A 109,449-nucleotide genomic window follows, 5' to 3' on the forward strand; every position below is an offset into this window, starting at 1 on the left:
CTGCAATTCAGACTCGCTGACGTCCTCCGGGGTCAGGGCCGCGCGCACGTCGCGCTTCCAGGTTTCCCGCGTCATGGTGTTTCCGATTTTCTCGGCGGTCTCGAGCTGGGTTTCGCTGTCCGCCATGGCGCGCTCGGTCGCCGCGCGCGTTGAAATCAACATCCGCTCGGCGACGGCGATTCCCGCCGCTTCCTCGGCATTGCCGGATTCTTCAGCCCTCTCCCGCGCTTCCGACAGCTCCTGCGCCGCCTGATCGAATTCCGCCTGCGCTTGCTCGGTGTTCATCCGGTCGGCCGGATTCAGGCTGAAATCGCCGAACAGCGCCAGCATCACGAAGAAGATAAGACTGGCGATCAGATAGAGGCGGAACGGGGCGACGAAGCGCGCGCGTTCGCCGGCCAGGTAGCGGGTCGTCACATGCCCCGGCCGCCACATCAGCGGGGGGATCGTGTTCAGGACACGGCCGTCCAGCGCGAAAAGCCCTTCGATAACCTCTCCGGCCAGGGCCCAGATCGGGCGCCGCAGATCGTCATCATACTGGCCGCAGGCAAAACAATACGGCCCCTCCAGCGGCGCCCCGCAATTGGCGCAGTGTTCGCCCACGCGGCTGCGGCCGCCCTTGAGCTCCGACCCCACGGCGTCCGCCGTGACGGCGGTCTGGGCCGCATTGGCCGCTTCTTCCAGTGCGTCACCGGTCATTAGCCCCTCCCCCGATTACAAGGCGCGCCGCGCGCGAAATGCGGGCGCGTCAGCCCCCGGCCGCGTCCGCTTCGGCCTCCGACACGGCGCCGGCCGGGGCGGCGTCTTCGAAGCACAGATAGCGCGAGCGGTGAATATCCACCACATTATCTTCCCAGCCGGTCACTTCCGGGCTGACCAGGTTCTTGGTCACGAAATACCACATCGGGATGATGGGCATGTCGTCCAGCATGATCTGCTCGGCCTCATGCAGCAGCTGCGCGCGCTGCTCCATATCCAGCGTGCGGTTCGATTCCTCGATCAGCGCGTCATAGCGGGGATTGGAGTATTTTCCGTAATTCATCTGTCCGGTCTTGGTCTCCAGCAGATAGAGGAAATTGATCGGATCGTTGAAATCCGACGCCCAGGCCGCATCGCCCACATCGAAATTTCCCGCGCGCAGATTGTCGTAATGGATCTGCGTCTCGACGCCGGTAATCTCCACGTCCACCCATTCGGCGATGTCCTCCCAGTCGGCCTGCACCACCGGGGCGACGCGGGGATTATCGCTGGTATTGCGGTGAGTGTATTCGAAGCGCAGGGGGTTTTCCGGGCCATAACCGGCCTCTTCCAGCAGCTCCCGCGCGCGCGCCTTGCGCTCGTCCATCGACATATCCCACCAGTCCACCTTCGCGCCGTCGCCGTAATTGGCGATGCCCGGCGGCACCAGGCCCGGCGCCGGAAGCTGACCGGTCTTCAGGATCTCGTCGACCATGAACTCGCGTCCCAGCGCCATGGCCAGCGCCTGGCGCACCCGCGCATCGTCGAACGGCGGACGCTGCACGTTATAGACGTAATAGACCGTCGCCAGGAACGGCGAGACCCGCACATAGCCCGGCAGCTGCTCGCGCAGCTCCTCGATCTTCTGTCCGGGAAACTCGCTGTTGATGTGCAGCTCGCCCGCGCGAAGGCGGCGCACGGCGGCGTTATTGTCGTTGGTCGGGTAGTAGTAGATTTCGTTCAGGCAGACATTGTCCGCGTCATAGAACGTCTCGTTCTTGGCGACGTGAACATAGTCATTGGTACGCCACTCGGTCAGTTTGAACGGCCCGTTCACCACCACATTGCCGGGCTGGATCCAGGCCGCGCCATATTCGTCGATCACGTGCCGGGGCACGGGAAACGCCGTGTGATGGGTCAGCAGTCCGGGAAGATACGGGGCCGGATATTCCAGCTCGATCCGCAGGGTCTTCTCGTCCACCGCCGTCACGCCCAGCTGTTCGGGGTCCATCGCCCCTTCGTTCACCGGCTGCGCGTTCTTGATGACATAGAGAAGCGAGGCGTATTGCGACAGCGTGCTGGGGTCCATGATCCGGCGGAAGGCGAATTCGAAATCATTGGCCGTCACCGGCGTTCCGTCGGACCACTGCGCGTCGCGCAATGTGAAGGTCCAGGTCTTGCCGTCGCTGGAGACGGTATGATTCTCGGCCATGCCATAAATCGGCTCGGCCTGCGCATTGTCGGTATAAAGACCCACAAACATGTCGCCGATAATGGCGTCTTCCCATTTCCCCGCGGCCTTGTGCGGGTCCAGGGACAGCGGTTCGGCCGTATTGCCGCGATGCAGGATGCGTTTATCCGCCGCCTGTTGAGCCAGCGTTTCTCCGGTGTCCTCGCCGCCGCCGCAGGCCGCCAGAAACAGCGCGCCGGCCGCCATGGCCAGTCCGAATGCATTCCTGTTCATCGTTTCCCTTTCTCCGCACATCCCAAGGGCGCCGCCGGCTTTGCGCCGGGAGCGTCGCCTAATGCTCTTCCCCGATTTGGGTGAAGATAACCCTAAGCAACGATCATGGCATAGTTCGGACAGATCTAAAGAAACGGCCCGGACAAAACCTGTCCGGGCCGTTGTCTGTGCCGTAAAACAGACCTGAAAGCGGCTAGGCGTCTTTCAGCTTCTTGGGCGGCATGGGAATGAAGCCGCTGGTGCGCCGCACATATTCCTCATAGCCCGGGCGGGAGCGCTTGAGCTTGCGCTCCAGCAGCGGCACGCCGCTCCACTTGACCAGAAGATAGGTCAGCACCGCCGGACCGATCACGCTGAACAGGCCGGGCGTTGTTTCCGCCGCGATCAGGAACAGGCCCCACCACACGCAGGCGTCGCCGAAATAGTTCGGGTGCCGCGTATAGCGCCACAGCCCCTTGTCCATGACCTGGCCCTCGCTGGCCGGATCGCTCTTGAACTTCGCCAGCTGCCAGTCCCCGACCGACTCGAAGATGATTCCGATGGCCGCCAGCGCCGTACCGATCCAGGCCAGCCAGCCCAGCGCCGCGGGCTCCGCCGCCACCTGTCCCAGCTGCACCGGCAGCGACACCACCCACAGCAGGATGGCCTGCAGGCCGAACACCTTGGTCAGGCTGAACAGGTGCACATTGCCGGGCGCCTTGTTCAACAGGGCGACATAGCGCTTGTCCGCGCCTTCCTTGCGCCACCGCCAGAACAGGTATCCGCCCAGCCGAAGCCCCCACACGGCCGTCACCGCCAGCAGCAGCGCGGAGCGCGCGGCCGAGCCGTCGGCGATCAGATAGGTCGATCCCGCCATGACGATAAATCCGATCGCCCAGAAGGAATCGATGAAGCTGACGTCCTTCAACGGAATGCTCAGCAGCCACAGCACGAACATGCACGCGCAGATGACGCCGAAATTGATGGCAAGAATGCTGACCGCTTCCATGACGGCTCCCCCTTGTTCCCTCGGTTTCCTACCGGCCCGTGCTGACCTTGCCGGCCTTCAGGCCGCGCGCCATCTGGCGCTCAAGCCATTTCGGATCGCGCTGGATATTGGCGCGGACCTGAACGGCCATGGCGTCGGTATCCAGTTCGTCCAGCTTGTGCTTGATCGCGGTCAGACCGACCTTGGCGATATCTTCCGGCCGCTCCTTGGCGCCCTCGACATGCTCGGCCATGCGCGTATCCACCGACCCCACGATCAGCGCCGCGACATGCGTGCCCTGATCGGCCAGTTCGGCCCGGATAATGGTGGAGGCCGCGCGCGCGGCGAACTTGGACGGGCTGTAGCCGCCCATGTTCGGCACCGCGACGATCCCGCCCGCGGACAGCACGTTCACGATGGCGCCGCCGCCATTGGCTTTCAGCACCGGCGCAAAGGCGCGGGACATGTTCAGGACGCCGAAATAATTGACCTCCATCTCCATGCGCGCCTTGGAAATGTCGGGCGAGCCGATCAGCAGGCCGTGCAGGAACGCCCCGGCATTGTTGATGATGATATTGACGTCCGTGGCTTCCTTCGCCGCCGCCTCGATCTGGCTCTCGTCCGTCACGTCCAGCTTCAGCGCCACAACCGCGCCGCCAAATTCGTCCACCAGATGTTTCGCATCGTCCGGATTGCGCGCGCCGCAATAGACCTTTGATGCGCCGGCCGCGACCAGCGTGCGGACAAACCCTTCGCCAATGCCCCGGTTGCCCCCGGTGACCAGCGCGACAGACCCCTTGATGTCGGTCATCGGCCACCCCCCATCAGATAGAGAATATCCTCGGGCTTTTTCTGGCCGCGCACGACTTCCTCGGCTTTCGGGTCGGGCAGGATCATGCCGCCGGCCCAGCCTTCGTTGGAATCCATGTCGCGGTTCCATTCCCAGCTCATGCGCCGGGCCGCGATGCGCCAGTCGCCGTCGCGCTTCTCGAACCGGTCCACCGTGCGCGCGCAGGTCAGCGTGTCGGTCTTCTTTCCGTCCAGCTTCATGCGCGCAAAGGTCAGGATGTAGGATTCGACGATGGCGCTCTTGCCGTCGTCATTCAGCTCGACAATGCAATTGCACAACAGGTGAGTCATGCCCTTGGCCAGCGCCAGCCCGTCGGAAATCTTGTCCAGATAATCCGCCGCCGAACCGTCGAACGTGCCGCCGTGATGCTCGGTCGCGTCCGGATGGTACATCGTGCGCAGCAGCTCCACGTCGGCGCGGTCCACGGCGCGGCTGTACAGCGCCATCTTTTCCTGGATCGCCTGCTTGTCGATAACGGCCTGAATGGCCTTCGGATCAATCTCTGACATCGGGTCTGCCTATTCGTCGGGTGTGATGATGTTGGCCGCCATCGGGTCGGCATAAAGCCGGTCAATGTCGTCGGCGCGCAAATTCTTGGCGATGGCCTGGTTCACCGTGCCCTTGTCGGACAGCTCATGCGCTTCCGGGTCGGGCGGACGGGTCAGGAACATCAGGCGTTTGACCTGGGCGCTCTTGCCCGGATTTTCGTCATTATGGCTTTTCAGGCCCGCCGCGATGTGCGCGCTGACTGCCGGGTCATCCAGCAGGCTGGCCGCATCGGCGTCCGGCTTGCCGGCGATTTTCTGCAGGCCCTTGGCGTCCGGCCAGGCCAGGATCGCGACATAGTCGCGGTTCTCGCCGCAGATCACCGCGTCGCTCACCGCCGGGGCCAGCGCCTTGACCAGCTGGGCGCGCAGGTTTCCGCCCGCCACCCAGGTCCCGGTCGCGAGCTTGAATTCCTCGGCCAGACGCCCGGCAAAGGCCAGGCCCTGCCTGGGATCGTTCTCGTCGATGAAGGTAACCGTGTCGCCGATCTTGTAGAAACCTTCCTCGTCGAAGATTTCCTTGTTCTTCTCCGGCTGGGCGTAATAGCCGGACATCACCATCGGACCCTTGAAGCGGATCTCGTAGCGGTCGTCAGCCGGGACCAGCTTGATCGTCAGGCCCGGCATGGGCAGGCCCACGCCCACCTTGTCGGTCGGCCAGTAGATCGCCATGCAGCCCGAAGCCGTTTCCGTCGCGCCATAGCCGGTGGTCATGAAGATGCGGTGGCCCGTGGTTTTCACCGCCAGGGTCTGCAGCCGGTCCAGCACCGGTTGCGGCAGGCCCGCCCCGCCATAGAGCATCATCCCCAGCTTGGAGAAGAACGTCTCCCGCAGTTCGTCATCGGCCTCCAGCGCATCGACCAGCATGGCGTAGCCGGTCGGCACATTGGTGAAATATTTCAGCGGGATTTCCCGCAAATTCCGGATTGATTCATCGAACAGGCCCGGCAAGGGCTTGCCGTCATCAATATAAAGCGTGCCGCCGAAAATCGCCGCGGCCATGGAGGTGAACGCCCCCGACACATGGCTCCACGGCAGCCATTCCAGCAGCACGTCGTCCCAGCCCGAAGCTTTGCCCAGCGTCTGCCAGCCCTGGCTGAGATTGGTGATCAGCATGCGCTGGGTCTGCATCACCGCCTTGGGCCGCCCGGTCGAACCGGAGGTCAGCATATAGGCGGTCGTCGCGTCCGGATCGATCGAGGTGATGGATTTCTCCACCGCATCGGTCACCGGCGTCGACAAAACCTCGTCATAGGCGACCGCGTCGCAATCCAGCGCGTCCGGATTGCGGCTGACCACCGTGACCCCGGACAGGTCCATCGCGTTCAGCGCGCCGTTCTGCGCCGCCCCGTCCTCGGCGAACACCACGGCCGGCTTCACCAGGTCGAAGACATATTGCAGCCGGTCATAGGAGCCGGGAATACGGGAATAATTGATGCTGACCGGGCTGACCGGGACATGCGCGGCAAACGCGCCATAGCGCATGGTCGCGTGCGCGATGGAATTGCCCGACAGGATCATCATCGGGCGTTCCGCCGGGATGTTATTGTCCAGCAGCCATTGCGCGACGGCGTCGCTATCGCGTTTGACTTGAGAAAAAGACCGCATCCGCCATGCGCGCTCGCTTCCGGCGCGCTCGGCGAGATGCGGTTTATCAGGCTGGAGGGAGGCCTGACGAGCCAAACCGGCCGGCACGGAGTCGGCCGCGATTTCGATGGGCGTGTTGTGGCGGATCAGAATCTCGCCATTGTCCCGGCGCTCGACGTCCAGATCGACATCCGGCAGCGGGACCGGGCGCAGCGGCGCGCTTTCCGGCGCCTTTACCTCTTCACTCACCATATCTCCTGACGGCTTCTTATTGCCGAGCCATTTTCAATATTGTCTGCGTCGCCTGAAAGATGTGCGGGGCCGGTCACTACCGGACAATGACCAGCCCCGCCTGAAAGAACGTGCCCGCCTAGAAGCGCGCGCTCAGCTCCACGCCATAGGTTGCCGGCGCGCCGTACCGCGAGAACTCATCCCCGGCGAAGGGAATGATGCCCAGACGGTACAATTCGTCGGTCACGTTCTTGCCCCAGATTGCGACTTCCCAGTTGCCATCCTGCGGACCGAAGGAAACCCGGCCGTTCAGCAGGCCATAGGAGTCCTCGAAATTGATGTTCTCCGGCAGCCAGAAGAACTCGTCCTGCCAGGAATAGGTCGCCCGCGCGCCCACCATGTAGGTGTCGTTCACCGGCTGCTCGAAATCGAAGCCGACCGTGTAGGAGAATTCAGGCGTCCGGTTGATCTGGTTGCCCGAAAGGTCCCGTCCCGTGGAGTCGATGAAGTTCTCGTACTCGGTGTCCAGGAAGGACGCCGTGCCGAACAGCTGAAGCTGCTGGACCGGCTGGAACACGGTCTCGAGCTCGACGCCGTTGATCTTGGCGTCCGCGGCGTTGGAGACCACCAGGGTCAGACCCGTATCGTCCAGAACCTCGACCTGCAGGTCGCTGAAGTCCGTCTTGAAGACGGAGGCGTTGAAGCGGAAGCGGCCATCGGCCCAGTCCGTTTTCACGCCCGCCTCATAGGTCCAGGCGGTTTCCGGGTTGTAGGACAGCAGCGCCGCGGTCTCGTTCGCCGGCTTGCCCTGCCAGCCGCCGCCCTTGAAGCCGCGCGTGGCGCTGGCATAGGCGAAGACATTTTCCGTCGCGCGCCATTCGGCGGCGAATTTCGGCGTCAGCTCCGACCAGTCGTCCTCGGTCTGGATGTCGAACTGATCTTCGGCCGGGCCAAGCGGCGCCACGCAGAAGATCGCGCCGGGCGCGCCATAGTCCAGGCAGTTGACCTTGTTCTCGAGTTCCTTGTCGTCGACCGTGTAGCGCAGGCCGGCGGTCAGGGTGAACGCATCGGTCACGTCGTAATTGACCTCGCCGAACGCGGCCAGGTTCTGGGTCTTGGCGGACTGGGTATAGATATAGGTCCCGTCCAGGACATCCCCGGTCGTGCCCGGTCCGGCGAAGGCAAAGGATGTCGCGCTGTTCGTGTCCTCGCGGTTCGTGGTCTCGTTGTAATAATAGAGACCGCCGATCCAGTTGAGCGGACCGGACGAATTGGAGGTCAGGCGCAGCTCCTGGGTGTAGGCGCTGTAATCCTCGTACTGGCCCACAATCGAGTCCGTGAGCGATGGCGGAGAGGTCAGGCCCGACTGGGAGAATTTGTCGGACGCGTTGCCGTAGCGCCAGGCGCTCAAGTAAGTCAGCGTCGCCCAGTCCAGCTCGTAATCGAACCGCGCCGTCAGGCCGTAGGTCCGGGTTTTCTCGAACAGGTCGAACGGGTGGTTGGACGTGCGCACATCGTCGGTCGCCGGACCGCCGAACCCGCGCACCGTGCCCGGTCCGTCAATGCTGACCGCGTCCACCGGATAGCGCGACTGGCCGTCATTCTCGGTATAGGACCACTCGCCGGTCAGCTGCAGGCTGGCGCGTTCGTTGAAATCAACGTCCACCGCGCCCCGCGCGCCCCACTGGTCCAGGTTCTCCAGCTCGTCGCCGGTCATGATGTTATCGGCATAGCCGTCGCGGCTGGACTGGAAGAAGGCCAGGCGGCCGGCGATGCCGTTGGCCAGCGGCCCGGTCACGTAACCGTCCGACTGGATCGCGTTGTAATTGCCGTAGGAGGCGGAAAGCGCGCCGCCGAACGTGTCTTCCGGGCGCGCCGTGATGAGGTTGACCGCGCCGCCGACCACGTTCTTGCCGTAGAGCGTGCCTTGCGGGCCGCGCAGGACTTCCACGCGCTGCAGGTCAAAGACCGGCGGCGTCGCCGTGCCGCGGCGGCCGATATAGACTTCGTCGATGAACAGGCCCACCGACGGGTCGGCGGAGGCGCTGTCCAGGCGGATCGTGCCGATGCCGCGGATGATCAGTTCCTGCTCGGTCGAGTCCGCTTTCTGGAAGGAGAAGCTGGGCGTGCGGTCCGCGATCTCGGAAAGATCCTGGATCCGGCCCTTCTCCAGCTCTTCGGAGCCGAACGCGGTCACGGCCACCGGAATGGACTGGACGCTTTCGGAACGCTTGGTCGCGGTCACGACGATCTCGTCGATCTGGGCGCTGGCCGGCGCTGAAATCAGCGCGGCAGAGAATGCGATAGCGGCGGTGCTGACGCCGCGAAGTGCGATGGTTTTCGCCTGAGACTTCATATTTTCCTCCCCCGCCCGGATGGCTGCTTCGCCGGGCTCCCTATGGGTATTATTGTGCAACTCACGGAATTGATAAGCGGCATGCGCAAAGCCTGTCAATCGAGACATTTTCGCACCCTTGAGCTAAATATTTGATTTAACTGACATTAAATTTTCACAAGAAAGTTTTTTCTGAAATTTTCTGTGCAGCATCGCGGGTTTTTTCGGCAACCGCCTTATCCGGCGCGCGCGCCCTGAAGCCGGGAAGCGCCCCGCCGCGCGCGCTGCCGGCGCAGGTCTTTTGCGCCGGCCTCCGGGCGCTCCGCAATGGCCGGCCACGACAGGCGAAACGGAATTTTCTCCGGAACGCCGCCCGGGCCGGATACAGGTCCGGGCCTCTTGAAGGTTTTATTTTGCAAGCTACGATCCGCGTCCCATTACAGACGGAGCGCCCGTGTTCGACGTTCAATCCTTCAAGGCGAAACTTCGCTTGCCCGCCATTGCCGCCCCCATGTTTCTGGTGTCCGGCCCCGACCTCGTGATCGCCACCTGCAAGTCCGGCATGGTCGGGTCCTTCCCCGCGCCCAATGCGCGCGACGTCTCCATCCTCGACGACTGGATGAGCCAGATTTCCAGCGCGCTGGACGGCGATGAGGACGCCGCCCCGTGGGCGCTGAACATGGTCGTCCATTCGTCCTATGACCGGCTGGACGATGAACTGGCGCTGGTCAGCAAATACAAGCCGGGCGTGGTCATCACCGCGCTGGGCGGTCCGCAGCGCGTGATTCCCGCCGTGCATGATTATGGCGGCGCGGTCTTCGCCGACGTGAACAGCCTGGCCTTCGCGAAAAAGGCCGCCGCGGCGGGCGCGGACGGTCTGGTCCTGGTCTCTTCCGGCGCCGGCGGCCATACCGGCGAGATGTCGGGCTTCGCCTTTGTCGACGCGGTGCGCCAGTTCTTTGACGGCCCCATCGTGCTCGCCGGCTCCATCGCCACGGGCCGCGCGGTGCGCGCCGCCGAAATCCTGGGCGCGGATCTGGCCTATGTCGGCACGCAGTTCATCGCCGCCGCCGAGAGCATCGCCGATCCCGCCTATAAGGAGATGCTGGTCTCCGCGACCATTGAGGATATCCAGCGGTCGGACGCCATCACCGGGGTCCCCGCCAACTGGCTGAAACCCAGCCTGAAAGCGGCCGGCATCGATCTGGATCAGCTGAAGGCGGCCAGCAAGGGTCCGAACTTCAAGGACGCCGGGAATCCAGCCAAGGCCTGGAAACATGTATGGTCGGCCGGACACGGCGTCGGACAGATCGATGCGATCCGGCCCGCCGCCGACATCATCGACCAACTCGCGAGGGAATATGACCACGCAAAAACCCTCTAGCTCCGGCGGCTTCCTCTCCGCCCTGTTCGGCGGCGGCAAGGCGAAGGGCGGCATACCGCTCAGCCCGCCCGCCCGCGTGAAGGACTATTACAAGCGCGGCTGGTGGACCGGCCGCACCGTTGACGACGTGTTCCGCGAGGCCGTCGCCGAAAGCGGCGATGATCCCGCCATTGTCGATCCGCTGAACCGCGCCGACCTGCTGGGCAGCGAGCCGCAACGCTGGTCGTTCGGCGAGCTGAACGGCCGCGTGAACGCGCTCTGTGAGTGGTTCGCCGCGCAAGGGCTGAAGCGCGGCGACCGCGTGGTCATGCAACTTCCCAATATCGTGGAGGGCGTCGCCGTCTTCCTCGCCTGCGCCCGTTCCGGCCTGATCCTCAGCCCGGTCGCGGTGCAGTACCGCAAGCACGAGCTGGCCCAGATTCTGCCGCTGATCGAACCCAAAGCCTTCCTCACCGTCACCAGCTTCGCCGGCCATCCTTACGCGGAGGGCGCACTGGCCGCCTGCGCCGCCCACGCGCCGGACGCGGTCGTCGGCTGCTGGGGCGATAACGCGTCGGAGGGCGCGGTCAGCCTGGATTCGCTCGGGGCCAGTGACGCCGATTCCGGCCCGCTCGGCGGCAAGGACATCGACCCGAACGAGGTCCTGACCATTTGCTGGACGTCGGGCACGGAATCCGCGCCCAAGGGCGTGCCGCGCCATCACAATCACTGGGTCTTCAACGGCGAAATCATGCTGGAGGCCGCCACGGTGAAGAAAGGCGAGGCTTTCTTAAGCCCCTTCCCGATGATCAATATCGCCTCCATCGGCGGCATGGTCATGCCGTGGCTGATCGCCAAGGGCGTGCTGGTCCAGCACCACCCGTTCGATCTCGGCGTCTTCCTGCGCCAGATCGCGCAGGAAAAGGTCGTTTACACCCTGGTCCCGCCCGCGGTTCTGAACCAGCTCCTCAAGGCGCCGGAAATTCTGGAGAAGGCGGATATTTCCTCTGTCCGCCGCGTCGCCTCCGGCTCCGCCCCCCTCGCCCCCTGGATGGTGAAGGGCTGGCAGGAGGAGCACGGCGTCACCGTCATCAATGTGTTCGGCTCCAACGAGGGCGCCTCTCTGGTCACCACCGGCGAGATCGCCCCGGACCCGGAAACCCGCGCCGCCTATTTCCCGCGCTTTGGCGATTCCGATGTCTGGCCCAGCCGCGTCGGGACCAGCGTCCGCACAAGGCTGGTCGATCCGGAAACGGAAAAGGACATCAAGAAGCCCGGCGAGAAGGGCGAGCTGCGCATCGACGGCGCCATGACCTTCGACGGCTACTGGCGCAAGGACGGCATCGACACCTCCTGCTTCGACAAAAAAGGCTATTTCCGCACGGGCGACCTGTTCGAGCTGGTGGACGACAAATTCTACCGCTTCGTCGGCCGCTCGAAGGAGATCATCATCCGCGGCGGCGTGAATATCTCCCCGGCGGAGGTCGAAGCCCTTGTCGAGAGTCACCCCGCCGTGCGCGAGGCCGCCTGCGCCTCCTATCCCGACGAGCGGCTGGGCGAGCGCGTCTGCGCCGTCGTCGCCCTGCATGAGGGTCAGTCCCTGACGCTGGAGGAGCTTACCGCCTTCCTCAAGGAGAAGGAGCTCGCCGTCTACAAGCTGCCCGAGAAACTCAAGACCGTGGACGCCCTGCCCCGCAACTCGCTGGGCAAGGTGGTCCGCCGCGAACTGAACGAGGCCCCGTAATGGCTGATCCCGTCCATTTCTATTTCGACTTCTCGTCGAGCTATTCCTATTTCGCCTATGACCGCATCGGCGCGGTCGCGGGCAAGCATATGCGCGACCTGGTCCACCGCCCCATCGCGCTGGGCGCGATCTTCAAGGAGCGCGGCCACGCTCCGGACATGCCGGGCACGGACAAGGGTTCATACATCTTCCATGACGTGGAGCGTCAGGCCGCCCTGCTGGGCAAGCCCTACGCCTGGCCCAAGCCCTTCCCGTATAATTCCATTCCCGCCGCGCGCGGCTTCTACTGGCTGGACGCCAATGCGCCGGACCTCGCCCAGCCCTATGTCGCGGCGGTTTTCGAGACCGTCTTCGGCAAGGGTCAGGCGGTCGATGACCCGGGCACGCTGGCGGACGTCGCAAAATCGGTCGGCGCAGACGCCGCCGCCTTCAAGGACGGCATCGCCGAGCCCGCCATCAAGTCCCGCCTGATCGAGGAAACCGAGGCCGCAAAGGCCAAGGGCGTCTTCGGCGCCCCCAGCTTCACCGTCGGCGACGAGTTGTTCTGGGGCGCGGACCGTCTCGATTCCCTCGACGCATGGCTGGCGCAGAACTAGGCCAAAGGAGGCTTTAAATGACCCGTCCCGTTTACATTCTTGGCGGCTGGCAAAGCGATTTCAGCGAAAACTGGATGCGCCAGGACAAGGACATCATGGCCGCCTTCAAGGACGCCGTGGATCACGCGCTGGACGCCACCGGCATCGACCCGGCGGATGTCGAAACCGGCCATGTCGGCAATTTCGTGGGCGAGCTTTTCAACCATCAGGGCCTGATGGGCGGCTTCTTCGGCATGTGCCGGGAGGAATGGGCCGACCTGCCCACCGGACGCCACGAAGCGGCCTGCGCCTCGGGCAGCATCGCCCTTCTCGCCGCCTCGGCCGAGATCGAGGCCGGACGCTATGACCTCGCCTGCGTCGTCGGGCTGGAGCAGATGCGCAATGTCCCGGGCATCGAGGCCGCGGGCCATCTGGGCGCGGCCATCTGGTCGGGCCACGAGTTCGAGGGCGTGGCCATGCCCTGGCCGCACATCTTCGCCAAGCTGGGCGACGAATATGACCGCCGCTACGGCCTGAAGCATGAGCATCTGGCCGGCATCGCGAAGACCAATTTCGAAAACGCCCGCCGCAACCCGAACGCCCAGACCCGCAAATGGGAATTCACCGAGGCCAGCTTCACCACGGACGACGAAGCCAACCCGGTCATCGACGGGCGCATCCGCAAACAGGATTGCGGCCAGATCACCGATGGCGTCGCCGTCGCCTTCCTGGCCTCCGAGGACAAGGCCCGCGCCTACGCCAAGCAGCGCGGCCTGAAGCTGGAAGACCTCGCCAAGATCGAGGGCTGGGGCCATCACTCCGCCCCCATCGCCTATCAGGCGAAGATCGATGCCGGCGGCAACAGCCCTTACATTTTCCCCCATATCCGCCAGACCGTGGTGGACGCCCAGTCGCGCGCGGGCACGACGCTGGACGCGGTGGACGTCATCGAAACCCATGACTGCTTCACCACCACCGAATACATGGCCATCGACCATTTCGGCCTGACCGCGCCGGGCGAGAGCTGGAAAGCGGTGGAGGACGGCGTCATCGCCATAGACGGCGAAAAGCCGATCAACCCGTCAGGCGGCCTGATCGGAACCGGCCACCCGGTCGGCGCGACCGGCGTGCGCATGGCGCTGGACGGCTTCAAACAGGTCACCCGTCAGGCGGGCGGCTATCAGGTGGACGGCGTGGAGCGCGTTCAGACCCTCAATATCGGCGGCAGCGCGACCACGGCGGTCAGCTTCGTCATCGGCCGCGGAGAGGCAGCTTAAATGGCGCATATCGACACCATCCAGACCGTCATTGATTGCTGGAAAAAAGGCGACCTCGACGGCGTGCTGGACCAGCTGCATGACGATGTCGTCTATCACTATCACGTCGGCTCCCGCCCGCTGGAGGGCAAGGACTGGGTGCGCCGTTTCCTGGAAAAATTCGGGGCGGGCCAGACCGAGATCCGCTGGTTCATCCGCCACTGGACCCAGGACGGCGACCGCGTGATGGTCGAAGGCGTGGATGATTATGTCGACGCCGAAGGCACGCGCATCCAGACCCCCTATATGGGCGTCTTCGAATTCGAGGACGGCAAGATCAGGAACTGGCGCGACTATGTCGATCTTGGCCTGGTCAAGATGATCAAGGACGGCGACGGCCTGCCCGAATGGGTGAAACCGCTGGTCGCGGCCTAGAGCGTATTCAACAGTTCCAGGAAATCGTCCTGCGCCGTTCCGGCTGAATGGGTGGCGTTCTTGTGGGACGCTTCCTTCATGCCGGCGTCGGTTGCCTCGTCACTGGCGTCGGCCGGGATGATCACCGCCTCCGATGTCAGGAAGCGCGCCCGGCGGACGCGGTCCGCGCCGGCGATGAAGACTTCACCGTTTGCCGTGCAGGCGGGGCTGGCCAGCCATGTCGCGCACAGCGCCGCGCGCTCCGGCTCCACGCCGTGCTTGGCGCCCGGCGGCATGTAGTCGTCCGTCATCTGGGTATGGGCGTAGGGCGCGATGGAATTGACCTTGACGCCCCGGCCATCGCCTTCGAAAGCCAGCGCCCGGGTCAGGCCGTACAGCGCGGATTTGGAGCTGGAATAGGCCGCCATGCCCGGCGCGCCCAGTATCCCGGCGGTCGACATGGAAAACACGATGCGTCCCGCCCCGCTCTCTTCCAGATGCGGCAGCGCCGCCCGCGCCAGATCGGCGGCGGCAAAGAAGTTCAGCTCGAAAATATCGCGGAAAGTCTCTTCCGGCTGCTTGGTGAAGCGTTTCGCCTCGCCCACGCCGGCGTTGGAAATCACATAGTCCAGCCGCCCGAACGCCTCGCGCGCCTGCTCCACCATCTTCGCCGCCGCGCCTTTTTCCATCGCGTCGACATGGCTGATCTCCGCCTTGCCGCCGGCGCTGCGGATTTCCTCGACCACCGCGGCCGCGCTGTCGGGCGCGCCTTCCCGCACGCGGTTATTGACCAGCACGGCGGCGCCGCGTTTGGCCAGCGCCAGCGCATAGGCGCGGCCCAGACCCTTGCCCGCGCCCGTGATCAGGCCGGCTTTTCCATCGAGTTCGAGATTCATTTGTCGGTTCTTGCTTGACGGCGCACGGTATGTGCGGGAACTATGACTTGCATAAACAAACCTTATCGGGAGGAATTCCAATGCGCAATATTCTAGGCGGCGTCGCCGCCCTTGCCGTGCTCGCCATCGCCGCTCCGGCCTTTGCCGACACGGACGAAGAAAAGCTCGCCGTCGCCAATGAAATGATCCAGGCGTGGAACGATCAGGACTGGGACAAGGTCGTTGACCTGTTCGCCGAGGACGGCTCGCTTCACTCCATGATGGTCGAGCCGATCGTCGGCCGCGAAGCCATCGGCAACCGCATCGGCCACATGGCCGAGGGCATCGAGGAGATCGAGCTGAAGATCCAGAATCTCGGCGTGATCGACGGCGTGGTTTTCATGGAGCGCATCGACGACTTCACCTATAACGGCCACGCGGGCGAAGTGCCGGTCGTGGGCGTTGTCGAGATCGAGGACGGCAAGGTTCAGGAATGGCGCGAATATTATGACCGCGCCGAACTTCTGGAAGCCATGGGCGTCGAAACGGACTTTGATTCCGAAGCGCGCTAGGCTTCTTTTCTCTACCTGACTCACACTGACAAAAAGCGAACCGTCGCCCATGACCGAGACTGAGACCGCCGCGCGGGACGATTCCTATCCGCGCCCGATCATCGCATGGGCGACGGTCGCAATTCTTTTCTTCGCCTATATTTTTTCCTTCATCGACCGGATGATCATCAGCCTTCTGGTCGAACCCCTGAAGGCCGAGTTCAACGTCACCGACACCCAGATCGGCCTCCTGATGGGGCCGGCATTCGCCCTGTTCTACACTTTCGCCGGCCTGCCCATCGGCCGCCTGATCGACCGCACGCGCCGCTTGCGCGTGGCGGGCATCGGCGCCGCCATCTGGTGCGCCATGACCGCGGCCTCCGGCATGGCGGGCAGTTTCTGGCAGCTATTCGCCGCCCGGATCGGCGTCGGCGTGGGCGAGGCCACGCTCTCCCCGGCCGCCTATTCCGTGATCTCCGACAGTTTCCCGAAGAAGCGCCTGGGCCTGGCCATGGGCGTCTACAGCCTCGGCTCCGCCACCGGCGCCGGGCTGGCCTTCCTGCTGGGCGGCATGGTGGTGGCGCTGGTCACAAACGCCGGCTCGTTCAGCCTGCCGCTGGTCGGACAGCTGGAGCCCTGGCGCGTTGTCTTCATCGCGGTCGGCCTGCCCGGCCTGCTGATCGCCGCGCTGCTCTGGATGCTGCCGGAACCCGCGCGCAAGGGAGTCGTCACGGACGGCGACCACGCCACGCTGCGCGACCTGTTTGCCTTCCTGAAGTCGCGCGCCGGCTTCATCTCCATGCATTTCCTGGCCGTCGGCATGGTCAATCTGGCCGTGTTCGCCGCCGTCTCATGGACCGCCGTCCTGTTCGTTCGCGTACACGGCTTCAGCGTCGCCAATTCCGGTTACCTGACCGGCGCGGCGCTGATTATCGGCGGCATGATCGGTCTGATCGGCGGCGGCTGGCTGTCGGACAAGGCCGGCGGCTCGGTGAAGGCCCGCATGGCGGTCTGCGGCGGCGCGGCCGTGGTTGGCGCCGTCTGCGCGGCGTTCTATTCGCTGGTCCCCAATCCCTGGCTGGCCGCCTTCATTTTCGTCTTCTTCTTCGCCGCCGGCGCCACGCCCATCGGGGTCGCCGCCGCCGCGCTGCAACAGATCGCGCCCAACCGCATGCGCGCCACCGTCTCGGCGGCCTATCTGTTCGTGGTGAATTTCGTCGGGCTGGTGATCGGCCCGCCGGCCGTCGCCGCGCTCGCCGACATGATGTTCCCGGGCGAGGAAGGCATCCGCTATTCCATCGCCATCATCTCGCCCGTCGGCTACGCGGTCGCCATCGTCTGCTTCTTCCTGGCCATGCGCTTCGCGGGCGAAGACTAGCGCCGCGTCCAGACCAGGGCGTGATGGCGGGCCTTGGCGCCCGTCCCCTCGTCCGCCGAAAGGGTCAGCGTCTCGCCCTCCAGCAGCACGTCGCGCACCTGCGTCGTGCCGACAAAGTCCGGGTTAAGGGCCAGCGTCACCTCGTGCCGCACCTGATCGCCGTCCAGCGCCCAGCGCCCGGCATATGAGAAATAGGAATCGTAAGCCGCGGCCCGCTTGCCCTCCGGCGCATTGCGGATATCGGCGCGCCCGAACAACGGCCGACCGCTACGCGCAATCGCCGCCGACATCGCCCCGTCCGCGGTATAGAGGATCATCCCCTCCGGCGCCTCGCCGAACGGATGCGTCTTGCGCCCGTCCGGATAGGAAATCGTCCAGCTGACCAGACGCCAGCTCCCGATCAGATCGTCTTCGCTCGCCATCACGCCGCCGCCGGTTCGCGGAACTGTACGATGCGGAACCGGTTGGCCACGAACGCCAGATCCGCCAGGCACGCATTGCCCGCCGGGTTCAGCCCCGTGACGTGATAATCGCTGTACGCGGCGGCAAAATTGATCGGCATGTTCGCCGGCATGTTGCACCACAGCGAGGCCCCGGCGTCGGCGAACGCGTTCTGCGCCTTGGCGAGATAATCCGGCTGCGCCGAGTAGAGATAGGAGCTGATCGCCCCCTTCTCCCGCGCCAGCCGCGCGGCGTTGGAGAGCGCCGCATCCGCGTCCGCCTCCCGGATAAGGAAGGCGACCGGCGCGAAATGCTCTTAGGAGTATAGCTCGGAATGATCCGCATCGGTCTCGATCACCAGCGGCGTCGCCGTCCGCGCATCCGGGAAATCCGGGTGGTCATAGGGATGACTGTCCAGCCGCACGCGGCCCGCCCTGCCCGCCTCCCCGCGCAATTTCTCGATCAGCTCCAGCGAGGCCTCCGCCTGCACCGCCGCGCACAGCGCCGCCGCCCGCTTCGGGTTGCCCGTCCGCTCGGCAATCGCCTCTGTCAGCCGGTCCGCGAAATCGTCGAACGTGATCCGCTCGCCGTCCGCGACGATCCCCTCCGCCGGCACATGAATGTTCTGCGGCGTCGTGCACATCTGGGCGGAGAACCCGCACAGAACATTGGCGAGGCCATTGATCAGCCCGTCCAGATCGTCCGTCGACTCGATGACCACGCCGTTGCATCCAGCCGTTTCCGTATAGACCAGCTTGTCGCGGCAATTCTGTTCGATCCACGTCCCGAAGCGCTGGCTGCCGGTATAGTCGATGATCGCGCAGTCGGCGTGCTGGATCAGGTCTATCGTCGCCGGCGCCTCCCGCGTATCGGCGGCCAGCAGCACCAGGTTCGGGTCGAACCCGGCGCTCTCCAGCACTTCCCGGCACCGCTTCACCGCCATCGCCACCGGCAGGATGCCGTTCGGGTGCGGTTTCAGGATCACCGGATTGCCGGTCATCAGGTTCGCGAAGATCGCTGGATAGGCGTTCCACATCGGAAACGTCGCGCAGCAGATCACCACCGCCACGCCGCGCGGTCGTGTGCGATAGGTCTTTTTCAGGCGCACGTCCCCGCCCGCGCCGAAATTCTTTTCCCATTCGGCTTCCTGCGGGATGTCCTTCAGCGCCTTGTAGCCATAAGCCAGCGCCTCCACCCCGCGGTCCAGCGCGTTCGCCCCGCTGCCCGAAAACGCCATCAGATAGGATTGCCCGGCCGTGTGCATTGTCGCGTGCGCGTTGGCGAAGGCCTGGTCCTCCAGCCGGAACGCCATCTCCAGGCACACCCCGGCGCGCTCCTCGGGCGTCAGGGCGTTCCAGCCCGGCATCGCCGCCCTGGCCGCCGCGAACAGCGCATCCGGGTCCGCTTTCGGATAATCGATCCCCAGCGGTTTCTGCGTATAGGGCGAAACCTCGTACCCCGTCCGCCCGATCTCCCCCGGCTGGTCCAGCTCGAAAGGCTTGCCCAGCATCGCCTCGAACGCCGCCTTGCCTTCGGCCGGCTTCTCATTGCCGTGAATCTTGCTGGAGGGCGACTCCTTGAACGGGCTCCAATAGGCGCGCGTGCGGCAGGCCTCCAGCGCCTTTTCCAGGGTATTGGCGTGCGTTTGCGCCAGATCGGCGGCCTGTTGAGTCATGGGGTCTGTCTCCTCGACAAGAAGGAACGATTTGCCGTCCTTGGTATCCGTTATGCAAGTCGCGTTAAAGCCCGTTGGCGCGGTGCGGCGCGGCAGTCGCGCAGGCATAAGCCCAGCCCCGCCAATGCCGCAAAGCACAATAAAAAATGCTGCATCGCAACAATATACACCGGCTTTCACTCAATAAAGTTGCCGTTAGCGTAAGAGGAAACCGTTGAACCGCAGCGATTTCAACCCTCGGGAGACGCTTTGCTTCGTGCATCCTTGCCACACCCCGCCCCTATCCTTGGAGCTTTTGACTTTTTCACTTGCATTTCCAAACCCTCTCTGATGACAATTGATTGACTCCGAGTCAGTGAATCGGCGCATCAATAACGCCGGGCCGGGCAAAACCGGCCAAGCCGCGGCAGTTACGCGGCCCGGCAACGGGGAGGAAAAATTCATGCGTTCCAGCATCACGCCGTCTCTCATTGCGCTTGCCGCCGCCCTGGCCGCCGCGCCGTCCGCCGCCATGGCGCAGGACCAGGGCCCGCCCGCCCAGGACCAGGCGCAATCAGGCTTCGCGCTGGACGAAATCATGGTCACTGCGCAACGCCGCGAAACCGGCCTTCAGGACACCTCCGTCGCCGTCGCCGCCGTGACCGGCGAAAATCTGGAGAACGACAATATCCAGTCCTATGAGGATCTGGCGCGCAGCGTCGCCTCGCTGTCCTTCACCGCGCTGACCCCGCTGGATAACGAATACAATATCCGCGGCATCACCAATACGCGCCTCGACTCGCCCTCGGCCGACCAGTCGATCGGCATTTTCATCGACAATGTCTATGTCGGCCGTTCCGGCCTTCTGAACACCGATTTCTTCGATATCGAGCGCGTCGAGGTCATTCGCGGCCCGCAAGGCGTGCTGCTGGGCCGCAACGTCGTCGGCGGCGCCATTTCCGTCATCACGCGCGAGCCGGAGTTCGAACCCGGCGGCGCGATCCGCGTCGGCTACGGCAATTACAGCTCCAAGTTCATTTCCGGCCACTGGACCGGCCCGATCACCGACACGCTGGCGACGCGCCTCTCCGTCCAGTACCGCGACCGCGACGGCTATAACGAGGACATCCTCCACGGACGCGACCTCGACGACCTGAAATCGGCGCAGTTCCGCGGCCAGCTCCTCTGGGAGTCTGACCAGAGCGACGCCCGCGCCCGCCTCGTCTTCGACTATATGAATGACGAATCCAACGGCTTCCATTCTGTTGGCCTGGACGACCCGAACCTGCCCGGTCAGGGACCGTGGAGCGCCACCCGCGCCCTGATCGACAGCGTGCGGGAGGGCGGTCTGGACCTGCGCGAAGGCCTGCCCGAACACCCGACCTACAAGGGCGATCTGGACCCCACCTCGCAAGGGCTGGAGCGCGAGGCCTTCGGCGTGACGCTGGGCATCGACGTTCCGGTCGCCAATAACAACGCGACCCTGTCCAGCATCACCGGCTATCGCGACGGCGAAGCCCACAATATCTACAGTCAGACCGGCCTTGGCCCGGACAGCCCGTTCGGCGTCGCCAATCCGCTCACCTTCGAATTCCCGGTGAACGAGAAGGAGGCCATCGTTCAGTTCAGCCAAGAGCTCCGCCTGACATCGTCGCTGGGCGACAGCCCGTTCGACTGGATCGCGGGCGTGTATTTCCAGCACGACGACGTGAAGAAATACGACAAGTTCTGGGTGGAAAACCTTCTGGGCCTGCCGACGCTGAACGGCGAATCCCACTGGGATAACAAGGCGAACACCACCTCCTACGCCGCCTTCGGACAGGTGGGCTACACCTTCAACGACATGTTTCGCATCGTCGGCGGCCTGCGCTATTCGCACGACAAGAAGGAAGGCACGGTCACCGGCACCGCCGTCGAAACCGGCGACAAGTTCAACCCGGATGACCCGGTCGCGGCCACGCCGCTCGCCGCCACCTTCCTGGAGGGCGAGTCCTTCACCGCCGATTATGACGACAGCTGGTCGGAGCTGACCCCGCAGATCACCGCGGAAATCACCCCCACCGAGGACCTCTTCCTCTATCTCACCTATTCGCGCGGCTATAAGGGCGGCGGGTTCGAGGACGACCCGGCCAACGCCATCGCGGCCCAGACCTCCTACGACCCGGAAACGGTCAATAACTTCGAGGCCGGCGCCAAGTGGGACTTCTTTGACGGACGCGCGCGCCTGAATCTCGCGGGCTTCTTCATGGAGTACAAGGACCTGCAGGTCACCCAGACCGATGACGGGTGCCTGTGCAACATCACCGACAACGCCGCCGACGCCGAAATCCTCGGCTTCGAGGGCGAGTTCCAGCTGCAGGCGACCGAAAACCTCTTCCTGTTCGGCGCGGTGACCGTGCTCGACACCGAATATCTGGAGTTCATCGACTCCAACGGTCTCGACGCCTCCGGCAACAAGCTGCAGCGCACCCCGGAATACCAGTATAATATCGGGGCGGAGCTGACGCTGGACGCCGGCCAGTGGCGCGATGCGCTTACCGCCCGCGTGACCTACGCCCATCAGGGCGAGCTGTTCTGGTCGCCTGAAAACATTCAGAAAGAGGAAGCCTACGGCCTCCTGAACGCCAACCTCACCCTGTCTCCGCCGGATCAGCCCTGGGGCGTGTCCGTCTGGGGCCGCAACCTCACCGACGAGTTCCACCGCGTGAACGTCATTCCGTTCCTCGGCGACGAAATGTCCCGCCTCGGCGCCCCGCGCACCTATGGCGTGGAGCTGAGCTACCAGTTCTAGCGAACAGATCCGTAAAAGGATCTTTTGCGGGGGGGGACGACCGCAGGCCGCCAACGGCCTGCGGTCTTTTCTTTTGCGGGGAAGTTTCGCGGAGCTCGCCGGGGAAAGTTCGCGTCTTCTCGACCCCGCCTTCGAGACGCCCTCACGGGCTCCTCAGGCTAAGGGCGGGGAGGTGAGAAGCCCTCTTTCTCCGCCCTTCCCATCACCCTGAGGAGCCGCGCCATGGGCGCGGCGTCTCGAAGGGCCGTCACAGAAGGCAACACGCGCTCGCTATCACCCGGAGGATGACGGTGGAGGCTGGCGGTGGGTGAAAGAGAAAAACCCTCGCCCCTTAAAAAGGGGAGAGGGTAATGACGTCCCAAAGGCCGCAAGGGCTTTGGATGACGGAATGGGAGAGGGGTGGTCAGGCGGCTACACGCAATCCTGCCAGCCCCCCGTAAAAGAAAAAAACCGCCTAAAACCGCGTATAGGTCAGGTCCTTACCGTCCCGGCCCCACATATTCATCTTGGGGTCCTCGGGGTCGAACACGCCCAGGCACCAGCCCTCGGCGGAGGGCGCGTCGCGGTTCCAGTCGAAGGTCATCTTGCGGTGGGCGATCTTCCACTTGCCGCCGCGTTTTTCGAACTTGTCGAACAGCCGCCCGCCGGTCAGCGTGTCATAGGGTTCGCCGTCCTTTTCGAACCGCGCGAAGGTCAGGACATAGGTCTCGACGAAGGCGGTATCGCCGTCCCGCTCCACATGCGTGTTGCAGATATAGTGCGCCATCGGGTGCGGGTTCTTTTTCATCCGCGCCACCGCGCCGTCGATATAGGGGTGCGCCGGTCCGGCATAGGTGCTGCCGTGCTCTTCCTCCGCGTCCGCGTGATAGCAGCTTTTCAGAAGCTCGCCGTCCGCCCGGTCGATGCCGCGCGCATAGCGGGCCAGCACGTCGCGGATGTCTTCCTTGGCCAGCAGGTCTTCGGTCGTGTTCGGGGCGTCCAGGCTCATGCCGCCATCTCCCCGGCCGCGATGCCCAGCCGCGATTGCGTTTCACGCAGGCGCGGGCCGTCGGCCCAGGTGGCGTGCGTGCCGCTGGAAATCCGGTGCGGCAGGATGATCCGGCACACCGGGCCATCCTCGATATTCTTGGCGTCGATCAGCACGCATTCCGAGCGGTTCTCGTTCATGTCGGTGATGAAGCTGACCAGATAGCCGTCATCCTCGTCCTGCGCATTCTGGCGCGGCGCGAACGGCGCCTCGCTGCCGAAGCGGTTGTCGCCAAAGCTTACGGACTGGGACTTGCCGGTCTCGAAATCATGCTTGACCACGCCGTCGAACAGGAACCAGCCCGGCTTGGTGGTGGTGGAATAGAGATAGCGCCCCTTGGTCCCGCCAATGTCCTGATTGAAGGAGCCGAACTCCAGAATGCGGTCGTCCAGATGCTCTTCCTTCGTCTCGCCCGTCTTCAGATTGAAGCGCCAGCGGTGAAGCTTGGGCCGGAAGGAATGCTCGTCGAGGAAGGCCATCATCTGCCCCAGCTCCGGGTGCATATGCTCCAGCGGTTGTGGCTGCGGCTCCTCCTGGAAATAGCCGTCCAGGACGATCTCGTCGCCCTCTTCATAGGCGTTCATCCAGTGCAGCACATAGGTCGGGTCCGCCTCGAACCACTTGATGTCCTCCGGCTGGCCGTGGCGCGGGATAATCGCAAAGCGCGTCGGCAGGTCGCGGAAGAAGCGGCTGGCGTGAAAACCCTTGGCCAGCGCGTCCGGGTCCCAGAACAGCGGCAAATCGGCCAGGATGGAATAGTTTTCCGTGTACGCCATGTCATGCGGCAGGCGCGGCCCCGGCAGCTCGATCGGCACGTAGTGCGTCAGCTGGTTATCCTTGTCCACGACGCCGTAATGCATGTACGGCGCTTCCTTGGAGTAGTTGAAAAACATCAACTCCCCCGTCCGCTCGTCCACTTTGGGGTGCGCCGAAATGCCGTAATCGGACGGCACCCAGCTTTCGGGACCGGACTGATCCAGCGTGTACGGGTCCAGCCGGTAACCGTCGCCGCACTGATAGAAGGTGCTCAGCACCCGGCCGGCATGGACCACCACGTCGGTGGAGGACGAATCCTTCAGCCGCCCCTGCGCGCCCCAGCCCTCGCGCTTGGATTTCTTCGGGTTCTCGGCGATGCCGGCCCAGATGGCGCCGCCTTCCTTCATCTCTTCCTCGAACGCCTTGGTGCGGACGAAGCGGTTGCGGTAGAAGGCCTTGCCGTCGCGGAACGACATGATGTGGATCATGCCGTCGCCGTCGAATGGGTGATACGTGCCGATCGGCTTGTGGATCGGGTTTTCCGTGTTCCGCACATAGACCCCGTCAATGTCCTTCGGGATCTCGCCGATGACTTCCATGTCATGGGCGTCATATTCGTCGAAATTCGGCGTCCAGGCCCCGGTCATATAGGGGTGGTCGGTCGGCTCCAGCGTATGGGGCACGGTATTGATGAGGTGCGCAGTCATAATTCGCGTCCTGACCTCTCGTCTCGATTAGGAATTCAGCCGTTCGGCCATGTCGCGCTCAAGGCCCTTGGGATCGCGGGCCAGCGCGGCGCGTATGGCGACGGCGTGTGGATCGGTGTCGTGCTCGTCAATGCCGGCGGCGATGGCCTGCAGCCCGGCTTTGGCGATATCTTCGGGCGGCGTCTTGTGCCGCGTGACGTGGGATGCCATGCGCGTATCCACGGCCCCGACGATCAGCGCGGTCACCTGCGTGCCCTGCGGCATCAGCTCGGCCCGGATGGAATTGGAGGCCGCCCGCGCGGCGAATTTGGACGGGCTGTATCCGCCCATGTCCGGCACGGCGATGATCCCGCCCGCGGACAGGACATTGATGATCGCCCCGCCGCCATTGGCGCCCAGCGTCTTCGCAAAGGCCCGGCACATGGCGACCAGGCCGAAGAAATTCACTTCCATCTCCTGCCGCAGGCCGGACATGTCCTCTGCCCCGATCAGCCGCTTGTGCGCATAGGCGCCGGCATTGTTCACAAGGATGGAAACATCGGTGCAGCGCTCGGCCGCCGCCGCCACTTCGTCCGCGTTCGAAACATCCAGCTGGATGGGGACGATGCGGTCATCCCCGCCCGCCGCCTCTTCCGCGTCGGACAGCTTGCGCGCGGCCAGATAGACCTTGGCGGCGCCGGCCTCCAGCATCTCGCGGACAAAGGCGTTTCCGATGCCCCGGTTGCCGCCGGTGACCAGCCCCACAGCCCCTTTCACGTTCATGCCCATGGCGGAACCCTAGCCTCCCATCTCGTAGAGAATGTCGTTCGGCTTCTTGCCGCCCCGGACAAGCGCGGACGGGTCGGTCGCGGTCTGGCCTCGGCTCCAGGTTTCCTTGGTCTCCATCTCGTGACCCCATTCCCAGCACATGCGGCGATGGGCGATGGCCCATTTGCCGTCGCGCTTCTCGAACTTGTCGACGGCGCGGCAGCAGGAAAGATGGTCGAACGGCTCGCCATTTTCCTCACGCCGGGAGAAGGCCAGGAAATAGCATTCGGTCAGCGCCTTGTCGGGGCCTTCCAGCTCGATGGCGATATTGGTGATAAGGTGCGTCATGCGCGGGGCGGTCGGGAAGACCTCCCGCAGCATGGCGACATATTCCTCGCCCGTGCCAAGGAAGGTGCCGCCATGATCCTCGATCGCGCCGGGATGATAGGCGGCGGCGATCAGGTCCGCATCGCCGCGGTCGGCGCCGCGGCAATAGCTGACCAGCACTTCGTTGATGGCCTGCTTGTCCAGCAGCGCCTGAATCTCGGGATCGCGTTTCGTCTCGCTCATGACTTACACCGCCGGCTTGTCGAGAAGGGCTTTCGCGTAGTCCGGCAGCTCGTCATCGCCGGACATGTCGGCGACGCCGCGGTCGAAATAGTCGCGCCAGCTGCAGATCTTGTCGCCGCGGAATTCGTAGATGCCCATATAGGGCACCGCCACATGACCGCCTTCGGCCAGGTCAAACTCGTCCACGCCCTCGACCAGAAGCTGGTCGCCTTTTTCGGCGTAGTTGAAGATGCGCCAGTTCGGATTGCGGACCTTGGCCTTGTAGGCGTCCAGGAATTCCCGCGCCCCGTCCTTGCCGTGCTTGGGCGGCTTGGTAACGGCGGAATAGTGCCACTCGATATCGTCGGTCAGGAATTCCAGGACCGCGTCGATGTCCTGCGTCTCCCGCCACACATCGGTGAGGCGTTTCAGAATCTCGATTTTTTGACCCATCGTTTTTCTCCTCCCCAGGAGTTTTCTTCTTTATTTGAAGTGTTTGTGGTGCAGCGTGATCCCCGGCGCTTCCACGACGCCCGGCGGAGCGACGCAGACCAGCGGAATGGAATTGAGCACGGAGCCCGCCACGCCGAACTGTTCGGCATGGGTGCGGGCCTGGATATGGTCGGGCTTGGTCATGTCCAGACGGATTCGGATATCCGGCACGCCCGAAATCTCGACCTTCCACAGGCTCTCGTCCGGGTTCTGCAGGTGCGTGTCGTCCATCATCCAGTCGATGGCCAGCGTCACCAGCGTCTTGCCCTCCGACACGCCCAGCCAGCGCCAGCCGGTGTGGCTGACCGTTCCCGCCGGAATCGTGCCGGCCGCGGTGGGGACGTCCGTCTCGGCGGCGAACATCTCGTGCGCGGTCTGAACACGATCCAGCGGGCGGCCAAGGCGATGCACCATCTGGGCGACCACCTCGGTGAACATGACATTCAGCATCTGCGCCGGCGGCCAGTCCGGATCGTTGGGGTCCACCGCGCCCGGCGTGGAGCCGAAACCCAGCACGTCGAAAATATATTCCGGGCTGGGAATGGAATTGCAGAGCACGGTCTCGCTGACCTTCACATGGTCAAGCTGCGTGCAGAGGCCGGTGGCCGCGGCCGCCATCTTTTCCATCGCCCACCCCGGGTTCAGGCCCGCGCCCAGAAGGCTGGTCCCGCCCTCCTTGCAGGCGTCCTCGAACGCCTTGAAGTGGTCCCCGCCCCAGTGCTGCGGCCAGGTATGGCCGTTGATGGATATGACATTCTTGCCCGACGCCAGAAGGCGCTGGATGTCGCCGTCATGGCTGCCGGCCGGCGGCGTGATGCGCGGCGCATGGATCACCACGTCGGCGTCCAACTTCAGAATATCCTCGATATCCATCACGGCCTTGATGCCCGTGGGGTCGCGGCGGGCGATATCGCCAGCGTCCGCGCCGACCTTTTTCGGGTTGTAGACTTTCAGTCCGACCAGCTCGAGATCGGGATGATCGATGACGCCGCGCAGACAGGTCTTGCCCATCGCGCCCGTCGCCCACTGGATAACGCGATAGCCCATCAGCGCGCGCCGTCCCCGCCCCCGGCCGCGTTTCCGCGGGCGCAGGCGTCATAATTCGTATCTGTGTAAACCACCATCGGCCCGAGATTAACGACTCGGGTTCGATAATGAAAGTGACTTTTCTGACGCGCGCCGATGCGCCCCGGCTTCAGGACGCCTCGCGGATCGACTCATCTGCGTCGTCGCTGGCCCCTGCGGCTTCCTCGACCGTGAACTCGACATCCTTCGGATCGATCGGTTCGCCGCAGGCCGAGCAGGTCACTTCGGTCTGAAGTTCGTTGCCGCACGGACGATGCTGAAGGATCAGCGGCGGGCCTTCCGGCGCGGCGTACCAGGAATCGCCCCACTGCATCAGCATCAGCAGGACCGGATAATAATCGATGCCCTTCTCGGTCAGCCGGTACTCGAAACGCTGCGGCGAGGTGGAATAGGCATGCGGCTCCAGCACGTCCATATTGACCAGCCAGGACAGGCGCTCCGACAGGATATTGGTCGCGATGGCCGTATCCTTGCGGATCTCGTCGAACTTGCGCAGACCGGTGAAGACCGAGCGCAGGATCAGGCTGGACCAGCGATCGCCCGTCAGCTGCGCCACTTCATCCATCAGCGTCGTGCGCGCTTCCGATCCGCCCAGATCACGCTGCCGCCGGCGGCGGCTATAGGTGGCCGCCATCCAGCCCACGCCCGGGCCTTCTTCCCAGTCCACGTCGCGGGCCACGACTTCGCCGTGGCAGGATTTGCAGCTGGGCGTCGGGTCGAACAGGTTTCCGCAGGTCTTGTGGCGCAGCACGATATTGATCTTGCCGTCGCGATTGCCCCAGCGGCGCTCCCACCGCAGCATCATCAGCGAGGTCCAGTAGAGCGCCCGGCCCTTCTGGGTCACCCGGTATTCGTAGCGTTTGGGCGAATCCGAATACGGAACCTTCTTGAAGACCTTGGCCGCGACCAGTTGTTTCAGGCGGCTGGAAAGCAGCGCCTTCAGCAAGCCTGTCCGGCGGCGGAAATCATCGAAGCGCCGCGCGCCCAGCCAGCTTGATTCGATAATCAGCAGCGTCGGCGTATCGCCCACCGTCTCCAGCGCGCGCCAGATGGAACAGGTACGGATGAATTTCTTTTCGGCCACGTAAAGCCTTTCGAATCGCTTGAGGGCCAGCGGGACTCAAACCCGCTTCGTTTATTAAACCCGCTAAAGCGAAAATTCAAAAGCCCGCATCGTCTGTGAGGGGAAAATATCCCCGCAAACCCCGTTTTTACGGAGATAGAAAGATTGACAAAGCCTCGCCCGGCGCAAACGGTATGGTATTGCAAGTGATGAAACGGGCTTGGGGGAGCGCGGCCTATGTCAGCCTTTATTTTCGACGCCATACGGACGCCGCGGGGCCAGGCCAAGGAGGGCGGCGCGCTGAATTCGGTGAAGCCGGTCGACCTTGTCGGCGGTTTGCTGAAGGCGCTTCCCGAACGCGCCGGGGCGAACCCCGAAACCATCGAGGAAGTTTTCCTGGGCTGTGTCACCCAGACCGGCGAACAGGGCGGCAATATCGCCAAGACGGCGCTGCTTCGCGCGGGCTGGCCCGAAGCCATTCCAGCCATGGCGGTCAATCGTTATTGCGCCTCCGCGCTGGATGCGTGCGTGACGGCGGCCAACGCCGTGGAAGCGGGCCAGGCGGAGCTGGCGCTGGGCGGAGGCGTGGAGAGCATGTCCCGTGTCGCCATCCTGTCCGATCAGGGGCCGTATTACGCGGATCGCGAAATCGCGGTCCAGACCAAATTCGTGCCGATGGGCGAAGCGGCCGATTACATCGCCACGCTGGAAGGCGTCAGCCGTGAAGAGGCGGACGCCTACGCCATCCAGTCCCAGCAGCGCGCCGCGCGGGCCCGCGATGACGGCCGCTTCAGCAGCATTATCCCCGTCCAGACGCCCGAGGGAAAAACGGTCGAGCACGATCAGGCGATCCGGGGCAGCCTGACGGTGGAGAAACTGGCGACGCTGCCGCCGATCTTTCAGGAGCTGGGCGAGAAATGGGCCGATGCCTATTTCCTTGAAGCCTATCCGCAATTCGACGCCGTGAACCACATCCATCACGTCGGCAATTCCCCGGGCATGGTGGACGGCGCTTCGCTTGTGCTGATCGGATCCGAAGCGGCGGGGAAAGCCGGCGGCTTGACGCCGCGGGCGCGGATCGTGGCCAGCGCCTCGGCCGCCGCCGACTCCCTGACCGCCCTGACCGGCGGAACGCACGCGGCCAGGAAGGTCATGGAGCGGGCCGGGCTGACCATGGACGATATCGACCTGGTCGAGGTGAACGAGGCGTTCGCCGCGCCGACCCTGTGCTTCATCCGCGATATCGGCGCTTCGCCCGAACAGGTGAACGTCAATGGCGGCGCCATTGCGCTGGGCCATCCGATGGGTGCCACGGGCGGCATGCTGATCGGCATGCTGATCGACGAGCTGGAGCGTCAGAATCTCAAGCGCGGCCTGGTCGCCATATCCGGCGCAGCCGGCGTTGGCACCGCCATGGTGATCGAACGCGTCTAGAGATCCTGATCGGGCGCGGCGGCCAGTTCCTCAGTGATCGTGCGCGATGCCATCCAGTAGATAAACGCCGCCACGACAAAGCCCAGCGTCGTCAGGGCCAGCGACAGGCGCAGCCCTTCCGCCGGGCCGTGGGCGGCCAGCATCAGATCGCTGAGGATGCCCGCCACCAGCGGCCCCATGCCCGCCCCGCCGATATTGACGATCAGCAGGAACAGCGCCACGGCGAAGGCCCGCAGGCGCACCGGCGCCAGATTCTGGATGGAGGCGAAAACCGGGCCGGCATATAGCCCGGCGAGAATATAGCCCGCGGCCAGCCACAGGAACGAGGCCAGGCTGGTCTCCGCATAGATCGCCAGCATGATCAGCGGGAAGGCCAGAAGGAATCCGGCCGCCGGGATCCACATATAGTAACGCGAATCCTTCGGCCCGAACCGGTCGCCCAGCTGGCCGCCGATGAAGATGCCCGCCGCCATGCCGCCGCCGATGATGAAGCCCAGCGGCGTGGTGATCTGCAAGAAGCCGATTTCGTGCACGCGCACATAGAAATCCACCACCCAGGTCGCCAGCGCGAACGCCGACATCGAGGCAATGGCAGAGGCAATGGACAGCAATAGGTAGGAGCGGATGGAGAGCAGAAGCTTGATGCTTTCCATGAAGGGCGGCGCGGCCTCCAGCCCGCTGGCCGAGGCGCCGCGCGGCGGCTCCTTTACCGTCAGCTTCAGAATAACGGCCAGCAGCAGGCCCGGCAGGCCCACCGCCACGAACGTCCAGCGCCAGCCCAGAGCATTGGCCAGCACCCCGCCGGCCAGGAAGGCGAACATGACGCCCAGCGGTATGCCCATGGAAAACACGGCCAGCGCCGTAGAGCGGCGCTTGCGCGAGAAATAATCCGAGATCAGCGAGTGCGATGGCGGCGCGCAGCCCGCCTCCCCGATGCCGACGGCAAAGCGCGCGGCGGCCAGCTGTATGAAGTTCGCGGCCAGGCCGGACATCGCGGTGAAAACGCTCCACAAAGTCAGGGATATGGTGACGATATTCACCCGGTTTCGGCGGTCCGCCAGACGCGCGATGGGCAGGCCCAGAATCGAGTAGAGCAGCGCGAAGGCCAGCCCCTTGAGAAGCCCGAGCTGGGTGTCGGAGACGCCCAGATCGGCCTTGATGGCCGGCGACAGGATGGCGATGACCTGCCGGTCGATGAAATTGAAAATATAGACCAGCAGCAAAAGCAGCAGGACATAGTTCCGGTACCAGGGCTTGAAGCCCGCGCCGGGATGGGTTTCCGCCGCTTCCTGCGGAGTGTCCGCGCTCACGAAGCCGCCGCGCGGCTGGCGCCGGCCTTGGCCAGATCCTCGTCCAGACGCTCCAGCAGCCGCTCCGGCGTGATCGCCGGGGTGCGCGTGCGGTCATAAACATGCGCGCCGCGCAGCTTGCGGTCGAACCAGACCGTGTCCGGTTCGGTCGGCGGGCGGTTGGCGGCCAGCCAGATGATGGTGTCCGCGCCTTCCGCCTCGTTGCGCAGCACCAGTTGCAGATTCTTGCGGAATTTCGGCATGGAGCCTTTGACCCCGCCCGTATCAGCCCAGCCCGGATGCATGGCGTAGGAAGAAACGCCGCCCTCCGTCGGATCGTCATCCCAGTGATCGGTCAGGGTCAGCTGGGCGCGCTTGTGCGTGGCGTAGGCGAAAACGCCGGAGAATTTCTCCTCCGGGCGGTCGAGCATCGCCTCGTTTAGCGGCGCGTTATAGAGGCCGCCGGAGGTGACATTGATGATCGCCGCTTTCTCTGTCAGGGCGCGGCCCGCCAGCAGTTTTTCGGTCAGCAGGAAATGGCCCAGAACATTGGTTGCGTAGGACGTCTCGAATCCTTCCGGCGTCTTTGCATACTGGCGCGCCAGGATACCGACATTATTGACCAGAACGTCGATTTTCCGCCCGTCCCGCGCCAGGGCGTCGGCCATCGGCCCGACCTCGGCCATCACGGACAGGTCGCAGCGGACGGTCTCGATGGCCCCCTTCGCATCGGCAGGCAGTTCGGCCTTCAGCGCGGCGAGCTTTTCCTCGCTCCGCGCCACGGCGATCACATGCGCGCCCCGCTCCGCCGCGCCCAGCGTCGCGGCGCGCCCGATGCCCCCGCTGGCGCCGGTAACCACCCAGGTTTGGCCGGAGAAATCCGCCTTGACCGGCTGAAAGGCCAGCCCGCGCAGCCAGAAGCCGGTGCGCGAGAAGGTGGGCAGGAAACGGCCATAGAAATTGACCAGCTTGGCGAACCCGGTGAGCCCGCTCATGCCGCCGCCCCGCTGGCGTCCATCCAGCAGGCATGGAAGCCGACCGGGATTCGTTGCGGAATTTCCGCGCGGGCGATCGGGCCGTCCGAAACATTCTCGGGATCGAAGATGTGAAGCTCCGTCCTGCCGCCCTCATTGTGGTCGGAGACGAAATTCATCACATAGCCGTCCGTTTCGTGCTTCGCGCCGATGCGCGGCGCGAACACCGGCTCGGAGCCATAGACGCCCGCGCCATAGTGGTATTCGTCGCGCTTGTTGGTCTCGGCGTCGAAATGCACCAGGCCGCCAAGGCGCAGCGTTTCGCCCTGCGGGATATAGCCGTGCCAGGAATGGCGCGTCTTGCGGCCCTGATACGTCTGATTGATCGTCGGGAACTCGATGAACTGGTCGTCCACCGCGTGTTCGCGCGTCTCGCCCGTCTTCATGTTGAAGCGATAGCGGTAATGCTGGGCGTCCATGTTCGCCCAGGCGACCAGGGCGGCGTAAGGCCCGCCGCGGATCTTGCTTTCGTCCGGCGCCGGGGTGCGCATGCGGCAGACGTCGAGGACCACCTCGTCGCCCTCCTCCCAGCAATTGATGACGTGATAGATATAGGCCGGGTCCGCCTCGAACCATTTGATGTCGGCATTGCCGCCATGGCGCGGCAGGATGGCGAAGCGGGACGGCATGTCCTCGTGAAACTCGACCTTGTGGATGTCGCGCTCCAGCAGGCTCTCGTTCCAGAACAGCGGCAAATCCATCAGCACCGAATATGTCGGCGTGATCGCCATGTCGTGCGGAAGGCGCGGACCGGGCAATTCGATATCGGTGAAATGCGCCAGCTTCCCGTCCGCGTCCAGCACGCCATAGGTCATGTAGGGCGCGGTGACATTGTAATCGAAGAACATGAATTCGCCGGTCGAAAGATCGGTGCGCGAATGCGCGGAGACCTGGCGGATCTTCAGCCCCTCCACGTCCATCGGGCCTTCGGTTTCCAGCGTGGCGGCGTCGATGATGTAGGGCACGCCGCACTGGTAATAGGTGGTCAGCAGGCGGCCGTTATGCGGGACGATGTCGGTATTGGCCGCATCCTTCAGCCAGTGGTGCGAGCCCCAGCCCCTGGGCAAATTGCGGTCCGGCATTTCCATCAGGCCCGGCCAGATCGACTTGCCCTCGCGGCGCTCCGCCTCGAACCCTTCGGTGCGGATCCAGCGATTGCGGTAGGTCACCTTGCCATCGGCCAACGTGGCGCTGTGCAGCATGCCGTCGCCATCGAACAGGTGATAGCGGCCGCGCGGCTGGAAGCGCGGGTTCGGCCCGTTGCGCACATAGGTCCCGGCAATGTCCGCCGGCATGTCGCCCGTGGTCTTCAGGTCGCCCGCCTCGATTTCCCGTTCGACCGGCGCGTAGCCGCCCTCCAGCAACGGATTGCCTTCGGAATCGATATTGATGTCGGTCTGGCTGAGTATGTTGGTCATAGGAGAATCCTTGCGCCGGGCGCGAAACTTTACTTGCATAACCATACTTTTGTGAGCGGCGGATTCAAGCATGGAAACGCGAACGCCCATGTTCTCGCCAGCGCAAAAAATCGCAAGCCCCGACATTGCCGCGACCCTTCAGGCACGATATTTTCTTTTTAGAAAATTATTCTACTCGGGGAGAATTTATCATGAAACGAACATTCGCTCTGGCCGCGGCGGCCAGCGCCCTTCTGGGCGGCGCCGCCATGGCGCAGGACGCGTCATACGATCTGGTGATCGAGAATGGCCGCCTGATCGATCCGGCCAGCGGCACGGACGGGGTTCGCAGCATCGGCATCAGCGACGGCAAGGTGGCCGAGATTTCCGAAGGCGCGCTGGACGGCGAACGGGTGATCGACGCCACGGGCCGCATCGTCGCCCCGGGCTTTATCGACCTGCACGGCCACGGCCAGTCCATCCCGGCCGGACGCATGCAGGCGCTGGACGGCGTGACCACCACGCTGGAGCTGGAAGCCGGCATCCTGCCCATCAATGATTTCTATGACAGCGCGGGCGCCGAAGGCCGGCCGATCAATTATGGCAGCGCCGTCAGCTGGGCGCACGCCCGCATCGCCACGATCGAGGAGGACGAACCCTCCGCCGACGTCGACTGGTTCTTCTCCCACTTCAAGGATCCGGACTGGCAGGAAGATGTCGCCACGGACGAAGAGCTGGAAGAAATTCTGGGCCGGGTGAGCGAGGGTCTGGACCAGGGCGGTCTGGGCGTCGGCATACTGGTCGGCTATGCGCCGGGATCGGGCCGCAAGGAATATTACGCGGTCAACGAACTGGCCGCCGAGCGCGGCGTCCCCACCTGGACCCATGCCCGCTTCCTCAGCACGACCGAGCCCGACAGCTCCTTCGAGGGGTATGAGGAAATGGTGGCCGTGGCCGCCGCGACCGGCGCGCACATGCATATCAGCCACCTCAATTCCATCAGCCTGACCGATATCAACGCCATCGCCGACATGATCTCGGGCGCGCAGGACAACGGCGTCAACATTACGGTCGAAGCCTATCCCTATGGCGCCGGCGCGACCGGCATCGGCGCGGCGATGTTCCGCGGCGAAGGCTGGCGGGACCGCATGGGCGGCATCGACTATTCCGCCTTCACCGTGAACGGCGAGCCGCTGGACAAGGCGCGTTTTGACGATCTGCAGGCCAATGCGCCGGGCACGGGCATCATCGTCCACTTCCTGAATCCGGACGAGAACGAGGCCGATCAGGGCTATCTGGACCGCTCGATCCTGTATCCGGGCGGGGCCATCGCCTCCGACGGCGGCGACTGGGAAACCGAAGACGGCATGATCACGGGCCAGACGTGGCCGATCCCGGAAGAGGCGCAATCGCATCCGCGCAGCGCCGGCACGTTCAGCCGCTTCCTGCGTATCTATGTGCGCGAGCGCGGCGTGATCGACTGGCCGGAAGCCATCGCCAAGACCAGCTATTATCCGGCGAAAATCCTGGAGACATCGGTCCCGCAAATGCGCACGCGCGGCCGCATCCAGCCGGGCGCGGACGCCGATATCGTGGTCTTCGATCCGGAAACGGTGGCCGACAAGGCGACCTTCGCCAAGCCGGCGCAGGCCTCTGTGGGCTATGACTATGTGCTGGTCGGCGGCGTGCCGGTCGTGGATGGCGGCGAAATGAACACCGCCGTCCTGCCCGGCGTCGCAATCCGCGGCACGGTCGCCAGTCAGGACTAGTTGAACAGGAAGTAATCATAGGCGGTGCGGGCGATCTCGGCGATCGTCCGCTCCCGCGCTTCCGCCGGGGCCGGGCTGGCCTTGACGAAGACCGCGATCACCACCTGACGCCCGCCGGGCAGGGTCATGACGCCGACATCATTCACCGTGCCGCCGACCGTTCCGGTCTTGTGCGCCACCGTAACGCCTCCCGGCAGCAGGCCTTTCAGCCGCCCCTCGCCCGTGCGGCACCGCTCCATCACCCCGACAAGAAATTCCGTGCTGTCCGCGCTCAGCGCCTCGCCCTGCACGATCCGGGTCAGCAGATCGGCCATCGCGTCCGGCGTGGAGGTGTCCTTCGGATCGTTATAGAAGGCTTCGCGCGGCCTCAGGCCGTCATCGAAGAAGCCCGGATCCTCGGCCAGAGCGGCGGCGGCCGTCTGGGCCAGCGGCCCCTCCGGCAACTGGAAGAAATCGCGCAGCAAGCCGGCGGTGTCCCGGTCCACGCGCTGACCTTCGACGCCGATAGATGTGAGCCAGCCGGTCACCGCCGCCGGTCCGCCCGCCAATTCAGTCAGAACATCCGTGGCGGTATTGTCGCTCTGGGTCAGCATCAGTTCCATCAGGTTCGCGACAGATAGGGAAACGCCCGGATGGATGAAGCGGTCGGCGATGATTTCCGACGGCACATGCATGTCCGGGTCGACCGTGACCATCTGTTCCAGCGTCAGCTCGCCTGAGTCCACCTGCTCCAGAATGGCCCCGGCCACCGCGATCTTGAACGTGCTGGCCATCGGGAACGCCTCATCGGCGTTCAGGCCGAACGTGGCGCCGCTGGAAAGGTCGCGGATGGAGACGCCGACGACGCCGTCCAGATTACCGGCGATACGCGCCAGATGATGCTCCAGGCTCCGGTCCCGCGCCTCCGCCGCCGGGGCCTGAGCCGCCATGGCCGCATGGGCGGGCGCGCCCGCGCCGAGCGCGGCGGCGATCAGCGCGGCGTGTAACAGGTTTCTGGCGGCCATGACGGCTCCCCTTCTTTTTCAGGAGTTTGCGGAATCTTTCGCCGGGCTTGCGGCTTTCCCACGCTTCGACCAGCGCCACAGCTTCCAGACGCCCAGCGTAAGAAGCGGCAGCACATAGGTCAGCAGGATCATGTAGGCGAGCGCCCGGTAGCCCTTGGCGATGAGATCGATCAGGCCAAAACGCTGCGCAAGGAACATCGCGAACACCACGATCACGGCGGCGATGGCCAGCCGCGCGCCATGCCCCAGCGGCCGCCTGGTGACGCCGTCGATCCGCTCGTTCACCGCATGCACGGCGCTGACGCTGGTTTCCAGCAGGGCCACGAAGATCATGAACTGGAAAGCGATCTGGAAAACCGGGGAGCCGAGCCGCTCCAGGATATAGTTGGAGGGCAGCGCCTCTCCGCCGATCTGCGGGTAGAAAGCCAGCATGCAGAGGAAGAAGAGTATGGCCGGCAGCATGGCCAGCGGCCCGGCCAGCAGGCCCGCCGTGAAGGCGTCGCGATTGCTGGTCAGGTGGCGCAGGATCGGCAGGATGATGACCGCGCCGACGACATTATATCCCGCATAGGTCAGGCCGCCGGAGAACCAGGCGCCGTTTATCGCCGCGCCGTTCAGCGTGTCGATGATGTCGCCGCCGAACTGGCTGAAGCTCATCGCCACGAAGATCACATAGACCGAATAGAGGAAGATCGAGGCGTATTTGAACAATCGCTCGATCGTGTCCGTGCCGAGCGCGGCGAAGAACAGGATGCCGGCGGCGAGGAAGACGGACCCGGCCCAGAGCGGCAGGCCGAACACCGCCGCCCCGATCTCCCCGGCCGCGGCCCCGAAGACGGACAGGATCAGGAACAGGAAACAGACATAGGCAAATTCGAACGCCGGCCAGAACGGCCCCAGGAGGTGACGGAAGAAGACCCGGTAGTCGTCCGAATGGGTGGCCCGCGCGAACAGGAAAGTGACCGCGCAGACCAGGCTCCACACGCCCATCGCCAGAAGAAGGCCCAGCAGGCCGCCCGCCGGACCGGCGGGGAAGAAGAACTCCGCCAGCTCCCGCCCCGTGGCATAGCCCCCGCCGATGACGACCGCCTTGAAGGCGAGCCCCGGCAAAAGGAAACGCTGAAAGAGGCTGGGACCGGCGGCGTTGCTCATGGGTTGAGGCAGGAATCGACCAGCCGGGCGAACGCCGCCCCGCCGCGGATCGGATCGGCGCAGGGCAGGCCCGTGCGCTCCGAATATTCGGCGATGGCTTTCGCCGCCGCTTCATCGTCCAGGCTTGCGGTGTTCAGGCTTATCCCGGCGCAGCGCGCTTCGCGGTTCACCCGGCGTGCGTGATAGAGATTGATCTCGATCGTCTCCTCGACAGAAGGCAACGGATAGGTCTCGCCCATGCCCAGAACATGGTCGCGCCCGATCTGGTGACAGACAACCAGAACATCGGGCTGACTGCCATGCAGCAGGCCCAGCGACACCCCGGCATAGGCCGGGTGGAACAGCGACCCCTGGCCTTCCACGATGTCCCAGTGATCGGGCGCGGCGTCCGGGCTGAGCACTTCGGCCGCCCCGGCCAGGAAATCAGCGACCACTGAATCCATCGGTATGCCGCCGCCCGCGATGATCACGCCGGTCTGGCCGGTGGCGCGGAAATCGGTCGCCACGCCCCGCTTCCGGAACGCCTCCGCGATGGCGAGCGCGGTGTATTTCTTGCCCAGCGCGCAATCGGTCCCGACGGTCAGCAGGCGTTTCCCGGCGCGCTTTTTCCCGTTGGCGATGGGCAGGCCCGCGGGCGGGCGGCGCACATCAATCAGGCGGCGGCCCAGCCGTTCAGCGGTTTCCTTCAGCGCCGGCACGCCGGCCAGCGGCGCGTGCATGCCGCTGATGATGTCCAGCCCGGCCTCCAGCGCCTCGACCAGCGGCGCGACCCAGCCATTATTCAGCCCGCCGCCCATCGGGGCGACCCCGATGACAACGGCCCGCGCGCCTTTTTCATAGGCTTCGGCGGGGCTCAGCACAGGCAGGCCCAGCGTGAAATCGCCCTTGGGCAGACCATATTCGCCCACGCACTGGTCCGGCGCCCAGTCACGCAGGCCGGCCGCCGTCTTGGCGTAGGCGACCTCCGTCACATCGCCGAGGAAGACCAGATAGGGCTGTGGCAAATCAAGCGGCGTCATGGGGCAGTCCCTGGTGTTGGGGTTTGGGAGGACGGACCGCCCCAGACGCCTGGCGGGCATTCCACATACCCGTTTTCGTAAACGACGCCGGGGTCGCGGTCAGCGGCCAGAAGCCACGGACCGTCCAGATCGACGACATCGCAAAGCTGTCCGACAAGGAAGGACGGGGCGGCGGACCATGACGTGCCCATCATGTTGCCGACCATCACGTCCAGACCCAGCCGCCGCGCCTCGCGCGCCATGGCCAGGCCTTCGGTCAGGCCGCCGCACTTGTCCAGCTTGATATTGATGACATCGAAAAACGATTTCAGCGGCGCGATATCGGCCAGCGTCAGCGCGCTTTCATCGGCGGCCAGCGGCATGGGCGCATCCAGCCCGGCCAGCGATTCCTCGTCACCCCGCCGGCAGGGCTGCTCGACCAGCGCGACATCATTTTCGACCATATGCGGGATCAGTTTTTCCAGCGATGCGCGGTCAAAGCCCTGATTGCCGTCCACGCCCAGCCAGACATCGGGCCGCGCCTTGCGCACCGCGCTCACGCGGGCCGCATCGGCGCCGTCGCCGGTGAGTTTCAGCTTCAGGGCGCGGGCATAGGGAATTTCCGCCGCGCGCTTGCCCATCACGTCCGGCTCGTCCGCGCCCAGCGTGAAGGTTGTCAGCAGCGGTTTGGGCTCCTCCAGACCGGCCAGTTTCCAGACCGGGGTTCCGGATTTTTTCGCTTCCAGCTCCCACATCGCGCAGTCCAGCGCATTGCGCGCGCCGCCCGCCGGGACGCGCGCCTGCAATGCTTCGCGCGTCAGACCAGACTCGATCTCGGGCCGCAATTCTTCCAGCTGCGACACGATCCCCTCGGGCGTGTCGTCCAGATAGAAAACGCCGCAAGCCTCGCCCCGGGCCGTGAAACCACCCTGCCGCAGCGTCACCACGACAAGGGGAATCTCGTGAAAGGTGAAGCCGGTAATGCGGAAGGGCGATTTCATCGGCCAGGTTTCAAGCGAAACCTCCATGGCCAGCGCGCCGCCGGTGTCGTGAGCCAAGTTCTTCTCCATTCCCGGTCAGGCCCAGGGGAACAGACCGCCGCGGGCGATCAGCACGATGGCGAAAATCAGATAGACGGGCGGCGTCACGCTATAGCGAAGCTTGCGCCACAGGCTCCAGCCCTCGGCAGACCGGCCGCTCCACACGCAGACCGTCAGACCGGCCATGACCACCGCGCCGATGGAAGCCAGCAGCGCCAGCGTGGAGGCCAGCGGCAACGGCCCGTTCGGCCAGTCATACATAGGCCCTCGCTGTCGCTGGCGCCTTGCGCCCACAGCAGGAACATCACGGCGGACAACACCCACAGCCCGGCCGTCGCCAGCGACGCGATGCTGGCCCAGCGCTGGCAGGGCGTGGGCGCGACAGGCCGGCCCAGCCGGGTCAGCGCGCCGATCAGCGTGGCCGCGGCGGCGATCATCGTCAGGGCGAAGAAAACCGTCAGCAGCCCGGGTTTCAGCAGGAAGGGCGCGCGCTGATACATCAGCGTGCCGAGCGGGCCGATAAAGGCGACCGCCTTGCCGCTTTCATCCGTCTCGAAAGTCAGGACCTCGGCGCTGTTAGCAGACAGGAAGCGCCCCGGCTGATCGGTGGGAACCCAGGCGTGACTGCCGGGGCCGGAGCCGACCACCAGATAGCCTTCGCTGCTGGCGCTGACGGTCTGCACGCCGTTCATGAGCATCACGAATTTCTCGAGGCCCGAATAGGCGCGCCGCGTCGGCGTATATTGCCCCGTATAGAGATCCGCCGTCTCGAGAAACGCCTCATCGCCCGGCCGCCAGGCCGGCGTGTCTTCATCCAGATAGAAACGCTCGATGATCAGGCTGGGCAGGCGCAGGCCGAGCGAGCGGCCCGTATTGGTGTTGACCGAGACATAGACGCCCAGGTCCAGCTCCGGCACCACGACCAGATAGGTGCGGAACCACATCGTCGCGCCGCCATGGCCATAGCCCTCATAACCGCCGGGGAAGGTGCTGACGATGAAGCCGTGCGCCCAGCCATTGGCCGTGTCGGGCGTGTCGATGATCGGTGTGCGGAACGCCTCGGCCGTTTCCGGCGAATAGATGCGCACGCCGTCCAGTTCGCCATCGTTCAGCAACAGCTTCATATAGGTCGCCATGTCCGCGGCGCTGGCGGAAACCGAGCCGGCGGCGGCGACCTGTGTGGCGTATTCATATTTGCGCGGCTGGAAGACTCCGCCCTTCCACTCGAACCCCGTCGCCGCATCGCCGGCGATATCCTCGTCCATCGGCGCGGGCAGGTCGTCGCGCGGGGCGTAAGGCTCGCGGAACGTGGTGCGGTCCAGGCCCAGCGGATCCAGGATCCGCTCATCGATCACGGTCGGGAAATCGGCTCCATAGACCTCGGCGATGATCCGTCCGGCAAGCAGGACCCCATAATTGGAATAGGTGGAGAACTGCCCCGGCTCGCGCACGCGGTCCGGGCGGTGCGCGGCCTCATAGCCTCCGGCGACATGATGTCGTCCTCGCGGCCCGCGAACAGGTGGCCCAGCGCGCTGTCCTCGAAACCCGGCGCATGGCTCATCAGGTCGATCACGCGGATCGGCCCATAGCCTTCGTCCGGAACCTGCAAATCCTCCGGCAGATAGTCATTCACCGGGGCTTCCAGATCGACCAGCCCGTCTTCAACCGCCTGCATCAGGGCGATCCAGGTGAAGGTCTTGGACAGCGAGCCGATGCGGAACAGGCTGCGCTGCGGATCGACCTCCCGATAGGGCTCGAGGCTCGCCGCGCCATAGCCTTTCAGAAGGCGGGTCTCGCCGCCTTCCACCACGGCCACATGCACGCCGGCATAGTGCTCCGCCTCCATCGCGTCCCGCACGAGGCCGTCCACAAAGGCTTCCAGCTGATCGGCGGGAAGACGGGACGGCGCGGCGGCCGGCTCTTCCAGCGGCGGCTCCGCAGGCGCGCCGGTGTCCGGCGCCGTTTCCTGCGCCCCCGCGTCTTGCGGCGCTTCGGTTTCCGGCGTCTGCGCGAGCGCCGGCTGGAGAGCGAGGCCCGCAGCCAGGCAGGCAAGGCTGATAAGGCGGAGCATGCGAGCCTCCTAGAACTGCAGGGTGAAACTGAAGAGATTACCGGCGCTGGCGAACCAGATGACGATAAGGAAGGCCACGACCAGGACCACGCTCCACAGCTTGCCGAACCAGCTGGACGCGCCGGTCCAGACCTGGAAAGCGTTCCACAGCGACAGGACAAGCCCGCCCAGCGGAATGATCATGGCAAACTGCAACAGGCGCAGCGGCAGATGGGTGGCGTCCGTCAGGCGCGTGAAATCCGACATCAGGAAGATGATCAGGAACGCCCACAGCCCCAGATAGACCAGCGTCAGTCCGCTGACCGCGCGCACCGCGCGATAGGCCGCCGCCGTGCGTCCCTCCAGCGGGAACGGCGAACGGTAGCGCCAGCGCACGATGGCGCGGACGGGCCAAAGCAGGGCGGTCAGCGCCAGCGCGATCAGCGCCACGACCAGAAGCGGCATCAGCAGGCCCGAAGATTTCCACCACGGCACGGGCAGAAGGGCCATGATCGGGGAGACCGGCTCCATGGTCAGGGCGACCACCTCGCCGTCCTCCATTTTCGCGGTCAGGCGATCCTGACCGTTGACCGCCTGCCAGACAAACGGCTCCACCTCGCGCCAGCGCGTCGGGGCGCCGCTGGTTTCGGTGATCAGCGGGGCGATCAGCTCGTTATCCTCGTTCATGCTGACTTTCAGCTGTCCGACCAGGGACAGCGAGGTCAGGAAATTGTGGAAAGAGCCGCGCGAGCTTTCATACAGCCCCGCCACCATGGCGCCGTGCTCGGCGGCCGTGTCCAGCGTGGGCGCATCCTGTTCATCCTCATCCGGGAAATACCGGTCGGCGAAGGCTTCATAGAGGGCGGACCGGATCTTGCCGGATGCGCCCTCCGCGCCGGCGCTGTTCATGGAGATATACAGGCCCACGCCCTCATCCAGGAACAGGCTGAGATCGGAGTGGAAGGCGATCGTGTCGCCGCCATGCCCGATCACCGAATAGCCGTTGCGGTCCTGTTCGTAGAAGCCCAGCATCATCGCGTTCAGCGGCGGGAATTTACGGTCCGCCGTGGTGTGCATCTGTTCAGCCGTGGCGCTGTCCAGCAGCGCGCCCCCGCCTTGCAGATGCGCGATCATGAAGCGGCCCATATCCTCGCCCGTGGCGGACAGGGATCCGGCCGGAGCCGGCGTGACCAGCTCGAATTCGCGGGGCTCGCCGTCTGAGGCCGTCATGTAGCCTTTCGACATTTCCGCATCGAGATCGTCCGGAATCGGCTGACGGAAAGTGGAGCGCGTCATGCCCAGCGGGCCGAAGATATTGGCGTCCAGATAGTCGTCGAATGAAACCCCGGAGACCTGGGCGACGATATAGCCCGCCAGCGCTGTGGCGTAGTTGGAATAGGCCGGCATCGTCCCGGAATCGAAGACGCGCGGCGGCAGGTTTTCCTTCAGATACGTCTCGAGATCGGGGAATTGTTCCAGATCCTCAAGCAGGATCCATTTCGCCGTTTCCTCGAAACCGGCGGTATGGGTCATGACGTGACGCAGCGTGATCGGACCGCTTTCATGCTCCGGAATTTCAAAATCCAGATAGGTGTTGACGTCCTCGTCCAGGCTGACGTCGCCGCTCTGGACCAGCTGCATCACCGCTGTCCAGGTGAACAGCTTGGAGATGGAGCCCGGCCGAAACAGGGTGCGGACCGGATCGACCGGCGCGCGGGTTTCCAGATCGGAATAGCCATAGCCCTTGCTGAGGAGGATTTCGCCGTCCTCGACCACGGTGACCACCGCTCCGGCAATGTCCCCCTCGCTCAGCGCGTAGGGAACAAAGCCGTCGAGGAAGCCTTCAACGTCGTCCCGCGTCAGACCGCCTTCCGCCGGCTCGATCTCCGGCATGTCCGTTTCGGACGCCGCAGGCTCGGGCGTCAGCGGCTGGGTCTCGCTCTGCGCCCAGGCGGCCGAAAAACCGGCCAGGCCGAGACTCGCGCCGATCAGAGCCGGAACGGCGAAACGCCGGCGGATACGGTCAAACATGGATACTCCCCCTCTTGTATTTGCGGCGTCAGGCCCGCCCGCTAGAAGCGGGCGTCCAGGCTGACCCCGATGGTACGCGGTTGCAGGACGAAGCCCTGAAGCTCCACGGGTCCGCCCAGCCCGTCCTCGACAAAGCCGACATTGAGGAAATCGTCTTCGTTGGTGACGTTCTTGACATAGGCGCGCAGCGTCCAGGTGTCGTTCGCAATCTGGGCGTGAAGGTCCAGCGCCCCATAGCTGTCGATCACGACATTGCGGTAATCGGCCGGGAAATTCGTATTCCGCTCGCCGACAAAACGCACGCCGCCGCCCGCGCTGGCGTCCCAGTCCTGCATGACGGGCCAGGTGTAATCGGCCGTGAGCGAGGCGTTGTATTCCGGCACGCCCGGAAGCGAGTCGCCGTCCACGCCCTGAAGATCGGGCACGTCCTCTGTCAGCTCGGAATCGGTATAGGCGGCGTTTGCGCCCAGACGCAGGCCATCGACCGGCGAGAACACCGATGAAAATTCGACGCCCCGGCTGCGCGCCGTGCCGCCATTGGTGAGGAAGCTGATTCCGCCGGAGCTGGACGTGATCTGGATGTCTTCCCAGTCAATCCAGAAGACCGTGGCCTCGACCAGGGCGCGGCCATCCCAGAATTCGGATTTCACGCCGGCCTCGTAGTTCACCAGCGTATCGGAATCCACGGTCGGCGGAACGCCCGGCAGGGCGACATTGGGCCCGCCCGGACGATAGCCGCTGGCGACCCGGGCATAGATCATGGTCTGATCCATCAGGTCATAGCTGGCATTGGCCATGTAGGTGAAAACGGTTTCCGAGGATTCGCCCGGAACAACCTGATCGCCGCCGATGATCGCGCCGCTGCTGATCTGGGTGTAGTCCTGATTATTGTGCGCCACGCGGCCGCCCACCGTGACATCCAGACGGTCCGTGAAATTATAGGTCAGGTTGCCGAAGGCCGCGTATTCCTCATACGTGGTCGGCAGCGCGACCGTGGCCAGCGGATCCAGGCCCGGAATGGGAACGCCGTTATTGTCCGAGGCGCCGGCCAACTGCCGGTTGGTGCTGTCCTCATGGGTGTAGAAAGCCCCCGCGAGCCATTCCAGCCGGCTTTCGCCGGACGAGGCCAGACGGAATTCCTGCGTGTACTTGTCCAGATCCAGCTGGATGGTGAACAGGGACTGCCCCGCCGGAACGGCGCCGCCCGTCAGCAGCGGGAACAGCACGCCGAAGATCGGCGTGGCGTCCTGCGTCTGTAGCTGTTCGGTGCGTGAAAAGCTGCTGACCGAAGTAAAATCGGCCCAGCCCAGATCCCAGGCCACCCGGCCGGAGAAGAACTGGACGTCTTTCTCGAACGGCTGGTCCAGCACGCGGGAAGATGTCAGCCCCTCGCCCCCGACCGGTTCCTGGGTCACCGTATCCAGAGAGACATAGGCGTTGTTTTCGGACTCGATGCTCTGGATCATGGCGTTGAGGTCAACGGTCACGTCCGCGTTCGGCGCCCAGCGCAGGGCGAAGCGCCCGCCGCTCTGGCGCACCTCGTTCTCATCGTCATTGCCGTTGAGCGCATTGTCGATATAGCCCGGCGTGTACTGGTGATAGATGCTGGCCTGAACGCCCAGCTTGTCGGTCACCAGCGGCGCGTTCACCTGCGCGCGGGCGCCCATGCCCAGGCGCTTGGCGTCCTCGATGGTCAGGAATTCCAGACCGGCGCGGACCTCGGTTTCGCTGAGATTGGGTTTCTTGGAGACATATTTCAGAAGGCCGCCCATCGTGCTGGCGCCATAGAGCGTGCCCTGCGGCCCGCGCAGCAATTCGACCTGCTGGATATCGTAAGGGAAGAGGTCCAGCGCGAAGGCCGAAGCGCGCGCGTAATTGGCGCTGGAGCCCAGCGGCGCGTCGTCGATATAGGTGCCGACCGTGGAGCCCGGCCCGATGGGCGCGACGCCCCGCAGCGTCAGTGACGCCTGCCCCGGACTGCCTCCGCCATCGACATTGAAGCCCGGCGCATAGGCGGCGTAATCGGTCAGGGATTTCGCGGCCAGATTTTCAAGCTGGGCGCCCCCGATCACGCTGATCGAGGCCGGTATGTCCTGAATGGTTTCCTCGCGCTTCTGCGCGGTGACGACGATGACGTCGCGAACGCGCGAAGCCTGCGGTTCGTCCTCGCCGGCCGAGGCCTCCTGCGCCATCGCCGCCCCGGCCGCCATGGCCAGGCCAGCCGCCCCGCAGAACAGGCTGTTACGCAAAGTCCGGATAGTCATGTTCAATCTCCCCCATCGAGATTTCAGAAAAAGGCGTCCGACGCCGCTACTCCCCGTCGCCGCTGGCCTTTTCGGCTTCTTTCGCGGCTTTCTTTTCCAGATACGCGTCGTGATCGGACCAGATTTCCGTGAGCAGCCTCTGGAAGTTGCCGCCCATGATCAGAAGGACATCATCGTCCCCGTAGCCCCGGCGCAGCAGCGCCTCGGTCAGGTGGTAGAATTTCGCGGGATCGTCGAAGCCGTCCGTGTCCAGCTTGTCGCGGAAGGCGTAGGATCCCTTGTAGGAAGCGCGGAGCATCTTGTTCATCTCCGGGCTCATATCGTCATAGCCGTTGAGATCGGTGTCGGTGCCCACGCCCACATGCTCGATCCCCGTCAGCTGCGCGACATGGTCGATGTGGTCGACGATATGCTCGACGCTCGTGGGCTCCTCGCCGCGCACGAAATTGCGCACCCCGGTAATGCCCATCACGCCGCCCTTGGCGGCCAGCTTGCGGATCGCCTCGTCGGTCTTCAGGCGCGGATGATCGTTCAGCGCCCGGCAATTGGAATGGGTTATGGCGATGGGACGCTCTGAAATCTCGATCGCGTCCAGCGTGGTCTGGTCGCCGCAATGGGAGACATCGACCAGCATCCCGATCTCGTTCATTTTCGCGATGATGGAGGCGCCGAAATCGCTGACCCCGCCATCCACGCGGTCCGTGCTGCCGGAGCCCAGCCGGTTCTGGGAATTATAGGTCAGCTGGGATACGCGCTGGCCCAGATCGTAGAACAGCTCGACATCGTCCGCGGTGCGGAAATGAGAGGAGTTCTGCACGCCCATGATGACGGCGATCTTGCCCGAATCCTTGGCGGCCTGAATGTCTTCGGCGCGGTCGACCAGCGTGAACAGGCCGGCATTGCGCGCCACGAAGCCGTTCCACGCCGCCATGTATTGCAGCACGCTCTGGTGCGCGTCCGGTCCGCCCACGCCATAGGAATTGTGAAAGGCGGTGACGCCGGAGGTTCTGAATTCCTCTGCCTCTTCAGCGGTCAGGGCGTCGCGGAAAGCATCGGAGGTGAAATCCAGGCTGAGCGGGCCGAGCATGTCGATCACCACCGCCCGGTCCATCAGGGCCTTGGCCGGACCGGAAACATCGGCCAGCAGCGCCTGCTGCGCCCAGGCCATGCCCGGGGCGGAAACCAGTGCGGCGGCGCCAAATCCCTTCAGCAGACCGCGCCGGGACGGCGATGCGATCCCCCGGCCTTTTGCGGCAAACGCGCCCATTGGCTTCCCCTCTTTTCCTTCGTCTCTCCCGTTAACCGCACAGAATGATCCCGATCAGAAAATTGTCAACCAAGTTTCTCTAATATGATAATTTTAGCTGTTACAGGACGTTTTGAGTCGCGCCCCGCGGGCCTGAAGCGCCCGGCGCAGCCCCCTGACTTCAAAGGGTTTTTGCAAAGCCAGGCCGGGGCGATTAGGTTTGATCCTGTTCGGGTCAGGATTTTCCAATCGGGAAATCGGGGTCCGGCCAGACGAGCCGTTTCGAGTGGAGAGTTCGGATGAGTGAAGACGCGGAGTCGCGCGCCACGCTGGGCACGGTCGTACGCGACATACGCAAGCGCAACGGCTGGACGCTCAAGGAGATGAGCGCGCAATCGGGCATCCCGCTATCCACGCTGTCCAAGATCGAACACGACCGCCTGACGCTGACCTACGACAAGCTGCAACAGCTCAGCCAGCGCCTGTCGATTCCCATGTCGGACCTGTTCAGCACCCCGCCGGAAAGCGCCGCCAACGGCGCCATCACGGGCCGCAAGAGCAAGGGCACGATGGACGACGCCCTGCGCGTCGAAACCCCGAACTATGATTACTATTATCTGTGCACGGACCTTCGTAAGAAGCGCATGATTCCGATCATGACCAAGGTCCGCGCCAAGTCGATCGAGGAATTTGGCGAGCTGGTCCGCCACGCGGGCGAGGAATATATCTTCGTGTTGGAAGGCGTGGTCGAGGTTCATACCGAATTCTACGATCCGGTGATCCTGCGCAAGTGGGAGTCCTTCTATATCGACTCCAATATGGGCCACGCCTACATCGTCGGCGAGGGCGAGGAAGCGATGATCATGGGCGTATGCGGCGGCAGCGGCGACATCCATCTCGAGACGCTGCTGCAGGCCCGCCGGATGGAAGCCGAACGCAAGGCCGAGCCGGTCTCCGACTAGGGCCGCGGCGCCTTTCTACTCCTTCAGGCGAATCAGGGCTTCCTGCGCGGTGCTGGCGACCAGCCGCCCGTCACGGGTGAATATCTGGCCGCGATTGAAGCCGCGCCCGCCGCCCGACCAAGGGCTGTCGGTCGCGTAGAGCAGCCACTCATCGGCCCGGAAATCGTCATGCAGCCAGACAGCGTGATCCAGGCTGGCCGTCTGCATCCGGTCAGTCAGCCAGCTCACCCCGTGCGGCTGCATGCAGGCCCCCATCAGCGCCATGTCCGAGGCATAGGACAGCACGGCGCGGTGCATCTTCGGATCATCGCCCAGCGGTCCGGCGGCGCGGAACCACAGGCGGCGGCGCGGCTCCCCCTTCCGCGGACTGGCCAGGGTCCATTCGTCCGCGTGGCGCACCTCGATCGGCCTGCGGCGGGTGATGAATTCGACAAAGGGTTCGGGCAGCCGGTCGCGGTGGCGCAACACCACCTCGCTCTCGGTGGGCAGCGTGTCCGGGTCCGGCGCGTCCGGCATGTCGAACTGGTGCGACAGGCCCGTCTCCGGCCGCTGGAACGACGCCGCCATGTTCAGGATCGGCTTGCCGTTCTGGATGGCGATGATGCGGCGCGTGGCGAAACTGCCGCCGTCATGGTCGCGCTCCACGCGGTAGATGATGGGCAACTGCTCGTCCCCCGGCCGCATGAAATAGGCGTGCAGGGAATGGGCGACCTTTTCGTCCTCGATGGAGCCGGTCGCGGCCATCAGCGCCTGGCCGATCACCTGCCCGCCGAACACGCGGCCCTGACCGCCGGGATTGCGCGGACCGCGATAAAGATCGGTGTCCAGCGTCTCGACCTGCAGCAGCCGGACCAGCCGCGCGGCCAGATCCTCGCTGCTGGGCATATCCGATGCGCTCTGGTTGTCTTCGGACTGGTCACTCATCGCTGAAACCCCGTTCTTGCCGCTTCACTAGCTGGCGCATCGGGGCGGCGAGAGCAAGATGACGCGGCCGGCAATCAGAGGCCGATACGCCGGCGAATGGCGCGACGCAGCGAGAAGGGCCGGATCGGATCCAGCATTTCCTGTTCGGACATTACCTCGTCCGCCGCGTCCAGTTGCCGGATGGGCAGCGGCTCCAGATGCCGGCCTTCGCGGCCGGAATCGATCACCGCGATGATGGAGCCGTCCGCCTCTTCCAGCCGCTTTTCCACGTCTTCCACGCTGAGGCCCAGATGCTCGGCCAGAAGGTCATTCCGGACCCCGGTTATGGTCCGCTGCAAATGGCCGTCTTCCGCCCCCGCCTCCAGCGAGATGTCGCATTCGGTGTCGTATCCCATGGAGCGGTTGTTCAGATTGGCGGACCCGATCTTCAACAGCCGGTCGTCCACCGCCATGATCTTGGCGTGGACATAGATCGGCGTCCCCTTCGCGGTCACTGGATAATAGATGCGGAAGCGGTCATGCGGATCGGATTTCTCGACCAGGCTCAGCAGCTTGGCGCGCGCCGACCCCATGGTCTTTTCCTCCAGCCAGCCCGCCTGTGACTCGGGCGTCACCACCACGATTTCCGGTCCATCCTCCTCCTGCAGCCGCTCGATCATCGCCTCGGCGATGCGGCGGGAGGCAAAATACTGGCTCTCGATATAAAGGGTCTTCCTCGCCTCGCGGATCGCCTTGAGGGTCAGCGTCTCGATTTCCAGCGTCTCGGGATATTTGTCGAACGCGCCCATGGTCCGGGATATGCCCAGCTCCACCCCGGTCAGGGTGGGTTCGATATCCTCGGGCCACAGCGTGTGCTTGCTTTCCGGGGCCGTAAGCTCGTCGCCGGTGGCCCGCTTCCAGCGGATCCGCCCCAGATCGCCCAGCGCCTTGGCGGCTTCGCCATCGACGCAGGTCGTCGCATCATGCCAGGGGCCCAGCGGCGCGCCCCGGCCCGACCGGCGGGACGGGTTGCGGTCCAGGTGTTCGCGCGTGTCCCAGCGGCCCTTGGTCAAATCGATGCCGCCGCAAAAGGCCAGCGCATCGTCGATTACCACGAATTTCTGGTGATGGCTGGCCGCCGGGGGATGCGCCGCGTCCAGCCGGATATGAACTTCCTCGCCCATCATCCAGCGCAACAGGAATAGCGGGGTCTCGCCGCGTTTCAAGGCCTCCCACAGCCCCAGATTCCAGCGCAGCAACCGGACTTCCAGATCGGGCCGCGTCTCTGTCAGCCAGTTCAGGAACGGGCCCAGCTTGTTGGGGCCTTCCAGGGTTTTTCCCTCCGGCTCGAACTCGATCCGCGTATCGAAGTCCCAGCCGATCATCAGGACCTGCTCCCGGGCCTGGAGAATGCAGCGTTTCAGGGCGCGGTAATAATCGCACCCGTCGATCAGCACGGAGAACTGGCCGGCCTGCTCGACCCGCCAGCATGTCTGGCCCGGTATCAGAAAACGGGAGTCATCCATGAGCGGATTTCCGCACGCGGTGTCTTGCCATCGCTATGGTCCTGCAACTCTTTCTGGACGGGACGCGATTGCAACGCCGCCGCGCCGGAATGGTTTCAAGGTCTGCGCTTTGCCAGATTGGCTGTCAAAGTGTCGCGCGCCGGGAACCCGGCGCGCCAATGAATCGCTATTGGCCCATGACGCACGCAAAACCGCTGGCCCGCGCCCGGGCCGGGCTTCGGATCGCATTTTCCATCGGACGGCAGGTCATGGACCGCGTCGGCCGGAACAATCTGGGGCTTCTGGCGGCGGGCGTCGCCTTTTTCGGTTTTCTGGCGGTGTTTCCGGCGCTGGGCGCGGCCCTGACCATCTGGGGATTCTTCGCCGACCCGGAGGCGGTTTTCCGCCAGATGCAGATTCTGCAAACCCTGATGCCGCCGGACGCCTACTCCATCATCTCCGACCAGCTTGAATCCATAGCCTCCGCCGACAAGGCCGGTGCCGGGTTTGGCGCGATTCTGGCGCTGGCCTTCGCGTTCTGGGCCTCGTCCAAGGGTGCGCGCGCGCTGATCGCGGCGTTGAATGTGGCCTATGAGGTGGAGGAGACGCGCGGCATGGTGAAACATTACATCATGTCTCTTGGCTTCACCGTGGGCGGGGTGATCTTCGCGCTTCTTTCGGTGACCGCCATCGCCGCCATCCCGCCCGTGCTGGAGGCGCTGCGGATCGGCACGCTCAGCGAAATCCTGATCCATCTGGCGCGCTGGGCGGGCGTGATCCTGCTGTTCATGACCGCGGTCGCCGCGCTTTATCAGTGGGCGCCGGCGCACAAGCGGGACCGCCGTTTCAAATGGTTCACCCCCGGCGCCCTGTTCGCCGCCATTGTCTGGATCGCCGCCTCGGGGCTGTTCTCCATCTATGCGGCCGATTTCGCCAATTACAACAAGACCTTCGGGTCGCTTGGGGCGGTGGCCGCGCTGCTGATGTGGATGTGGGTGTCGTCCTATGTCATCTGCCTCGGCGCGCAGCTCAACGCCGTCATGCGGGCGCGCCGCAAGGCCCGGCTCCGCGCCGCTGGCTGACGCCGGGCCGCCGCCACGCTTCCCCCGCGACCGGACGCCGCGCGCGACTTGCACGTCGCTGTCTTGCACCGCACAAACAATAATGCGAATTACTCGCAATCTCATTGAATGGCGGCAGGGTTCGCGGGGGCAAAATCATGAAATTCCTTATCACCACCGTTTCGGCGATGGCGCTGGCGGGCGCGGCGGGCATGGGCGCGCAGGCACAGGATGCGGAGAATGCGGAAACGCAGACCGCGGCGCTCGACACCATCATCGTGCTGGGCGACGGCTCCCAAGTCGGCCTGCTGAACGAATATGAAGGCGGTCAGGTGGCCCGCGGCGGACGCGCGGGCATGCTGGGCAATGTCGATTTCATGGACCTGCCGTTCAACGCCACCGCCTACACCGAAAAGCTGATCCGCGACCAGCAGGCCGAAAGCGTGGCCGATGTCCTCCAGAACGATCCGGTCGTGCGCGTGGCGCGCGGCTTCGGCAATTTTCAGGAGCTTTATGTCATCCGCGGCTTCCCGGTTTATTCGGACGACATGACCTATAACGGCGTCTACGGCATCCTGCCGCGCCAGTTCGTGGCCGCCGAGATGCTGGAGCGCGTGGAGGTCTTCCGCGGCGCCAATTCCTTCCTGAACGGCGCTGCGCCCGGCGGCAGCGGCGTGGGCGGCGCCTTCAACCTTGTGCCCAAGCGCGCCCCGGACGATCCCCTCACCCGCCTGACCGTTGGTTATGGCAATCAGGGGCAGGGCTATGGCGCGCTGGATATCGGCCGCCGCTTCGGCGCCGATGACGCGCTGGGCCTGCGCGTGAACGCCGTGCGCCGCGACGGCGAAACCGCCGTGGATAATCAGGACCGGGAGCTGACGGTGCTGTCCGCCGGAGCCGATTATCAGGGCCCGCGCTTCCGCTTCTCCGCCGATATCGGCTTTCAGGACCACCGCATCGACGCCCCGCGCCCCAGCGTCACCCCGCTGGGCGAGATCCCTGAGCCGCCGGACGCCAGCGTCAATTTCGCCCAGCCCTGGACCTATACGGACGAGCGCCAGCTGTTCGGCGCGGTGCGCGGCGAATTCGACCTGACGGACAATGTCACCGTCTGGGCTGCGGCCGGCGCGCGCAATGGCGAAGAGGACAATGTGCTGGCCAATCCCAGCGCCCAGGCGGACGGGGTCACCACCGCCTATCGCTTCGACAATGTGCGGGAGGATAATATCCTCTCCGCCGACGCCGGCGTGCGGGCGGAGTTCGAGACCGGCGCCATCGGCCACCGCCTGATCGCGTCAGGCTCCGCCATTTCGTCGGAGTCTGAAAACGCCTACGCCTTTTCCAGTTTCGCCGGTTTCGCGGGTGATCTCTATGACCCGTTCGCGGTCGCCCCGCCGGTCCCGGATTTCTTTGTCGGCGGCGATCTGTCCGATCCGCTGGTGACCGAGGAAGTGGATAATTCCAGCCTCGCCATCGCCGATATCGTGTCGCTGTTCGACGGTCGCCTGCTGGCGACGCTGGGCGCGCGCTATCAGAATATCGAGACCGCCTCCTTTGATTATAATACCGGCGCGGAGCTTTCGCGGTACGAGGATGACGCGATCACCCCGGCTTTCGCGCTGGTCTATCGCGCCAGCGACCGGGTTTCGCTCTACGCCAACTATGCCGAGGCGCTGATCCCCGGCCAGACCGCCCCGGCCACCAGCGGCGGCGCGCCGGTGGAGAATGCCGGCGAGGTCTTCGCCCCCTTCACCGCCGAGCAGTACGAGGCCGGAATCAAGGTGGACTGGGACGGATTCGGCGGCACGCTGAGCGCGTTTTCGACCACGCTGCCCAGCGCCTTTGTCGAAAACAATGTCTTCTCGGTCGCCGGAGAGCAGGAAAACACCGGGATCGAGTTGAGCGTGTTCGGCGAACTGGCCGAAAATGTCCGTCTTCTGGGCGGCCTGACGCTTCTGGATGCGGAGCTTTCGCGCACGCAGAACGGCCAGTTCGACGGCAAGACCGCCATCGGCGTGCCCGAGGTTCAGGCCAATCTGAACGCCGAATGGGACGTTCCGGCCGTGCCCGGCCTGACCCTTGATGGCCGCATCATCTATACCGGCGAACAGGAAACCAATCAGGCGAACACCATCCAGCTGGATTCCTGGACCCGTCTGGACGCCGGCGTGCGCTATGAGACCACGCTCTATGACCGCGGCGTGACCTTCCGGGCGCGCATGGAGAACCTCACCGACGAGTCCTACTGGGCGTCGGCGGGCGGCTTTCCGGGCGCGAATTATCTGGTGCTGAGCGCGCCGCGCAGCGTCTTCGTGTCGGTTTCGGCCGATTTCTAGGCGGAAACGGAGCCTTTCTTGACTGATTTCGACCCAAAAACAGCATGATCTGGGCCGGGTTCGCAGCCGTTCTGAGCGCCATTGCGGGCGTGTTCTGCCTGCATTTTGCCTGGAAACGGCGGCCCAGACCGGGCCGCACCCTGCCGGTTATCGCCGGCTGGGCGCTGGTCGCGGCCTCGCTGCCTCTCTGGATCGGCGCCTCGGGACCCGAATACGGGACGGCTTACGCCCTTCTGACACTGGGCTTTCTGGCGTGGATCGCGGTGCTTCCCCGCGCCAAATTCAGCCGCGCCCGGGTCGAAAGGAAGCCTTCCGGGCCGGTGCACGCCACGCGTGGCCGCATGAATCGCCTGGTCCGGCACGGCCTTCTTTTCCTGATTTCGACCCCGGTTGCGGCGGTTTCCTCCGCGCTTTTCACCATCGCGGCGTTGAATCTGCTGCCCGGAAGCGCGGCAAACCGCATGGCGTTTTCCTTCCTTCTGATCCCGGTGGTGTGGGGAATCGCCGCTTACTGGACCATTGCGGACACGAAACTGGTCCGTCCGGCGGCCGCCATTATTGCCGCCGGGGCTGCTGGCGCCGCGCTGATCTATCTGTAAAACGCGCCCTTCGATGAGATTTTCCCTTCCTTCCGGCTTCGTAAAGCGCTCCCTGGCCAGCCATTCCTGGCTGGGCCTGATGACCGGCGCGCTGATGTATCTGATCTGCCTGTCGGGAACGCTGGCGGTTTTCGGTCAGGAATTGCAGCAATGGGAGCAGCCGCGCGGCGACACTTTCACCGAATTCGACCCGCAGGCGCTGGAGACCACCTATAACGAACTGACCGCCAGCGGAGTGGAAGTCACCCACCACATGTTCGTCATGCTGCCGACGGAGAAGCGTCCGCGCCTGACGATTTCATCGGAAAACCAGACCTGGCTGGTGCATCCGGACGGCACGCTGGGCGCGGAAGTGGCGCATGAATGGACCGATATGCTGGTCAATCTGCACCTTTACCTGCACCTGCCGCGCAATATCGGGATGATTTTCGTCAGCGCGTTCGGGGCGATCCTTTGCGGGCTGATCGTTTCCGGCTTCTTCGCCCATCCCCGCATCCTCAAGGATGCGTTCAATCTGCGGCTGGGCGGATCGCGGCAGCTGGAACAGACCGACATCCATAACCGGCTGAGCGTCTGGGGCGCGCCGTTTCACCTTGTGATCGCCGTGACAGGCGCGTTTTTCGGCTTCTTCGGCCTGGTCATGGGGCCGCTTTCGCAGACCTATTTTGACGGCGACCGGACACAGGCCATGGCCGCGCTCTATGGCGCGGAACCCGCGCTGGCGCAGGACATGGAGCCGGTCGGCCTCAGCGCCGCGCTGACCCGGATGGACGAAATAGCGCCGCAGGCCGAACCCTTCTATCTGACCATCGAGGACGCCGGCACGCCGCAGCAATACATGATTATCGGCGCCACCCATCCGGGCCGCCTGATCTATGCCGAACAATACCGCTTCGACGCGGCCGGAAACTATCTCGGCCCGGCCGGTTTCGCAGACGGCGAGGCCGGGCAACAGGTCATTTTCTCCGTGTATCAGGCGCATTTCGGCCAGTTTGGCGGGATGCTTTCGAAGGTTTTCTACGGGATTTTCGGGCTGGCGCTGAGCGTGGTTTCGGTGACCGGGATCAATATCTGGCTGGCCAAGCGCGGCAAGAAGGACGTCATCAACAGGCTGTGGTCCGGCTTTGTCTGGGGCGCGCCCGTGGCGCTGGCCCTGTCGGCCATTGCGGCGCTGGTCCTGCCGCTATCTCCCGCGGGCTGTTTCTGGGCGGTCATGGCGGCGGCGGCCGGTCTTTCCCTGTTTATGAATCAGGACCGGACAGTCCGGATCCTGATGCTGGCGTCAGCGGCGGCGCTGGCGGGCGTCGCGCTGTGTCACGCCATCCTTTTCGGAGCTTATGCGGCGCAAGATGCGGCGCTGGCGGTCAATCTGTCCGCCGTCCTCCTCGCCGCCGGGTTTCTGGCCGCCGGGCTGACGCGAAAATCCGCCTGACGGAACGCTTTCCCGGCGCAGGCGCCATTGCGCAGGAACCTTCCCCGCCGCGACACGTATAGGCTTACGGTCAGTTTTATCCGCATTTCCAGATCGCGGGTAATCAAGGTTCTTAAGGGGAGCGCGGGACCGTGGGGGGAAGCGTATGATTTTCCGGGCAAATCGCCTGCACGGCACAGCGATGTGTGCGCTGTCCGCCGCCATGGCCGCGACGCTACTTTCCCCCGCCCCGGCAGCGGCGGCGCAGGTCGAGGATCTCCGCGATTATTCCATCGAGGAACTGGCCCGGCTGGAAATTTTCTCCGTCTCCCGCCGCCGCGAGCCGATCAGCGAAGCCCCCTCCGCGATCTATGTCATCACGCCCGAGGAAATACGCCGCTCCGGCGTGACCAGCCTTCCCGAAGCGTTGCGCCTGGCCCCGAACCTTCACGTCGCGCGGGACAGCGCCTCGCAATACGCCATCTCCGCGCGCGGGTTCAATTCGGTTGAAACCGCGAACAAGCTGCTGGTCGTGATCGATGGGCGCAGCGTCTATGCGCCGCTTCATTCCGGGGTCTTCTGGGACGAAGAACACGTGCTGCTGGAGGACGTGCGCCGCATCGAGGTGATCAGCGGCCCCGGCGGCGCGACGTGGGGCGCGAACGCGGTCAATGGCGTGATCAGCGTCATCACCAAGAATTCCGCCGATACGCAGGGCTGGGCCGCGCGCGGCACTTACGGGTCTCTGGACCGCACCGCGACCGCCCGCTTTGGCGGCAAGATCGGCGAAAACGCCTCGTTCCGCGTCTATGCAAACGCCTTCAATCGCGAGCATACGCTGGCCCCGGGCGGCGGCGACGCGATGGACGGCTATGACGGCGTGACCGGCGGATTCCGCACCGACTGGCAGGCCGGCTCCAACCGCTTCACCTTCCAGGGCGATTTCTTCGACGACAATATCGGCGCGGGCGATCTAAGCGGCGGCAATCTTCTGGGCCGCTGGACGCACGATCTGGATAATGGCGGCTGGACCATGATCCGCGCCTATTACGACACCTCCACGCGGGAGGATGTCGCACTCTATGACGAGACGGAAACCGCGGACATCTTCTTCCAGAACGCGCTGGCGCCGCTGGGCCGTCACCAACTGAACTGGGGCGGCGGCTATCGCTATATCCACGATATTTTCCGCGCCCCCGGCGCCTTCACCCTGGATCCGGAACAGGATCATCAGGAGCTGGCCAATCTCTTCCTGCAGGACGAGATCAGCCTGAAAGAAACGCTGACCCTGACGCTGGGCGTGAAATTCGAATACAGTTCCTATTCCGATTTCGACTATCTGCCGAGCGCCCGGCTGGCCTGGACGCCCAATGACAGAACGCTTCTGTGGGCCGCCGCGTCCCGCGCGATCCGGACGCCGGTGCGGGTGGACCGGGACCTTGTGGCGGAGGGAATATTCCTGGGCGGGCCGAATTTCGGCAGCGAGGAATTGATCGCCTATGAGGCCGGTTATCGAGGCCGTCCCACGCAAAACACTTCCGTCTCCGTATCGGTCTTCCTCAATGACTATGACGATCTGCGCAACACCGCCCTGTCGGCAGACGGCGGTTTCCCCGCGCAATTCCTCAACCAGCTTCACGGCCAGACCTATGGCGTGGAAGTCTGGGGCGACTGGCAGGCAACGGACTGGTGGCGGCTGAGCGCCGGCCTGACCACGCTGGAAAAGGATTTCGATCTGCAGCCGGGCGCGACCAATATCGCCAGCCCGCCTTCCACCGGCAACGATCCGTCCTGGCAGGCGAAAATCCATTCCCGCATGGATATCAATGAACGCCTGCGCCTGGACGCGGACCTGCGCTGGATTGATGACCTGCCCAACCCGGCCATTCCCGGTTATGTGGAACTGGATGCGCGCATAGGATGGATGGTGACCGACGACGTGGAGCTGACCCTGGCCGGTATCAATCTGCTTGACGAAAGCCATCCGGAAACCGACGCCGCCAATTTCGCGCAGGAGGCGCGCCGCGGGGTTCATGTGGGTTTGAGGTGGGGTTTCTAGAGGTGCTGACAGGCGCATCCCCGGTCAGGCTGGCGGTCAAAGGTCTGGCTTTGCTTGCGATCGTCCTGGCGGCCGCCTCCCCGCAGGCCGCGGCGCAGGATAGCGGCGAGTCGCTGGAAGCGCCGATCAAGGCGACCTTCCTCTATCGTTTCGCGGATTTCATTTCATGGCCCGCCGAGGCCTTTCCCAGCCCGGCCACGCCCGTTCGCATCTGCATTATCGGCGAGGATCCGTTCGGCGTGTTGCTGGACAGGATGGTCGAGGAACAGACCGCCGCCGGACGGCCGCTTTCCGTCCATCGCCTGCACCGCATCGGGCGCGATTCAGGGTGTCACGTCGCCTATCTGTCCGGCTCCGGCTATCAGAGCGTCGCTGACGGGCTGGCCGCCAGCGGGGAGACGCCCGTGCTGACCGTGACTGACAGCGCGGCTGGAGACGAGGCGCGCGGCGTCATCCATTTCGAGGTCATAGACAATCGTGTGCGGTTTCATGTCGACGACATGCAGGCCACCCGGCACGGGCTGAAAGTCAGTTCGCGCCTGCTGGGCATCGCGGTGAGCGTCCGGAGGACCGATACATGACCCAGGCGCCGGCCCGGCCGCGTTCGCGCCTGTGGCGCGTTCCCGAGATCGCCGCCCTCAGCGCGGCGTTCCTGCTGCTGATCGGCGGGCTGGCGACGGTGATCTATAGCGAACGTTTCTATGAACAGCAGAAGCTGAAAGAAGTGCGGGTGCAGGTCGAGATCCTGGCCGACAGCCTGAGCGCGCCGCTGGCCTTCGACGATAACCAGACCGCCCAGGACTATGTGAACGCGCTGCGCGCCAATCCCGATATCGAGGCGTCCGCGGTCTATGACGAAACCGGCATGATGGTGGCGTCCTATACGTCCGGCCCGAACGTGGAGCTGCCGACCACCAATATTATCCGCGCCGCCCCGCATCTCGAGAACGGGCGCGCCGTGGCGGCCGCGCCCGTAAGACGCGGGGAAAGCGTTTTTGGCGCTGTCTATCTGCGCGTGGTGACGATTCCGCTGATCAGCCGCCTGATCCGTTATGGCGTCATGGCGATGCTGGTCTTCATGGCGGCGCTGGTGGTCGTGGTTCTGGGCATCGCCCACACCGCGCTTCGGCGGGCCAACGCCAATCTGGATTTGCGCGCGCGCGAGCTGGCCGCCGCGAACGATGCGCTGCGCGTGCAGATTGATGAACGCGAGCGGGCCGAACAGGCGCTGAGGCAGAGCCAGAAGATGGAGGCGATGGGCCAGCTGGTGGGCGGCGTGGCGCACGATTTCAACAATCTTCTGATGACCGTATCCAGCGGGTTGCGGCTGCTGGAGAAAAGCGCCGACGGCGAGCGCCGCAACATGATCCTGGAGAGCATCGAAAAGGCAGTGGACAGGGGCGCGGGCCTGACACGGCAATTGCTGGCGTTCGCGCGCCGTCAGAAACTCAAGCCGCAGGTGATCCATCCCGGCAAGCAGGTCGAGGGGATGCGCGAGCTGCTGGAGCGATCCCTGCGCGAGGATATCAGCGTCACCCTGCGGACACCGGAAACGCTGTGGCCCATCAAGGTGGATTCAGGACAATTCGAACTGGTCATTCTGAATCTCGCGGTGAATGCGCGCGACGCCATGCCCAATGGCGGCGCCCTGACCATCGAAGGCGAGAACATCATTCATGCCGAGGACGGCCGCGACCGTGAAATGGTGCGCCTGTCCGTCACCGACACGGGGGCGGGCATGTCGGAAGAGACCGTGGCGCGGGCGTTTGAGCCCTTCTTCACGACAAAGGACGTGGACAAGGGAACGGGTCTGGGCCTGTCGCAAGTCTATGGTTTTGCCTCCCAGTCGGGCGGCTGGGCGGAGATTGACAGCGCCCTGGACCAAGGTACGACGATCAGCCTGATCCTGCCGCGTTCGAAGGAAGCGCCGGCTGACGACGGCCAGCGGGACGAAACCCCGGCCCCGTCATCCGCGCATGGGGCGGCGCGGGTGCTACTGGTGGAGGACGACGACAATGTCGCGCGCATGGTTTGCGAACTGGTCGAGCTTCTGGGCCATGACTGCCGCCGCGTTTCCTCCGCCGCCGAGGCGCTGACGGCGCTGGAAGAAAACCGTGATTTCGACATCATGTTTTCCGACATCGTCATGCCGGGCGGAATGAACGGTCTGGAACTGGCCGAACGCGTGCGCGAAACCTGGCCGGACCTGCCGATCATCCTGACCACGGGATATAGCGAGGACGAGCTGACCCTGACCGCCGATTTCACGATCCTGAGAAAACCCTACGCGATGGAAGATCTGGATCGCGCCCTGGCGCGGCGCCTGAAGCCTTCAGCAAACGGCAATGGCGGAGCCTAGACCGCCGAAGGCCGGTCCAGAAGAAGGCGTAATACGGCCAGAACGTCTTGCGGGCTGAACGGCTTTTGCAGGACGGGACGGTCGGCAAAGGGGCGCGGCAAATTATCGGCGGCCCATCCGGTCGCGAAGGCGAATGGAATATCGCGGTCCGCCAGAAGTCCGGCGATCTCGTCCACCGGCCGGCCATTCAGATTGACGTCCAGCAGCGCGGCGTCCAGCGCCGCGCCGGCTATCAATTCTTTCGCCTGATCGACGGATTCAACCGGTCCCGCGACAGCGCATCCGGCGTCGGTCAGGCTCTGTTCGAGCTCCAGCCCGATCAGAAGCTCATCCTCAACGACAAGGACCCGCTTCCCCGTCAGATCGACGGACTTGCCGCCCTCTTCAACATCGATATCGGCCATCATAAAACCCGCCGTCCGGTCCGGAAAAATCACGGTTTTATTGCCGGCGGCGTGACTATTTTAAGGCCGGATATGCGTCAGACAAGCTTGTCCCCGCCCCTTGGCGGTGCTGTTTTAAGGGCGGACGCCCGATGAGACGAGCAGCCTTCATGCGTATCTGGATTCTCGCCGCGTTTATGGGCGCCAGCCTGCTGGCCGGCTGCGCCGCGCCGATCAGAACCGCCGTGCCGGAGGCGCTGGCCGACAGCGCGCAAGTGCCCGGCTTTGACGAGATCCGCTACTGGGGCGACGCCGCGCCGCCGCGGATCGAGGAATCGGCGGCGGAAAACCTGCGCCATATCCGCACCCGCAACGCCGAGCGCATCGCGCGCGGCGAAACCGTGGAGATCGATTTCCTGGCGCTGTCGGGCGGCGGCGGCAATGGCGCGTTCGGCGCGGGCCTGCTGAATGGCTGGACGAAAACCGGGACGCGCCCGGAATTCCAGATTGTCACAGGCGTCAGCACGGGCGCCATCATTGCGCCGCTGGCGTTTCTGGGGACCGGCTATGACGCCGAACTGAAGGAAGCCTATACCGAAATCGGTCCGTCCGACGTCTATCAGGCGGCGGTCCTGCCCAACATGATCAATGGTCCGGCGCTGGCCGACGCCGCCCCGCTGCGCGCGCTGGTCAATCGCTATGCCACGCCGCAATTGATGAGAGACGTCGCCCGCGAGCACCGGAAGGGCCGACGTCTTCTGGTCGCCACGACCAATCTGGACGCCGGGCGGCCCGTGGTCTGGGATCTCGGCGCTATCGCCGTCAGCGGCCGCCCGGATTCCCTGCAATTGTTCCGGGACGTATTGCTGGCCTCTTCCGCCATTCCCGGCCTGTTTCCGCCGGTGGCGATCCGGGTGCGCGCCAATGGCGAAACCTATACCGAGCTGCACGCCGATGGCGGGGTGACGTCACAGGTCTTTGCCTACCAGCCGCAGGTGCAGCTGGGGCAGTTGCTGGACGCCGCCGATTTCGAAGTGGGCCTGGATATCTATGTCATCCGCAATGGCCGGGGACTGCCGGATTATGACCCGCCGAGACCGGTCTGGTACCGCCTGACCAACCGGTCTCTGGAGGTGCTGCTGAGCTATCAGGCGATGTCCGACATTACCCGCATCTATTATCTGGCGCAGCGCGACGGCTTCAATTTTCATCTCGCCCTGATCCCCGAGACGTTCAAATGCGACGCCGCGAAACCCTTCCAGCAGCAATATCTGCGCACGCTCTACGATTACGCCGAGAGGCTGGGCGAAGCGGGGCCGCCCTGGCTGGAGACGCCTTTCGAGGATGCGGGCGGCGCAACCGCGCCGGCGCCGCCGGCCTGCCCGGACGGGAAATAGCGGCGCCGCGTGCGCGCTGCGCCGTCGACATTTCCGGGGCTTTCAGCCAAGTCCTGTTCCCATGACAGCCCGCGAGACATCTTTCGATACCATCGTGATCGGCGCCGGGGCCGCCGGCCTGTTCCACGGCGCGCTGGCCGGGCAGCGCGGGCGGCGCGTTCTGGTCATCGATCACGCCGCCAAGCCGGCGGAGAAAGTGCGTATTTCCGGCGGCGGGCGCTGCAACTTCACCAATATCCATACGCGGCCCGAACGCTTCCTGTCGCAGAACCCGCATTTCGCGAAATCGGCGCTGGCGCGCTACACGCCGCAGGATTTTCTGGATCTGATGGCGCGGCACGGCATTGGCTGGCACGAGAAAACGCTGGGCCAGCTTTTCTGCGACGAACGCTCCGGCGCGATTATCCAAATGCTGCTGGACGAACTGGCCGCCGCGGGCGGCGAGTTGCGGCTTTCCACCCCTGTCAGCGCGGTCGAGAAGACGCCGGAGGGGTTCCGGCTGCAGACTTCGGACGGGCCGCTGGACGCCGGACGCCTAGTGGTCGCCACCGGCGGGCTTTCCATCCCGAAAATGGGCGCAACCGGCTTTGCCTACGATCTCGCGGAGCAATTCGGCCACCGTATCGTCAAACCCGTTGCGGGCCTTGTCCCCTTTACCTTCGAGGGCGCGGACAAGGAGGCCTTCGCCGCGATCTCCGGCGTCGCCTGTCCGGTGCGCGCGCAGGCGGGAGACGCCACCTTCGACGAAGCCATGCTGTTCACCCATCGCGGCCTGTCCGGCCCGGCCATCCTGCAGGTTTCCTCCTATTGGAGCCCCGGAGAGCCGGTCTCCATCGACCTGTTCGGCGGCGGCGACGGCGCGGCGGCCCTGCGGGACCTGAAGGCGCAACACCCGATGAAGTCGCTGAGCGGCGCGCTGGAGGCGCTTCTGCCCAAGCGCCTGGCGGAGTGCCTGAAGGCGCGCGGCGTGGTGAAGGACGCGCCGCGCATGGCCGATCTCTCCCATGCGCATCTGGACGCGGTCGCGGCGGATTTGTCGGACTGGCGCCTGCAACCCTCCGGCACGGAAGGCTGGCGCACGGCGGAGGTCACGGTCGGGGGCCTCGATACCGATCAGCTCTCGTCAAAGACCATGGAAAGCCGCCTTGTCTCCGGCCTCTATTTCATCGGCGAGTGCGTGGACGTGACCGGCTGGCTGGGCGGCTATAATTTCCAGTGGGCATGGGCCAGCGCCGCCGCGGCGGCGGAAGCGGACTAGGCGCGCGCGATTGCGCCGGGCCGCGCGCCTGACCTAGAACCAGTTCCGGTCCCCCTTTCCTCTCCGCAAGCGAGCGCGCCCGTGAGCACCCTGAACGTCCTGGAAATCCTGAATATCTTCGGACTGTTCGTCTTCGCGATTTCCGGCGCGCTGCGGGCGCTGCGGCAGGACATGGATTTCTTCGGCGTGGCCCTGCTGGCCTTTGTCACCGGCGTCGGCGGCGGCACGATCCGCGACGTGTTGCTGGGCTTCTTCCCGGTCTGGTGGATCGAGAACATATCGGCGGTGTTCATCTGCCTGGCCGGCGCCATTGTGGCGACGCTGGCCCAGTCGGTTCTGGATTCCCGCATCAAGGCGCTGATCTGGGCCGATGCGCTGGGCCTGTCCGCCTTCGCCATTCTGGGCGCGCAATCGGCGCTGGGCGCGGGCGCGCATCCGGTTATCGCGATATTCATGGGCGCGGTCACCGCCACGTTCGGCGGGGTGGTGCGCGACGTGCTGCTGAACGAACCGCCGCTGATATTGAAGCAGGATATCTACGCCACCGCCGCCATGCTGGGCGCGGCCGCCTATATCGGGCTGCTGGAGCTTGGCCTTGCCGCCGCCGCGGCGGCGCCGCTGGCGGCCCTGATCACCTTTGCCATTCGCGGGGCGTCGATCCTGTTCAACATCCCCTCCCCCAAGTTCGGCCACCCGCCCCGGCAATAGGACTCAGACCGCAACATAGGCCCCGGTCTCGCGGCGGGCGCTTTTCAGGTCGCGCGGTCTGATTTCCGCTCTTCACAGACGGCGTGGAATCCGGCCGCCATGAACTCGGCCATGCGTTCCTTGACGGCCGGGAAGTCATCGGAGTCGCAGACGCCGCCGGAGAGTTTGTCGATCCGGCCCGTGCGCGCCAGCGTCAGCATGAGCGCGCCGGTCACGAAGTGATAGCCCCAGAAAATGTCTTCCTCCGAACAGTCGGGGAGCGCCTTCTTGAGAATATCGATCAGGCGCAAGACCACGGAATCGAAGTGCTTTTCCATCAGCTCGGCCCCCCATTCGGGGGTGTTCGCCACTTGCGCGGCGACGGCGAGCGCATTCTTCCACGCCTTTCCGCCCTCGATATAGAGATCGAAATCGGTATCCAGAAAGGCGTGCAGCGCGCCCTCCACGGTCGGCTTGCCGTTCGCCGACTTTTCGTATTCGTCCAGCGCCTTCATCCGGCGCTCTCTCGAGACGGGGGCGCGGCGGGAAAACACCGCGTCGAACAGGGCTTTCTTGTCGTCGAAATAATAATGGATCAGCGTGTGATGAACATCGGCGTGCTTGGCGATGTCCTTCAGCGTAACGCCATAGAAACCGCGCCTGGAGAACAGGGCCTCGGCTGAATCGAGGATAAGCTCTATGGATTCAGCGCGGCGCTCCGCCCTTGTCTGGGGCTTGCGCCCGGATTTCGCATCATCAGAAGACAAAACTTGAGCTTTTCCGTCACCGATCAAGAGCAATGCCGCTCAGGAAGCCGCCCGCTTGCCGGAAAACTGACCCTCGGCGCTGGACGCATCCCTGTAGTCTGACCTCAGGCGAAGCTTGTCAATTTTGCCCGTCGGTCCCAGCGGCATGTTGTCCAGCCGCATGACCGCATCGGGGAGCCACCACGACGCCACGCGGCCGCGCAACGGCTCCAGCAATTCGTCATCGGTCACGGACTGGTTCTCCGCCAGCTCGACCAGGAGGATTGGACGCTCGCCCCATTTTTCGTCCGACCGGCCGATTACGGCGGCCTGCGAGACCTGCGGCAGGGCGCCGACAATGGCCTCGATCTCTGACGGATTTATCCATTCGCCGCCCGACTTGATCAGATCCTTGGCGCGGCCCGTGATGATAAGGTTTCCGCGGGTGTCTATCCGGGCAAGGTCGCCGGTATCGAACCAGCCCTCTTCGTCGGTCGCCGCTTCATCATGGCCGAAATAACGCTCTATCGCGGCGGAGCCCCGCACCCGCAGATGCCCCTCCGCGGCGCGCTGATCCGCCAGAGGCTCCCCTTCCGCGTCGGTCAGCAGGAGGTCCACGCCGACCGCCGGTCGGCCTGACATCCAGGCCTTGCGGTCGCTGTCGCCGGGCGCCGCGCTGACGCCCAGCGGCGAAAGCTCGGTCATGCCCCAGCTGGTCTGAACGGCCACGCCCAGCCGCCGCTCTATCCGGTCCATCAGGGCGGGCGCCAGGGCGGCGCCGCCCACCATGATCCGCTTGAGCGTTGGCAGGTCGCCGCCGGTTGCCTCGACATGCTCCAGCAGACCAAGCCAGACAGTGGGCACGCCGACGGCCATCGTCACGCCTTCGGATTCGATCAGGCGCGCCAGACTGGCGCCGTCCGCCAGACGGCCGGGAAGCACCAGTTTCGCCCCCGCCGCGGGCGCGGCGAAAGGCAGGCCCCAGGCATTGGCGTGGAACATCGGCACCACGGTCAGGACGGCATCGGCGGCGGTGAGCCCCATGACGTCGGCCTGTAGTTGCCGCAGCGTATGAAGATAACCGGAGCGGTGAGTATAGGTGACGCCCTTTGGCGACCCTGTCGTGCCGGAGGTGAAACACAGGCCGGACGGCGAAGTCTCGTCGAAATCCCCCCAGACGACATGACCGTCAGCCCCGGCGATGGCGTCTTCCAGCGTGGAGACGGACAAGTCCGGGTCTTCGCCGCGCCAGTCCGGCGCCGGGCCATCGATCACAAGAATTTGTGAAACGGAGGCGGCCTCCGCCACGATCTTGCGGGCCAGCGGGGCGAGGTCGGCGCTGACGATCAGCACGCGCGCCTCTGACTGGTTCAGCATGGCGGCCAGCTGCGCGGCGGTCAGGCGGGGATTGAGCGTGTGGCAAACCGCCCCCATCCCCATGATGGCGTACCAGGCCTCGACATGAGCCTGGGTATTCCAGGCCAGCGTTGCAACGCGGTCGCCGAACAGGACGCCGCGCCCGGCCAGAGCCGCGGAAACCCGCAAAGCCCGCGCCTTCAGCGCCGCATATCCTGTCCGGTCGACCGCGTCCCCCCCGCGCCCGGTCACGACTTCCGCCTCCGGATGCCATTTGGCGGCGTGCTCGATGAACTTGTTGAGGGTCAGCGCATAGGGCTGCATCGCCCCGTCGGTCACTGGCATTCGGAAACCTGCGGAGGCAATGGCGGCGCGATGACGCCGACATTCCACGTCCATCCGACATCGGCCGCGCGGCGGCGGCACATCACCTCTTCATGCAGTTCGAACATGCCCGGCAGAAGGTCGGTGTCCGCGCCGTGAGGCGTATCCGCGAAATACATATAGGCTTCGTCCGCGCCATAAGGCCGCCATGCGGGCTGATCCGCCGCGGCGGGCGCGCCATCGCGCGCGAAAGACGTCCAGTAGCTGATCATCGCTTCGGAGAGCGCACGCTCCTCCGCCGTATCGGGGGGCGCCGGCCAGAACTCTGAAATGCGGTCGAGATTGCCGAACATGTAGGGCAGTTCGCTGGCATGGAAGGCGTTGAGCCCGTTCTGGTCCGCCGCGGGATAGCCGTGATCGAAAATGTAGAGGAAGCCGGGCTGACCGATCTCCCCCTGCTTGCGGACAAGGCGCTCCGCCGTCCAGCCATACATGGCGTCGCGGGTGGCGGCGAGCATCGCCTCGTCGATGTCCCGTGAGGGATAGTGTTCCAGGGCGGCGCCGGCGAGATCGCCATAGCCTTTCCGGATTGCCGCTTCATAGTCTTCGGCGTTCGACGGCGCCTTGGGCAGGAGGAAGCGCAAAGACCGGATTTCACCGCTATTGAAGCCGGCCATGACCGGAACCGGCGCCTGCTCGCCTTCATCGAAGACGTTCACGGGCTGCCCCGGAAGCGTAAGGCCGTCGACCGTGCCCCAGGGAATATAGCCAGCCTGCGCCGCCTTCTCGATCAGAGACTGCGGCTCCATCGCGCGGAGCGCCGCAAGGTCTTCCGCCCCGACTTTTCCGGCGACATAGGCGCCCGTGGTTTCCGCGGAAGGCGCGCCGAAGCTCGCCTCCTTGAGTTCGGGCGTGGAGAGCATGTAGGCGCTCTGCGCAATCGCTTTGTCGAACAGGCCGCGCGCCGCCGGTGCGGTCATCAGATAGGTGACGCTGAGGGCGCCCGCCGACTCGCCGGCAATTGTCACATTGTCCGGATCGCCGCCGAACGCGGCGATATTGTCCTCCACCCATTCCAGCGCGGCGATCTGGTCCAGGAGGCCGTAATTGCCGGAGACGCCGTCCGGCGATTCCGCGCTGAGTTCGGGATGGGCCAGATAACCCAGAACGCCGAGGCGGTAATTGATGGAGACATAGACGATGCCGCGCTTGGCGAACTCGGCGCCGTTATAGAGGGACTGGCTGCCCGCGCCGCTGGTCAGCGACCCGCCGTGAATCCAGACAAAAACCGGCGCGTTCGCGGCGTTTTCCGGGGCCCAGACATTCAGATTCAGGCAATCCTCGCTCGTGTCGGGCAGCGATGAATCGGCATAGATGCTGAAGCCACGCCGGCGGGGCTGCATGCAGGCATTGCCGAATTCGCTGGCGTCGAACGCATCATCCCACGCGGGGACCGGCGCAGGCGGCGTCCAGCGCGCTTCGCCGGTGGGCGGCGCGGCAAAGGGGATGCCCTTGAAAATCTTCAAGCCGTCCCGGGCCACGCCCCGGACCGGTCCCGATGCGGTGTCGACAACAGCATCGCCGCTTTCGGCGGTGCTGGCGCAGGCGGCGGTCGCCGCAACTAGAATGGCCGCCGACAGGGCAGGCGCGATACGGGATAGCAGGGTCATCGGGAGCGTCCTCCGGCTTCGGTTTCGCGGCTCAGAATGCGGCCCAACCAGAGGAAGAGCGCAATCGCGAGAAAATAGAACGGGATGAGCGTATAGAAGGCGATCTGCAGTGAATTGTCAGGATGGCTGTCGCGGAAGAAATCGCTGGCCGCCCCGAGATAGGTCGGCCCCAAGCCAAGACCGATCAAATTCATCACCAGCAGCAAAAGCGCCCCCGACAGCACTCGCTGGTTCGGCTTGACCCCTTCCTGGACCAGCGCCACGGCGGGCGACAGGTAGAAATAATTCAGAACCGTCGGCACGGTGAGGAACGCCATGGCTAGGGGCCATGTGGGCGCCCAGACAAAGCCGATGAAAAACGGCACCGCGACCACGAGGCCCGCCGCCGGGACATAGGCGTAGGCCGCTTTCGTGCGCCGCGACAGCCAGTCGACCAGCCGCCCGGACACATACATGCCGGCGCTGACGCCCAGCCCCAGCAACAACGCGTAATAGATGGCGATTTCGCCCAGCGTCATGCCCTTTTCACGCATCAGGAAGAGCGTGGTGAAATTGATCACGGCATAGGTCACGAACTGCGTGGCGCCGCTGGCAAACGCGATGAGCCGCAGCGAGGGATGCGCAAAGAACATCTTGCAGGTCGCGCGAAAGCTTTCCTGCGGCGGCGCGGCGGCCGGCGCCGGCGCGGGGGCGGGCGTATCGGCGACCGGTCCGGCGTCGAGGCCGCCGCGTTTGGGCTCGCGGACAAAGACCAGAACCGCCAGCGCGGTCACCACGCCGACAATGCCGATCGAGACGAACGCATCGCGCCAGCTGAACGCCGCCGCGATGGAGGCGCCGAAAGCCACCCCGAGGGCGGCGCCGATCGGCGGCCCCATATTATAAAGGCCAAGCGCCCGCCCCCGCATGCCGGAGGGGAAATAATCCGAAATAATGGCGTAGGACGGCGGCACGCCGCCCGCCTCGCCGATGCCGACGGTCATGCGGGCGATGACAAGCTGCGGATAGTTTCGCGACAGGCCGCAGGCAATGGTCGCCGCGCTCCACAGAAAGCAGGCAAAGCCCAGAACGCGGACGCGATTGGTCTTGTCCGCCAGCCACCCGACCGGAATGGCGATCAGGCAATAGAAGAGCGCAAAATAAAGCCCGCCGATCAGGCCCAGCTGACCGTCCGTGACGCCCAGATCGTCCTGGATCGGCTTGGCCAGGATCGACAGGAGCTGGCGGTCCAGAAAGTTCAGGACATAGACGAAGCACAACATGCCCAGCGTCCACCAGGCGCGCCCGCCCGGCCGCGCCGTCGCGGCGGGGCCTGAGGCGGGCGTATCGGAGGCTTCAATCGATGGCGAGCGCGCCGTCATCGATCAGTATTTATAGTTCAGCCGGACGCCGAATGTGCGCGGCCGCAGCGTGCTGAACCGGGCGTCGGCGAAGCCTTCCGGATGGGAATAGATCAGCGAGTGATCGTCGAAGGCGTTCTCGACATACAAGGTCGCCTTGAAGTGATCGCCGAAATCGGCCCCGGCCGACATGTTCACGGTCTCATAGGCTTCGGTCGGCGCGTATGTGGGCGATTGCACGCCCGGCTGACCCGGCACGTTGGGGAACTGGTTCGGATATCCCTGAACGTGACGCGCATTGACTGAAAGGAAACCGTCCACGGTCGCGGTAAGCGGTCTGGTATAAGTCAGGTAAGCCCCGCCCTGGAACTCCGGGAAGGCCAGCTGGATTCCCTTCACGGCGCCGGAAATCGCCGCCTCTTCAGGGGTAAGGTCCGTGACTTCGGAATCGTTGAACGAGCCGTTCAGACCGATGCTCAGTCCATCGACCGGCCTTGCGGTCATCTCGAACTCTATGCCCTTGCTGGTGGCGCCGCCGATATTGGTGGCGAATTGCACCTGGTCGGACACGCGGTTGGCCTGAACCTGGATATTGCTCCAGTCGATATAATAGGCGGCGAGATTGGCCGACAGCTTGCCGTTGAACCAGTTCCCCTTCACGCCGATTTCATAGTTCTTCAGATCATCCGAAGACGCCCCGTCGGGAATGATGATGTCGTTCGGGTCGACGGAGCTGGGAAGGCCGGCGCGCGCATTGACCGCCGGCGCGCGGAAGCCGGTCGAATAAGTCGCATAGGTCGTGACATTGTCGACCGGTTTGAATGATGCGCTCAGCTTGTAGGAGAAGCCCTTTTCGGTGCCTTTTTCTCCCGTCGCCGGCTGGATCTGGGTAACCGTGAGCGGACCGGGAATACCGAAGAGCGCGTTGGTCAGATAGTTGCTGTTATAGCCGCCCTCGGCAAAGCTCTGGACGTCCAGAGAGCCGTAGCGCAAGCCGCCCGTGAGCCAGAAGCGGTCGCTGAAATTATAGGTCGCCTCGCCAAAGGCGGCGATCTCTTCCGAATTCGTGTGGTTGAAGGCGCGCTGGTAATATTCGTCCGGCAGGCCGGTCATCCCGAATGCGTCAAGGAAGGCGGGGTCGGAGCGGTAGAAAAGGTCCGTGTCCCGCCGCTTGTAATAATAGAACCCGCCCACGATCCATTGCAGACGGCTGTCCCCGCTGGAAACCAGCCGCGCCTCCTCGACGAACGCCTTGTCATAGGCGAAGGCGTCGAGAGCAAAGGGAATCGCGCCGCCGAAGGTGGCGTCCAGATCGATGATGAAGGATTGCGCGTAGTAGGAGTAAGTTGTCGAGCTGGTGAAATTCGCGAAGCCCAGATCGTACTCGAACGTGGCGTTATAGGAGTCGAGATCCCCGCCAAAGACGTCCGGCCGGCGCGTGTTCCGCGTTTCGCGGTCCGGGTCGAGATTCGGGTTTATGAGCTGGGAGTCTTCGGGCTCGCTTTTCTCATGCAGGGCCATCAGGCGCACGGACGCCTTGCTGGTCGGCTCCCACAGGAGGACCGCGCGGCCGCCCCAGTTCTCCAGCGTGTTCGCATTATCCTCGCCGGTGCCGATGTTCTCGACCCAGCCTTCCTCGTTCCGGTAGAAACCGACGACGCGGAGCGCCAGCTTGTCCTCGACCAGCGGGATATTGACCATTCCGTTATAGCGTTGACGGAACGAGTCGCCGTCCGTCAGGCCGAAATCGACCAGCGCCTGGGCGTCGAAATCATTCAGATCAGGGCTTTTGGTGATGATACGAACCGCGCCGGCCAGCGAGCCTGAGCCGAACAGCGTGCCCTGCGGACCGCGAAGGAATTCCACCCGTTCAACGTCGAACAGCGTCGAGTCCAGCTGGGTGGAGTTGCCGTTCGCCGAGATCGGCAATTCGTCGATATAGACCGCGACCGAGTTCTGCAGGTTCGCCTGGTAGCCGTTCGTGGCGATGCCGCGCACGGAGAATGTATTGAAGTTCGCGGTCGGTTTGTTGAGTACCGCGCCCGGCGTTTCGAGCGCCAGCCCCTCATAACCGACAATCCCCTTGGTGGTCAGCTCTTCCTGCGTGAAGGCGGTCACGCTGAGCGGCACGTCCTGAAGGTTCATTTCACGGCGGGTCGCCGTCACGACAATTTCGTCCGCCGCGCCCGTTTGTGTCCGGGTTTCACCGGACTGGTCCGGCGCGGTCTGCGCCATAACGGCGGCTGGCGAAGCAAGAAACGCGACCGCAGACGCGGACGCAAACAGCACGTATTTCATAACCTTATCCTCCCCATTAGCCGGTCTGTTGCCGACTATTCCCGGCACGCTACTGAAAATAATATTCACTGACAAGAGTGTGAATGACTTGCGCCCCTCCAAGCCGGGAGCTATCCCCGAAAGGATGGTTTCTGAATTTACCAGCGCGAATGAAGCGTTCTTTCCGGCGCCTGGGGCGGAACACGCGGCCTGTCCGGTTGCGGTTAAAATTCAACTGTTTATGAACAATGCGGTAGCCTTCGCTCCCGAAAAGCAAAGGCGGCGGGAAAGGGGTTATCTTGCCAGCAAATCCTAATCCGCAGCGCAAACGCCAGACCAAGGCGGAGAAACGCGCCGAAACCATCGAGCAAATTCTCGATGTGGCGGAATACCTGTTTTCAAGGAATGGCTTGCACGGCGTCACGCTTAAGGACGTCGCCAAGCGCGTGGGCGTTCACCACACGCTCCTGAACTATTATTTCGACGACAAGCAGAAATTGTTCGATGCGGTTTTCGCGCGCCGCGCCGCGGTGACCAGCGAGCGCCGCATGAAGGCACTGGACGCCTATGACGCGGAGACCGGCGGCAAGCCCACGGTCGAGGGCGCGCTTCACGCCTTCCTGGATACCGACCTCGATCTCTATATCGAAGGGGGCGAGGGATGGCGCAATTACGGCGCGTTGAGCGCCCAGGTCGCCAACACGCCGGAATGGGGCGCCGACATGATGGATCAGCATTTCGATCCGGTGGTCCTGCGCCTTATCGAGCTGTTGAAACAGGCCCTGCCGGACGCCGCGGAAGAAGATATTTTCTGGAGCTACCACTTTGTGTCCGGCGCGCTGATGCTGACGCTGGCGCGCACGGGGCGGATCGACAAGCTGTCCGGCGGATTGTGCAAATCCAGCGACTACGCGGCCGTCAAGGCGCGCATGGCGCATTTCATGGCCGCGGGCTTCTACAGGATTTGCGGCAGGCCGGAACAGGAAACCGGCTGATCGAATGAACCCGGACCGCGACGGCTTGGCGCACGTCGCGTTTCGTGCATTAACTCACAAGAGAGCGAACGAATAATATTTCACGAAACGACGCGGATCGAGGCGCATCCATGAAACAGGGATCATAAGCAAGACCGCGGCAATCAAGGTCTGAAAGCCGGCGCAAGACCGGCCAGACCATAAATGGGGAGGAACGCTTATGGCTGTCGGGGAAAACGCGGCGCCGGCCACTCATGACCCGAAACAGAGCAAGGTCATGGTTATCCTGGCATCATCGCTGGGCACCATGTTCGAGTGGTTTGATTTTTATCTCTACGGCCTGCTGGCCGGGTATATTTCCACGCAATTCTTTTCCGGCGTCAACGAAACGACAGCCTTCATCCTGGCGCTGGCCGCCTTCGCCGCCGGTTTCGCCGTCCGGCCGTTCGGCTCCATCGTCTTCGGGCGCGTGGGCGACATCGTCGGGCGCAAATACACGTTTCTGGTCACGATGGGATTGATGGGCCTGTCGACCTTCGCGGTCGGCTTCCTGCCCAGCTATGACGCCATCGGCATTGCCGCGCCGATCATCCTTGTCGCGCTGCGCCTGCTGCAAGGCCTGGCCGTCGGCGGGGAATATGGCGGAGCCGCGACCTATGTGGCCGAGCACGCGCCAAAGGGCCGGCGGGGCTTTTTCACCAGCTTCATCCAGACCACCGCGACCATCGGGCTTTTCACCGCCCTGCTTCTGGTGATCGGCCTGCGCACGGTGATGGGGGAAGGAGCATTCGCCGACTGGGGTTGGCGGATCCCGTTCCTGCTCTCGATCTTTCTTCTGGCGATCTCGCTCTGGATCCGGCTGCAACTGGCCGAGAGTCCGGTTTTCCAGAAAATGAAAGACGAAGGCTCGACCTCCAAAACGCCCTTGAGGGAAGCCTTCGGACGCTGGTCCAACCTGAAATTCGTGCTGATCGCCCTTTTCGGAGCCGTCGCCGGGCAGGGCGTCATTGGCTATACGGGGCAGTTCTATACGCTGTTCTATCTGGAGCGCATCGCGGACGTCGATCCGGCGACATCCAATATCCTGCTGGTCATCGCGCTGATCATCGCCACGCCGACCTTCGTGTTCTTCGGCTGGTTGAGCGACAAGATCGGGCGCAAGAAAATCGTCATGACGGCGTGCGTTCTCGCCGCCCTGACCCTGTTTCCGCTCTTCAAGGCGCTGACCAACGCGGCCAATCCGGATTTCGCCCGGGCGGTGCGGGATGCGCCGGTCACCGTGGTCGCTCATGCAGATGAGTGTTCTTTCCAGTTCGACCCGGTCGGGAAGAACACGTTTGACGAGACCAGCTGCGATATCGCGAAAGCCTATCTGGCCCGCAACGGCATCAATTATTCCAATGCGGACGCGCCGGCCGGAACACCGGCGCAGGTGCGGATCGGCCAGACGGTCATCACCGTTCCCGACCCCGCAAGTCAGGGCGAAACCGAACTGGCGGCGGAGATCGAGGATTTCCAGGGCCGGATCAGCGCACAACTGATCGCGGCGGGATATCCGAGCGAGGCCGATCCGCAGAAAATCAACCGGCCGCTGGTTATCGCGATCATCGTGACAATCATGCTGATGGTGACCGCGTCCTACGCGCCGCTGGCCGCGATGTTGGTTGAGCTTTTCCCGGCGCGCATCCGCTACACCTCGATGTCGTTGCCCTATCATATCGGCAATGGCTGGTTTGGCGGCTTCCTGCCGACCACCGCCTTCGCGCTGGTCGCCGCAACGGGCAATATTCACTATGGGCTGTGGTACCCGGTGCTGGTCGCGGGGATGACCGCGGTGGTCGGCATTGTCTTCCTTCCAGAAACATTCCGGAGGAATATCGATGACTGATCAGACACGCCGTGCCGGGGAAGGCACGACGACGCGCCGGCGCTTTCTGGCCGCCTCGGCCGCCACGCCCCTGATCGCCGGGAGCAATCTGGCCACAGCCGCGCCGGACCATGCCGGAGCCGTCGTCGCCGATTTGCAGCGATATATCGGGTTCGGCGGCAAACAATCGGGTGGTCCGGGCGATGAGGCCTGCGGCGCGTGGCTGGAGGCCGAACTTGCCAGGGCAGGCTTTAAAACAGACCGCCAGTATTTCTCCGCGCCCTGGTTTGAAGCCGAACAGGCAGACCTTGCAGCCGGTGACGCGAGGGCCGCGCTGTGGCCGCAACCGATTGTGCAGTCCACCCCGGCGGAGGGGATAACCGCCCCCATCGTGCGGGTGGACGCGCAGGGACTCGCCGCACAGCCGCTGCAAGGCGCCATTGCGCTGATCGACCTGCCCGCCGGCCGCTGGTCGTCCATGTTCTGGGAGCCGGTCCGCAAACCCGTGGACGCCGCTTTCGCCGGGGGCGCGGCCGCTTGCGTCATCGTCACCAACGGGCCGACCGGCAAGATCATCGCGCTGAACACCGATGGCCGTGAGTCGCTTTACCCAAAGCCCATGGCTTTGCTGGCGCCCGAAGACGCCGCGCCTTTCTTCGCCGCGGCCATGGAAGGCCGGGAAGCCACCCTGAGGCTGACCGGACAAGGCGGGCGCAGACAGGCCTTCAATCTGGTCGGGAAGCTGGACCGCGGCCATGGCCGCTGGCTGGTCGTCTCCACGCCGCGCTCGGGCTGGTTCACCTGCGCGGGGGAGCGCGGCGGGGGCATCGCCGCATGGCTTCACCTGGCCCGCTGGGCGGGCCGCGCGGCGCCGGGTTACGACCTCGCCTTCGTGTGCAATAGCGGTCACGAATACCAGTATCTGGGCGCCGAGGAATTGCTGCACAACGTGGCGCCGCCCCCGGACAAGACCGCGTTCTGGCTCCATCTGGGGGCCAATCTCGCCTCGCGCGACTGGCATGACGGGGTCGGGTCGCGCAGCCCGCTGCCCGGCACGGATTCCCAACGCTATCTGGTGGTCAGCCCCGGACTTCTTCCTGCCGCGAGAAAGGAATTTTCCGGCCTGGCGGGACTGGAGGCGCCTTATGGAAGCGATCAGCTTTCGGCCGGCGAACTGACCAATATCATCGAAGCGGGCTATGCCCCGGTCGCCGGCGTTTTCGGAGTTCACCGCTTTCATCACGTGGCGGAGGACGATGAACGCTGTGTGTCCGGCGAGAATGTCGCGGCGACGGTTACGGCGTTCCAGCGCCTGCTGGAGCGCGCTCTACAGGGAGGCTGACATGTCTGGACTGCCCGGATTGACCCGCGTGTTTCGTGCGGTTCGCGCGATCTGCCGCGTCCTTGTCCTGCCTGCCCTTGCCGCCTGTGCGGCGGGGGCCGCGGCGGAAGCGCCGGCGGCCAACCCGATTGTTGCAACGGCGCAAGGCCGCGTTGAAGGCGTCCAGAAAGACGGGCTGACGGTCTTTAAGAACATTCCCTACGCCGCGGCGCCGGTCGGCCCGTTGCGCTGGCGCGCCCCGCAAGCCGCGCCGTCCTGGGAGGGCGTGCGCGATGCCTCGGCTTTCGGGCCCAGCTGTATCCAGCCGGCGATTCCGCCAACCAGCATTTATTACGACCCGCCGCAGTCCGCTTCAGAGGATTGCCTGAGCCTGAATGTCTGGGCGCCGGAAGACGCGGAAAACGCGCCCGTCATCGTCTGGATACATGGCGGGTCCCTGCGCATTGGCGGCGCCGCCGAGCCGCTCTATGACGGGGCGGAGCTGGCGAGCCGTGGAATTGTGCTCGTCTCGATCAATTACCGCCTCGGCGTTCTGGGGTGGCTGGCGCATCCCGGTTTGAGCGCGGAGTCGCCGAACGCCGCATCGGGCAATTATGGCCTGCTGGACCAGATCGCGGCGCTGCGCTGGGTCCAGGAGAACGCCGCCGCGTTCGGCGGTGATGCGGATAATGTCACGATCATGGGGGAATCCGCTGGGGCGCTGAGCGTCACCTATCTGATGAGCAGCCCGCTGGCCCGCGGCCTGTTTCACAAGGCCATCGCGCAAAGTCCAAATATCCGGGCCGTGCCGGACCTCACCCGCTCCGCCCATGGCTTGCCGTCAGCGGAAGCGATCGGCGCGAAGCTGGCCGCCGGCCTTGGCCATCCCGGCGTCGAAGACCTGCGCGCGATGGATGCGCAAACCCTGACGGACGCCGCCGCCAGGAAGCGTTTCCCCAGTCAGGGGACCATCGACGGCTGGTCGCTTCCCCGACAAGTGATCGAGGCGTTCGAGGACGAGGCGCAGGCCAGGACGCCTTTACTGGCCGGGTTCAATAGCGGCGAACTGCGCTCCCAGAGGATTTTCCTGCCGCCGGAGCCGGAGGACGCGGCGGCCTATGAGGCCGCCATTCGCTGCGGTTATGGCGATCTGGCTAACGCATTTCTGGACCTTTATCCGGCATCCGACATCGGACAATCGATGCTGGATACGCTGCGCGACGCCATTTATGGCTGGGCCGTGGAACGCATGATCCGCGAACAGTCTTCGGACGGCCTGCCCGCCTATCTCTATATCTTCGACCATTGCTACCCGGCGGCCCGGGCGCGTGATCTCTGCGCCTTCCACGCCAGCGAATTGCCCTTTGTTTTCGGCAAGACGGGCAATGAGGCGGCGTTCCCGCCCAACTGGCCGGTTCCGGAGGGCGATGGGGAAGCGGCGCTTTCTTCGGCGATGATGGATTACTGGGCGTCTTTCGCCAGAACCGGAACGCCGGAGAGCCGAAACAGCCCGCATTGGCGTCCCTATTCCGACGGTCAGTCCTATCTGCATATCGGCGACATGCCCGCCGCCGCCCGCGACCCGCTGCCCGGCATGTTCGAGATGCAGGACGAACTTGTCCAACGCCGCCGGGAGGCGGGGCAACAATGGTTCGTTAATGTGGGCGTCAACGCCGCGCCAGGCTGCGATACCGGGACGGCCTCCCCGCAGTGAGATGTCCCGTACTCAACCGCCCCGGTATCGCGCGCTGGCGGCGCTTTCAGGAATCGGGACCCCGCCGGGCCAGCTCCTCGGCCGGCACGGCCTCGCCCGTATCGGTATAGATGCAGGTATAGGTCTTGGGCTGCGCGCCGCCGCTCTTCCGGTAGAGATACATATCGCTCTGGATCAACTGCCCCTCCGGCGCGAGGCCGTAAGTGAAGCGGGAATAGACCAGGTCCATGAAGGTCGACCCGACCAGCAGGCCGCCCACCCCGTCGAGCCGGTGGAAAGCCAGCGCCCATTTCCCCGCCTGGTCGCCTTCCTGCACATAGTAGGAATATTGCTCCGGCGAGAGGGTGATCTGAAGCTGATAGGCTGAATAGCCGTAGCAGGTTTCGCCCATGTTCAGCGTCACGTCCGGCAACTGGTAATCAGAGGGTCCGCCCTTGGTGTAATAAAGACCCGTCCAGTTGCCGTTCTCGTCATAGGTGCGCGTGAAGATCGGCTGTCCGTCAGGCCCCGTCATCTGCGAGAGCGGAGTCATGATCGGATAGAGATATTGCGCATCGCCCTTGAACCGGGACGAACCGGAATCGAGGAAGAAGGTCTGCCCCTGAAGCGCGGGAAGCGGCGTTCCCCCCAGAAAGACGTTCGCCAGCTCGGTTCCCCAGAGATAACCGATCGCCGCCTTTTTCGGGGCCAGCCGCGCCTCGGTCTGCTGGACATATTGGGAGGGATCCCCCGGCCCGCCCAGATAGGTATAGCCCGTCCCCGTCGAGGGTTCGGTCACCATGGCGAACTCCGGCTGGGCCAGAACGCCGGATTTGAACAATTCGCCCATCAGGAAGCCTGACCCCTGTTCCACCCAGGTGGAGGTCGAGGGCATGCCGATCCCGCCGCCCCAGGCGAGATATTCGAATTTCGGCCCCTCATACTGAACCGAAGCAAAGAAATTGCTCGCCTGATATGAAACGCCATTGATCCCGACCGGGACCGAGCCGGTCCAGGTATACATGTCGCCCCACGGTCCGAACGAGCGCTTGGTCGAGCTGGTATCGATCCAGGTGAAACCGGGCTGCGTGGTGTTCACCTTCAGATGCGCGTTGCAGGCGGTGGTCTGGCACTTGTCTGACGTGGCCCAGAAAAAATTCGCGCCGCTGTCGATCGCCAGATGCATGGGGCTGGAGCCCAGCGTGATCGCATCGGTGTACCAGGGCGTCGCGCCGTAATCGGCCATCTGGCCGAGTTTCATGGGCACGGTCAGCATGGCGCCCGTATCCGGCGGCGCCTCGCCCCCCGTCGCACAGGCCGCCGGCAGCAACGCCGAAACCGCCGCCGCGAGAAAAGCTGCTTTCCTGTTAAATTGATGGGTCATGTCCCTCGCCTCCCCTGCGGTGGAATCAATCGTCGGATGATTTGGTAAAGGTCCACTGAGAGACCTGTGTCTGGGTATAGATCGTGTCGGCGGACGTGCCGCGGCTGGCATAGACCGTCAGGGTCATCACCCCGGTCGAGAAATCCAGACTGCCCGCCATGCTCATACAGACGCCGGCGTCGCCGACCCCGACGCTGACCGAGAGACCCTGACGGGCGATGCCGCCCGACTGTGCGTCCACATCGGTAAAGCCGACCAGAACATAGCGCCCCGCGGCGCTGGCCAGATCGCCCGTGACATAGCCGGTGCTGGGGCCGCTGACGCTCAGCTGCATGATCGTGCCGGGCTCCTCGTTACAGACCCAGACGCCGCTGATCGGGTCGGTTCCGTTCGCGCCCTCGCTGAGCGCGTCCTTGATGGAGCTGTCCGTCTCACCCTGTTTGGGCGTGTAGATTAGCTTGTCGATATAGGTGCCGACATTGGCGACGTTCGGGAAATTGTCCGTCGCGACCATGGCATGCATCAGGTAGAGCGTCGGCTGAGAGCCGCTGGTGTTCAACTGGCCGCTGAGGCCGGAAACCCAGTGCCAGCTGGGGTCGCCCTGCCCGCCCGTATAGGACCGCCAGTAGATGGAGAGCGCCGCGCTCTGGCCCAGCGACGGCGTGGGGTCGGATGGTCCGGCCATCCCGGCGACATAGTATTTTCCGGTGGACCCGGTTGAGGATGAATAGGTTCCGGCGATCAGACCGCCGGCAAACTGGCTCAAATTCATCACCGAACCGTAGCTGTTCGACCAAACTCCCGTCAGGCTCATCGATTTGTCCTCCCCTTAAGGCGCGATGTCAGTTCACGGGCGAGTCTTGCGCGTCTCAGGCGAATTTCGCCATCAGCGTTTCGGATAGACTCAAAGGAGATCGGTATAGTCCGGGGGTTCGCCCCCCTACCCTTTCGGGTAGTCGCCCGCGCGCTTCAGGCGGCCCGTCCGGAGCGCCGCGCAGCGGCGCGGCGGGCATAGCCCAGCCCGGCATAGATCATGAAGGCGGCGAGGATGGAATCCAGCGCCGCGACGCCGGTGAAGCTCGCCCGCTCCGAATAGGCCGCGTATCCGGCCGCCACTGCGCCGCCCCATGCGGCGAAGGCCGGCCAGCTGACCGCGGACTCCGTCTTCAGGGCCTCCAGCGAGAACGCGTCCCGGAACAGCAGCGCTTCGGACGCATAGATGCTGGCGATCGGGGGCAGCGCGATGCCCAGAAGAATGAGGTAGCGGGTGAGGTAATCCTGCGCGTGCAGCATCGCCAGCGCCGTCCCGGCGGTCCCCGCCGCCAGAAGGATCGTCCGCAAATCCACCCGCTTCAATATGGTCGCCACCGAAAGCCCGGCGGAATACAGGCACAGAACATTGGAGGACCATGAGGCGAGCAGCAGCAGGATGAAGGCCGGAACGCCGATTCCCAGCCCCAGCATGATCAGGAACAGATCCGACTGCCCCATGGCGACGCTGGGAATGGCCGCCAGCAAGAGCACTACGGGGAAACTGACGCCCAGCGCGATGACGGCGGACCATATGGCGTGCGGCCTGTTGCGCGCGAACCGGGCATAGTCCGGCTGGATGATCACGCCGGCGATATAGCTGCCGATTACGGCCGAAACGGCGGAGGAAAAGCTGAGCGTGCGCTGGTCCGCGGGCAGGCTCCAGCCATCGATTTTACCGATGGAAAGCGCGGCGGCGTAGATCAGGAAAAGCGCCATGAGCGGGACCAGCGCCAGGGCCAGCTTGTCGATTCCCTTGAAGCCGGAAATCGTGACCCCGACGATCAGCAGGCTGCCGATCACGGCGTAGATCTCGGCCGGGATCGACAGGCCGAGCGTCTGACTCACAAGCAAATCCGCGGCTTGCGCGAAAATATTGGATATCACGCCGAACCAGCCGATCAGGGACAGCGCGACGGCCAGGTTCGCCGCCGCGGCGCCGCGGCGGCCAAATGCGAATTCGGCCAGCATATAGGCGGAAAACCGCGATTTCACGCCGGCCCAGGCGGTCATCGCGCCCAGGACGGCCAGTGTCAGGCAGCCCAGAATGAACGCGGCGGCGGCATGGGCCACGCCCAGCCCGTCGCCAATCGCCGCCGCCATGAGGAAGCCGGGAATGGATATGGTTCCCCCGACCACCACCATGGCGATATGGAATCCGCCCACGCGCCGGTCCTGAGGCACCGGAACGCGGGCGAAATCATCCTTTACAGGCACGTCAGCCCGTGACGCCGTAGTGACGCTCCGCCTGTTCGGGCGTGATGTAGCCGTTCTTCAGGTCGGACAGGACGTGTTCCCGCGGCCGCGCCGCCGGTTCGCCATAACCCCCGCCCGTGGCGCTGATCATGCGGAACGTCTCGCCTTTCCTGGCGCGGACCGCCGTCGCCATCGTATAGCGCTCGCGGGTTCCATCTTTCCGGATATGCCAGGCCGCGTTGGTGGAGCCTTCCTCGCCGCCGTCCATCGCCCAGGGGCGCGTCGTGGTGCGGGTGGCGGAATAGGTCAGGAACGCCTCCTCCGCCGTTATGCGGTAGTCCAGAACCACGCCTTTCCCGCCGCGGAATTCGCCTTCGCCGCCATCCTCGTTATGGAAGGCGTACTGGTCGATCTCGAAGCCATAACGGCTTTCGGCAAGCTCGACGGGGATATTGAACGTTTCGCCGTTCGCACAGCAGAATTGTCCGTTATCCCCGTCCAGCCCGGCAGAGGCCCCCCAGCCGCCAAGCAAGGGCTCCCCCATCACGAACAGTTCGCCCGTATCGGGATGCGGTCCGGAAATGAACGTGGCGCCCACGGTTCGCTGGTGACCGGCGGGCAGCTTCTCCGGCATGTGCGGCGCCAGCGCCTTCCACATGACCTCGATCGCGGCGATCAGCGCCTCGTAATAGATCGAGACCGGCGCCGGCGATTCCGCGGAAATCAGCGTGCCCGGCGGGCAGACCACCTCCAGCGCGCGGAAACATCCGCCATTGGCCGGAATTTCCGTATTGGTGACCGCCTTGAAGGCGCATCGCGCGCCCGTGACCAGCCCCGTATAGCTGCAATTGATCGGGCCGTTGACCTGCGGGTCCGTACCGGTGAAGTCCGCGACCATGCGGCCGCCGTCAATCGTCACCTTGACCTTGATGCGGAACGGTCCGTTCCCGTGACCGTCCTCCTCTACGATATCCTCCGCCTCGAACACGCCCTGGGGCAGTTTCTTCAGCTCGGCCAGCGTCATGCGCTCGCCGTAATCGAGAAGGCCGGTCATCGCGGAAAGCACGGCGCTCTCGCCGTATTTGGACACCAGATCCAGAATCCGCTTTGCGCCCACCTTGCAGGCGGCGACGCCGGCGTGCATGTCACCGATTGTGCTGTCGGGCAGGCGGACATTGTCGCGGATCATGCTGACCAGTGACTGGTTCAGGCGGCCTTCGTCATAGAGTTTCAGGAAGCGGAAATGCAGGCCCTCCTGATAGATCTCCGTCGCCTCGGTCGAGACGCTGCCGGCGTGGGAGCCGCCGACCTCTGTCCAGTGGGCCTTGTTCACGGTCCAGGCGATCAGCCGGTCATCGTGAAACACCGGATAGACGATGACGACGTCCGACAGATGCGTGCCGCCGCCCTCATAGGGCGAATTGGTGATGAAGATATCGCCGGGCCGGACATCGTCTTCACCGGGATAGTGTTCCAGCGTGCTCTGCACGGCCGTGTCCAGCGTGGCGAGAAAGGCGGTCACGCCATTGCCCTGGGCCAGAAGATTTCCCGCCGCGTCCGTGGCGCCGACCGCGAAATCGGTCGTCTCATAGATGATCGGACTCATCGAGGTGCGGATCATGGCGTTGAACATTTCCTCGCCCACCGCGACGAGGGAGTCCTTGATGATTTCGAGCGTGAAGACGTCCTGTTTCATTGCCCTGACTCCTTGGCGCTGATCTGAATGCGGTAATTGCCAAACTTGTCGACGCTCAGCCGCTTGCCGGGCGGGATAACCAGGGTCACGGCCGGTTCCTGAACCACCGCCGGGCCGGTCAGCGTCATGCCCGGCTCCATTTTCAGGCCGTCATAGATGTCCGCCTCGACCACGCCGCCGCTGTCGAAATCGACCTCGCGGCGGGTGATATGGGCGTCCTCGATCTTGCGGCCCGTGACCGCCTTTTCGGCCAGGTCGGGCTTATCGACCGGCGCGAATGCGGCCAGATGGAAATTGACAATCTGGATGGGCGCGTCGAGGCGATAGGTGAAGCGCTGTTCGTGCAGTTCGTGAAACCGCTCCGCAGCGGCCGCCATGTCCGGCCCGCCATCGCCATTGGGCGGCAGATCCACTTTCACCGTGTGCTCCTGCCCCTGATAGCGCATGTCCGCCAGGTAATTGAATTTCAGGTCGCTGCAGTCGCCGACTTCGCCCGTGAAATCCACGCAGGCGCGGTCGCGCATTTTCGAAAAGGCGCGCGCGATGTCATTGCGGAAATCGGCGTGCAGCGGGGTCGGCCGGGTGCGCACATAGTCACGGCGCAGATCGGTCAGCAGCATGCCCCAGGCGGAAAACACCGCCGAGTTCACCGGCACGATGACCTCCGGCACGTTCAGCTCTTCGGCCAGCGATACGGCGTGCATGGCGCCCCCGCCCCCGAACGCGATCAGGGAGAAGTCGCGCGGATCGTGTCCCTTATTGGTTGAGACCAGCCGCAACGCATTGACCATGTTGGCGTTGGCGATGCGCACAACCCCGCGGGCCACGTCCTCCACCGACAGTTTCAGACGTTCGGACAAGGCGCCGAAAGCGTCCTTCACGGCGCGCCAGTCCGGCTCGACTTCGCCGCCGACAAAGCTTTTGGGGTCGATCCGGCCCAGCAGCAGATTGGCGTCTGTTGTCGTCGCCTTGCTGCCGCCCCGTCCGTAGGCGGCGGGGCCGGGCGAGGCGCCGGCCGATTGCGGCCCGACATGCAGCTTGCCGCCCTCGTCCACCCAAGCGATGGAGCCGCCGCCATTGCCGATCTCGACAATATCCACGACCGGAGTCTGGATGGGGTAGCCCGGATTCTTCGGCGTCCGCTCGATATAATAATCGGTGGATATTTTCACTTTGCCGTTTTCGACCAGCGCGCACTTGGCCGTCGTGCCGCCAATATCCAGAACAATCAGGTTTTCCTTGCCGATGGCACGGCCCATATAGGCGGCGGCGTAAATGCCGCTGGCCGGGCCGGATTCCACCATGGCCACGGGATTGGCCTTGGCCGCCTCCGCGCCAGTGATGCCGCCATTGGACTGCATCATGAAGGGATCGCGCTCGAACCCGTGCTGGCGCAGCCGGCCCTCCAGCCGCTCGATATATTTCTTGGCGGCCGGGTGGACATAGGCGGAGAGCACGGTGGTGTTCGTGCGCTCATATTCCCGCCATTCGCGGCTGATTTCATGCGACGCCAGAACCGAAACTTCCGGCCACTGATCCCGGATCGCGGCAAGCGTCTTGCGCTCATTTTCCGGCGCCAGATAGGCGTGCAGGAACGCGATGGCGATCGCCTCCACCCCCTCCTTGCGGAAATAGTCCAGGATCTCGGGCAGCTCTGACAGCTCCACGTCCCGCACCGTCTCGCCCTTGTGGTTCGCCCGTTCGGTCAGTTCGGCCCGCAGATGGCGCTCCACGAAGGGGGCCGGCTTCCTGAAATTGAAGTTGAAAAGGTCGGGCCGGTTTCCGCGCGCGATTTCCAGCACGTCGCGGAAGCCCCGCGTGGTGATCAGCGCGGTGCGCGCGCCTTTCCGCTCGGTCAGCGCGTTGATCACCACCGTGGAGCCGTGCGCAAAAAAATCGAGGCTGGCGGGATCGACGTTCGCCTTCTCCATCACGTTCATGACGCCGCGATCGAACTCCGGCGGCGTGGTGTCGGACTTGGCGGCGCGGATCGCCCCGGGCCTGCCCGTTTCCGGGTCAACTTCGTAATAAACAAGATCGGTGAATGTGCCGCCGACATCGGTGGCTGCGCGCTTGCGCCTGGATTGCATCGGTTCGCCCTTTTTTCGCGTATTTGCCGGAAAGCGTTCAGACCCGCGTCAGCGGGCGCCGGACGCGGGCCGGCTTTCCGCCAGCCCGCGCTTAAAGGCCTAGAACTCTTTCCGCAGATCGATCCGCCATTGCGTCGGCTGGGCGGGGTGGGCGAACCCCCCAAGCACGTATTCGGAATTATAGGCTTCGTCGAAGACGTTGTTCCATGTTCCGATCAGGCTCCAGCCGCCTTCCTGGTGCTCGATCCCGAAACGCAGATCGACCAGATCGAAAGCCGAGCGGGCGGTGGAGTTTTCCGGGTCCCAGAACTGGTCGCCGCGATGTTCGTAATCCACGCGGCCGAACAGGTTCAGCCCGTTCCAGTAAGGCGCGGTCCGGTATTGCACGCCCGCATTGAACGTCATGTCCGGCACATAGGGCGCCTTGTTGCCGACCGCGGCCGGGTTCAGGGCGTATTCCTCGACCTCGCTGTCGGTCACGCCAACGGAGGCGTAGGCGTCCAGCCCCTCGGCCAGATTGGCCGCCAGTTCCAGTTCGCCGCCCTGAAGGCTGACTTCGTCGATATTGACCAGCACCTGTGCGCCGACCGCGCCGACAAAGACAAAATATTGCTGCCCCTCGACCGTGGTGTCGAACACCGCGCCGCTAAGGCGAAGCCGGTCGCCGAGACGGCCCTTGAAGCCCAGCTCGTAAGTCTCCGTGATTTCCTCATCGACCACGTCCTCGACCCCGACAAGGCCGGCGGCGGCCGCCGCCGCGCCAACGCCGTTCTGGTTGAACTGGCCGCTGCGGAAGCCCTCGCCCCAGGAGGCATAGACGTTGAAATCAGGGGTAATCTGGTAACGCGCCGTCAGCTTCGGCTGCAGCTTGTCGTAAGTGGCGGTGTTGACCGCGCCGGGCGCGCCGCCGGTGTTCAACGGGGAAACGGTCTGTTCGCGCTCGTCCTCGTCATAACGCAGGGCCGCCGACAGCTCGAGCCGGTCGGTAACGTCGAAATCGACATTGCCGAACAGCGCCCAGGCCGTGTTGTCATTATCGTCCGCGAAATAGGTGAGCGTCGGGTTGGCCGGGTCGGAGAAGAGCGGCTCCCGCTCTACGCGCGTGATGCCCTGGCCGAGATCCGAGCCGGTGGTAGAGGAAATGAAGCGGTCAGTCTCCAGATAATAGACGCCCGCCATCCAGCGCAGCCGCTGGTCGGCCGGAGAAATGATCCGGAACTCCTGGCTCCAGGCCTCGATATCAACGAACTGGGTCTGGGTGCCGTCGGCAAACGGCACGGCGCCGGGACTGATTGTTGTCGCCGCGGTGTAGGGGAACTGGTCGCCCTGCAGATATTCCTGGAGATCGTTGTAAGAACTGACCGAGCGCAGCGTGACCCCGCCCAGATCATAGTCCATCTTCAGCGCGAACTCGTTGATATCACGCTCGTTAAAACCCGGATTGTTCGAATAGATGATGCGGCTGACCTCGTCCGCGTCGCCGCGGGTGAAATCCAGCGCGATCGGTTTTCCGTCCGGCCCCACGATGGCGGGCTGATACACATAGTTCAGGCCGCCGCCTTCGGCGCGGGATACGCTGGCGCGCAGGTCCGCCTCGAAATTTCCGGTGGGACGCCACAGCAGCTTGCCGCGCAACGTGATGTCTTCCAGATCGCCGACACGCTCTCCCAGCGTCTCGTTGATCAGGCTGCCGCCATAATCGCTGTAGCGCGCCGCGGCGCGGAACAGCAGCTTGTCTTCCACAATCGGGCCGCTGACCGCGCCCTGGAGAAGATGCTCATTTCGGCCGATGCCCGCGCGCACATGGCCTTCCAGAACATTGGAAGGGTCCTTCGTGGTGATCAGGATGGCCCCGCCGGTGGCGTTGCGGCCGTACAGCGCGCCCTGCGGCCCCCGCAGCACTTCGATCCGCTCCACATCGACCAGTTCCTGCGTGAACTGACGGGAATTGATCTGCAGCACGCCATCCACGACCGTCGCCACCGGCGGCTCGCCGTTCCGCACCTGTGTCACGCCGCGGATCGTCAGGGCCGACAGCCCGACATTCTGCGCTTCGTCGATGGTGACATTGGGCGTCAGGGTGATGAAGTCGCCCACCCGGTCGATGCGCGCGTCCTCGATCTCTTCCTCATTGTAGGCGGTGACCGAGATCGGCACTTCCAGCGCGGTTTCTATCCGTCCGCGCGCGCCGGTGACGACGATCTCATCGGTAATCGCGGTTTCCGATACAGCCGTGTCAGGCGAAACGTCCTGCGCCAGACCGGCCCCCGCCGGCGCGGCGATTGCGGTAGACATCAGAAAAAGACGGATTCGACGGTTCATGCTCTTTCCCCCGTATTGCACCCGGCGAAGCCGGGCGTTTCCGCGCCTCTCCCGCACGGAAACATCACCGCATAGAGTTTTGAAAAACCGGCGCAGGCGCAACGCCCGCCAAGTGTAGAAATTCAACTTTCCCGGGTAGGTCGGGTCCTGGCGGCAGAATCGCAGCCTACCCGTTCGGGTAGGTTTCTCCGCGCCCTTCAAGATCGCGGATGCGCGCCACCGCTTGCGTGCGGCGCTCCACGCCCAGCTTCTTGAAAATATTCTTCAGATGAAACTTCACGGTATGCTCGGTCAGATCAAGCGCGCGGGCAATTTCCTTGTTGGCGGATCCGTTGGCCAGCTCCTGCACAACTTCCTGCTCCCGCGCGCTGAGGCCTAGCGCCTCCAGCGCGCCGGTGGGGTCGTCGTTCACGCTGCGCACTTCCAGACACTCGCTGATGAAGTCCAGAAGCACGATATCCATGGCCTCGTTTCGCGCCTTTTTACGCACCGCGGCCAGAAGCGATCCCGATATCAGCGGGTTTCGGAAAGGCCGGCGCAGGCGCTCGGGGGCGGCAAGCAGCAGCGCGTCCAGCAGCGTTGCCAGCGCGCCTTCCCGGTTCCCCGCCTTGTCCAGAACGCCCGCCTTCATGGCCATCGCCTGAACCGTGTAGAGCTCAGCGCCAATGGAGCGGGCACAGGCTTCCATATCTTCCAGTATGGCAATCGATCTGGAGCGGTCCGCCTGTGCATGATGAAGCGCCAGCGCCGCGCCAGCCGCCTGATAGGGCCGCCATGCAAAGATATTCTCTTTCCATATTCCCTTGGGGAAGTCGGCCTCAAGGCGCTCGGCCAGCGCCGCGCCGGCGGCGGCCTCCCCCTTCAGGGCCAGAAGCCACAGGCGATGCGCTCTCGAAATATCGGTCAGGCGCCGGATGCCGCGTTCGGCGGCGGTCTGCTCGGCCCGGCGGATCGCCTCCTCGGCGGCCGCGAAAGATTGCTGGTCCAGCGCCGCGGCGACCTCCACGTCCAGCGCCTGGGCGTAGATCTCGAACCAGCCGTCATAGGTTTCCACATGCGCAACGGCGCGGCGGAATTCGCTGTGGTCGCCCGCCTTCCACTCGTCGCGCCAGTGCAACAGGGCGCTCAGCAGGAGATCGGCCAGCGACCGCAAGCCGCTATCCGCGCCAAAATTGTCCTCGGCCATCTGCCGCGCCTGACGGAAATTGGCTTCCGCTTTTTGCAGCCGCCCTTGATACAGCGACGCGCCGCCAGCATGGAGAAAACAGTAATTCAGGCCCAGGACGGATCCCGCGGCCCGCATGGCCCGCATGGCCTCCCGGCTGCGGTCCTCCGCGATGCGGATATTGCCGTTCGCCATGCTGACCAGCGCAAACGCACAGATCAGAACCCCGGTCGTCAAACCATCCGATGACGGGGTCTGGTCCAGCAATTGTTCCAGGCGGGCCGCTTTACGGGAATCGTATCGCTGATCCTCGTACATATCCGCCAGGGCGCAGATATTGACGAAATCGCGCGCCAGCGGCGCGTCATAGGGTTCCAGCGGGTCGATGTCTCCGCAGGTCTCCCGCACCTGATTCAGCAACATGCGGGCGTCGGGCAGATTGCCTTCCTTCAACGCCAGATAAGCGAACGCTATCTGTACCCGCGGATAGGCGGCCGCTTCCCGGAGCGGAATATTGCGCAGCAAATTGCGCAGATAACCGATCCCGCCATAAAGGATCAGCTCCCACCCGCCGGCGTCCTCGATCAGCTTGGCGCAGCGGTCCAGATCGCCGCCGAGCCGGGCATGGCGCACCGCGTCGGAAATATAACCCTGCTTGGCGTACCAGACGCTGGCGCGCATATGCAGGCCGGGAATGGCGTCCGGCATACGGCGCTGCAAAAGGCCCTGAAGATGCTCCGCGAACAGATGATGATAACGGTACCAGTCTGAGGGCTCCTCCAGCGGCACCAGCAGGCTCTGAAGCGGCTGCAGGCGATCGAGAACATCCCAGGCGTCGCTGCGCTGACACACCGCATTGGCGAGCGGCGCATTGAACCGGTCGAGTATCGCCGTCTGAATAAGAAAATCCGGCAGGTCTTCAGGCAGCTGGTCCAGAACCTGGTCGGCCAGATAGGCGGCCAGATGACCGCCATGCCCGGCCAGCCCCTCCAGCGCCGCGTCGATGGGGCGATCCCCGTCGATAGCCAGCCGCGCCAGCTGCACCGCCACGCCCCAGCCCTCCGTCCGCTGGAACACCGCGCCCAGTTGATCGTCGGTCAGGTCGGGGCGAATGACGGCGCGTGTTTCCTCTGCGGAAAAGCGCAGCATCTCGCCATCGATCTCCGCCGCCTGACCCGCCGCGACCCGCCTGCCCAGAGACAGTTCGGGCCTCAGGCGCGTGGAAACAATCAGTGAGAAGTTCGGCGGCAGCGCATCAATCATGCGCTCCAGCGCCTCATCGGTCTCCGGGTTCATGATGCGGTGATAGTCGTCAAGAACAAGGACGACCTGTCCGATATGGCCCGCAGCCGCCTGCAGCAACGCGCCAAAGGCGGAATCGATGGAGATTTCCGTCAGGCCCTGTTCCGCCAGCGCCTCCAGCCGGCCGGTATTCACGCCGGCCTCGCTCAACGCAAAGATCAGATAGGAAAGAAACTGCCGCAGATCCGCATCGTCTTCGTCCAGGCTCAGCCACGCCACCGACGCGCCGACGGCGGCGCATTGCTCCCGCCATTGCGCGATCAGCGTGGTCTTTCCAAACCCCGCCGGGGCGACCACCACGCATAAGGGGCGCCGCACGGCTTCATCGAGAACCGAGACAAGACGCTGTCTCGCCAAAAGGGAAACTTGCTGGCGCGGGGCGTCCAGCTTGGCGCGGACAAACCAGCGGCGCGGATTATTGGCGGTCAGTTCGTTCATCGTCGCGTCAACACAACTGACTGGTTTGTCTTTATCGCGCAAGTTTGATGCTTTAGCTCTCTGCCCGAAAGAGAGAGTACTTACGGAAATATTATGCCCGGCTGGCGTCCCGGGATCGCGCTCGAACAAAGCGTCCAAGATAACTGAGTTCGAAATGCTCGCGGGCGCGCCCGCGAGCTATCGCGCCGGCGTGTCCGGGTCCCCGTCCGTCAGACAGTTCACGGTCGGGTCCATCGTGTTGATCTCCGTCCCTTCCGGCCGCGCCTGCCCGCTGACAAGGCGCGTATATCCGTCCAGCCAGCCGATCATGTCCTCGCCCAGATCCAGCGCCTCCATGGCGCGGCTGTTGGCGTAATAGGTCATCAGCGCCTGCGCGGCCGCGCGGTCATCATTCTCGATCAGGGTCAGGGCGGACCGCTCCACCCACTGCAGATCGCCGCGCGTTTCCGCCTCGAACGCCGTCAGCATGTCTGTCACGGCGGGCAGCAGCTCTTCAGGCGCGGAACAGGCGTAATACATGACGCGCTTGAAGGTGCGGCCGGCGAACTGTGTCGCCTCCTGCGCCTGGAAGTCGGGATGCAGGAAGGTCGAGGCTGCGTCCTTGGTCAGGTAGCGGTGCTGGCCATATTCCATCGGCACGTCCTGAACGCCCAGCCACCAGACATTGAACGGCGCCGTCACCGAGCCGGTCGGCGCCGCCCACATGCGGATCAGATCGGGATCGCGCAGCGCCTGATCCAGACTGACCACCTGCCCGTAGCCGGAATCATCGTCCACCACGCGCGGGTCGCGCACGCGCTCCATCAGGTCGGCCTCGGTGACCGGGGCCATGGCGCGCGTGGCCTCGTCCATGTCGGCGGGGGAGACGAACTTGATGCCCGGATTGCGGAAATCCTCGACGCTCTGGTCGCCATAGATTTTCGCCGCATGGAATGCTCCGCCGGAAGCGCGGTCGTACCAGCCCTGTTCTTCCGCGAAGGTGATGAAGTTTTCAGAGGCGAGGAAATCCGGATCGTTCGCAATATCGAGCGGAACTTCCCCGATCCCGCCGGGATAGAGCACGCGCACTTCATCCGGGCCCAGACGTTCCGCGACCCAGAGGCCCTGCCCGCCCGCCAGCTCCCAGACCACCCAGCCCTCATCCGGGTCGGCGATCAGGTGCGTGTTGCCGCCATAGGTCGCATAGCCGTGCTCTGCGATCAGCGCGCCGATGATCTCCACGCCTTCGCGGGCGGTCGTGGCGCGCTCCATGACGATGCGGGCGAGATCGGAATATTGCAGGCCGTGCTGGGGCGTCGGCGTCATGTCGACCAGCTCTTCCCGGCTGGGCGCCCATACATCGCGCACCGCGACCTGATGCTCGTTCACGCCGCCATTGGTCAGGGGCGGCGGAAAACCCTCAAAATCGGTATAGGACATCTGCATGTAGCGGAAGGTATGGGCGACCTGCGGGATCTCGATCAGCTCGCCCGGGATCGTGGCGTCGGCCGTGACGCCGACCTTGATCATCGCGCCGTCCGGGTGATCCCGCGCGGGAATGATCTCCAGCCAGTGACTGGAGACTTCCTCGCCCGTTCCGCCGATCATGACCGCGCCGTTGGCGGTCAGGTTCCGGCCCACATAATAGGCGTAGCTGGCCTGTGCGGAGGGCGCGAAGACGAATGTCCACAGCGCCAGACAGAGTCCGAACAGACCGCGGCGGGCCGGGATTCTCAAGAACACGGATTGCTTCTCCCTCTCAGCGTCAGGAAATCATTTGCCGCCAGCCTGGCGGGGTCAATGCGGGCATCGGTCCGCCTGCCGCCCAAAAGCGCCGCCCCGGAACGGCGCCAGGGGAATCTGGGCCGCGCCGGGGCGGGACAAGGTAAGGTTCAGCAAGCGGCTGCCCCGATCAGAGGGCTTCACCGCCGAACTTGTAGCTCAGCTGCACATAGAACTCCCGGCCCACGCTGTCGTACCAAGACGAGTTGTAATACGGGTAGCTGGCATGGGTCGGGTCCTCGACCGGATTGCTGTCCAGCAGATTATTGATCGAGACGCTGAGCCGGGCCCGGTCCGTCACCTGGTACTGCGCGGACAGATAGAACCAGTAACTGTCGTCGATCTTGTCGTCCCAGTTCCAGTTGGTCATCTCGCCCGTGTAGAGCGTGGTCAGCGTCGTGGAGAACGGACCCGTGCTCCAGGTGAGATAGGCCTTGCCCTTCTCGCGGGGAATTTCATACCCCTCCGCCGGCTCGAACTGGTCGATCACCGGGTCGCCCGGATATTGCTGGATCGTGTGATCGAACACGTAGGTATAGGCCGCGCCCATGGAGAGGTCGCCATACTCGCCCAGCGAGAAGCCGCCATTCACCTCGACATCGATGCCGTCGGTGAATTCCTCCGCCACATTGATCGGCAATACGTCGACATACTGGATTTCGCCGGCCAGCGCGCCGCTGGCATAGCGGTCGACCCGTTCCAGCGCGTCGATACAGGTCGGCGTGGAGGCGTCCACCGGGGTTCCGTCGAACGTCTGGCCCAGCCGGCAATCGGCCTCGTCCCGCAGGAGCTGGTCGACGCTCAGGTTCAAGACCTGGTCTTCCATCTCGATGCGGAAATAGTCGACCGAGATGTCGAAATTATCGAACGGCGCCCAGACGAAGCCCGCGCTGATCGATTGCGCCGTTTCGGGCAACAGGTCCGGATTGCCGCCGCGCTGATTGACGAAGCCTTCCCAGTAATCGTTGACGCAATCGGTGGGCTCGGGCGCGCTCTCGGAGGTGCGGCAGGTATAATAGTCCGCCCCGCTGCCGTTCACCGTGCCCTGGCCGCGATAGACATAATGCAGGTCCGGCGCGCGGAAGCCGGTGCCGATGGCGGCGCGCAGCAGCAGCGTGTCGGTCGGCCGCAGTTCGGCGCCGAGATTATAGGTGAACTCACCGAAATCATTGTCGGCGTAGCTGTAATGGTCGTAGCGGCCCGCCGCATTGATATCCAGGAAGTCGAAAACCGGGATCAGAAGCTCCCCGCCGACGCCGTAATGCTCGCGCTCGCCCTCGCCGTCGGAATCGCGGATGCCGACATAGTATTGCGTCAGCGCCTTCGGATCGGGGTTGATCTCGTAGCCCTGCGTGCTGGCTTCCGCGACGGCGGCAAAGCCCATCGGGCCGGCCGGCAGCTCGAACAGGTCCATCGTGCTGACGCTGGCTTGCACATTGTGCACCCAGGTTTCCGGCTCATAGATCGTGTCGGCGGAAATCTGGCGGTATTCGGCCGGGGTCAGCGGCGTGTAGAGCCGCGCCGGGTCGGCGTCGAAACGCTGATAGCCGGTCGTGTTGTTGGGGTCGTCCACCGGCGCGCCCAGGAAGAAGTCATTGGCCGCGTCGATGACGATTTCCGGCCACGCCATCTCCGAAATATAGCGCGCGTGGTTGTAATAGACCTCGTAGTTCCAGGAATTCCCCTCGCCGAAATGGCCCCGGATGCCCGGCGTCACGTTCAGCGTATAGGACCGGTTGGTGATGGTGCCGTTCTCGAAGCCGCCAATCTCCTCGGGCGTGAACAGGCGGTACCAGTTGTCCAGCTGCAGCCAGCTATAGGTCTCGTACAGGCCGATATGGTTCGGGTTGAAGAAGGTGCCTTCCTCGTTCCCGTCCGGGGCCACGTAGTACCAGCTCTTGAAGCCATTGAAGACCTGGGTGTCGAAATATCCGCCCTGGAAATCCAGGAACAGTTCCACCTGGCTGTTGATCTCGTAGGTGGACGAGGAGAACAGATTGATCCCTTCCCAGTCGGACTGGATCATTCCGTAGCCCATGGCTTCGTTGCTGCCGCAGAAATAACCGGTGGTGTAGTCGCCCGCGTCCACGTCCCAGCCGAAACCGTCGCGGCTGGCGTAGAAGGTGGAGCCTTCATTGAGCTGGGAAAGTCCCGCGCAGGTCGACGCGCCGGGGTCGAGATAGCTGTAATATTCGTCCGTCCGCAGGAAATTGCGCAGCGCCACAGGTTCATCCGTGGTCGGGTTGTCCGCGGCGGAGTCCTGGATCTCGCGCTCATAGCCCCAGATCGGCTCCTGATTGCGGTATTCCGCCCCGAACAGCGTGGTAAGTTTCCCTGAATCAGAGTTCCAGCCGGTCGTGAGGGACGCCCGCTGATAAGCGCCGCCGCCCCGCTCCGTGCCGCCGAGTTGCAGATCGATGCGCGTGCCGTCGGCCTTTTCTTTCAGCTGGAAGTTCACGACCCCGGAAATCGCGTCGGATCCGTAAATCGCCGACGCCGCGCCGCTCAGCACCTCGACCCGTTCGATCAGCCCGATCGGAATGTTGGAGATATCGGCGACATTGCTGTTGCCGCTATAGGGCATCGGGAAGTCGGCGACGCGGCGGCCGTTCACCAGCACCAGCGTATGGTTCGGGCCGAGCCCCCGCAGGTCGACCTGTTTTGCGCCGGGCGTGAATGTATTGGCCCCATAGCTCTGCGTGCTCTGGGTTGAGCCAACATTCTGCGTCAAAGAGCGCATCAGCGCCGGAATATCCTCATAGCCCTGTTTGAGGATGTCGTCCGCCGTGATCGTCGTGACGGGGGCGGGACCCTCGACCTGCGTGCGCGGAATGCGCGACCCGAGCACGACAATCTGGTCAGTCACTGACTCCGCCGCCGGCGTACTGGCATCGGTAACGCCGGCGTTTTCCTCCGGAGTGGTGTCCAGCTCGTCAGCCTGTTGAGCCAACGCCGGAACGGCGGCGAGAAGACTGAATCCCGAAACCGCAGCGGCCAGAACGTGACGACGCATATATCCCCCTTGATATGCTAGGCGGCCGCGGCCGCCGGTTCCCATTTCCCAGGCATGAAGGTCTCGAGGGATGCTTGCCCCCGCCAACCGGTGGTTGTCCTGCGCTTACGACTGAACGTCAGCGCCGATACGGCGTGGCGCGTGACCTTGAAGTGCGCGCCGCTCCCCGCTCGCCCGATTGGCCGCCCGCGATATCCGTCTTATCGAGACCCCAGCCTGCCAGAATGAAACTATAGCAGCTGGGTAGGGCGAACTTTGTCAAAAGTTGCGAAACTTGCGTCAAATTCTGTCGCGATAAAAATATATAAGCGGATTTTCAGCACTTACGGCAAATTTCCGACCGAAGAGCGCCTCAAGACTCATTCACTCCCCCGCTGCTTGGTTTACGGCTCCAGAACGGGAACTGCCGCGCCCAGCTTGAGGGGCTTCATGATCATGCATGTCTTGAAATTCTTGATCCTGTGACGGTCATAGAAAAATTCGCGCGTGAATTCGTCATATTCGTCCATGTTCCGCGCCACGATGGTGAGGGCGAAATCCGAATCGCCGGCAATATAGAAGCCTTGCATGATCTGGGGCGTGACGCGGATATCCTGCTCGAACCGGTCGATGACGTTCCGGTCCTCGCGCTCCAGCGACACCATGACGATCGCCATGATGTTATAGCCAAGCGCCTTGGGCGACACGACGGCCACCTCCTTCTCGATCACTCCATCAGCGCGGAGACGCTTCAAACGCTTGAGCGCGGCGGTCGGCGACAGGCCGCAGGCATGGCCCAGCTGTTCAGCGGTCAAACGGGCATCCTGCTGAATGACCGTAAGCAGTTTTCTGTCGATTGAATCCAGCTTCTTCATTTGTCCTCTCTTCCCGGTTTCACGACAGAACACGCCTTGAACAAAGAAATAAAGACAATTTTCGTTCTTAATATCTGCAAAACTGCAATCTGACGACCATCCGGATATGCGCCAGAATGCCTTTCACAAGCAGCGTTTCCGGCTGGGCGGAAAATGCGCCCGGGTTTCAAACAGGGCCGGATAGAGGGGGATAATCAGATGCGCTGGATAACAATTCTTGTCGCCGGGCTGATGCTCGCAACAGGTTCGGGCCAGGCCCGCGCCGAAACGGACACGGCTCAAGGCTACCGCTATTACGTCAGCGGCGACGTTTCAGCGCCCGCCCCGGCTTCCCCGTCTCTGGGCCTGATGCTGATCGGCGGTTCGGACTGGAGCCCGGACGCGTGGCGCTGGTTCGCGGGCAAAGCCGGCAACGGACATATTGTCATCATTCGCGCCTCTTCCGACGGCGCGGACGGCGACTGGATCCTGAACGAAATCGGCGGCGTGGCCTCTGTCCAGACGCTCGTCTTCTCGGACCGCAAAGCCGCGTCCGATCCGCGCGTGGAGGAAATCCTTTCCCATGCCGATGGCGTTTTCATCGCCGGCGGCGACCAGTCGAACTATGTTCGCTTCTGGAAAGACACGCCGGTCTCCGAAGCCCTGAACGCCCATGTCGCCGCGGGGCGCCCCATTGGCGGCACCAGCGCGGGACTGGCGATTCTGGGCGGCGCCGGCTATGGCGCGATGGCGGAGGAAGCGGTCGATTCCGCGGAGGCGCTGGCCGACCCGCACGGGCCGAAAGTGACGCTGGTGCGTGATTTTCTGGAAATGCCTTTCCTGAAACACGTCATAACCGACACGCATTTTACCGAGCGCGACCGTCTTGGCCGTCTTGTCGCCTTCCTGGCGCAGGCCCGCGCAGACACCGATCCGGAGGCGGTCGGGCTGGGCATAGACGAGGACAGCGCGCTGACCATCGAGGCCGACGGGACGGGGCGCCTTTACACGCTCAGCGATGGACATGCCTGGCTGGTGCAGCCGGAGGGCGCGCCGGCCTTTGGCCCCGATGGCGCGCTCAACTGGACAGCGGTCCGGCTAACCGGGATTGGCCCGGAAAGCACGATTGATTTCGATACGATGCAGGTCAGCAACCCGGCATTCTCCGGCGTCGCCAGCGTGGACAACGGCGCATTGTCGGGCGTGCCGGCCGCCCCGGATGCGGGCTGGACGCTGGCCATTCATGGCGGCTCCGGCGTTATCGCGCGCGGCGACCTGACCCCTGAGACGGATCGCGCCTATCGCGCCAGCCTTGAAGCCGCCCTGAATACCGGCGCGGCGATTCTGAAGGACGGCGGGTCGAGCCTGGACGCGGTGGAAGCCACGCTTCGCGTGCTGGAAGACGATCCGCTGTTCAATGCCGGCCGCGGCGCGGTGTTCGACGCGGAGGGCCGCAACCAGCTGGACGCGGCAATCATGGACGGCGCCACGCTGCATGCCGGCGCGGTCGCCGCGGTCAGCACCACGCGCAACCCGATCACGCTTGCCCGGGCGGTCATGGAGCAATCTCGCCATGTGCTGCTGTCCGGCGACGGCGCGGACGAGTTTGCGCGGTTGAAGAATATCGAACAGGTCGACCCGGCCTATTTCCGGACCGAGCACCGCTGGCGCCAGCACCTTGAATGGAAGCGCGACCAGCAGGCCGCCCTGGACCCGACCCATCGTTTCGGCACCGTGGGCGCCGTGGCGCGCGATACGCACGGCCACCTTGCCGCCGCCACATCCACCGGCGGGCTGACCGGCAAGGAATGGGGCCGCATTGGCGACTCCCCGATCATCGGGGCCGGCACCTATGCCGCGGACGGCAAATGCGCCGTCTCGGGCACGGGCACCGGTGAATATTTCATCCGGGAAAGCGCGGGCCGGCAGGTCTGCGACCGCGTCGCCTGGAAGGGCGAGACCATTCAGCAAGCGGCCGATGGCGCGATTGCCTCCATCGGCGCGCTGGGCGGCGATGGCGGGCTGATCGCCATCGACGGCAACGGCCGTATCGCTTTTTCGATGAATACCGAGGGCATGTATCGCGGCGCCGTGACGGACACGCTTCCCGCCACCGCGGCGATCTATGCCGACGAGACCGTCCAGCGCGACGAACCCTAATCCAGCACAACACGACCTTCCTCCCCGCGCAGACAGGGACACAGGAAGCGCTCACTTATTTTCGGGGAGGAAACCCAGTGTCGATATCAAACCAGAAACCTTCAACGATTGCGGTCTGGGCCGGCGAGGAGAACCCGCTGGCCTTCGGCGCCGCGCAGGTTCCAATCGTGCAGAGCGCTCCGTTCGCCTATGACGACATGGACGAATGGGCCGCCGCCGCGCTGGGCCAGGCGCCGGGATATATATACAGCCGCAACACCAACCCGACTGTCGGCGTCTTCGAGGAAAAGTGCCGCATTCTGGAAGGCGGGGAGAAGGCCATCGCCTTCGCCAGCGGCATGGCCGCCATCTCCGACACGCTTCTGACGCACCTGTCGCCGGGCGACCGCATCGTTTCCATCAAGGACACGTATGGCGGCACCAGCCGGATATTCCTGGACCTGCTGCCGCGCTTCGGGATCGAGGTCGATCTGGTCGAGACCAGCGATGGCGAAGCCATCGAGGCGGCCATCGGCAAGGGCTGCAAGCTGGTCTATCTGGAAACGCCCACGAACCCGACGCTGAAGATCATCGACCTCAAGCGCGCTATCGCCGCGGCCCGCCAGCAAGGCGCGATCACGGTGGTCGACAATACATTTGCCACTCCGATCAACCAGAAGCCGCTCGCCATCGGCGCCGACATGGTGCTGCATTCCGCGACGAAGTATCTCGGCGGTCACGACGACGCCATGGGCGGCGTGCTGATCGGCAGGCAGGACTTGGTTCAGGCGGTCTATGAGCATCGCGAGATTTGCGGCGCCGTCCTGTCGGCCTTCTCCGCCTATCTTCTTCTGCGCGGCATGAAGACGCTGGATCTGCGAGTGCGCAAGCAGAATGAGACGGGCCTTGCTGTCGCGCAATTCCTCAAGGGCCACCCCAGGGTGGAGAGCGTCTTCTATCCGGGGCTGGAGACCCACGACAAACACGATATCGCCAAGACCCAGATGGCCGGGTTCGGCGGCATGCTGAGCTTTTCCATCGATGGCGATTTCGACGCGCTCAAGAAATTCGTCGGCCATCTGCACTATGTACACCGCGCGGCCAGCCTGGGCTCGGTCAACACGCTGATCGGACCGCCTTCGGTCACCAGCCATGTGGAGTGCAGCGCCGAACAGCGCGCCGCCCTCGGCATCTCCGAAACGCTGCTGAGATATTCCTGCGGCGTCGAGGATGCTGAAGACCTCATAACGCAACTGGATGAGGCGCTAGCGGCCCTCTGATCCCTTGCTGCGGCGCAACCGCAAGCATCGGCCGGACCCGCCGCCCGCCTTTCCCGTTCAAGACAAAGAAAAAGGCCCCGCGCATCTGCGCGGGGCCTGCTCGGTTCGTGGAGGGTTTGAGCCGAGTTAGAACTGGTAATCTAGGCTGAGATAGTAGTAACCGCCGCTGAGTCCGAAGACCGAGTGGTTGTCGTACTTCACGCCAAAGGATTCATAGATCGGACGGCGCGGCGGCGGGTAATCGTTTTCCAGATTCCGCGCCCCGGCCGCGATCGTGAAGTTATCGAAGCCCTTATAGGCAATCTCGGCGTCGAAGATGACCTGCGGGTCACGGGTGCGGATATAGTCGAGATCCACCCGCGTCCATTCACCGTAATAGGTCGCCCGGCCCAGAAGCTGGAAGTCGCCGATATGGTGCGTCAGGGTGAGATTGCCGCGCCAGCCCGGAATGCCTTCTTCAAACTCCAGCACCTTGCCCGGCGTGAACACGCCCGCCGGATCGCTGCGCAGGATCTGCTCGTTATAGCTCACCGCCAGGCTGACATCGGTCGCGTTGGCCGCGTCCCACTGATGTCCGTAGGTGGCGACAAAGTCGGCGCCGCGGACCCGGGTGTCCAGCTTGTTCTGGAAGAAGCGGACGGTCTGCACGCCCTGGCCATTCGGGTAGCCGATGGCGGCCAGCGCCGCGCGCTGCTCCGGCGTTGTCGCGATCTGGTCGGACAGGAGCAGGCGGTCATCCACGTCGATCTGGTAGAAATCCAGCGTCGCCGTGAAATTGTCGAACGACAGCACGATCCCCGCGGACAGGTTTTCCGAGGTTTCGGGGGTCAGCGGATCGGATCCGAAGATCTCGGCCGCCGGCGAACCCGGAACCAGAACCGCATCGAGGATGAAATCACCGTTCGGCGCGATCTGGGACGTCTGGGAGGTTGCGAAAAGCTGACCGGCCGCAGGCGCGCGGAAGCCGGTGCTGGTGGCGCCGCGAACCGCGAAATTGTCATTGAAGTCGAAGCGCGTCGCGACCTTGTAGCTGAAATTGTCGCCGAACGCTTCATAGTCCTCATAACGGCCAGCGGCTGAAATGGTCCACTGATCGGTGATGTCCGTTTCGACTTCTAGATAACCGGCATAGCTGTCGGTCTCGAATTCGCCGGCAATGTCCGGGCTGTAACCCTGAAAGCCGTTGGAGCCGACGGGCAGGTCGCGAAGCGGACCGGCAATGTAGGAATCCCGCTCGCCCGCGCCGATCGTGTATTGTTCGTTGCGGTAGCTCACGCCCCCGAAGAAGAACAGATCGCTGGCCAGGCCATCCACCGGAATGGATTTATAGGCCTCCAGATTCAGCTCGTACTCGCGCTGGGCAAGAGAGCCGGGATCGAAAGAGGTCGGCGATTCCACGCCGAGCGACGGATTGATCGTGTTCCAGATGCTGTACTCGATCTCGTTCTGGCCCCAGCGGAAGGATGCATCCCAGCCAAACGATTCTGTTTCGTCCTGACGCACGCCCAGAACGGTGCTGAAATCGGTCTGGTCGCCGCCGAATTGCGGGGTGTAACCGCCCGGATAGATGGCCGCCAGGTCGAAATCCTGCGGATGGGCGTCCGTGCCCTCGAAGATCGAGTCGGCATAGGTAGCGTGCTGGCCCAGTCCGCCGGCCGCCTGTGACTGACGGTAGAAGAAGCCGATCTCGCTTTCCGAGACCATGAAATTACCAAAGGCATAGGCTTCGCGGCCGCCGCCAAGGTCCAGCCCGGCATTCCACGCGGTCTTGATCGCCATATATTCCGGATCGCCGGTATTGATGGCCGGATCGGGAACATCGGGCACGCCCATATCGCGCAGGGCCTGGGCGCCGACATGGACGCCGTCCCGCACCGTCTTCTGCTGGGTGATGTACTGACCGCTGAGATTGATGAAGCCCGCATCGGTCAGCGGCAGGCCCAGATTGGCCTGGACGTCGAACGTCTCGCCGCCGCCGTCAAAATACTGACCGACCTCGGTATTGATGCTGCCGCCCTCGCTATCGCTCTTCAGCGTGAGGTTGATCACGCCGGCAATGGCGTCGGAGCCGTACTGGGCCGAGGCGCCGTCGCGCAGAACCTCGATGGAATCGAGCGCGATCGGCGGAATGACGTTGAAGTCCTGCCCCTGAGAACCGGACGTCGTCGCGTGGCCGGTGCCGATCTGCACCGTGGCGGAACGATGCCGGCGCTTGCCGTTCATCAGCAACAGGACATGGTCCGCCGGCGAGCTGCGCAGCGTGGCGGGACGCACGAAGGACGACCCGTCATTCAGGGGAAGGCGCTTGACGTTGAAAGCCGGGACGAGGGTCCGCAGCGCATCATTAAGATCCGAATAGCCGGTGCTGCTGATGACTTCGGGCTGGATGACGTCGACCGGGACAACGCTTTCGGTGTCGGAGCGGCCCTTACGGCGCGAACCGATAACGACCAGATTGTCGGCTTCGGCGGCGGCGCCGGGCGCAATGCCTCCGGACGCCTCTGAACTCTGTTCCGCACTCGATTCCTGTGCGGTTGCGGCCGTCGCTGCAAGCGCCAGCGGCGCGGCGGCGATGGATGCCAAAAGAAGGTTTCTCATTTTCTCCCCCTGCGTGAAAGTGGCGGGCGCGCGGCGGCAGGCCCCGCACATCTACGAAATATATTTTCCTATAATAAAAAAGTTTGAAAATTGACACAAGTAGGAAATTTTATGATCGGACAGTTTGGTTTCGTTTAGGATAAACCCTTGAAACAAAAAGGCCGGCGCTGACGCCGGCCTTTATATGCTGCAAATTGGCAATCCCGGCGCTATCCGACCACGTCGCGATAGACCCGCAGAACATTGCCCCCCATGATCTTTTCAATATCCGCCTGGGCATAGCCCCGCTTCTCGAGGCCGGCCAGGATAACCTCCATACGGCTCGGCCCGTTCAGTTCATCAATGAAGAGCGGCCACTCGTCCGGATTGAAATTCTCGCCCTCCTCGGCTTTCAGCTCCGCCAGATATTCGTCCGTCATGGTTATGACGCGATGATCCCTGTCGCTGCCAATCGCTACATGTTCGACCCCGGCCACCTTCACCGCCTGGTCGATATGACGGAAATAATCCTCCAGCGCGCCCTCTCTGCCGTGCGTCAGGAAGGGACGAATCTGGCAAACGCCAACAAAGCCGCCGTTTTCCGCTACGGCGCGAAGGTTTTCATCGGTTGTGTTCCGCTCATTCTCGAAAACGCTCATGATCCCGGTGTGGGAGATGCAGACCGGCGATTTCGAAACCGCAATCGTATCGGCCATTGTCGTCATTCCTGAGTGGGAAAGATCGATCAACATCCCGGTTTCATTCATTTTTTCAACAAGTTCGCCGCCAAAACGGCTCAGGCCGCCATCGCGCTTTTCCTTGCAGCCCGCGCCCGCCCAGTTCTGGTAATTATAAGTGATCTGGCTGGAGCGGACGCCGAGCGAATAGAACATGTCCACAAGGTCGAGATCCTTCTGGAACTGAACGCTGTTCTGGTAGAGATAGAAAACGGCGATCTGCCCCGCGGCCCGCGCGCGCTCTATGTCGTCAACGCGCGTCGCCTTCAGGAACCATTCCGGGTGCGCCTTGATATGCTGGTCATGCGCCAGCACCGCATCAATCGCTTCATCGGTCGCCCGCTGCCCGCTCACCTTCGGATCGGTCAGGGTCACCGTGATCGCGTTCAGGCCACTGGCCTTGATCTGTTTGATAAGGTCGCCGTCATACTCCAGACGCATCTCGCCCATCGCATCGAAGATCAGAGGCCCGGCGGCGCCTTGCGCCGCGGCGCGCCCCATGCCGCTCAGGGCCATGCCCCCGGTTGCCAATGCGCCCGCAAGAAATGTTCGACGATCTGGAGACATGCGCCCCTCCTGAGTGAAAGATTTTTCGTTTAGGAAAAATCTATTCCGAAACAGGAAGCCGATGCAAGGGGCGGATTAGCCGGTATTGATCCAGAGGACGACCGCGTCTTCTTCGCTCACCGAAATGCAGCCATGGTGCATGCCGCTATCGAAATAGATGGAATCACCCGGACCAAGCCGTTCCGGCTCATAATGCTCGGTATAGAACAATACCTCGCCCTCAAGGACATAGACGAATTCTTCGCCCTTGTGCCCCTTCAGCTCCTTGAAGTCGTCGAAAGAGCGGGCCTTGATGCGGGTGACAAACGGCAGAATCCGTTTCTGCACCAGCTCGGAGGCCAGAAGCTTGTGGGCGTAAACCGGCGTTTCCATGCCGCGTCCATCGCCGGCGCGGGTCACGCTGCGCCGGCCGCTGGGCCGTTCGCCGGCCGAAGAGGCAAACAATTCCGTGATATCGATCTCAAGACCTTCGGCCAGACGCTGAACCGCGTCGAAAGTGGGCGACATATGGTCATTTTCGATCTTCGAAAGCGTTGATGCGGCCAGGCCTGTCCGGCGGGCCGCCTCCTCCAGCGTCCAGTTTTTCGACCGGCGTATGGCGCGGACCCGTTCACCCAGGTCAGCGGTGCTTTGGCGTTTGAAACTGCTGCCGCGCGCGCTCGACAATAGCTTGGTGAAATCTTCGAAATCGTCCGACATCTGGCAGGGTCCGGTCCGCTGGGATGATTTTGTTATGACAAAGGAAAAATAAATTTTCCGATACGACAGGTTCGCCCTGTAAGACGATCCCGTCAATCTGCGCAAGTCCAAATCTCTTTTTTCAACGTCATGCCGGGTTCGCCGACAACGGCCGCGGCCGGGCACAACGCCCGCGCTCGGTTGACGATAAAATTTTTTGCCTATACGAAATTTTCTTCGACAAGCGGCGGTCCGGGGTCCATCGATCATGGCCCGCCCGGCTTTTACAATCACTCCGGCCTGGCTGCGCCGGATTTCACAAACAAGATGCGGGGGACGCCGACCGATTATGACAATTCGCGCAGGACTGAAACACGATAACGCGAACGATCCGGCCTCAATGGAGGAAAGCGGCCTTGCCGCGGAGATAACCGAACTCTTTGAAGGAATCGGCCTGAAGCCGCCTGCGGAACAGGAAGGCACGCTGATCGCCGTGTCACCGATCGATGGTTCGAAGCTGGCCAGCTTCCGCCGGGCGACGCCGGCCATGGCGGACGAAGCCATCAAGCGCGCCCAGGCCGCCTTTCTTGAGTGGCGGGAGACTCCCGCGCCGCGGCGGGGAGAGCTGATCCGCCAATATGGCGACCTGGTGCGGGACAATAAGGAACCGCTTTCGCGGATTCTCTCCATTGATTGCGGGAAATCGCTGGCCGAAGCGCGCGGAGAAATTCAGGAAGTCATTGATATCTGTGAGTATGCCGTCGGCCTGTCGCGGCAGCTTTTCGGCCTGCAGATCGCCTGTGAGCGCCCGGGGCACCGCATGGCGGAGGCCTGGCATCCGGTCGGCGTCTTCGCCCAGATTTCGGCGTTCAATTTCCCGGCCGCCGTGTGGTCCTGGGGCACTATGGTCGCGCTGGTCTGCGGTAACGCCGCCATCTGGAAACCCTCCGAGAAAGCGCCGCTTACGGCGCTGGCGTGCGGCGGCCTTCTTGACCAGGTGATCAATCGTTTCGAGGACGCGCCGGCCAATCTTTCACAGGTCATGCTGGGTGATGGCGCCATCGGCCGCGTTCTGGCTGATGACCGCCGCATCGCGGTGATCAGCGCCACCGGCTCCACCACGATGGGGCGCGACGTGGCCGGCCGCGTGGCGGCGCGGCTTGGCCGCTCCATTCTTGAACTTGGCGGCAATAACGCCGCCATCGTCACGCCCAATGCGGACATGGATCTGGCGATTGAAGGCTGCGTGTTCGGCGCGGCCGGCACCGCCGGACAGCGTTGCACCACCATGCGGCGCCTCATCGTCCACGAAGACATTCACGATGAATTTCTTGACCGCATGCGGCAGGGCTACGGCCAGCTCCGCGTTGGATCGCCGCTTGACGAGAGCGCCCATGTCGGCCCGCTCATCGACCAGGCCGCGTTCGAGGGCATGCAGGCCGCGCTGGACGCCGCCCGCGAGCAGGGCGGCCAGATCTGGGGCGGAGAACGGGTTCTGGAGGACGAATTTCCCGGCGCGTTTTATGCGCGGCCGGCCATCGCCGCCATGCCCGGCCAGACCCCGATCGTCCTGACGGAGACCTTCGCGCCGATTCTCTACGTGATGAAATATCGCGACCTTGAAGAAGCCATCGCCCTCAACAACGCGGCGCCCCAGGGGCTGTCCTCGTCGATCTTCTCCACCGACATGCGGGAGACGGAGCTTTTCCTCTCCCACGCCGGCAGCGACTGCGGCATCGCCAACGTCAATATCGGCACCAGCGGCGCGGAAATCGGCGGCGCATTCGGCGGTGAAAAGGATACGGGCGGCGGACGCGCATCGGGTTCGGATACGTGGAAGAATTACATGCGCCGCTCCACCAACACCATCAACTACTCCTCGCAACTCAATCTCGCCCAGGGGCTCAAATTCGGCGCCAGCGCCGCTTGAGCCATTACGGAAAAAGGAAGGAATTCACCATGTCAGTCCTGAAAACACTCAGCATCGCCGCCCTGTCGGCGTGCCTCAGCGCGGCGGCGTTTGCCCAGCCGCAAGGGGACACCTATCAGACGGATTCGCTGTTCGGCGAAAAGCTTCACTCCGAGGCCAGCGCCTCCAAGAACCTCACCGATGCGGAAACCTTCGCTCGCGTCACCGCCGACGCGAAGGCCGCCTATGACGCGGAAATCACGCCGGACACCGCCACCTGGTACGGCCGCGTGCTTTCCTATCAGGGCTATTACAAGGAAGCGGTCGACATCTATTCCAAGGGAATCGAGAAATTCCCGGACTCGGCCAAGCTGCGCCGTCACCGCGCGCACCGCTATTTCACCCTGCGCCAGTTCGACAAATCTATCGAAGAAGGCCTGCGGTCCGCGGAGCTGTATGAAGGCAAGCCGCTGGAGCGCGAAAAGCTCGGCCCGGACTATTTCCCGAGCACGCCGGACGTCGTCCAGTTCTATCTCTACTACCATCTCGGCCAGGCCTATTTCGCCAAAGGCGAATACAGCGAGGCCGCCAAATGGTTTGAACGTTCGCTGGACGTTTCGCGCTGGGTCAATGACGCGCCGGGCATCACGGCGGGCGTTTACTGGACCTATAACTCGCTTGGCCGCGCAGGCGAATTCGACGCCGCGCTGGAGCTTTTGAACGGCTATGACATGGCGCTGGCGGAGCTGAGCGACAATATCGAAAGCAACTACTATTTCGACGGCATCCAGCTGTTCAAGGGGCACCGCGAACCCGGTTCCTTCTTCAGCAATGTCGACACGGGCAAGGCGTTCTCCAACGCCTCCGGCACCGCCTCCTCCACCGCTTTCACTCTGGCCAATTTCTATCTCTTCGACGGCCAGCGCGAAGAAGCGAAGGAATGGTTCCGCCGCTCCATCAATGTCGATGGCTGGAGCTATTTTGCCCGTATTCAGTCTGAAGCGGACTGGCGTGATCTCTACCCCGGAGAAACTCCCTAGGCGTCAATCCGCGCAAACCCGGTCCGTCATGGCTGCTTTCCCCAGACATGGCGGACCGGTTTTTTCTCCAGATCACAGGAACCGGTCATGAAACGTCTTGTCCTCCTCGCACTCGCCGCCAGCGCCCTCATCGCCGCTCCCGCGGACTCCGCCCACAGCGCGCAAGCCGAGGGCCAAACTCTCCTGGGCACGGCCCTGCGCGACCCCGGTTTCCCGGCGGAGGTCCAGGAACGTCTGGAGACGGATCTTGAGATCGCCCGCGCGCGCATGGAAATCGCGCCCGATCGGGAGGATTCCTTTATCTGGCTGGGCCGCCGCCTCGGCTATCTGGGCCGTTATGAAGAGGCTGTCGCGGTGTTCTCCGAAGGGCTGGAACAGTTTCCGGAGAGCTACAAACTGCGCCGTTTCCGGGGCCGCCACCTCGCCCGCAGCCGGCAGTTCGAGGCCTCTGTCGCCGATTACCGCGCGGCGCTCGCCCTGATGGAAGGCGTGCCGGACAGTTTCGAGCCCGACGGCATCATAAATTCCCGCGCACAACCGCTCGGCACGTATCGCTCCAACCTTCACTACTATCTGGCGCAGACAAGCTTTGCGACGGGCGATTTCGAGCAGATGAACGCCGGCATGCAAGCCGCCCTCGATACGCCCATCATGTGCTACAAGGACGATCTGGTCGTACCGGTCGCCTACTGGCGCTACATCGCCTTGATGAAGCTTGGCCGCGCCGATGAGGCCGCGGCCGTCGTGGACGCCGTCCCGGCCGATCTGGAGCTGATCGAGAACCACGCCTATTACGAAGGCCTGAAGATCCTGCAGGGCGCGCTGTCGCCTGAGGATGCGGGAAGCGGGGCGCTACAGCGTTTCGCCCACGCCATGCAGCTGGTCTTTGACGGTCAGGACGCCGAGGCGGAGACCATTCTGGTCGAGATCGTCGAATCCAGCCCGCTCGGCTTCTGGCCCGCCGAGATAGAAGTTCTGCGCATCAGGGACCGCGCCGCCGCCTCCGGAGACTGAAGGCCTGGCGCGCGCTATACGGCCACCCGGTCCAGCGCGCGTCCGAAGCGGGCAAACATTTCTTCCATCTCGTCTTCGGTTATCACCAACGGCGGGCAGAAGGCGATGGAATCGCCGATCGCCCGGATGATCAGCCCTTCTTCCATACAGGCCTTGTAACAGGCCATGCCGACGCCCTGTTTCGGATCGAAGGGGGTTTTCGCCGCCTTGTCCGCCACCAGCTCCAGCGCGCCGACCAGGCCGACGCCCCGCGCCTCGCCCACCAGCGGATGATCGGAAAACCCGCGCAGCCGCGCCTGGAATTTCGGGGCCAGCGCGCGGACATGGTCCATCACCGCCCACTCTTCCATCAGCTCGAGCGTCTTCAGCGCCACCGCACAGCTGACCGGATGGCCGGAATAGGTGAAGCCGTGGCCGAACGCGCCATTGGCCGCGCTCGGCTCGATCATCGCCTCATACATCCAGTCAGGGACCAGAACCGCGCTGATCGGCATGTAGGCGGAGGACAGCCCCTTGGCGAGCGTCATCGTGTCGGCCTGCATGCCATAGGTCACCGCGCCGAACGTCTCCCCCGTACGCCCGAACCCGCAGATCACTTCATCATCGATGAAAATGATATCGTGACGGTCCAGCACTTCCTTGACGCGCTGGAAATAGGTCTTCGGCGGCGTGATCACGCCCCCCGCCCCCATCACCGGCTCGGCGATGAAAGCGGCGACGGTTTCCGGCCCTTCGCTCAGGATCATCTCTTCCAGCTGCGCGGCCAGGCGCCCCGCGTAATCCTCTTCGCTCTCGCCCGGTTCGGCGTGGCGGTAATGATGCGGGGTTTCGGTGTGCAGGACGCCGTCCATCGGCAGATCGAAAAGGGCGTGATTGACCGGCAGACCGGTCAGGCTTGCGCTGGCCAGCGTGACCCCGTGATAGCCCTTCTTGCGGCTGATGATCTTCTTTTTCTCGGGCCGGCCGACCGCATTATTGTAATAGCGTATCAGCTTGATCTGCGTGTCGTTGGCGTCAGAGCCGGAACAGCCGAACAAGACCTTGCCGGTGTCCAGCGGCGACAATTCCTTCAGTTTCTCCGCCAGATTGATCGCCGGTTCATGGCTGCGTCCGCCGAACATGTGGGTATAGGCGACCGTTTCCATCTGCTGGCGCGCCGCCTCGGCCAGCTCCTTCACGCCGTGACCCAGCGACGTGCACCAGAGGCCGGCCAGCCCCTCGATATATTCCTTGCCCTGATTGTCCTTTACGAACACGCCCTTGCCCTGCGTCATGACCAGCGGACCGTCGGCGTTCAAGGCCTTGAAATTGGTGGCCGGGTGCAGGACCGAGGCGATGTGCCGCGCCTCGATCGAATTGGGAATGGCGGTCATGTCAGTCTCCTGAAAGGGTTGGCGTCTGGCGTCGCGCGCGATCCAGCGCACGCGCCGGAATAAGCATGAAGACCGCGCTGAGCGCGAGACCCAGAAACGTGAAATTTATGAGGCCAGAAAAGCCGCCCCCGTGCCCCAGAAGGTAACCGGCGGCAAACGGCCCGCTGGCCAGACCCATCTTGGAGACGAACCCGCCCAGCGCGGCGGTGCGCCCCGCCTTGTCGAACTGGGCGCTCATCCCGAAAAGATAGGCGATGACCATTCCCCAGGTGATGCCGGTGCTGCAATTGGCCACCATATAGG

General features: G+C 64.0%; 83 protein-coding genes and 1 pseudogene. 30 read left to right on the forward strand and 54 right to left on the reverse strand.

The genetic code is table 11. From position 1 onward, the window contains the following. From H2040_RS01160 to H2040_RS01190, 7 genes are all read right to left on the reverse strand, one after another. Nucleotides 1-699: DUF3667 domain-containing protein (locus tag H2040_RS01160; protein WP_287153598.1), on the reverse strand; the 699-nt coding region annotated here is incomplete at its 3' end. A 49-nt stretch (nucleotides 700-748) separates the two neighbouring features. Next, on the reverse strand, nucleotides 749-2,422 hold the full coding sequence (locus H2040_RS01165) for a peptide ABC transporter substrate-binding protein (RefSeq protein ID WP_287153600.1): 1,674 nt from the start codon (nucleotides 2,420-2,422) through the stop codon (nucleotides 749-751). 193 nt (nucleotides 2,423-2,615) lie between these two features. After that, nucleotides 2,616-3,410: a DUF1295 domain-containing protein gene (locus tag H2040_RS01170; protein ID WP_287153606.1), complete on the reverse strand. Its 795-nt coding sequence runs from the start codon at nucleotides 3,408-3,410 to the stop codon at nucleotides 2,616-2,618. 28 nt (nucleotides 3,411-3,438) lie between these two features. Next, nucleotides 3,439-4,200 (reverse strand): SDR family oxidoreductase, encoded by a 762-nt coding sequence (locus H2040_RS01175; protein ID WP_287153608.1) that lies wholly within the window; start codon nucleotides 4,198-4,200, stop codon nucleotides 3,439-3,441. Continuing rightward, nucleotides 4,197-4,748 (reverse strand): nuclear transport factor 2 family protein, encoded by a 552-nt coding sequence (locus tag H2040_RS01180; protein WP_022697505.1) that lies wholly within the window; start codon nucleotides 4,746-4,748, stop codon nucleotides 4,197-4,199. The genes H2040_RS01175 and H2040_RS01180 overlap by 4 nt, the downstream gene beginning before the upstream one ends. Before the next feature lie 9 nt (nucleotides 4,749-4,757). After that, complete coding sequence (locus H2040_RS01185; protein ID WP_287153612.1) at nucleotides 4,758-6,620, reverse strand: AMP-binding protein; 1,863 nt, start codon at nucleotides 6,618-6,620, stop codon at nucleotides 4,758-4,760. Nucleotides 6,621-6,741: 121 nt separating this feature from the next. Then, nucleotides 6,742-9,066, reverse strand: coding sequence for a TonB-dependent receptor (locus H2040_RS01190; RefSeq protein WP_287153614.1), 2,325 nt, complete (start codon nucleotides 9,064-9,066; stop codon nucleotides 6,742-6,744). Between the two features lie 325 nt (nucleotides 9,067-9,391). Here H2040_RS01190 and H2040_RS01195 point away from each other — a divergent pair, with 325 nt between their 5' ends. Genes H2040_RS01195 through H2040_RS01215 form a run of 5 tightly spaced genes read left to right on the forward strand, consistent with a single transcriptional unit; the run spans nucleotide 9,392 to nucleotide 14,310 of the window. After that, nucleotides 9,392-10,321, forward strand: coding sequence for an NAD(P)H-dependent flavin oxidoreductase (locus H2040_RS01195; protein WP_022697501.1), 930 nt, complete (start codon nucleotides 9,392-9,394; stop codon nucleotides 10,319-10,321). Further along, on the forward strand, nucleotides 10,299-12,044 hold the full coding sequence (locus H2040_RS01200; RefSeq protein WP_287153617.1) for a class I adenylate-forming enzyme family protein: 1,746 nt from the start codon (nucleotides 10,299-10,301) through the stop codon (nucleotides 12,042-12,044). Before H2040_RS01195 ends, H2040_RS01200 begins: the two co-directional genes overlap by 23 nt. Beyond that, on the forward strand, nucleotides 12,044-12,640 hold the full coding sequence (locus H2040_RS01205) for a 2-hydroxychromene-2-carboxylate isomerase (RefSeq protein WP_287153619.1): 597 nt from the start codon (nucleotides 12,044-12,046) through the stop codon (nucleotides 12,638-12,640). Before H2040_RS01200 ends, H2040_RS01205 begins: the two co-directional genes overlap by 1 nt. A gap of 17 nt (nucleotides 12,641-12,657) precedes the next feature. Continuing rightward, nucleotides 12,658-13,896 (forward strand): acetyl-CoA acetyltransferase, encoded by a 1,239-nt coding sequence (locus tag H2040_RS01210; RefSeq protein WP_022697498.1) that lies wholly within the window; start codon nucleotides 12,658-12,660, stop codon nucleotides 13,894-13,896. Then, nucleotides 13,897-14,310: a nuclear transport factor 2 family protein gene (locus H2040_RS01215; protein ID WP_287153624.1), complete on the forward strand. Its 414-nt coding sequence runs from the start codon at nucleotides 13,897-13,899 to the stop codon at nucleotides 14,308-14,310. Here H2040_RS01215 and H2040_RS01220 read toward each other — a convergent pair. Continuing rightward, a complete protein-coding gene (locus tag H2040_RS01220; protein ID WP_287153626.1) occupies nucleotides 14,307-15,185 on the reverse strand; it encodes an SDR family NAD(P)-dependent oxidoreductase in 879 nt (292 codons plus the stop codon). The genes H2040_RS01215 and H2040_RS01220 overlap by 4 nt on opposite strands. A gap of 80 nt (nucleotides 15,186-15,265) precedes the next feature. Between H2040_RS01220 and H2040_RS01225 the strand changes: the two genes are divergently transcribed. Next, a complete protein-coding gene (locus H2040_RS01225; protein WP_022697494.1) occupies nucleotides 15,266-15,736 on the forward strand; it encodes a limonene-1,2-epoxide hydrolase family protein in 471 nt (156 codons plus the stop codon). Nucleotides 15,737-15,785: 49 nt separating this feature from the next. Beyond that, the gene (locus H2040_RS01230) at nucleotides 15,786-17,093 is read left to right on the forward strand and encodes an MFS transporter (RefSeq protein ID WP_287153629.1); all 1,308 of its coding nucleotides are present in this window, start codon (nucleotides 15,786-15,788) and stop codon (nucleotides 17,091-17,093) included. Here H2040_RS01230 and H2040_RS01235 read toward each other — a convergent pair. From H2040_RS01235 to H2040_RS01245, 3 genes are all read right to left on the reverse strand, one after another. Beyond that, nucleotides 17,090-17,515 carry a lipocalin-like domain-containing protein gene (locus tag H2040_RS01235; protein ID WP_287153761.1) on the reverse strand — a complete coding sequence of 142 codons (426 nt, stop codon included), beginning with the start codon at nucleotides 17,513-17,515 and terminating at the stop codon, nucleotides 17,090-17,092. The two genes, H2040_RS01230 and H2040_RS01235, sit on opposite strands and share 4 nt — an antisense overlap. Then, nucleotides 17,515-17,655: a hypothetical protein gene (locus tag H2040_RS01240; protein ID WP_287153631.1), complete on the reverse strand. Its 141-nt coding sequence runs from the start codon at nucleotides 17,653-17,655 to the stop codon at nucleotides 17,515-17,517. Before H2040_RS01240 ends, H2040_RS01235 begins: the two co-directional genes overlap by 1 nt. A 195-nt stretch (nucleotides 17,656-17,850) precedes the next feature. Then, nucleotides 17,851-19,209: an aldehyde dehydrogenase family protein gene (locus H2040_RS01245; protein WP_287153633.1), complete on the reverse strand. Its 1,359-nt coding sequence runs from the start codon at nucleotides 19,207-19,209 to the stop codon at nucleotides 17,851-17,853. 442 nt (nucleotides 19,210-19,651) lie between these two features. Between H2040_RS01245 and H2040_RS01250 the strand changes: the two genes are divergently transcribed. Continuing rightward, complete coding sequence (locus tag H2040_RS01250) at nucleotides 19,652-21,979, forward strand: TonB-dependent receptor (RefSeq protein ID WP_287153635.1); 2,328 nt, start codon at nucleotides 19,652-19,654, stop codon at nucleotides 21,977-21,979. A 454-nt stretch (nucleotides 21,980-22,433) separates the two neighbouring features. On the opposite strand, the gene H2040_RS01255 is transcribed toward H2040_RS01250, so the two are convergent. From H2040_RS01255 to H2040_RS01285, 7 genes are all read right to left on the reverse strand, one after another. Next, the gene (locus tag H2040_RS01255) at nucleotides 22,434-22,967 is read right to left on the reverse strand and encodes a nuclear transport factor 2 family protein (RefSeq protein WP_287153637.1); all 534 of its coding nucleotides are present in this window, start codon (nucleotides 22,965-22,967) and stop codon (nucleotides 22,434-22,436) included. Next, nucleotides 22,964-24,469 (reverse strand): carotenoid oxygenase family protein, encoded by a 1,506-nt coding sequence (locus tag H2040_RS01260; protein ID WP_287153639.1) that lies wholly within the window; start codon nucleotides 24,467-24,469, stop codon nucleotides 22,964-22,966. Before H2040_RS01260 ends, H2040_RS01255 begins: the two co-directional genes overlap by 4 nt. Nucleotides 24,470-24,496: 27 nt before the next feature. Then, a complete protein-coding gene (locus H2040_RS01265) occupies nucleotides 24,497-25,237 on the reverse strand; it encodes an SDR family oxidoreductase (protein WP_022697486.1) in 741 nt (246 codons plus the stop codon). Between the two features lie 9 nt (nucleotides 25,238-25,246). Next, nucleotides 25,247-25,786 (reverse strand): nuclear transport factor 2 family protein, encoded by a 540-nt coding sequence (locus tag H2040_RS01270; RefSeq protein ID WP_287153643.1) that lies wholly within the window; start codon nucleotides 25,784-25,786, stop codon nucleotides 25,247-25,249. Nucleotides 25,787-25,789: 3 nt separating this feature from the next. After that, nucleotides 25,790-26,218, reverse strand: coding sequence for a nuclear transport factor 2 family protein (locus H2040_RS01275; RefSeq protein ID WP_022697484.1), 429 nt, complete (start codon nucleotides 26,216-26,218; stop codon nucleotides 25,790-25,792). A gap of 30 nt (nucleotides 26,219-26,248) precedes the next feature. After that, nucleotides 26,249-27,304 carry an NAD(P)H-dependent amine dehydrogenase family protein gene (locus H2040_RS01280; RefSeq protein ID WP_287153645.1) on the reverse strand — a complete coding sequence of 352 codons (1,056 nt, stop codon included), beginning with the start codon at nucleotides 27,302-27,304 and terminating at the stop codon, nucleotides 26,249-26,251. A 148-nt stretch (nucleotides 27,305-27,452) separates the two neighbouring features. Then, nucleotides 27,453-28,427, reverse strand: coding sequence for a winged helix-turn-helix transcriptional regulator (locus H2040_RS01285; RefSeq protein WP_022697482.1), 975 nt, complete (start codon nucleotides 28,425-28,427; stop codon nucleotides 27,453-27,455). Between the two features lie 216 nt (nucleotides 28,428-28,643). Here H2040_RS01285 and H2040_RS01290 point away from each other — a divergent pair, with 216 nt between their 5' ends. Further along, entirely contained in the window at nucleotides 28,644-29,840 is a 1,197-nt protein-coding gene (locus H2040_RS01290) for an acetyl-CoA C-acyltransferase (RefSeq protein WP_287153648.1), read from the forward strand. On the opposite strand, the gene H2040_RS01295 is transcribed toward H2040_RS01290, so the two are convergent. Genes H2040_RS01295 through H2040_RS01305 form a run of 3 tightly spaced genes read right to left on the reverse strand, consistent with a single transcriptional unit; the run spans nucleotide 29,837 to nucleotide 33,581 of the window. Continuing rightward, the gene (locus tag H2040_RS01295) at nucleotides 29,837-31,150 is read right to left on the reverse strand and encodes a spinster family MFS transporter (protein WP_287153650.1); all 1,314 of its coding nucleotides are present in this window, start codon (nucleotides 31,148-31,150) and stop codon (nucleotides 29,837-29,839) included. The genes H2040_RS01290 and H2040_RS01295 overlap by 4 nt on opposite strands. After that, nucleotides 31,147-32,124 carry an SDR family NAD(P)-dependent oxidoreductase gene (locus tag H2040_RS01300; protein WP_287153652.1) on the reverse strand — a complete coding sequence of 326 codons (978 nt, stop codon included), beginning with the start codon at nucleotides 32,122-32,124 and terminating at the stop codon, nucleotides 31,147-31,149. The genes H2040_RS01295 and H2040_RS01300 overlap by 4 nt, the downstream gene beginning before the upstream one ends. Next, nucleotides 32,121-33,581, reverse strand: coding sequence for a carotenoid oxygenase family protein (locus H2040_RS01305; protein ID WP_287153655.1), 1,461 nt, complete (start codon nucleotides 33,579-33,581; stop codon nucleotides 32,121-32,123). The genes H2040_RS01300 and H2040_RS01305 overlap by 4 nt, the downstream gene beginning before the upstream one ends. Before the next feature lie 191 nt (nucleotides 33,582-33,772). Here H2040_RS01305 and H2040_RS01310 point away from each other — a divergent pair, with 191 nt between their 5' ends. Further along, complete coding sequence (locus tag H2040_RS01310) at nucleotides 33,773-35,329, forward strand: amidohydrolase family protein (RefSeq protein WP_287153657.1); 1,557 nt, start codon at nucleotides 33,773-33,775, stop codon at nucleotides 35,327-35,329. Here the strand turns inward: H2040_RS01310 and bla are convergent. Genes bla through H2040_RS01360 form a run of 10 tightly spaced genes read right to left on the reverse strand, consistent with a single transcriptional unit; the run spans nucleotide 35,326 to nucleotide 47,135 of the window. After that, nucleotides 35,326-36,333, reverse strand: coding sequence for a class A beta-lactamase (gene bla / locus H2040_RS01315; RefSeq protein WP_287153659.1), 1,008 nt, complete (start codon nucleotides 36,331-36,333; stop codon nucleotides 35,326-35,328). The two genes, H2040_RS01310 and bla, sit on opposite strands and share 4 nt — an antisense overlap. Nucleotides 36,334-36,351: 18 nt before the next feature. Then, entirely contained in the window at nucleotides 36,352-37,485 is a 1,134-nt protein-coding gene (locus H2040_RS01320) for a YkvI family membrane protein (protein ID WP_287153661.1), read from the reverse strand. After that, nucleotides 37,482-38,504, reverse strand: a complete 1,023-nt coding sequence (locus H2040_RS01325) for an N-acetyltransferase DgcN family protein (protein WP_022697474.1) — start codon at nucleotides 38,502-38,504, stop codon at nucleotides 37,482-37,484. Before H2040_RS01325 ends, H2040_RS01320 begins: the two co-directional genes overlap by 4 nt. After that, a complete protein-coding gene (locus tag H2040_RS01330) occupies nucleotides 38,501-39,541 on the reverse strand; it encodes a dipeptide epimerase (RefSeq protein WP_287153663.1) in 1,041 nt (346 codons plus the stop codon). The genes H2040_RS01325 and H2040_RS01330 overlap by 4 nt, the downstream gene beginning before the upstream one ends. Nucleotides 39,542-39,559: 18 nt before the next feature. Then, nucleotides 39,560-39,709, reverse strand: coding sequence for a hypothetical protein (locus H2040_RS01335; protein WP_287153665.1), 150 nt, complete (start codon nucleotides 39,707-39,709; stop codon nucleotides 39,560-39,562). Then, on the reverse strand, nucleotides 39,697-40,974 hold the full coding sequence (locus H2040_RS01340; RefSeq protein WP_287153667.1) for a serine hydrolase domain-containing protein: 1,278 nt from the start codon (nucleotides 40,972-40,974) through the stop codon (nucleotides 39,697-39,699). The genes H2040_RS01335 and H2040_RS01340 overlap by 13 nt, the downstream gene beginning before the upstream one ends. Further along, a complete protein-coding gene (locus tag H2040_RS01345) occupies nucleotides 40,875-41,594 on the reverse strand; it encodes a serine hydrolase domain-containing protein (RefSeq protein ID WP_287153669.1) in 720 nt (239 codons plus the stop codon). The genes H2040_RS01340 and H2040_RS01345 overlap by 100 nt, the downstream gene beginning before the upstream one ends. A 9-nt stretch (nucleotides 41,595-41,603) precedes the next feature. After that, entirely contained in the window at nucleotides 41,604-43,604 is a 2,001-nt protein-coding gene (locus H2040_RS01350; protein WP_287153671.1) for a serine hydrolase domain-containing protein, read from the reverse strand. Between the two features lie 41 nt (nucleotides 43,605-43,645). Further along, a complete protein-coding gene (locus H2040_RS01355) occupies nucleotides 43,646-45,868 on the reverse strand; it encodes a TonB-dependent receptor (RefSeq protein WP_287153673.1) in 2,223 nt (740 codons plus the stop codon). Between the two features lie 46 nt (nucleotides 45,869-45,914). Further along, complete coding sequence (locus H2040_RS01360; protein ID WP_287153675.1) at nucleotides 45,915-47,135, reverse strand: dipeptidase; 1,221 nt, start codon at nucleotides 47,133-47,135, stop codon at nucleotides 45,915-45,917. Between the two features lie 278 nt (nucleotides 47,136-47,413). Between H2040_RS01360 and H2040_RS01365 the strand changes: the two genes are divergently transcribed. Continuing rightward, on the forward strand, nucleotides 47,414-48,076 hold the full coding sequence (locus H2040_RS01365; protein ID WP_287153677.1) for a helix-turn-helix domain-containing protein: 663 nt from the start codon (nucleotides 47,414-47,416) through the stop codon (nucleotides 48,074-48,076). A gap of 15 nt (nucleotides 48,077-48,091) precedes the next feature. Here H2040_RS01365 and H2040_RS01370 read toward each other — a convergent pair whose 3' ends face one another. Both H2040_RS01370 and H2040_RS01375 read right to left on the reverse strand, forming a co-directional pair. After that, the gene (locus H2040_RS01370; protein ID WP_287153679.1) at nucleotides 48,092-49,000 is read right to left on the reverse strand and encodes an acyl-CoA thioesterase; all 909 of its coding nucleotides are present in this window, start codon (nucleotides 48,998-49,000) and stop codon (nucleotides 48,092-48,094) included. Nucleotides 49,001-49,074: 74 nt separating this feature from the next. After that, entirely contained in the window at nucleotides 49,075-50,505 is a 1,431-nt protein-coding gene (locus H2040_RS01375) for a phospholipase D-like domain-containing protein (protein ID WP_287153681.1), read from the reverse strand. Nucleotides 50,506-50,681: 176 nt separating this feature from the next. On the opposite strand from H2040_RS01375, the gene H2040_RS01380 reads away from it, so the two are divergent. From H2040_RS01380 to H2040_RS01410, 7 genes are all read left to right on the forward strand, one after another. Then, the gene (locus H2040_RS01380) at nucleotides 50,682-51,566 is read left to right on the forward strand and encodes a YihY/virulence factor BrkB family protein (protein ID WP_022697465.1); all 885 of its coding nucleotides are present in this window, start codon (nucleotides 50,682-50,684) and stop codon (nucleotides 51,564-51,566) included. Between the two features lie 137 nt (nucleotides 51,567-51,703). Further along, on the forward strand, nucleotides 51,704-53,881 hold the full coding sequence (locus H2040_RS01385) for a TonB-dependent receptor (protein WP_287153684.1): 2,178 nt from the start codon (nucleotides 51,704-51,706) through the stop codon (nucleotides 53,879-53,881). A gap of 44 nt (nucleotides 53,882-53,925) precedes the next feature. Further along, the gene (locus H2040_RS01390) at nucleotides 53,926-54,480 is read left to right on the forward strand and encodes a hypothetical protein (protein WP_287153686.1); all 555 of its coding nucleotides are present in this window, start codon (nucleotides 53,926-53,928) and stop codon (nucleotides 54,478-54,480) included. Between the two features lie 13 nt (nucleotides 54,481-54,493). Continuing rightward, entirely contained in the window at nucleotides 54,494-55,912 is a 1,419-nt protein-coding gene (locus tag H2040_RS01395; protein WP_287153688.1) for a PepSY-associated TM helix domain-containing protein, read from the forward strand. Nucleotides 55,913-56,057: 145 nt separating this feature from the next. Further along, nucleotides 56,058-57,950 (forward strand): TOL_0244 family TonB-dependent receptor, encoded by a 1,893-nt coding sequence (locus H2040_RS01400; protein ID WP_287153690.1) that lies wholly within the window; start codon nucleotides 56,058-56,060, stop codon nucleotides 57,948-57,950. Nucleotides 57,951-58,000: 50 nt separating this feature from the next. Then, nucleotides 58,001-58,531 carry a TOL_0243 family YfiR-like periplasmic protein gene (locus H2040_RS01405; RefSeq protein ID WP_161624604.1) on the forward strand — a complete coding sequence of 177 codons (531 nt, stop codon included), beginning with the start codon at nucleotides 58,001-58,003 and terminating at the stop codon, nucleotides 58,529-58,531. Beyond that, nucleotides 58,528-60,309, forward strand: a complete 1,782-nt coding sequence (locus tag H2040_RS01410) for an ATP-binding protein (protein WP_287153694.1) — start codon at nucleotides 58,528-58,530, stop codon at nucleotides 60,307-60,309. The genes H2040_RS01405 and H2040_RS01410 overlap by 4 nt, the downstream gene beginning before the upstream one ends. Here the strand turns inward: H2040_RS01410 and H2040_RS01415 are convergent. Beyond that, nucleotides 60,306-60,716, reverse strand: a complete 411-nt coding sequence (locus H2040_RS01415) for a response regulator (RefSeq protein ID WP_287153696.1) — start codon at nucleotides 60,714-60,716, stop codon at nucleotides 60,306-60,308. The genes H2040_RS01410 and H2040_RS01415 overlap by 4 nt on opposite strands. A 146-nt stretch (nucleotides 60,717-60,862) precedes the next feature. On the opposite strand from H2040_RS01415, the gene H2040_RS01420 reads away from it, so the two are divergent. The 3 genes from H2040_RS01420 to H2040_RS01430 all read left to right on the forward strand — a co-directional run bounded on the left by H2040_RS01420 (nucleotide 60,863) and on the right by H2040_RS01430 (nucleotide 64,055). Beyond that, a complete protein-coding gene (locus H2040_RS01420; RefSeq protein ID WP_287153698.1) occupies nucleotides 60,863-62,089 on the forward strand; it encodes a patatin-like phospholipase family protein in 1,227 nt (408 codons plus the stop codon). 61 nt (nucleotides 62,090-62,150) lie between these two features. Further along, nucleotides 62,151-63,347, forward strand: a complete 1,197-nt coding sequence (locus H2040_RS01425) for a BaiN/RdsA family NAD(P)/FAD-dependent oxidoreductase (RefSeq protein ID WP_287153701.1) — start codon at nucleotides 62,151-62,153, stop codon at nucleotides 63,345-63,347. Between the two features lie 81 nt (nucleotides 63,348-63,428). Further along, complete coding sequence (locus H2040_RS01430) at nucleotides 63,429-64,055, forward strand: trimeric intracellular cation channel family protein (RefSeq protein ID WP_033310648.1); 627 nt, start codon at nucleotides 63,429-63,431, stop codon at nucleotides 64,053-64,055. Nucleotides 64,056-64,099: 44 nt separating this feature from the next. Here the strand turns inward: H2040_RS01430 and H2040_RS01435 are convergent, their stop codons facing one another. The 5 genes from H2040_RS01435 to H2040_RS01455 are packed head-to-tail and all read right to left on the reverse strand — an operon-like array spanning nucleotide 64,100 to nucleotide 71,768. Then, a complete protein-coding gene (locus tag H2040_RS01435) occupies nucleotides 64,100-64,801 on the reverse strand; it encodes a TetR/AcrR family transcriptional regulator (protein ID WP_022697456.1) in 702 nt (233 codons plus the stop codon). Nucleotides 64,802-64,840: 39 nt separating this feature from the next. After that, complete coding sequence (locus H2040_RS01440; protein ID WP_287153706.1) at nucleotides 64,841-66,481, reverse strand: AMP-binding protein; 1,641 nt, start codon at nucleotides 66,479-66,481, stop codon at nucleotides 64,841-64,843. Continuing rightward, the gene (locus H2040_RS01445) at nucleotides 66,472-68,130 is read right to left on the reverse strand and encodes a carboxylesterase/lipase family protein (protein ID WP_287153708.1); all 1,659 of its coding nucleotides are present in this window, start codon (nucleotides 68,128-68,130) and stop codon (nucleotides 66,472-66,474) included. Before H2040_RS01445 ends, H2040_RS01440 begins: the two co-directional genes overlap by 10 nt. Continuing rightward, the gene (locus tag H2040_RS01450; RefSeq protein ID WP_287153710.1) at nucleotides 68,127-69,491 is read right to left on the reverse strand and encodes a spinster family MFS transporter; all 1,365 of its coding nucleotides are present in this window, start codon (nucleotides 69,489-69,491) and stop codon (nucleotides 68,127-68,129) included. The genes H2040_RS01445 and H2040_RS01450 overlap by 4 nt, the downstream gene beginning before the upstream one ends. A 3-nt stretch (nucleotides 69,492-69,494) precedes the next feature. Next, a complete protein-coding gene (locus H2040_RS01455) occupies nucleotides 69,495-71,768 on the reverse strand; it encodes a TonB-dependent receptor (RefSeq protein ID WP_287153712.1) in 2,274 nt (757 codons plus the stop codon). Nucleotides 71,769-72,046: 278 nt separating this feature from the next. Here H2040_RS01455 and H2040_RS01460 point away from each other — a divergent pair, with 278 nt between their 5' ends. The 4 genes from H2040_RS01460 (at nucleotide 72,047) to H2040_RS01475 (ending at nucleotide 77,623) form a co-directional block, all read left to right on the forward strand. Next, nucleotides 72,047-72,742, forward strand: coding sequence for a TetR/AcrR family transcriptional regulator (locus H2040_RS01460; RefSeq protein ID WP_287153714.1), 696 nt, complete (start codon nucleotides 72,047-72,049; stop codon nucleotides 72,740-72,742). Between the two features lie 199 nt (nucleotides 72,743-72,941). Further along, on the forward strand, nucleotides 72,942-74,609 hold the full coding sequence (locus H2040_RS01465; protein WP_287153717.1) for an MFS transporter: 1,668 nt from the start codon (nucleotides 72,942-72,944) through the stop codon (nucleotides 74,607-74,609). After that, entirely contained in the window at nucleotides 74,602-75,930 is a 1,329-nt protein-coding gene (locus H2040_RS01470; RefSeq protein ID WP_287153719.1) for a hypothetical protein, read from the forward strand. The genes H2040_RS01465 and H2040_RS01470 overlap by 8 nt, the downstream gene beginning before the upstream one ends. 1 nt (nucleotide 75,931) lies before the next feature. After that, nucleotides 75,932-77,623 (forward strand): carboxylesterase/lipase family protein, encoded by a 1,692-nt coding sequence (locus H2040_RS01475; RefSeq protein ID WP_287153721.1) that lies wholly within the window; start codon nucleotides 75,932-75,934, stop codon nucleotides 77,621-77,623. Between the two features lie 46 nt (nucleotides 77,624-77,669). Here the strand turns inward: H2040_RS01475 and H2040_RS01480 are convergent, their stop codons facing one another. From H2040_RS01480 to H2040_RS01525, 10 genes are all read right to left on the reverse strand, one after another. Continuing rightward, complete coding sequence (locus H2040_RS01480; protein WP_287153723.1) at nucleotides 77,670-78,986, reverse strand: pepsin-like aspartyl protease; 1,317 nt, start codon at nucleotides 78,984-78,986, stop codon at nucleotides 77,670-77,672. 25 nt (nucleotides 78,987-79,011) lie between these two features. Further along, nucleotides 79,012-79,800, reverse strand: a complete 789-nt coding sequence (locus tag H2040_RS01485; RefSeq protein WP_051122713.1) for an avidin/streptavidin family protein — start codon at nucleotides 79,798-79,800, stop codon at nucleotides 79,012-79,014. A gap of 155 nt (nucleotides 79,801-79,955) precedes the next feature. After that, complete coding sequence (locus tag H2040_RS01490) at nucleotides 79,956-81,233, reverse strand: cytosine permease (protein WP_287153725.1); 1,278 nt, start codon at nucleotides 81,231-81,233, stop codon at nucleotides 79,956-79,958. A gap of 1 nt (nucleotide 81,234) precedes the next feature. Then, the gene (locus tag H2040_RS01495) at nucleotides 81,235-82,908 is read right to left on the reverse strand and encodes a hydantoinase B/oxoprolinase family protein (RefSeq protein ID WP_287153727.1); all 1,674 of its coding nucleotides are present in this window, start codon (nucleotides 82,906-82,908) and stop codon (nucleotides 81,235-81,237) included. Then, nucleotides 82,905-84,998, reverse strand: a complete 2,094-nt coding sequence (locus tag H2040_RS01500) for a hydantoinase/oxoprolinase family protein (RefSeq protein ID WP_287153729.1) — start codon at nucleotides 84,996-84,998, stop codon at nucleotides 82,905-82,907. Before H2040_RS01500 ends, H2040_RS01495 begins: the two co-directional genes overlap by 4 nt. Nucleotides 84,999-85,097: 99 nt before the next feature. Beyond that, a complete protein-coding gene (locus H2040_RS01505; protein WP_287153731.1) occupies nucleotides 85,098-87,293 on the reverse strand; it encodes a TonB-dependent receptor in 2,196 nt (731 codons plus the stop codon). 193 nt (nucleotides 87,294-87,486) lie between these two features. Further along, entirely contained in the window at nucleotides 87,487-90,225 is a 2,739-nt protein-coding gene (locus H2040_RS01510) for a helix-turn-helix transcriptional regulator (RefSeq protein ID WP_287153733.1), read from the reverse strand. A 177-nt stretch (nucleotides 90,226-90,402) separates the two neighbouring features. Then, nucleotides 90,403-91,947 carry a C69 family dipeptidase gene (locus tag H2040_RS01515; RefSeq protein ID WP_287153735.1) on the reverse strand — a complete coding sequence of 515 codons (1,545 nt, stop codon included), beginning with the start codon at nucleotides 91,945-91,947 and terminating at the stop codon, nucleotides 90,403-90,405. 169 nt (nucleotides 91,948-92,116) lie between these two features. Then, nucleotides 92,117-94,999, reverse strand: a complete 2,883-nt coding sequence (locus tag H2040_RS01520; RefSeq protein WP_287153738.1) for a TonB-dependent receptor domain-containing protein — start codon at nucleotides 94,997-94,999, stop codon at nucleotides 92,117-92,119. A 383-nt stretch (nucleotides 95,000-95,382) separates the two neighbouring features. Beyond that, nucleotides 95,383-95,853 (reverse strand): Lrp/AsnC family transcriptional regulator, encoded by a 471-nt coding sequence (locus H2040_RS01525; protein WP_022697437.1) that lies wholly within the window; start codon nucleotides 95,851-95,853, stop codon nucleotides 95,383-95,385. A gap of 198 nt (nucleotides 95,854-96,051) precedes the next feature. Between H2040_RS01525 and H2040_RS01530 the strand changes: the two genes are divergently transcribed. Next, nucleotides 96,052-97,992 carry an isoaspartyl peptidase/L-asparaginase gene (locus H2040_RS01530; protein WP_287153741.1) on the forward strand — a complete coding sequence of 647 codons (1,941 nt, stop codon included), beginning with the start codon at nucleotides 96,052-96,054 and terminating at the stop codon, nucleotides 97,990-97,992. Between the two features lie 77 nt (nucleotides 97,993-98,069). Beyond that, on the forward strand, nucleotides 98,070-99,251 hold the full coding sequence (locus tag H2040_RS01535) for a cystathionine gamma-synthase family protein (RefSeq protein WP_287153743.1): 1,182 nt from the start codon (nucleotides 98,070-98,072) through the stop codon (nucleotides 99,249-99,251). Between the two features lie 126 nt (nucleotides 99,252-99,377). Here the strand turns inward: H2040_RS01535 and H2040_RS01540 are convergent, their stop codons facing one another. The 3 genes from H2040_RS01540 to H2040_RS01550 form a co-directional block, all read right to left on the reverse strand. Continuing rightward, complete coding sequence (locus H2040_RS01540) at nucleotides 99,378-101,849, reverse strand: TonB-dependent receptor plug domain-containing protein (protein ID WP_022697434.1); 2,472 nt, start codon at nucleotides 101,847-101,849, stop codon at nucleotides 99,378-99,380. Nucleotides 101,850-102,058: 209 nt separating this feature from the next. After that, nucleotides 102,059-103,132 (reverse strand): membrane dipeptidase, encoded by a 1,074-nt coding sequence (locus H2040_RS01545; protein ID WP_287153747.1) that lies wholly within the window; start codon nucleotides 103,130-103,132, stop codon nucleotides 102,059-102,061. A gap of 75 nt (nucleotides 103,133-103,207) precedes the next feature. Next, the gene (locus H2040_RS01550) at nucleotides 103,208-103,831 is read right to left on the reverse strand and encodes a helix-turn-helix domain-containing protein (protein ID WP_022697432.1); all 624 of its coding nucleotides are present in this window, start codon (nucleotides 103,829-103,831) and stop codon (nucleotides 103,208-103,210) included. 379 nt (nucleotides 103,832-104,210) lie between these two features. Between H2040_RS01550 and amaB the strand changes: the two genes are divergently transcribed. From amaB to H2040_RS01565, 3 genes are all read left to right on the forward strand, one after another. After that, the gene (gene amaB / locus H2040_RS01555; RefSeq protein WP_353844767.1) at nucleotides 104,211-105,740 is read left to right on the forward strand and encodes an L-piperidine-6-carboxylate dehydrogenase; all 1,530 of its coding nucleotides are present in this window, start codon (nucleotides 104,211-104,213) and stop codon (nucleotides 105,738-105,740) included. Nucleotides 105,741-105,769: 29 nt separating this feature from the next. Further along, entirely contained in the window at nucleotides 105,770-106,759 is a 990-nt protein-coding gene (locus H2040_RS01560) for a tetratricopeptide repeat protein (RefSeq protein ID WP_287153752.1), read from the forward strand. A gap of 87 nt (nucleotides 106,760-106,846) precedes the next feature. Next, nucleotides 106,847-107,773 carry a tetratricopeptide repeat protein gene (locus H2040_RS01565; protein WP_287153755.1) on the forward strand — a complete coding sequence of 309 codons (927 nt, stop codon included), beginning with the start codon at nucleotides 106,847-106,849 and terminating at the stop codon, nucleotides 107,771-107,773. A 14-nt stretch (nucleotides 107,774-107,787) separates the two neighbouring features. On the opposite strand, the gene H2040_RS01570 is transcribed toward H2040_RS01565, so the two are convergent. Then, complete coding sequence (locus tag H2040_RS01570; RefSeq protein ID WP_287153757.1) at nucleotides 107,788-109,146, reverse strand: aminotransferase; 1,359 nt, start codon at nucleotides 109,144-109,146, stop codon at nucleotides 107,788-107,790. Between the two features lies 1 nt (nucleotide 109,147). Further along, nucleotides 109,148-109,449, reverse strand: a pseudogene (locus H2040_RS01575) (MFS transporter); the annotation flags it as partial.

This window comes from Euryhalocaulis sp., assembly GCF_013911995.1.
GTDB classification, from domain to species: Bacteria; Pseudomonadota; Alphaproteobacteria; order Caulobacterales; family Maricaulaceae; genus Euryhalocaulis; species Euryhalocaulis caribicus.

What these genes read in the sequence shown, in the direction of transcription:
- H2040_RS01165 (WP_287153600.1), bottom strand. Translation starts at nt 2,422, where the DNA reads ATGAACAGGAATGCATTCGGACTGGCCATGGCGGCCGGCGCGCTGTTT.
- H2040_RS01170 (WP_287153606.1), bottom strand. Translation starts at nt 3,410, where the DNA reads ATGGAAGCGGTCAGCATTCTTGCCATCAATTTCGGCGTCATCTGCGCG.
- H2040_RS01175 (WP_287153608.1), bottom strand. Translation starts at nt 4,200, where the DNA reads ATGACCGACATCAAGGGGTCTGTCGCGCTGGTCACCGGGGGCAACCGG.
- H2040_RS01180 (WP_022697505.1), bottom strand. Translation starts at nt 4,748, where the DNA reads ATGTCAGAGATTGATCCGAAGGCCATTCAGGCCGTTATCGACAAGCAG.
- H2040_RS01190 (WP_287153614.1), bottom strand. Translation starts at nt 9,066, where the DNA reads ATGTCTCGATTGACAGGCTTTGCGCATGCCGCTTATCAATTCCGTGAG.
- H2040_RS01200 (WP_287153617.1), top strand. Translation starts at nt 10,299, where the DNA reads ATGACCACGCAAAAACCCTCTAGCTCCGGCGGCTTCCTCTCCGCCCTG.
- H2040_RS01205 (WP_287153619.1), top strand. Translation starts at nt 12,044, where the DNA reads ATGGCTGATCCCGTCCATTTCTATTTCGACTTCTCGTCGAGCTATTCC.
- H2040_RS01210 (WP_022697498.1), top strand. Translation starts at nt 12,658, where the DNA reads ATGACCCGTCCCGTTTACATTCTTGGCGGCTGGCAAAGCGATTTCAGC.
- H2040_RS01215 (WP_287153624.1), top strand. Translation starts at nt 13,897, where the DNA reads ATGGCGCATATCGACACCATCCAGACCGTCATTGATTGCTGGAAAAAA.
- H2040_RS01220 (WP_287153626.1), bottom strand. Translation starts at nt 15,185, where the DNA reads ATGAATCTCGAACTCGATGGAAAAGCCGGCCTGATCACGGGCGCGGGC.
- H2040_RS01225 (WP_022697494.1), top strand. Translation starts at nt 15,266, where the DNA reads ATGCGCAATATTCTAGGCGGCGTCGCCGCCCTTGCCGTGCTCGCCATC.
- H2040_RS01230 (WP_287153629.1), top strand. Translation starts at nt 15,786, where the DNA reads ATGACCGAGACTGAGACCGCCGCGCGGGACGATTCCTATCCGCGCCCG.
- H2040_RS01235 (WP_287153761.1), bottom strand. Translation starts at nt 17,515, where the DNA reads ATGGCGAGCGAAGACGATCTGATCGGGAGCTGGCGTCTGGTCAGCTGG.
- H2040_RS01240 (WP_287153631.1), bottom strand. Translation starts at nt 17,655, where the DNA reads ATGCCGATCAATTTTGCCGCCGCGTACAGCGATTATCACGTCACGGGG.
- H2040_RS01245 (WP_287153633.1), bottom strand. Translation starts at nt 19,209, where the DNA reads ATGACTCAACAGGCCGCCGATCTGGCGCAAACGCACGCCAATACCCTG.
- H2040_RS01250 (WP_287153635.1), top strand. Translation starts at nt 19,652, where the DNA reads ATGCGTTCCAGCATCACGCCGTCTCTCATTGCGCTTGCCGCCGCCCTG.
- H2040_RS01255 (WP_287153637.1), bottom strand. Translation starts at nt 22,967, where the DNA reads ATGAGCCTGGACGCCCCGAACACGACCGAAGACCTGCTGGCCAAGGAA.
- H2040_RS01260 (WP_287153639.1), bottom strand. Translation starts at nt 24,469, where the DNA reads ATGACTGCGCACCTCATCAATACCGTGCCCCATACGCTGGAGCCGACC.
- H2040_RS01265 (WP_022697486.1), bottom strand. Translation starts at nt 25,237, where the DNA reads ATGGGCATGAACGTGAAAGGGGCTGTGGGGCTGGTCACCGGCGGCAAC.
- H2040_RS01270 (WP_287153643.1), bottom strand. Translation starts at nt 25,786, where the DNA reads ATGAGCGAGACGAAACGCGATCCCGAGATTCAGGCGCTGCTGGACAAG.
- H2040_RS01275 (WP_022697484.1), bottom strand. Translation starts at nt 26,218, where the DNA reads ATGGGTCAAAAAATCGAGATTCTGAAACGCCTCACCGATGTGTGGCGG.
- H2040_RS01280 (WP_287153645.1), bottom strand. Translation starts at nt 27,304, where the DNA reads ATGGGCTATCGCGTTATCCAGTGGGCGACGGGCGCGATGGGCAAGACC.
- H2040_RS01290 (WP_287153648.1), top strand. Translation starts at nt 28,644, where the DNA reads ATGTCAGCCTTTATTTTCGACGCCATACGGACGCCGCGGGGCCAGGCC.
- H2040_RS01300 (WP_287153652.1), bottom strand. Translation starts at nt 32,124, where the DNA reads ATGAGCGGGCTCACCGGGTTCGCCAAGCTGGTCAATTTCTATGGCCGT.
- H2040_RS01305 (WP_287153655.1), bottom strand. Translation starts at nt 33,581, where the DNA reads ATGACCAACATACTCAGCCAGACCGACATCAATATCGATTCCGAAGGC.
- H2040_RS01310 (WP_287153657.1), top strand. Translation starts at nt 33,773, where the DNA reads ATGAAACGAACATTCGCTCTGGCCGCGGCGGCCAGCGCCCTTCTGGGC.
- bla (WP_287153659.1), bottom strand. Translation starts at nt 36,333, where the DNA reads ATGGCCGCCAGAAACCTGTTACACGCCGCGCTGATCGCCGCCGCGCTC.
- H2040_RS01320 (WP_287153661.1), bottom strand. Translation starts at nt 37,485, where the DNA reads ATGAGCAACGCCGCCGGTCCCAGCCTCTTTCAGCGTTTCCTTTTGCCG.
- H2040_RS01325 (WP_022697474.1), bottom strand. Translation starts at nt 38,504, where the DNA reads ATGACGCCGCTTGATTTGCCACAGCCCTATCTGGTCTTCCTCGGCGAT.
- H2040_RS01335 (WP_287153665.1), bottom strand. Translation starts at nt 39,709, where the DNA reads ATGGCCGGTCTGACGGTCTGCGTGTGGAGCGGCCGGTCTGCCGAGGGC.
- H2040_RS01345 (WP_287153669.1), bottom strand. Translation starts at nt 41,594, where the DNA reads ATGCTCCGCCTTATCAGCCTTGCCTGCCTGGCTGCGGGCCTCGCTCTC.
- H2040_RS01350 (WP_287153671.1), bottom strand. Translation starts at nt 43,604, where the DNA reads ATGTTTGACCGTATCCGCCGGCGTTTCGCCGTTCCGGCTCTGATCGGC.
- H2040_RS01355 (WP_287153673.1), bottom strand. Translation starts at nt 45,868, where the DNA reads ATGACTATCCGGACTTTGCGTAACAGCCTGTTCTGCGGGGCGGCTGGC.
- H2040_RS01360 (WP_287153675.1), bottom strand. Translation starts at nt 47,135, where the DNA reads ATGGGCGCGTTTGCCGCAAAAGGCCGGGGGATCGCATCGCCGTCCCGG.
- H2040_RS01365 (WP_287153677.1), top strand. Translation starts at nt 47,414, where the DNA reads ATGAGTGAAGACGCGGAGTCGCGCGCCACGCTGGGCACGGTCGTACGC.
- H2040_RS01370 (WP_287153679.1), bottom strand. Translation starts at nt 49,000, where the DNA reads ATGAGTGACCAGTCCGAAGACAACCAGAGCGCATCGGATATGCCCAGC.
- H2040_RS01375 (WP_287153681.1), bottom strand. Translation starts at nt 50,505, where the DNA reads ATGGATGACTCCCGTTTTCTGATACCGGGCCAGACATGCTGGCGGGTC.
- H2040_RS01380 (WP_022697465.1), top strand. Translation starts at nt 50,682, where the DNA reads ATGACGCACGCAAAACCGCTGGCCCGCGCCCGGGCCGGGCTTCGGATC.
- H2040_RS01385 (WP_287153684.1), top strand. Translation starts at nt 51,704, where the DNA reads ATGAAATTCCTTATCACCACCGTTTCGGCGATGGCGCTGGCGGGCGCG.
- H2040_RS01390 (WP_287153686.1), top strand. Translation starts at nt 53,926, where the DNA reads ATGATCTGGGCCGGGTTCGCAGCCGTTCTGAGCGCCATTGCGGGCGTG.
- H2040_RS01395 (WP_287153688.1), top strand. Translation starts at nt 54,494, where the DNA reads ATGAGATTTTCCCTTCCTTCCGGCTTCGTAAAGCGCTCCCTGGCCAGC.
- H2040_RS01400 (WP_287153690.1), top strand. Translation starts at nt 56,058, where the DNA reads ATGATTTTCCGGGCAAATCGCCTGCACGGCACAGCGATGTGTGCGCTG.
- H2040_RS01410 (WP_287153694.1), top strand. Translation starts at nt 58,528, where the DNA reads ATGACCCAGGCGCCGGCCCGGCCGCGTTCGCGCCTGTGGCGCGTTCCC.
- H2040_RS01415 (WP_287153696.1), bottom strand. Translation starts at nt 60,716, where the DNA reads ATGATGGCCGATATCGATGTTGAAGAGGGCGGCAAGTCCGTCGATCTG.
- H2040_RS01420 (WP_287153698.1), top strand. Translation starts at nt 60,863, where the DNA reads ATGCGTATCTGGATTCTCGCCGCGTTTATGGGCGCCAGCCTGCTGGCC.
- H2040_RS01425 (WP_287153701.1), top strand. Translation starts at nt 62,151, where the DNA reads ATGACAGCCCGCGAGACATCTTTCGATACCATCGTGATCGGCGCCGGG.
- H2040_RS01440 (WP_287153706.1), bottom strand. Translation starts at nt 66,481, where the DNA reads ATGCCAGTGACCGACGGGGCGATGCAGCCCTATGCGCTGACCCTCAAC.
- H2040_RS01445 (WP_287153708.1), bottom strand. Translation starts at nt 68,130, where the DNA reads ATGACCCTGCTATCCCGTATCGCGCCTGCCCTGTCGGCGGCCATTCTA.
- H2040_RS01450 (WP_287153710.1), bottom strand. Translation starts at nt 69,491, where the DNA reads ATGACGGCGCGCTCGCCATCGATTGAAGCCTCCGATACGCCCGCCTCA.
- H2040_RS01455 (WP_287153712.1), bottom strand. Translation starts at nt 71,768, where the DNA reads ATGAAATACGTGCTGTTTGCGTCCGCGTCTGCGGTCGCGTTTCTTGCT.
- H2040_RS01465 (WP_287153717.1), top strand. Translation starts at nt 72,942, where the DNA reads ATGGCTGTCGGGGAAAACGCGGCGCCGGCCACTCATGACCCGAAACAG.
- H2040_RS01470 (WP_287153719.1), top strand. Translation starts at nt 74,602, where the DNA reads ATGACTGATCAGACACGCCGTGCCGGGGAAGGCACGACGACGCGCCGG.
- H2040_RS01475 (WP_287153721.1), top strand. Translation starts at nt 75,932, where the DNA reads ATGTCTGGACTGCCCGGATTGACCCGCGTGTTTCGTGCGGTTCGCGCG.
- H2040_RS01480 (WP_287153723.1), bottom strand. Translation starts at nt 78,986, where the DNA reads ATGACCCATCAATTTAACAGGAAAGCAGCTTTTCTCGCGGCGGCGGTT.
- H2040_RS01485 (WP_051122713.1), bottom strand. Translation starts at nt 79,800, where the DNA reads ATGAGCCTGACGGGAGTTTGGTCGAACAGCTACGGTTCGGTGATGAAT.
- H2040_RS01495 (WP_287153727.1), bottom strand. Translation starts at nt 82,908, where the DNA reads ATGAAACAGGACGTCTTCACGCTCGAAATCATCAAGGACTCCCTCGTC.
- H2040_RS01500 (WP_287153729.1), bottom strand. Translation starts at nt 84,998, where the DNA reads ATGCAATCCAGGCGCAAGCGCGCAGCCACCGATGTCGGCGGCACATTC.
- H2040_RS01505 (WP_287153731.1), bottom strand. Translation starts at nt 87,293, where the DNA reads ATGTCTACCGCAATCGCCGCGCCGGCGGGGGCCGGTCTGGCGCAGGAC.
- H2040_RS01510 (WP_287153733.1), bottom strand. Translation starts at nt 90,225, where the DNA reads ATGAACGAACTGACCGCCAATAATCCGCGCCGCTGGTTTGTCCGCGCC.
- H2040_RS01520 (WP_287153738.1), bottom strand. Translation starts at nt 94,999, where the DNA reads ATGCGTCGTCACGTTCTGGCCGCTGCGGTTTCGGGATTCAGTCTTCTC.
- H2040_RS01525 (WP_022697437.1), bottom strand. Translation starts at nt 95,853, where the DNA reads ATGAAGAAGCTGGATTCAATCGACAGAAAACTGCTTACGGTCATTCAG.
- H2040_RS01530 (WP_287153741.1), top strand. Translation starts at nt 96,052, where the DNA reads ATGCGCTGGATAACAATTCTTGTCGCCGGGCTGATGCTCGCAACAGGT.
- H2040_RS01540 (WP_022697434.1), bottom strand. Translation starts at nt 101,849, where the DNA reads ATGAGAAACCTTCTTTTGGCATCCATCGCCGCCGCGCCGCTGGCGCTT.
- H2040_RS01545 (WP_287153747.1), bottom strand. Translation starts at nt 103,132, where the DNA reads ATGTCTCCAGATCGTCGAACATTTCTTGCGGGCGCATTGGCAACCGGG.
- H2040_RS01550 (WP_022697432.1), bottom strand. Translation starts at nt 103,831, where the DNA reads ATGTCGGACGATTTCGAAGATTTCACCAAGCTATTGTCGAGCGCGCGC.
- amaB (WP_353844767.1), top strand. Translation starts at nt 104,211, where the DNA reads ATGGAGGAAAGCGGCCTTGCCGCGGAGATAACCGAACTCTTTGAAGGA.
- H2040_RS01560 (WP_287153752.1), top strand. Translation starts at nt 105,770, where the DNA reads ATGTCAGTCCTGAAAACACTCAGCATCGCCGCCCTGTCGGCGTGCCTC.
- H2040_RS01565 (WP_287153755.1), top strand. Translation starts at nt 106,847, where the DNA reads ATGAAACGTCTTGTCCTCCTCGCACTCGCCGCCAGCGCCCTCATCGCC.
- H2040_RS01570 (WP_287153757.1), bottom strand. Translation starts at nt 109,146, where the DNA reads ATGACCGCCATTCCCAATTCGATCGAGGCGCGGCACATCGCCTCGGTC.